The following is a 110,639-nucleotide window of genomic DNA, read 5'->3' as shown; positions in this document are numbered from 1 at the left end:
CACGGCGACAGCCTGAACATTGCCAGCATTGATCTAAACGAGCCTTACGCGCGCTTCATCATTTACGAGGACCTGACCACCAACGTCGCCGAACTGATCGTCGAACAGCCAGCCGACCCGGCAGCGACTCCTGCAAGCGATACCGATGCGCCACCGCTGGGCATCCAGATCGGCGCCATCGTCATTCACAGCGGCTCGGCCAACTTCGCCGACTTCAGCCTGCAGCCCAACTTCGCCACCGCCATCCAAGAGCTCAACGGCACCGTCGGCACCCTGGACAACCGCGCCCAACAGCCGGCGGCGGTGAATATCACCGGCAAAGTGGACCGCTACGCGCCGGTCAGCATCACCGGTCGCTTGACGCCCTTCGATCCGTTGCACAGCCTGGACATCGCCACTTCGTTCAAGAACGTCGAGCTGACCACTCTGACGCCCTACTCGGGTAAATTCGCCGGCTATCGCATCCGCAAGGGGCGCCTCAATCTCGACCTGCACTACCGCATCGAGCAAGGCAGGCTCAATGCCGAAAATCATGTGCTGCTCGAGAACCTGCAGCTCGGCGAGCGCGTCGACAGCCCGAGCGCCGTTGACTTACCGGTACGCCTGGCCGTCGCGCTGCTCAAGGACACCCAAGGGAATATCGACATCGCCCTGCCCATTCAGGGCGACCTGAACAATCCCGAATTCAGTGTCATGCCCATCATCTGGCAGACCTTGCGCAACCTGGTGCTGCGCGCCGTGCAAGCGCCCTTCAAATTCATTGCCGGATTGGTGAGCGGGGGTGACGATGACGATCTCAGCCAAATCAGCTTTGCCGCCGGCAGCAGCGAACTCGACAGCCGTGCTCGCCAACGTCTCGACGCCCTGGCGGCCGCCCTCAAACAGCGCCCCGCATTGCGCCTCGAAATCGAAGGCAGCAGCGCGGCAGCCAGTGACGGGCCACTGCTGGCCGAACGCCGTTTGCAGCGCGAGTACCAGGACCTGCTCTACAAGAGCCTGCAACGCCGCGGCAAGAACGTCCCGGACGACCCTACCCAGCTGGAAGTAGACGAAGACACCCAGTCCGCCCTGCTGGGTGCCATCTACCGCAGCCGCCTGCAACGGCAACCGCCCGCCGAATGGCAGGAACTCGACGACCAGGAACGCGCTGAGCGCATGCGTCAGGAAGTCCTCGCCTCCTGGGCCGACAACCCGGCTCAGCTGCGCCGTCTGAGCCAACAGCGCGCGGCCAGCATCAAGGATTATCTGGTCGATCAGGGCGGTCTGGAGGATCGCCGGGTATACCTGCTCGATACCGTCGTTGGCGAAGCGCAGGAAACAGGAGAGGTGGCCACGCTGATGCACCTGGACAGTGAATGACATCATGACTCGCCTGGTGGTCGCTGCCGTATGCATGCTGCTTTTCAATAGCCCGCTCCAGGCAGCATCCACTTACCGCTGCGGCAGCCGCCTGGTCAGCCTGGATGACAGCGCCTTCGAAGTCCTGAACACATGCGGGGAGCCTGCCAGCCGACAAAGCATCGGTTACAAACTGCAGGCTGATGACTATGGCTGGCGCCAGGAGGTGTCGGTCGAGGAATGGATCTACGGGCCCAAAAACGGCATGTATCACTACCTGCGCTTCGAGGGAAATCGCTTGCGGCAAATCGACAGCAAACGTGGAAATTAGCGCGAGCCAGTTGCAGATGCCGACGCAGCTCAATCACACCGTGTGAGAAAATCCCCGCACTATGGCGGCAGCACTTTCCAAGCAGGTATGCACATGTCCCTCACTCAACAACCCCAATTCGGCGTCGGCGACGCCTCGTTTCAGGCGGCCGGCGCAGAGGCGGGTATCCGTCGTCTGGTAGCGGATTTTTATCGGATCATGGATCAGAAAAGCGCTGCGGCCTGTGTGCGCAACCTGTACCCCGAAGACTTGAGCCTGGCTCGCGACAAGCTGGCCACGTTCCTGACCGGCTGGTTGGGCGGGCCACGTCGTTACGCCGAGCGTTTCGGGCCGATCAGCATTCCGCAGTTTCACACGCGCTGGAATATTACGCAGACGGAGCGCGATGCCTGGCTGGCGTGCATGCAGGACGCCATCGCCTTACAGCCTTATTCAGCGACAGTTGCCGACTACCTGTTGGCCCAGCTACGGATCCCGGCCGAACGGGCACATCAGGCAAGCCAGCTGGCACGTGGCTGCCCGATGTCTTGACGCTGAGTTACTTGACCAGCAGTACCGGCACCGGCACTTCGTGAATCACCCGGGTGGCCACCGAGCCCATCAGCATGCCGGTGAAGCTGCCCAGGCCACGCGTGCCCATGACGACGGTGTCACAGCCCAGCTTCTTGGCAGCCAGACCAATCTGCTCGGGGATATTGCCCAGCGCCGTATGGGTTTGGTAGGTGATGCCGGCTGCTGCAAGCTGGGCCGCTGGCCACTCGAGAATCTTGTTGGCTTCGGCGCGTATCGAGTTTCCCACTTGTTCGATGATGTCGCCGGTCATGTATTCGCCGTACACCATGGGCTCGTGCTGCACGTTAATCAGATGCAACTCCAGGGTCGCATTGTATTCACGAGCGAAGTCTATGACGTACTGCAGCGCTCGCTTGGAACTGTCAGAGCCATCGAAGGCCAATAATACAGTGCGCATTGTGTTTCTCCTGTCTGAACTTACCCAAGCATAGCGCAGGGCAGAATCAGCCCAGAACCCCCGTGCTAGACTGCAGGGTGAGTCATTTTGACTCGTCTGCTTCACCAAGGATGGTTCATCGCCCTCGGAGGTGCTTATGAACCGCCATTACTACATCAGCAATAATCTGGATGATCTGGAACAGATCGAGCGTGAGCTCGAAGCCAGCGGCATCGCCACCGAACAGATTCATGTGCTGAGCGAGCAGGATGCGGCACTGGAACGTCATCACGTGCACAGCGTGCCCTCGGTGTTGAAAACCGATGTGGTCAATTCCGGTCGCCGGGGCCTGTACATCGGCTTGGCACTGGCCATTCTGGTGTTGCTGGTTGCTTACTTCAGCGGTTGGACGGACAGCCCGGCCGGCTGGGTTCCGTTCATTTTCCTGGCCTTGATCCTGCTTGGCTTCAGTACCTGGGAAGGCGGCCTGTTTGGCATTCAGACGCCCAACCAGTATTTCCGCCAACTACAGGATCGCTTACGCGCAGGCGATCACGTCTTTTTCGTGGATGTCGAACCCTCCCAGGAGCCAGTGCTGGAGCGGATCATCCAGCAGCATCCGTACATGCAGCAGGCCGGAGTCGGCCAGGCCCGCCCGTACTGGATAATCGCCGGCCAGCAAACCTGGAACCGTTTCAGAAAGATGATCTGAGCATTGGGTGCATCGACGGCTGGTTCACACGCCCCGGAGCCTGGCGTCCGGGCTGTATACTGCGCGGCCAAATTTCCCCCAGAGTGCCACCGAATGACCCACAACGACGTCCTGCGCAGTCTGCGTTACCTGCTCGACATCAGCGATGCCGAGCTGCAAAAGATCGCACAACTGGCCGGTTATCCGATTAATGAGTCGGATATCAGCGCTTACCTGCAGCACGAAGAAGACGAGGGTTATCAACCCTGCCCCGATTTGACCCTGGCTCATGTGCTCAATGGCCTGGTGATCTTCAAGCGCGGCCAGCGCCCGGACGCGCCTGTCGCCGAGGTGGAAACTCCGGTCTCCAACAATCAGGTTCTCAAGAAACTGCGCGTCGCCTTTGAACTCAAGGATGAAGACATCCATGCCATGCTCGTCTCCGTTGGCTTGCCGATGGGCAAAGCCGAACTCAGCGCCCTGTTTCGCAAGCCCGGCCATAAAAACTATCGGCCCTGTGGTGATCAGGTACTGCGCAATTTCCTCAAGGGTCTGACCCAGCGCCAACGCGGCTGAGCGTATTGACTGAGGCGAATGTCCGACGTCAACTACACGCCTCTTCTTCACATCGTCGAGCAGGACTCGCCATGAGCAACAAATCGAGCATTCCCTACAGCCAGCGTGAACAGGGTTATCGGGAAAAGGCACTGAAAATGTACCCCTGGGTCTGCGGTCGCTGCGCGCGGGAATTTTCCGGCAAGCGGTTGAGCGAGCTGACCGTGCATCACAAGGATCACAATCACGACAATAATCCCGAGGACGGCTCGAATTGGGAGCTGCTGTGCCTGTTCTGCCACGACAATGAACACTCCCGCTACACCGACAATCAGTATTTCGCCGAAGCCACACCCGGTGGCCAGGGACCCAAGGAAACCTTCAAGGGGCTGGCGGGCCTGGCTGACCTGCTTAAAAGCAAACAGCAATAACCAGGCGTTGATACCGCATAGCGGTCAGCACAGCCAAGCCGTGTGAATGCTGCTACGTTTTGGGCGATCGCCCTGAATGATGCGAGTCGCTCCGCCCGCAAAGCGGAGCGATCATCCGGTCCAGCGCATTGGACAGGCGGGCCGGAGAGTCCTTCTTGGCGTCTGACTAACGGCTCCATTACTGCCTCTTCGCACGGCTTTCAAGCCATTCCGTCGCACACCTACAACCTGAGCTAGCGACGAACTATTCTTGAATGGAACGTTTTACAGGCTCATGCGGCCTGGGGAGGAAGGGTGACCGGGACGCCGGCTGCCGAAATGCACATGTTGACTCTTAATTTTCCAGAGGAAACAGGCCATGAAAAGTCACGACTCTCGCAAGCAAGCGAAGAAAAAACCGCTGAAGAATGCCAAGGAAAAACGCCTGGCCAAACACGCCAAGAAAACCGACACCAGCCTGCTAGGCAGTCACGGCGCAATGCCGTAAGGCATCATCAGCAACCCTCGCCCGATTAAGAGCGAGGGTTTTTATACCTGATCCGTTCCCTCCTGAACTAGCCGGCGCGCAACCTCCCGAACCACCGCGCACCAAACACATTGATCAGCAACCCCGCCATGACCAATACCGCGCCCACCCATTGCAGCGGCGCCAATCTTTCCCCAAGGAGCAGTGCCGAAGAGCCGATCCCCACCACCGGCACCAGCAGCGAGAAGGGTGCGACTTGAGTGGCCGGGTAGCGCGCCAGCAAACGCCCCCAGAGTCCATAACCCAGCATGGTGGCGACAAACGCCAGATAGGCGATGGCCAACAGCGAATCCAGACTGATGCCTCGTAGGGCTTGCTCCATGACGGCCGGCCCCTCCAGCCAGGCGGATAAGGCCAAAAACGGCACGGGCGGCACCAACGCTCCCCAGATCACCAGCCCAAGAATATCCACCCGGCCAATGTGCCGCGTCACCACGTTACCCAGCGCCCACATCGACGCCGCGCACAACGTCAGCAGAAAGCCCGCCAGGGTCATGCCCTCGCCGCCTTGCAGGCCAATCAGCGCCAACCCTGCGGCAGCCAGCAGCAAACCGAACAACGTGACCCGCCGTAGCCGCTCGCCCAGAAACAATCCGGCGAACAGCAGCGTAAAGAATGCCTGCGCCTGTAATACCAGCGACGCCAACCCCGCCGGCATACCCACCGCCATGGCAGAGAACAAGAAGGCAAACTGGCCCAGCGAAAGGGTCAGGCCGTAGGCCAGCAACCAGCGCCACGGCACCTGTGGACGACGCATGAAGAAAATCGCGGGAAACACCACCAGTAAAAAACGCAAGGCGCCCAGCAGCAGCGGCGGTATGTCCTGCAGACCAACCTTGATCACCACGAAATTCAAGCCCCAGGCAATGATCACCACCAGGGCTAGCAGCAAATCCTTTAACGCCATCGGCGCACTCCGTCTTATGGGTCGGTCCCAGGCAGCAAAGCGACGCAGGTGCCTTAGAATACGGCTCCCAAGTCTCAATCCCGCGCACCATGTCCAACCTCAACATCAGCCAGCTCACCCCCGCCCAACGCCCCTTGCTGGACAAGTTCTACCGTGCCCAGCGCAGCCGCATGCGTACCGGCCAGGCGCAGCAGCTGTGGGTCGCCCGACGCGATGAGATCATCGCCGGGCTGTGCTTGACCCCGGTAGAGAATGGACACTGGCTCACCGGCCTATGGGTGGCCTCCCATGAGCGCGGCCGAGGAGTTGCCTCCCATCTGCTGCAGCGGGTTATCGCCCATACAACCGAGCCGATCTGGCTGTTCTGCCATCCTGATCTGCAGATGTTTTACCAGCGCCTGGGTTTTCACCCCGATACGTCTCTTCCCTTCCCTCTGGCCGAGCGACTGAAGCGCTACCAGCAATGTAAACCCCTGCTATCCCTGAGTCGTCTGGCTGACAAAATTTATCCCGCGAACATTTGAGCAAAGCCGTGCTCCCAACCGATCGGCTAGCGGCCTGGAAACCGCGACGCAGAGCCAGTCAAGGCTTCACTCGATTCGCGGCTAAACGGCACAAATCCCGTCTATTTCGCTATTTTTCACGGCATTTTCTCGGTCCTGCCTGGGCAACCAAACCACAAGTCGCTGGCTAATTGTCGCTCCGACGCGTATGGTGGAGCGGCTGTGTTGCATTTTCGGCCCCCAATTGTTCTGCGAATACCCGTTCGCCAACCGCAATCGTTCCTTAATGCAACCGGAGCGCAGACGAAGCGCAACAGCTTCACATGCCGCCCCTCCAGAGGCTTCACAGAAGGCCACCACTTCTTCACTCCCTCGCACATCTCCAACACGCAGGCGGTGAAGTTCACAACTCAATCGGCTAGCACTCAAACCGGCTCTTCGGCCGTTTTCGTGTTTTTTGCCGTTCAGGTGTTCACTTCTTCACTGAGGATCAGCAGACATGTCCACCAGCACACCCGCCAAAGCAGCCGTAAAAGCTCCTACTCGCATCAAAGGCTCCAACCGGACTTCCAAGCCCGCTGCAGCCACTTCCACCAGCGAATCCCTGGATGCCCAGATCGCCGCTTTCCTGAAGTCCGGCGGAGAGATCCAAGAAATCGACAAGGGCGTCAGTGGCCAATCCTGGGCACCCAAGCGCCACATCACCATCGGCAAGAAGTAAGCGGCACCACCGCACTGCTCAAGGCTGGCGAAAACGCACCAGTCTTCTGAGCAGCGGTCGCCCGGCCAGATGCAGGAATAAAGGCGCGCCTGCGATCAGATAGAAGTAGTAGGTCACCGCGCGCCAGATCAGAATCGCTGCCGCCGCGCTGGACTTGCCCACCATAGGCGTCAATAACGCCACCGAGGCCAGTTCAGCGCTGCCGGCGCCGCCCGGCAACAAGCTCAGTTGCCCCGCTCCCAGCGCCAGTACCTGAATCAGAAACGTCCATGCCCAGGGCAGCGTGCTACCCAGCCCTCGCAGCGTCAGGTAAAGCACGCTGTAGCGCAGCAGCCAATGGGCCAGGGTAAGCAGGAACACGGCAAAAAGAATCCGCCGTGGCAAATGCAAGCTGTCACGCAAGGCGTTGCGAAAGCCCAATACCCGGCGCCCCCAGCGCAACCGTCGACGCCAGGACACGCCCAGACGCGCCAGCATATAACCGCTGAAGCGCAGCAGCACGCGGTGATACCAGGCTGCCAGGCCGATGAGCGCCAATCCCCCTCCCAGCAGCACCAAGCTGACTCCCAGCATCCAATCCAGCCGTGAGCTCAACGCGTTGAACAGGCCGAACAGCAAAATACCCACCAGCGCGCAGGCAAATACCAGCAGATCACCCAGTTGCTCCACGGCATAAATCGCCGTGCCTTGTGCAGGGCGCACGCCATGGCGCATCAGCAGCGCCATCAGCGTCAAGGGTCCTCCCGCTCCGGCAGGCGTGGCGCAAATGGCAAATTCGGTGGCCATCACCACACCCAGTGCCCGGCCCTGCCCCAGCCGGCGCCAGCCCAGCAAGAGGCGCAAGCGCAACGCATTGAGATTCCAGCACAGCACGATCATGCCCAGCATGGTCAGCAACAGACCTGGCGGAAAAGCTCGCAAGCGTTGCCACAGCTCTCCTCCGCCAAGCAACAGGGGAATCAGGGCGGCGGCCAGCAGCGCGCATAGCAATAGCCACAATCCGCGGCTCATGAAGCACCATGCCCGCCCGCCTGCCGTTCGATCCATTCCCGCTTGGTCAATGGCACCCGCCCCTCATCCAGCAAGCGCCGTATCACGGCCAGCCAATAATCACGGCTGGCCGGCTGGCGCAAATCCTGCGGATGCAGCCCCAAGCGCAGCACAGGCGAACACCTGTGGCGTCGCAACAGACGTTCGCAATAGCCTTTGGAAAGCCGGCGCCGCCACGCGCTGCGGCTGCTCATCACCAGGCCTGGAGCGACCAGCGGCCGGTGTTCGGGCAGCAAATACAGATGCCGAGCATCGCTGGTGTAGCGTAAACCCGTACGACTCAACGCCTGACGCGTGCCGCTGCTCATCAGCCAACCGGGGGCCACAAAGCCCTGCAGCGGCCAACCAGAAAGGCGAAACGCCTCGATACCAGCCTCCAGCCGCGAGTACGCCTGGGCCTCGTCGAGCCGGTAGAACTCCCCTTCGTGGGTATACACCCGGCGTATGAACCATTCCCTGGGCGTACGCGGCGGTGGTTGATCGTCGCAATGAAACAAGCCATGCAGCACCAGTTCATCACCCAACGCCAGGCGTTGATCGAGCCGCTGGCGGAACCCGCCGTATTCCTGCAAAGGCTGGCAATGATGAAAGTCGGGCACCACCAGCCAGGTCAGCGACACGTTCCAGGCATCCAGCGTAGCGAGCAGCGGTTGATAATCCGCCCAGGTTTGCGGCGCCACATCGTGCAGGACTGCCAGGAAATAACGCTCAGCCATGCACCACCGCCTCGAACTCGGTCGAGCCCAGCACCGCATGATAATGGGCGAGCAATCCGGCAATCACCGCATCCCAGGCATGCTGGGCCTCGACATGCTGGCGCGCCTGCTCGCCAATCAGCCGCGCATCGTCTTCGAACAGCTCACGCACCGCAGTAGCCATGGCTTTCCCGTCGTTGGGCCGACACAACCGCCCGCAATGGCTCGGAATGATTTCCGCCAGCGCACCGGCGCGTACGGCCACCACTGGTATCCCGCTGGCCATGGCTTCCAGCACGACCAGGCCGAAGGTTTCCTGATCGCCGGCATGCAGCAAGGCGTCACTGCTCGCCATCAGCCGCGCCACTTCGCCCAGCGGGCAGAAATGATTGATGACCGACACGTTATGCGGAACGCGGGTGGGCATGTCCGAGCCCACCAACAACAGGTGATAGCCCTTGCCCAGGTGCTGTACACACTCCAACAGGACCGGCAGGTTCTTTTCCCGCGAACCGCGCCCGGCGAAAACCAACAGCCGGACCGACTCCTCCAGCCCCAGCTGGCGCTTGAGGTCGGTATCACGCAACTCAGGCCGGAAGGCATCCAGGTCCACGCCCAACGGCTGCACATAGACATTGCGCACCCCCAGCCGGCACAGCTTGTCGGCCATGACCCGGCTTGGCGCCAGCACCCGGTCAAAATTGCCGTACAGCCGAGCGACATAGGCATCCAGATTGGTGTCCAGCCAGGAGCCGATGCGGTTGCGCACCAGCAGCGGCAGGTCGGAGTGATAAAAACCTATCACCGGCACATCCTGACGTCGGCCGGCATCCAGGGCTGCCCAAGCGGTCAGGTAAGGGTCGCCCACTTCGATCACATCAGGCTGCAGAGCGCGCAGTACATTGCGCCAAGGTGTGCGGCGGATGGGAAAGCGGTACCCCTTGGCAAACGGCAGCGGCGGCGTGGGGATTTGATAAATCCCATCGTGCTGCCGATAGACATTGCCCGGGATCAGCAGGCTGTGCTGTACACCGGGATACTGACGCAGCCGTCTATGTTTGGCATCCAGATAGGTGCGCACTCCGCCGCTGGCCGGCGCATAGAACATGGTCATATCAGCGATATGCACAGCTTCCTCCGTTCGGCTGCGGGCCGGATTGCGACAGGTTCATTCAAGCTGCCGACCCGCCACACATGGACCGTTACAGAAAAAAGTCGTTCGCTAAGGGCCTGTCACCATTTCATCGCGACGAAACGGGACCAGCCACTAGCAGCGTAGCCCTGATTACGCGGCCATCCGCCCCGCGCGCTGTCATGCAGGTGTCATCCAACCGTAACCGCCTCGCCACCCTGTGTGCCTAGCATCGGCCTTGCCAACCAGGTCGACCGGCTACAGCCGGCAGAGGAGCAGCAACATGACTTGCATCGCCCGTCGTGCGGTTTCCACCCCCAGTCGTCTGCAGGCCGAGCGCCTGATCGGCGAGCAGGCCCTGCGTGACGCACAAGCCCTGCGCTTTCGCGTGTTCAGCCACGAATTCGGCGCCCAACTCCAGGGCGGAGAACAGGGTCTGGATCAAGACGATTACGATCCCCACTGTCAGCACATCGGCGTGCGCGACCATGAAACCGGGGAACTGGTCGCCACCACCCGCCTGTTGGATCATCACGCCGCCCAGCGTCTGGGGCGTTTTTACAGTGAAGATGAATTTCGTCTGCACGGCCTGAGCGCGCTCGAAGGCCCGCTGCTGGAAATCGGCCGCACCTGCGTGGATGCCCGTTACCGCAACGGCGCCACCATCGGCGTGCTCTGGGGCGAACTGGCGGACGTCCTCAACCAGGGCGACTACCGCTACCTGATGGGCTGCGCCAGCATTCCCATGCGCGACGGCGGCGTGCAGGCCCAGGCCGTGATGCAACGCCTGCGCGAACGCTACCTGTGTACGGAAAACCTGCATGCGGAACCGAAAACGCCGCTGCCCACGCTGAACCTGCCGGATAACGTGATTGCCGAGCTGCCACCGCTGCTCAAGGCCTACATGCGCCTGGGGGCAAAAATCTGCGGTGAGCCCTGCTGGGATGCCGACTTCCAGGTCGCTGACGTGTTCATCCTGCTCAAGCGAGAAGACCTGTGCCCGCGCTATGCCCGCCACTTCAAGGCGGCCGTGTGACGGCGCTGCGCTATCCGGCGCGGCTGCTGCGCTTACTGCTGGTGATCGGCCTCGGTGCGCTGCTGGCCGCTGCGGTGGCGCTTTCAACCCGCCTAGGCACTGGCCCGCGCGCGGCGCGGCGCCAACGTCTGACGCACTGGTTTCACGGGCGGCTGGCCGCTGCCCTGCCGTTTCGCGTCACGGTGCATGGCAAGCTGCCCGATACGCCCATGCTGTGGATCGGCAACCACGTGTCCTGGACCGACATCCCGCTGCTCGGTCAACTGATGCCCCTGGCCTTCCTGGCCAAGGCCGAGGTGCGCCGCTGGCCGCTGGCCGGCTGGCTGGCGTTGCAAGGCAGCACGCTGTTCATCCGCCGCGGCGCCAGCGACAGCAAGCGGGTCGCTGGGCAGCTGGCCGAACGCCTGCGCCAGTCAGATTCGGTGATGCTATTTCCCGAAGGCACCAGTACCGACGGTACCGCCGTGCGTACCTTCCATGGCCGACTGCTGTCCGGCGCGATCGACGCGGGTGTTGCCATTCAACCCGTGGCGATCCGCTATCGACGCCTGGGAGAAACAGACCCCATCGCCCCGTTCATCGGCGACGACGATCTGCTCAGCCATTTGCGCCGCTTGCTGCGCAACGAGGTGGCCGACGTGGATATTTTTCTGTTGGCGCCGCTGGAATCGCAGGGGCGCAGCCGCAACGAACTGGCCCGCCAGGCGCAGGCGGCGGTGGAACACGCGTTATTCGGTACCGCCGAGAGCCTCAAGCACGCCGCCGGACTCGACCTGGTTTAGCGGGGCCCACTGTAGGGTGGACAACGTTTTCCCTGTGTGAAAAGCGACATCCACCCTACGGATTTAGGAATTGAGCTCACGCTCAGCAAAGGCCATCAACTCCGGATAAAACGCCCGGAAATCCTTGCACAGCGGTTCATACAGGCGCTCCAGCTCCAGCTCGGCGTCGTCGAGCAATGCGGGCCGGGACAAGCGTCGGCGCATGCTGGCAACGACCCGCTCCAGCACGCTGAAGTCGCGGTAACTGCCCAGCCAGTCCTGCGCAGCCATGCGCGGCGCAATCTGCGCCAGGTGCCCTGGCAGATGCGCCTCATCGGCCAGCACCTGATAAACCCGCGTGGTGAAGGCCGGCAGCGGCTCGCTGGCGTAGTCCTCCCAGGCATTGGCCAGGCAATGATCGAAAAACAGGTCGAGTAGAATGCCCGAGGTGCGCCGCCGCGCAGCCGGGAAGCGCATCCGGGCCTCAAAAATCAGCGGATGGCTGTCGGTAAACATGTCGATGCGTCGATGCAGGCGGATCGCCGCTTCGATGTCCGCGGAATAACGACCTTCCAGCCGGCCTTTGACGAAATCGCCGTACAGGCTGCCGAGCAGTTGCGCCGGCGCCGGCCCGCCCAGGTGCAGATGTGCCAAGTAGTTCATGGTTCGCAGCTTATTCCATTGGCGCGGCTTCGGCACGCCGACAGTCTCCTGGAATCTGCAATTCAGCCCTGCTAAAGATCGGTACGAGTCTTGGTGATGAATAGCAAAGATGGACTCGCCTCAACCATTCCTCCTCAACTCCGGAGCCGTCCATGCCCCGTCTGACCCCTGAAGGCTTGCACATCCGCCCGCGCCAGCCGGATTTTGACCTGCCCAGCCCATTGCCGCGTCATTGGCACAGTGGGGATGCATTTAAGAGTCACTTTTTCAATGCCATGTCGGTGCTGTTCCCCGATGGCGAACGTTTTTTCATCGACTCCGTGCGGCTGTTTCGCGACCAGATCGAAGACCCTGAATTGCGTGAAGAGATACGCGGCTTTATCGGCCAGGAAGGCCATCACAGCCGTGAGCATCAGGACTACAACCAACGCCTGCGCGATCTGGGCTACAACATCGATTACCTGGAGCGCGGCTTGCAGCGACGCCTCGCATTCGTCAAACGGCATCTGTCACCCGAACTGCAATTGGCCGCCACCTGTGCGGTGGAACACCTGACCGCCATCCTGGCCAACGCCCTGCTTAGCAATCCCGCCTGGATGGATGGCGCCGATCCGCGCCTGGCCCGCCTGTGGCGCTGGCACGCACTGGAGGAAACCGAGCACAAGGCGGTGGCCTTCGATGTGTACCAACAGGTGTGTGGCAGTCCCTGGCTGCGCCGGCGGGCCATGGTGCAGAGCACCCTCTTCTTCACCTGGGACACCCTCAAAGGGATGCGGCATATGCTCAAGCGCGACGGCTTGCTGTGGAACTGGCGCGTCTGGCGCGACGGTCTGGTCTGGCTGTGGGGCAGCCGCGGCATCTTCCGCCCGCTGGTACGCGACTACCTGGATTTCTATCGCCGCGACTTCCACCCCTGGCAGCATGACAATCGCGTATTGATGGAGCGCTATCAGGTGGAATTTGCCAAGGAAGCGGTCTGACTGAGGCCGACAACTTTCATGTGCACCGTTGTAGGGCTCCTCACCCCTTGCTGGCTGCATAGATAAACGCACTGAGTCGCCGGGCAGCCCATCTTTTTAGCCTGATGCTCCGGCGCTTACTGTTCGCCTTCGTGGTGCCGGCGCGGCCAGACCAGGCTGAACTGCGCGCCGCCCAGCGCGCTGCGGCCAATCAGTGCGCGCCCGCGGTGCCAGTAGATGATGCGACGCACGATGGACAACCCCAGGCCATGCCCACCCGACGCGCGCGTGCGGCTGTCATCCAGACGCAGGAATGGCGTGGTGAAGATTCGTTCCCAGGCTTCTTCCGGCACACCCGGTCCGTCATCCTCGATATCGATGCGACAACGGTTCATGCCCACAATAAAACTGACGCGCACCCTGGATTCGGCGTGGCGCAGGGCATTACTCACCAGGTTCTGCACCGCGCGGTGCAAGTAACGCGGCTCGGCTTCGACCGTGCTGCCCGAGCCGTCCTGCGCCGGCTGCCATAACCCGCGCTCGATGCGCACGTCGGCACGCAGCGGGGCCAGCTCGTCGATCACCTGGTCGAGCAGCGCCTCCAGCCGGACCTCCTGAAAGTTCAGCGCTGGCGAACCCTGCTCCAGGCGTGCGTAAACCAGCATCTCGTCCACCAACCGGTCGAGCTCTTGAATATCGTGGTCCATACCCGCCAAGTATTTGCCCCGGCTGGTGGCATCTGGCGCCTCGCCGACCATCTCCAGACCAAAACGCAACCGCGCCACCGGCGTGCGCAATTCATGGGACACCGCGCGCACCAGTTCGCGTTGCATCGACAGCAGCCGTTGCAGGTGCTCGGCCATGACGTTGAAGGCCACGGCCAGACGGCCCACCGAATCGGTACCCACCTCCGGAACGCGCGTCTCCAGGCTGCCGGCAGCGATCCGCGTCGCGGCGGCTTCCAGGCCGCGCAAGCGACGCTCCAGTCGACGCACCAGCCAATACAGCGTCAGGCCGATCAGGCTCAGACCCAGCGCCACGAAAAGCACCAACAGGTGCGGCGGATAGGGGTTCATGCGGTACAACGGGCCCAACTCAAGCACCCAGGGCGAAGCCACCATGCTGGCGATCACCCGAATTGACTCGCCCCCCCTGCCCAGCGCCATGACCGTATCGCCCTCAGCGACCCGTCGGCGCTGGTCGGCGTCCATTTCAATACGCTCGATGGGCAGCAGGTTCACCGCGAAGCCGAAATCCTTCTCTGCCTTCAACGCCTCCAGCCGACGCGGCTGCTCGATCATGGGGTAACGCGCCAGTTCATCCATCAGCAAATACAGGGTGGCGCGCGCCAGCTGTTCGCTGACCTGTCCCACGCTGGCGGTGAGCAACAGTTGCTCTGCTCGGCTGACCAGTACGTACACCATCGAAGGCTGCGTGCCGCTCTGCTGGACCAGTACCTGACCGCGCATCAGGCGACCGCGCGAGGGTGCATCCAGCGGCAACTCGGAAAGATGCTGCAAGCGCAGCGGCACACCCAGCATGCGCTCCCATAACGCCGTGGCCCGTTGACGTTCCACAGCATTCATCGACGTCAGGTTGTCGGCCATCAGATGAAAGGTGCCGCTGGCCAAGCGCTCGCGGTAATGATCGACGCGCAAGCCGTTGACCAGTTGCAGGCTGCCCACACCTAGCAAGGCAACCAGCACCAGGGTGGCGAGCATGCCGGCATAAATGCGCAGGAAAATCGAGTTCACGGGCCGTCCATCAATTGGGAAAAAAGCAGCAGCACCTGCGCGCTATTACAGCTCCTCGGCCGCCTCGCGCACAAACAGATAACCCTTGCCGCGAATGGTCTTGATCAGGCGCGGCAACACCGGGTCGTCGCCGATTTTTGGGCGGATACGCGAGATGCGCACGTCGATGGAGCGATCCTGGCCGTCGTATTCGATGCCGCGCAGGGCGTTGAAGATTTCCTCGCGAGACAGGATGCGCCCAGCATTCACCGCCAGCAGCCAGAGCAGGTCGAACTCGGCGCCGGTCAGATCGATCAATTCCTCGCCCAACCAGGCTTCGCGGCGGGCGTTGTCCAGACGCAGGGCGCCGAACCCAAGGCGCTGCGGCGTGCCTTCCACTTCGCCAGCACCTTCCCGACGGCGCAGCAAGGCGCGGATACGCGCCAGCAGCACCAGCGGGCGCACCGGTTTGCACACATAATCGTCGGCGCCGGACTCCAACCCCTGCACCTGGTCCGTGTCGTCCGTACGCGCCGTAAGCATCAGGATCGGCCCCGCGTATGCCGGGCGCACCTGCTTGCAGATCGACAGCCCGTCCACGCCGGGCAGCATCAGGTCGAGAATCACCAGATCGGGGCGCTCATCCATGATGCGCGCCGCCGCCCGGGCGCCGTCAGACTCGATATCCACCCGTAGGCGGTGGGCGACCAGGTAATCACGGGTGAGCTCGGCCAGGCGCAAGTCATCCTCGACGATCAAGATTCGCCAGCAGTCCTGTTCCATGCGCCGCCCTCCCTATCGATACAGCCCGAAAAAGGCCGGCATTGTAGCAATCTGCCCACGTCTGCACAGGCCATGCCATTTAAACACAACATATAGTGTTTTGCTCCGACGACAAAAAAACTCTGCTGCCAAGGTCGCAAAATGACAAAAACAGCAAAGATCGCCCAGACGCCCGCTACAGCCGGTTACGCAAAGCTAACCCACAGACTTATCCACAGATGGCCACTACCCGCTATCTTGCCACGCCCGTACGCAATCAATATCCTGTATCTGATTCAGCAATGACCCCTACATATTGTGTTCAGATGAACCAGTAGGCACTAAAGGACTCTAACCGGACGAGACCGAAAAACGCTCGACCGACTAGCTCAAACACCTTGTTTCTGCAACCCCTGACGGACTGATTGAAGACCGGACTGAGGTTGCTTCGGATGCTCCCCCCGACAGCGGGTCGCAGCAGCGAAGCAACCTCAGCAACCACTAGGGGTTGTGTTGGAGGTTTTCCTCCAGCGGACTGGGCGCCAGGAAGGCATTTTGATGTAGGCCAGACCCGTTCCGAATTACCCATGCCCACGCCGGCGCAGTTCGCAGGCGTGCGCGTTTTGTTTTAGCAGTAAGACGTGAGGCGTCCCAATCAACGGATGCCGACCATTGGAGACGCGGAGATCCCCATGCAAACCGATACCACTCGCGAGACACAGGCCAATGTGCAGCCTGTCGAAACCCGCCAGGACCTGAGCGCCACCGCGCCGGGTCAGCTGCGCGTGATCAAGCGCAACGGCACCGTGGTGCCCTACACCGATGACAAGATCACCGTAGCCATCACCAAGGCGTTTCTCGCAGTGGAAGGCGGCCAGGCGGCCGCTTCTTCGCGCATCCATGAGACTGTGCGCCACCTGACCGAGCAGGTCACCGCCACCTTCAAGCGTCGCATGCCGTCCGGCGGCACCTTGCATATCGAAGACATCCAGGACCAGGTCGAACTGGCGCTGATGCGTGCCGGCGAGCAGAAAGTCGCCCGCGACTACGTGCTGTACCGCGAATCCCGTGCCCAGGAACGCAAGCGCAGCGCCGAGACCCGCCTGGGCGTTGCCCAACCGCACCCGAGCATCCGCATCACCCTGGCCGATGGCAGCCAGCGTCCGCTGGACCTGGGCCGCCTGCAGACCATCATTCGCGAAGCCTGTGAAGGCCTGGCCGAGGTGGATGGTGCGCTGATCGAACGCGAAACCCTGAAGAACCTCTACGACGGCGTCGCGCAAAAAGACGTCAACACCGCCCTGGTGATGACCGCGCGCACCCTGGTGGAACGCGAGCCGAACTACTCCTACGTCACCGCCCGCCTGCTGCTCGACACCTTGCGCGCCGAAGCGCTGGACTTCCTCGACGTGGCCAAGGCCGCCACCCATCACGAAATGGCCGAGATCTACGCCAAGGCGCTGCCCGCCTACGTGGAAAAGGGCGTGGAATTCGAGCTGCTCGATCCCAAGCTCAAGGGCTATGACCTGGCCAAACTGGGCGCCGCGATCGATCACGAGCGCGACCAGCAGTTCACCTACCTGGGCCTGCAGACCCTCTACGACCGCTACTTCATCCACAAGGACGGCGTGCGTTTCGAATTGCCGCAAGTGTTCTTCATGCGCGTGGCCATGGGCCTGGCGATCGAAGAGCAGAACAAGGAAGCGCGCGCCATCGAGTTCTACAACCTGTTGTCGTCCTTCGACTACATGGCCTCCACGCCGACGCTGTTCAACGCCGGCACCCTGCGCCCGCAGCTCTCCTCCTGCTACCTGACCACCGTGCCGGACGACCTGGGCGGCATCTACAACGCCATTCGCGACAACGCCCTGCTCTCCAAATTCGCCGGCGGCCTGGGCAACGACTGGACCCCGGTGCGCGCATTGGGCGCCTACATCAAGGGCACCAACGGCAAGTCCCAGGGCGTCGTGCCCTTCCTGAAAGTGGTCAACGACACCGCCGTGGCGGTCAACCAGGGCGGCAAGCGCAAGGGCGCGGTGTGTGCCTACCTGGAAACCTGGCACCTGGACATCGAGGAATTCCTCGAACTGCGCAAGAACACCGGTGACGACCGTCGCCGCACCCACGACATGAACACCGCCAACTGGGTGCCCGACCTGTTCATGAAGCGCGTCTTCGACGACGGCTCCTGGACCCTGTTCTCGCCCTCCGACGTGCCCGACCTGCACGACCTGACCGGCAAGGCCTTCGAGGAGCGCTACGAGTACTACGAAGCCCTGGCCACCTACGGCAAGATCAAGCTGCACAAGGTCGTTCAGGCCAAGGACCTGTGGCGCAAGATGCTCTCGATGCTGTTCGAGACCGGCCACCCGTGGATCACCTTCAAGGACCCGTGCAACCTGCGCAGTCCGCAGCAGCACGTGGGCGTGGTCCACAGCTCCAACCTGTGCACCGAGATCACCCTGAACACCAACGCCGACGAAATCGCCGTCTGCAACCTGGGCTCGGTCAACCTGCCGAACCACATCAAGGACGGCAAGCTGGACACCGCCAAGCTGGAACGCACCGTGCGCACCGCGGTCCGCATGCTCGATAACGTTATCGACATCAACTACTACAGCGTGCCGCAGGCGCGTAACTCGAACCTCAAGCACCGTCCGGTGGGCCTGGGCATCATGGGCTTTCAGGATGCGCTGTACCTGCAGCACATCGCCTACGGTTCCGAGGCGGCCATCGAGTTTGCCGACACGTCCATGGAAGCGGTCAGCTACTACGCCATCCAGGCGTCCTGCGACCTGGCCGACGAGCGCGGCGCCTACGAGACCTTCCAGGGTTCGCTGTGGAGCCAGGGCATCCTGCCGCTGGACTCGCAGCAGATCCTCATCGAGGCCCGTGGCCAGAAGTACATCGACGTCGACCTGACCGAGTCCCTGGACTGGGCGCCGGTGCGCGAGCGCGTGAAGAAAGGCATTCGCAACTCGAACATCATGGCCATCGCGCCGACCGCGACCATCGCCAACATCACCGGCGTGTCGCAGTCCATCGAGCCGACCTACCAGAACCTGTACGTGAAATCGAACCTGTCCGGCGAGTTCACCGTGATCAACCCCTACCTGGTGCGCGACCTCAAGGCACGCGGCCTGTGGGACGCGGTGATGATCAACGACCTCAAGTACTACGACGGCTCCGTGCAGCAGATCGAGCGCATCCCACAGGAACTGAAAGACCTGTACGCCACCGCCTTCGAAGTGGAAACCCGCTGGATCGTCGACGCCGCCAGCCGCCGCCAGAAGTGGATCGACCAGGCGCAGTCGCTGAACCTGTACATCGCCGGCGCCTCGGGCAAGAAGCTCGACGTGACCTACCGCATGGCCTGGTACCGTGGCTTGAAAACCACCTACTACCTCCGTGCCCTGGCCGCGACCAGCACCGAGAAATCCACCATCAACACCGGCAAGCTCAACGCCGTATCCAGCGGTGGCAATGACGGCCTCAGCGCCGCACCAGCCCAAACCGCCCCTGTGGCTGCCCCGGCACCCGCACCGGTGCCCAAGGCCTGCGCCATCGACGAGCCCGACTGCGAAGCCTGCCAATAAGTGACTTGCGCTCATCCGGCGACGCCTGCGTTGCCGGGTGCACGGCCTGATCCGTAGGGTGGATGCCGCTTGTTGCATCCACCAATGGGCGCCACCCCGCCGCCCATAAAAATTCGCGCTTTTGCGTACACACCCAAAAGCCACCCGAACACTATCGACCGGCCATGTCCCGGTCCCCAATCAGGAGAAACCGCCATGCTGAGCTGGGACGAATTCGACAAGCCCGAAGAAGGCCAAACCCCCGCCCAACCGGCGAGCGCACCCAACGCCGCCGCACAGGGCCTTGAACACCTCGACGGCCAGGCCGCCGGCATCGTGCAGCAAGCCCGCGCCGTCGCCGCCGACGACTCCGCCGCCGTGGCCCGCGCCAAGGCCGCGCTGAACGCACTGGACATCCAGGAAGGCCTCGACGAGCTGGAAGGCTCCTCCGCCCGCGTGCAAGTCGGCGACAAGCAAATGATCAACGCCCGCGCCGACCTCAACCAGCTCGTGCCCTTCAAGTACGACTGGGCCTGGCAGAAATACCTCGACGGCTGCGCCAACCACTGGATGCCGCAAGAGGTCAACATGACCGCCGACATCGCCCTGTGGAAAAGCCAGGACGGCCTCTCCGAAGACGAGCGCCGCATCGTCAAGCGCAACCTGGGCTTCTTCTCCACCGCCGACAGCCTGGTCGCCAACAACCTGGTGCTGGCCGTGTACCGCCTGATCACCAACCCCGAATGCCGCCAGTACATCCTGCGCCAGGCCTTCGAAGAGGCGATCCACACCCACGCCTACCAGTACTGCATCGAATCGCTGGGCATGGATGAAGGCGAGATCTTCAACATGTACCACGAGATTCCCAGCGTCGCGAAAAAGGCCAGCTGGGGTCTCAAGTACACCCGCTCGATCTCCGACCCGATGTTCAACACCGGCACGGTGGAGACCGACAAGGAATTTCTGCGCAACCTGATCGCTTACTACTGCGTGCTGGAAGGCATCTTCTTCTACTGCGGCTTTACCCAAATCCTCTCCATGGGCCGCCGCAACAAAATGACCGGCACCGCCGAGCAGTTTCAGTACATTTTGCGCGACGAATCCATGCACCTGAACTTCGGCATCGACGTGATCAACCAGATCAAGATCGAAAACCCGCACCTGTGGGACGACGCCATGAAGGACGAAGCGACGCAGATGATCCTGCAGGGCACCCAACTGGAAATCGAATACGCCCGCGACACCATGCCCCGTGGCGTGCTCGGCATGAACGCCGCGATGATGGAGGACTACCTCAAATTCATCGCCAACCGCCGCCTGACGCAGATTGGCCTGAAGGAAGAGTACCCGGGCACCACCAACCCGTTCCCATGGATGTCGGAAATCATGGACCTCAAGAAAGAGAAGAATTTCTTCGAAACCCGCGTCATCGAGTATCAGACCGGTGGAGCGCTTTCGTGGGATTGATGGCACCCTGATATTGCGATACGGTTTGACCTACGCCCGCCATGGATGTAGGGGATGACCTGAATAAAAAGCCCCGCGTAGTGCGGGGTTTTTTATGGAGGACAAATGTCTGAGACTACCAACAAAACAACTAGAGATTTGCAGAACAAATTAAAGACTATTTATGAAACAAGAAAAATAACTCAGAGCTTCGAATATATTTATTATCTGCACCGCTCAACTGCGCATATCTGGCAAGAGCTGCTGAAAAAAGCCAAGATCCCTGCACATACTTTTATTTAATCTAAATTCACCCTCTTTTTACCCGAAACCCTTGGCCGGCGCGGTAATTTCAATATAGGAAGTCAAGATGAAAGATTGGAAAAGCCATCCTATTGCAATCGCAGCCATTGCAACTGCATCTACCGCCGCATTTTTCATTACCGTCGCCTCCCCCATCATTGAAAAGCAAAATATAAACAAAATTAAAAACCTAGAACAGCATCTAGCAACTCACAGGGAGAACCTAACAAAAAAGGAAGAAAGCCATAGATCCCAAATTCTTAATCTTGAAAACGAGCTAGCCGAAAAGGCAGAAGCCATACGCAAGCAAGACTCTGAAATCAGCTCATTAAAAAGCGATGTAGAGAAATACAAGAACGAAGACAGATTCTCTAAAGACACACCAATCCCAAAAGGACTGAGGAACCTCAGCCTGTTTTCGGAGTACAAAAAAATTTCAACGGAGTACCCTGAAGAAAAATTCAATGAAAACACCTATTACACACCAATAAAAATAAAAGACGCACTATTTAGCAAAGCAGTTTATTACCCCGCCAACTGCAAAGACAAAAAAATAATTACAGAAATAAGATTCTTGTACAGGGACAAATTCAATGATTACCAGGACGCAATAGAGACCAACAAGAAAAAAACAGAATACATCATTCTAGACATACCCAGCACTGAAGAAGTAAAACAAAGCAAAATAGAGCGCAAGAATGCCCTACTGAAAACATTTACCGAAATATACGGCCTTCCAATAGAATCAGAAAACCAAGAAGAAATTATCTTCATCATAAATGAAAGCATAGCAGCGATGATAAATGATATGGGGCTTCATATACTCTCTCGCTTTACCGACGAAGAGCTTAATAAAATCTGCAACGGACAGCTAATATGCCCCGTACCAAATACAAATGATGCAACTAGCCTAGGCACCCATTCCAAGGGCTGATAAAAAGAAAACGGGAACAAAAGTTAAAAGGGAACTGATTTATTTAAACCTGCCTTTTTTCGCAACCGCTACAAGCCGAACATATAAGGACTCCAATGCCCGGCATTCACGGAAAAAGGGGACAGATTTTTTAAATCCACCCCGTTTTGCCCGCCTCTCAAACCTTGCCACACGCAAAGCGCTGGGCAGCCGATGGCGTTATCCCCGGAACTTTCGCATTTGACTTGAAGGCTTGGGCAGCTCGTTCGGCGTGCTGCGCGGGGTTTACAGGTCCAGCAGCGGCGCCGGAATATCCAAGGCCTTTGCGATTCGCTCGCGCGTCGCCTTGCGGGGGCGCTCGGCGGTTTCCTGCTGCGCATAGGCGGGCTGCGAGATGCCGAGGCGCTCGGCCACCTCGGCCTGGGTCAGCCCCAGATGCCGGCGCCAGGCGGCGATGGCGATTATTTTAAAGGGGACAGATTTATTTAAACCTGCCTTTTTTCGCAGCCGCCACAAGCCGAACATATAAGGACTCCAATGCCCGGCATTCACAACGTTACCGCAACCTTCAAGGTCTTCCTGGACGACCTGAGTATCCGCCGTACTGCCGATCTGCAGCGACTGTCGCAGCTGAAAAATGGTTTCGAAGGCTGGCTGAAAATCGAGTTCTATCTTTGGCTGATTGCGCAATACGAACTGGAGCCCGACAACGAGGATATCGGCCTCGAGTACAAGGTCTGGCTGGACCAGCGGCGCAGCCAAATGGATCGAGACACCAAGCAATGCGACCTGTGGGTGCGCGAGGCCAGTGCTCGTGGCTTTCACTACATCGAACTGAAGGTCCCTTTCGCCAATACCAACCAGGGCAAGATGATGCTCAGTGCCTCGGATGACTTCTGGTATATGTCGCGTTTGCTTGCCAGCAACCAGTCAGTAGCCACCGGCAGCTCCATTCTGCTCGGAGTCGGTTTCACCGATGAGCGCTGGCGTCGGGCAATCGACGAGGCGGTGGAGTACGCAGGCAACGAGCTGGGTTGCGTGCAGACCGAAGTGGGCAGCCTGACCCTAGTGGCCGAGTTTCCACTGCGCTGGGCGGTAATGACCAAGACCTACCTTCAAGGACGTGACAACCTCGGCCTTGCCGAGCGCGCCGAGCTATCGGCACAACCCGTCGTTTCAGCGGTTCAGTTTGATCAATCGAGCGTCACTGGTTGAGCCAGTAGCTTGTATCCATGGTGGAAAACGCTTCGCGGTTTTCCACCCTACGTTCGGGATAGCAGCGGAGTGATGTATTTGTAGGGTGGACAACGCGTAGCTTGTCCACCATGCGTAATCTGCGTAACCGCGGCAGCCAATAGCCTGGAGATCCACGGCGGAAAACGCTTCTCGGTTTTCCACCTACGGGTTTGAGCTGGCATGGCGGATTCGTAGGGTGGACAACGCGCAGCTTGTCCACCATGTTTGCAATCCCCGCATGCTCAAGGACGAGACGTCATGCCCGACTACCGCCGTGCCCGGGTGCCTGGCGCCACCTATTTCTTCACCGTGAATCTGCATAACCGCAGCAGTGATTTACTGATCCGCGAAGTCGCGTTGCTTCGCGATACGGTTCGGGCCACCAAAGCTCGTCATCCTTTCCATATCGATGCCTGGGTAGTGTTGCCCGAACATATGCACTGCCTGTGGACGCTACCGCCCGGCGATGCCAACTTCGCACTGCGCTGGAAGGTGATTAAATTCGCCTTCGCCAAACGTCTGCCAATCACCGAGACGCTCACCGCAACGCAACAACGACGCGGCGAGCGAGGCATCTGGCAGCGGCGCTATTGGGAACACCTGATCCGTGACGAAGAGGACTATCAACGCCACTTCGACTACATCCACTACAACCCACTGAAACACGGCCACGTGCAACGATTGGTGGATTGGCCCTATTCGAGTTTTCATCGGGCTGTGGCGATGGGTATTTACGCTGAGGACTGGTGCGGTGACCCATCGTTGGATGAGAACAGCTACGGGGAGTGAGCTGGGCTGCTGGTGGAAAACGCTTCGCGGTTTTTCACCCTACGAACTGAAACACGGCCCTATTCGAGTTCATCGGGCTGTGGCGATGGGTATTTACGCTGAGAACTGGTGCGGCGACCCATCGTTGGATGAGAGCGGCTACGGGGAGTGAGTTGGGTTGCTGGCGGAAAACGCTTCGCGGTTTTCCACCCTACGGATTGGCCCTATTCCAGCTTTCATCGGGCTGTGGCGAGGGGCATTTACGCTGAGAACTGGTGCGACGACCCATCGTTGGATGAAAACGGCTACGGGGAGTGAGTTGGGTTGCTGGTGGAAAACGCTTCGCGGTTTTCCACCCTACAAACGTGACGCGGAGCGTTACCTGCTGTGTTCGTTGACCGTTCCTACGCTCCGCGTGGGAACGATCAATCTCCGCATCACCGAACCGCGCGCACTCAGGAAATATCGATCTGGTACCGAAATCCCTCGGCCCCGGCGCGGGACAGGCGGTATTCCAGCGGGGAGCGATCGTAGCCCAGCGCCGTACGCTCGATGGTGACCACCGGTGAGCCCTCGGCAACCGAAAGGGTCTTGGCCATGGCGCCACTGGCTGCGCCGACGGTGAGGGTTTCCTTGGCGGAGGCGATGCGCTGGCCGCACTGCTCTTCATAAAACGGGTAGAGCAGTTCGCCAAAATCTTCAGCGTCGATATCCAGCAACGCGCCGAAGCGTGACGCGGGCAACCAGATTTCTTCGTGGAACAGCGTGCGGTCTTCAATCATGCGCAGGCGCTTTATGTGGACGACCTGTTCGCCGTCTGGCAGCTCCAGGGCGGTGGCAACCGTCTGGGATGGCTCGTGCAACGTCTTGGACAGGATTCGGCTGGTGGGAATCTCGCGGCCGCCGTTGGCATCCACCTGGCGAAAGAAGCGCGCCAGCGACGCCTCGAAGTTGGGCCGGCGCACAAAGGTGCCGCGCCCCTGGCTGCGCAACAGCAGCCCTTCGTTGACCAGCGTATCCACCGCCTTGCGTACGGTGCCGATGGCCACGCCATAGAGTTTGGTCAGTTCCGCTTCGGTGGGAATGGCCGCCCCCGGCGTCCATTCGCCGGCGGCGATCTTGGCCAGCATTTCTTCGCGCAGGCGCTGATAGAGCGGCAGGCGTTCGTCGTATCCAAGTGTCGGGGCGTTCATATCGATCGATCCAGGTCCACACACGTCAAGCCACTTTAGCACCGACCCAGTGATTGACAGATATCCATCTTCGAATATATGGTCATCTATTCATATATATGACTACATGATCACTCGAATAATGGCACCTACCGATCGCAGGGCTTCGCAACCGAGGCCATGCACCCCACCGGCGGTTTGCCTCACAACAATCGACCAGGGTTACCTTGTTTATGACAGCCCATCACCCGCCTGCCCTCACGGGCGTCGACACGCACGCCCATATCTTTCGCCATGACTTGCCGATGGTGCCCAACCGTCGTTACAGCCCGCATTACGATGCGCTGGTGGAGCAGTACTTCGACCATCTGGACCGCAACGGCCTCTCCCACGGGGTGTTGATCCAGCCGAGTTTTCTGGGAACCGACAACAGTTTCATGCTCGATGCGCTACGGCGTTTTCCACAGCGGCTGCGCGCCGTTGCGGTGGTCGATGCGGATGTCAGCGACCAGGAACTGGACGCACTGGACAACGCGGGCGTGGTCGGCATCCGCCTGAACCTGGTGGGCAAGGCACTGGCCGATTACAGCGGCCCCGCCTGGACCGCGCTGTTCGAGCGGCTGGCCCCGCGCGGTTGGCAAGTGGAGATTCAACGCAGCATCGATGACCTGGCTTTGATCGTGCCGTCGATCCTGGCCAGTGGCGTCAACGTGGTGATCGACCATTTCGGGCTGCCGGCTGGTGGCATCGACCCAAACAACCCCAACCACCAGGCGTTTCTCGCATTGCTGGCTGACAAGCGCGTGTGGCTGAAGCTGTCCGCGGCCTATCGCAGCCAATCCGACTTAGCCCAGGCAGCTTGGCTAGTGCAACAGACTCGCCAGGCGAGCGGCGGCCTCGACCGCTGCCTGTGGGGCAGCGACTGGCCGAATACCCAGTTTGAGCAACACACAGATTATGACCAGCAGTTCGCCTTCATCGGGGCGTTACTCCCGGACGCCAGCGAGCGCGACCAGGTGCTGATGATTAACCCGAAGAAGCTGTTCGGCTTCGACGTCTCCCGCTAACGAATCAAAATAACAACAGGACTCTACTCACATGATGAGCATGCTCGTCGTCGCGGCGATCGTCGTCGCCGTCGCCCTTGGCTACAAGACCCGGATCAATATCGGCCTGTTCGCCATCGCCTTCGCCTACCTGATTGGCTGTTTCGGCATGGGTCTCAGCCCGTCCGAAATCATCGGCATGTGGCCGCTGAAGATTTTCTTCGTGATCTTTTCGGTCTGCCTGTTCTACAGCTTCGCCACCGTCAACGGCACGCTGGAGAAGCTGGCCGAACACCTGATCTATCAATGCCGGACCGTGCCGCAGTTGCTGCCGTTTGCGGTGTTCTTCACCGCGACGGCCATCTCGGCGATGGGCGCGGGGTATTACACCGTACTGGCCTTCATGGCTCCCATCACCCTGCTGCTCTGTCAGCGCACCGGCATGAGCCTGATTACTGGCGGGATGGCGGTCAACTATGGCGCGCTGAGCGGGGCCAACTTCGTGTCGAGCCAGAGCGGTATTATTTTCCGCGGCCTGATGGTGAACGCCGGCATCCCGGAAAACGAGGCTTTCATCAACGCAGCGGGGATCTTCGTCAGTACCCTGGTGATTCCGCTGGTGGTGATTTCCGTGCTGGTGTTCATGACCGGGCATGGCAAGGCGATGAAGGCCTCGGCCTACGTGGCGACCGCGCCGACGCCGCTCAACCGCGAACAAAAGATGACCTTGTGGCTGACCCTTTTGATGATGGCCATCGTGCTCGCGGCGCCTATTGCCAACATCATCCTGCCGGACAACGCCACGGTCAGCTTCATCAACGCGAAGATGGACATCGGCCTGATTGCCAGCCTGTTCTCGGTCATCGCGCTGCTGCTGAAACTGGGCGACGAGCGCAAGGCCATGGCCTCGGTGCCCTGGGCCACGCTCATCATGATCTGCGGTGTGGGCATGCTCATTTCGGTTGCCATCAAGGCGGGCACCATCGACCTGTTGGCATCGTGGATGGGTAATAGCATTCCGCCGATTATGGTGCCGGTCGTGTTCGGTGTGGTGGCGGCGTTCATGTCGCTGTTTGCCAGCACCCTCGGCGTTGTGACCCCGGCCCTGTTCCCGATGGTGCCGGCGATTGCCTCGACACTGGGCCTCGATCCGATGATTCTGTTCATCGCCATCGTCGTCGGTTCCCAGGCCACCTCGATCTCGCCCTTCTCCTCCGGCGGCAGCCTGATCCTCGGCGCCTGCCCCACGGAAGAAAGCCGCGCCTCGCTCTTTCCGCAGTTGCTGCTCCGCGCTGCGCCCTTGGGCTTCGTCGCGGCGCTGATCTTCAACGTGCTGCTGACCTTCGTGTATTGAGCCCGCGATTAGCCTGAGCCTCGCGCCAGGCTACTGCGTCGACGCACGTGGAAATCGTCTCCGCCCAAGGCCATGCCGATCCTCTCTGGAATGGCCCTGGGCGTTGCCGCACCTGAGTGATGTCACCGGGGCCGCACTGTCAGCGCCTCGGCACCGCAGCCCATTCAGGGCTAGGAGAAATCGGATGAAAGAATGGTTCGCTGACCTCAGCATGACCAAGAAGCTGGCCATCGGCTTTGGCTCGGTGCTTTTACTCACCGCTGCGCTGGCCGTTTCCGGCTGGTTCAGCCTGGGTGATGTAACGCGCCGCAGCACGCTGCTGGAGCAGATTGCCTCGCTGAACGAATCGCTGGCCGAGCTGAGAGTCACCCGCCTACAGTACATGCTCGACAACGGTGATGTGACATCGGCCGAGACCGTGGACCGTACGCTGGCAGGGTTTGAGCAGCGCCTCAACGAGATCCTGCCAAACTTCACTCGGCCCGAAAATGTGGCGTTTCTGCGCCAGCAAGCCGAGCAGATTCAGCTCACCCGCGCCTCGCTGCAGAAGATGCGTGCCGCCTATGCCGCAGGCACCGCTGCCCGCGCCGACATGGGTAAGCAGGCGGCATTGGCCAGCAAGCCCATCGACGATATGGGCAAGGCGGTGGAGCAGTTCTCGGCCTCTGATGGCAATCGCTATGCCGGGCTCGAGGCGATTTCCGACCTGCGCATGAACTGGCAGTTGGTGCGTTACCAGATGCGCGGCTACAACATAACGCCTACCGCCGCAGTCGCGGCTCAGGTCGAAAAGCAGATTGAGCGAGCTCGGCAATCGGCCGCACGCGTGCAAGAGGTACTTGGAGGGAATTTCGCCACTCAAGTGGGAGTCACCAAACAAGCACTCGACGGTTACCTGGTCGCACTCGAGGCCGTCGTGGCCCAGACCGAGGCGATTGCCACGGCACGCCAGGAAATGGCGAATCAGACCACGGAGATCAACCGTCTCGGCAAGGCATTGGCCCAAGCCCAGGACGCGTTACTCGAGGAAGATATTGCGCAAGCTCGACTCACCCAGCTCACGGTTGCGACCCTGGCCTTGCTGATCGGCCTCTTCGCTGCGTGGCAGATTACACGGCAAATCACCCATCCCCTGGCCGCGACGCTTGCGGTGGTCAGGAATATCGCCGCGGGTAATTTGACCGACCAGCGCCACATTACCCGTAAAGACGAAATTGGCGCCTTGCAGCAGGGCGTGATGAGCATGGCGGCGACCCTGCGCGAGCTCATCGGGGGCATTCGCGACAGCGTCACGCAAATGGCCAGTGCTGCCGAGCAGCTGTCAGCTGTGACCGAGCAGACCAGCGTCGGCATGAACGCTCAGAAGGTCGAAACTGACCAGGCCGCCACGGCCATGCACGAGATGTCCGCCACGGTGCAGGAAGTGGCACGCAATGCCGAGGATGCTTACCAAGCGGCCAGCGATGCCGATCGCGAAGCCCGCGCGGGCGACGCGGTGGTCAGCGAAGCTATCCAGCAGATCGAGCGCCTGTCCGACGAGATGCTCCGCTCTACCGACGCCATGGCCAAGCTGGAATCGGAAAGCAAACGCATCGGCAGCGTCATGGACGTGATCAAGACTGTGGCCGAGCAAACCAACCTGCTGGCGCTCAACGCGGCCATCGAGGCAGCCCGTGCGGGTGAAGCGGGACGCGGGTTCGCGGTGGTGGCCGACGAAGTGCGTGGCCTGGCACAGCGGACGCAGAACTCCACCGAAGAAATCGAACAGCTGGTCGCCGCGCTGCATCAGGGAACGCAACAGGTCGCCGGTGCGATGCACAATAGCCACAGCCTGACCGAAAGCAGCGTCGCACTTACCCGTAAGGCCGGGCTGTCGCTCACTCACATCACCGCCAAGGTCTCGAATATCCAGGCGATGAACCAACAGATCGCCGCCGCCGCCGAAGAGCAAAGCGCCGTGGCCGAGGAGATCAGCCGCAGCGTGATCAGCGTGCGTGACATCGCCGAGCAGACCGCTACGTCCAGCGATGAGACCGCTGCCTCAAGCATCGAACTGGCCCGCCTGGGTAACGAACTGCAGGCCATGGTCAGTCGCTTCCGTATCTAGGGCTGTTGAGGTCGTTTCCACCCTACGGGTTCGAGCTGGCATGGCGGATTCGTAGGGTGGTCAACGCGCAGCTTGCCACCATTGATCGTTCTCATGCTCCGCGTGGGAATGCAGCCCTTGACGCTACGGCGTCCACTGGTAATGCCTGCACACCGTGGCGGAAAACGCTTCGCGGTTTTCCACCCTACGAACTGTGCTGCCTGAACGCCCGGTACAATGCTTCCTTTGCCGTACCGACCCGGAGCCGCCGCCCTTCATGTTTACCCTCGCCCACCTGGACACCCCGCCGCCTGAATCCCTGAAAGCCCAGGTGCTGCAGATGGTGGTGGATTACCTGAGCGACATCAGCCCGGTATCGCTGACGCCCAGCAACCCACTGTTTCAGCTGTATCAATACGTGGTCGGCTACGAGGTTCATCTGTACCTGAAGAGCATGGACGGCGCCCAGCCCGGCAAGCCCAAGCTGATGCTGGCACTGGACGATGAAGACCCGGCCCGCGTGCTGGGTTTTGCTCTGTATCTGCCCTATGTGGATGACCCGGACGCCTGCGCTCTGGTGTACCTGGCGGTGCAGGCCAGTCATCGCCGCAATGGGATCGGCAGTGGCATGGTGGCGGAAATGGTGGCCCGCTATCCCCATGCCCAGGTGGCATGCGTGGCCGGCAAGGCGCCGTTCTTCGAGGCGCAGGGCTTTCAAGCCCTCGCCGCCCACGGCCCGCAGGTGCTGATGAACACCCGCCGCGAAGCCAGCCCAGGCGCCCTGGCCGTGCAGGATCTGGAACCGATCTACCGCTCCACCGAAGTACGCCAGATTCACACCTACCTGCTGAAACAGCACGGTCAGAAGGCCATGGGCGACGCCGAGAGAAAACGCGACCGTCTGCTCGACCAGCTGGCCCGCCAGGCCCAGGCGTATGTGGCCGAACGGCAGACGCCGCGCCTGCATTGATACAAGGATTCTGCGGGCAGCCTCGCCGTTTTTTCGACGCCACTGGCGGCCGCCCTACGACACCGCTGCGTGCGCCTGCCCCGGAAACTCATGCCTTTCAGTCAACAATCATTTGCCAATCCCAGGCTGTTTCATGCGGTTGCGCGCCGCTAATCTGCCGCCATCCATTTTGACGAGATGCCCATGAAAAACGTTCTACTCCTCAACGGCGGTAAACCATTCGCTCATTCCAAGGGCCAGTACAACAGTACGTTGCATGACGCGGCGGCGGCCTTCTTTGACCGCGCCGGGTTCGACATCAAGACCACCGAGATCGATGCCGGCTACGACGTGCAATCCGAGGTGCAAAAAATCCTCTGGGCCGATGTGGTGATCTACCAAATGCCCGGCTGGTGGATGGGCGCGCCCTGGACCGTAAAGCAGTATCTGGACGAGGTTTTCACTGCCGGTCATGGCAGCCTTTACGCCAGCGACGGCCGCACCCGTTCGGACGCCTCGCAGAAGTACGGCAGCGGCGGTCTGGTCCAGGGCAAGCGCTACATGCTGTCGCTGACCTGGAACGCACCGCAGCAAGCCTTCGACGACCCCAGCGATTTCTTTGAAGCCAAGGGTGTGAACGCCGTCTACTTCCCGTTCCACAAGGCCAACGAATTCCTGGGCATGAGCGCGCTGCCGACCTTCCTGTGCACCGACGTGATCAAACAGCCGAACATCGAGCGGGATGTCGCCCGCTACCAGCAACACCTGGCCGAGGTGTTTCAGGCACGCGGCTAGGCCGTGGCTCGGTGGACAACGCGCTGCTTGTCCACCGGATCAGCACCGCCGATGGCTTGATCGTCAGGGCCTTGAAGCAATCGCCTGCTCAACCGCTTTGAGCAACTCGGGAGCGTCGGGTTTGGTGCGGCTGGAGAAACGCCCGACCACCTGGCCCTGGCGGTCGATTACGTACTTGTAAAAGTTCCAGCGCGGGGCGGCGGTCTGCTCGGTCAAGTGCTTGAACAGCGGAATGGCCTGCGCGCCGGTGACCCGTTGCGGCTCGGTCATGGCAAAGGTCACGCCATAGTTCACGTAGCAGACCTCGGCGGTTTCGGCGGAGTCGTCGGCCTCCTGCAAAAAGTCATCCGACGGCACGCCGAGCACTTCGAGGCCATCCTCCTTGTAGCGCTGGTAGAGCGTTTCCAATCCAGCGAACTGACCCACGAAGCCGCAATGGCTCGCCGTATTGACCACCACCAGCGGTTTGCCCGCAAAGCGCTGGCACAGGTCGATACTGTCCTTGGCGCGCAGCTTGGGCAGTTCGCCCTGCAGCAACGCCGGGCACTCGGCAGCCCATATGGGGCCGGCAAGCGCAGCAAGCATAAGTGGCACGAGCAAAGCGCGGCAGTTCATGGTGGATGTCCCGTCAGTGGTGAGTCCGGCTTACGCTACGCGTGCATAGGAGCTGGGGCAATGCCCGTGCGGCCCGGAATCACTGCGCTGCCAAGCAGGCCCGGGCGTCCCCTACGGGTGGGTTATGCACACCGCGTTCCTGCCCCCGGATGGCCACCCCACTCCAGAAACTTACCTGCCCGCCACGCTTCCAATGCCATGGAGCGAACACCACGGCTAGGAGCGTCACCCTATGGACACGCGTCGCGCATGGTTGATCCTGCATGGCAAGCAGGCCTTGAACGAGGAAGTACGCGCCGCGGTACAGGCCCGGCGTGACGCTGGCTGGGAGTTGGCCGTGCGACTGACCTGGGAAGAAGGCGATGCTCGGCGCCTCGTGCAGGAGGCGGTGCAGGCGGGGTATCCGGTGATTATCGCCGGCGGTGGCGATGGCACGTTGCATGAGGTGATCGAGGCCATGGTCGAGTTCGAGGCTGACGCCAGCCTGGCGCTGCTGCCGTTGGGCACCGCCAATGATTTCGCCCGGGCTGCTGAGGTGCCGCTGGAGCCTGCAACGGCGCTGGACTTGCTGGAGGTCGCGCCGGTGCGCATCGACCTGGGCGAAGCCGAGGGACGCTGGTTCCTGAATATGGCCACCGGCGGTTTTGGTTCGATCATTACCGCTAACACCTCTGAAGACCTGAAAAAAGCCTTGGGCGGCGCAGCTTACCTGCTCACCGGCCTGACCCGCTTCAGCGAGGTGCGTTCCGCATTCGGCCACTTCAGCGGACCCGATTTCACCTGGGAAGGCGAATTCGTCGCCTTAGGGATTGGCAATGGCCGCCAGGCGGGCGGTGGGCATCTGCTGTGTCCGCAGGCGCTGGTCGATGATGGCCTGCTGGATATCTGCATCATCCCGGCACCGCAGGATCTTTCGCAGACCCTGACGACGCTGTTGTCCGGCGGCATCCTCGGCCTGGAGTCGGTGTCCGTCAGTGCGCGCCTTGCGTGGGTCGATGTGGAAGCCCCGGAAGGCCTGGACCTGAACTTGGACGGCGAGCCCATGCAAAGCGAACGCCTGCGCTTCAGCGTCCGCCCGCAGGCATTGGCAGTTCACTTGCCGGTTGGTTCGCCGTTGTTGAGCGCTGCGCGAAAGGGCGTGTAAAGCCTGCGTTCGCCTGGCTCAGTGAAGCCGCGTTTCGCCTCTGTAAACAGAAGCGTGTCTGGCGCTCGCGTCGCTTTCTCCAGCACCACTGGCCAGGGCAAAGCACGCAGCCGCACTCGGGCTTCCTGCCTAAGCTGTCGGCAGCACCCTCTTTTCAATGGGCTCACGCGTATCGACCCGTCACGCTCACGGCGCCTGAAACACCTCATCCAGCAGATCATTCATCGCCTGAAACGCCCGTTCAGCCACGATCGGGTGGTATTCGTTGCGCCCTGGTACGTTGGCGTAGGGGTCGGTGAAGGAATGCACCGCGCCGCCGTAGCTGACCAGTTGCCAATCGACATGGGTGGCGGCCTTCATCTCGGCGATGAAGCCGTCGACCTGCTCCTGCGGCACGCCGGGGTCGTTGGCGCCGTGCAGCACCAGCACCGGTGCCTTGATGTTGCGCGCATCGGCAGGGTTGGGCGTGTCGAGGTTGCCATGGAAGGAGACGAAGGCGTTCAGGTCAGCACCTGAGCGGGCCAGTTCCAGAATGGCCCCACCACCAAAGCAGAAGCCGATGGCGCCCAGTTTCTGGCTGTCCAGGGCAACTGTACCGGCCTGGGCTTTCAAGGCATCGACGGCTGCCTGGGTGCGCTTGCGCATTAGCGGGCGATCCGCGCGCAGGGTCGTGGCGGCGGCCCGGGCTTCATCGGGATTGCTGGGCCGGATGGCCTTGCCATACAGGTCGGCAATCAGCACCACATACTTGTCACTGGCCGCACGCGCAGCTTTCTCGGTCGCACGGTCGGTCACGCCCAGCCAGTTGGGCACCATGATCAACCCCGGGCGCGGGGTGGTCACCGCATCGTCGTAGACCAGCGTGCCCTCGAAGGTTTCGCCATCAATCTCATAGACCACCGGCTTGGCCACCACCGCCGCGTCGGCAATGCTGATCATGGCGAGAGACAAGGCCAGGACCGAGGGAAGCAATGTTGGGCTCATCTGCAATTCTCCATTGAGTTTGCCCACAACAGTAGCTGCTGCCACATGTCACAGTCCGAAGAACGCGGCTTACTCGCGTGAGGTGAGAAAAGCCGTCGGCGGTGAACCATCAGCGTTCAGCTGAAAGATCTCAGCCGGCCTGCCGCTGGGGTCGAGCACCAGCAGCCCGATGCCGCTGCCATTCCATAGGCGCTCGCCGGCCTGGCTGCGGTCAGGCACGCGCGGCACCACTTCCAGCCGACGGCGCTTGGTCAGCCAGTTCAGCGGTGAATGCGTCGCGTAGAGCCAGCGATTGAGGCGGTCGAACCAGTCGAGCAGACGCCGGGGGAATTCGTTCTTTATCCCGCTGCTGGTGATCTGCCAGAGCTGCGGGCCTGTCTCGCGGGCGCGAATGTGCAGCTCGTAGACGAACGAATAATGCACATCACCTGAAAGAATCACGTAATTACCCGGCGTGCGTGAATGGCGGAAGATATTCATCATCACGTGGGCGGCGCCGCGGTGGGCCATCCAGTTTTCCGCATCGACCAGCAGCGGATGACCCGCCCAGCTGAAGATGCGCTGCACCGCCTCGATCAGCTTGACCCCGAACATGGGTGTGGGCGACACGATCAGCACGGCCGGATGGTCCAGCAAATGCTGCTGGAATTCACTCAGCGCTTCCCAGTCCATCAGGCCCGAGGGCCGGCTCAGGTTGCGCTCGCTGCGCCAGCGACGGGTGCGGGTGTCCAGCACGACCAGCGGCGGTTCGGTGGCCAGTTCGTAACCCCAGCCGTGGAAGTGACGCAGAGCTTCGATCAGCCGATCCTGATGTGCGCGGTCCAGCCCGGTGCCGTCGACCACCTCCATCAACTGCTGCGTCTGTGCCAGCAGCTCGGTGAACCGCTCGGGCTGGTTGCCCCAGGCTTGGCACAGCAGGTAGGCGAGCAGCGCATTACCAATGATCCGCCGCGACAGCGGATGACCATAGGCGGTCTCTTCCCAGCGTGCGGAGAGGTTCCAGTCGTCGGTAATGTCGTGGTCGTCGAAGATCATCAGCGTCGGCATATGGGCCAGCGCTCGGGCGGCCCGTGGCAAACCTTGCCGGAAGGCCTGCAGGCACCCTTCTTCGCGCCGGTACCGTTCGGCCTGCTTGGCGGTGAGCGAGTTCGGTATGACGGGCGCGATCAGTGTCCAGCACACCGGCGACCAGACCAGCAGGTACATGGCCATGACTTCGGCGAAGGTGATCAGGTGGTTGTGCCCGTTGGCGGTGGTGAACACCGGTTTTTCCACCCCGCCAAAGAAGCGCTCGCGCAGCGCCTCGTTGGACTTGAACGCCGGCAGCAAATCCTCGCGCCGGTAATAGGTGGCCGGGTGGCGGAACAATTCCTCGCTGTCAGCCACCACCGCGCCTTCAAGCTGCTCGCCATACAACCCCAGCCGGTGGATCAGCGCATGAATGGCCACCAGCATCGGCCCGGCAACATCGTCGGCGTACACCTGATCGCCGGTCATCAACAACAGCGCCGGGTGGCCTTGCGGGTTATCGAGGTGCTGACCGAGCAGTTCATCGACACACAGCAGGCCGTCCTTAGCCGCGTGGTGTGGCTTGCGACACGAACCGTGCAACACGCGGTCCAGCCGCGACTTGATGACGAAGCTGGGCCGCTCCGTGCCCTCATGCAGCAGGTGCGGCGCCCAGTCGGCCATGCCCCGCTCCGCCTGCCCGGCTTCGTGCAGGATAAGGTCGTAGCCGATCAGACAGTCGGTGGGCAGTGGCTCGTCCAGCGCGACGTCGATCAGGTGCAGCACCGCCTCGCGGCCGATCTGCACCTGGTTACAGTTGGTCTCGTCCAGTGCGATGTGTTGCGCGCCGTTCATGGCGCTTTCGAGCAGCAGGCCAAGCTGCAGCGGGCGCGAGCCCACCAACCAGAACACCAGGCGACCCGGCTCGGCACGACGCAACAACGGACCCGCGAGAACAGCAGGCAGGATTTCGGAATGAACAGCGGAATCAATCTGGAATGGCATATGCGCGTAGCTAACGGAGGGTCGAGCGAGTGGAGGCATAGTGTGACAGCGTCGACACCTACTGTGTCGCTGCCGGGCGTCATTGCATCTGGCTTCGTGCTTGAGTTTCAACCAATCGGATCTAGGTTGAAGAGATTGCTAACCGACGGATTGGGTGCGTAGATGAAACGGATTTTATATGCGTACGTAGGGATTCTGGGGCTTGCCATCGTCGCCACCGGCGCGGTTGCCAAGGATTTTGCCTGCCTGATGGAAGGCAGCGCAGGCACCATGCGGGTCAAGGATTGCATCCATACCAACGAGCTGAGTGAAACTGAGCTCAAGAAAATGTGCGACGGTCTTTCCAAGACTGCCGAGGCACTCGGCGCCACGGCTGCAAAAATAACCTATCTCTCCTCCTGCCCGGCCGGCTACCAGGCCTCGTGTAAAGGGCTTTTCGGCAAGCCGATCACGGCCTACTACTACGAACATGATCCCATGATCGATCTGCCCAACGGCTGCGTCATGTTGGGCGGTGCCTTCAAGTAACACCGCGCCGTTGCACAAGACGCTGGAGCCGTAAAGCGATCAGGCCGGCACCGCCCTTGCGGCGTTCCCGAAGCGCAGCATCGTCACGCCACACAGCACCAGACCAACCACCGCCAGCACGCCGCCGACCACGCCAATGTTCGCCAGGCCCAACTGTTGGCTGACCACGCTGCCAAGCAACGCGCCGGCGCCGATTCCCACGTTGAAAATGCCGGAGAACAGCGACATGGCTACATCGGTGGCGTCCGAGGCATGGTGCAGCACCTTGGATTGCAGGGACAGGCTGAAACACAAGATGGCGATGCCCCACACCGCGCTCAGTACGCAAATGCCGAGCACTGAGCCGGCGGCCGGCAACAGCAGCAAGAGGCACAGCGCCAGGGCAAGGATGGCGCCGAACAGAAAACCCTGGGAATAGCGGCTGCTGTAACGGCTGAACAGCAACGAGCCGAAAATGCTCGCGCCGCCGAACAGCAGCAGGATGAAGGTGGTCATGTTGCCGCTGAGCTGCGCCACCTGCCGGGCAAACGGCTCGATGTAGCTGTAGGCGGTGAATTGCGCGGTGATGACCACAGCAGTCAGCACATAGATCGAGACCAGCGCCGGACGCCTGAACAGCACCGGCAGGCTCTGCAGCGAGCCGGAATTCTGACTGGGCAGCAGCGGCAAGGTGCGCGCCAGGCACAGCAGGGTCAGAAACGCCAGCCCCGAGAGGGCCAGAAAGGTCATGCGCCAGCCGAGGATTTCACCGACCACCCGCCCCAACGGAATCCCCAGCACCATGGCCAGCGTGGTGCCCGTGGCCAACAGGCCCAGCGCTTGGGCGGCCTTGCCTGGCGGGGCCACGCGCACCGCCAGGGAGGCGGTGATTGACCAGAACACCGCATGGGAAAAGGCGATGCCGGTGCGGCTCAGCACCAGCACCTCATAGCTCCAGGCCACGCTGGAGAGCAGATGGCTGACGATAAACAACGCAAATACGCCGATCAGCAGCTTGCGTCGTTCGACGCTGCGCGTCAGCAGCATCAACGGCAGCGAGGTGAGCGCCACGATCCAGGCATACACCGTGAGCATCAGCCCAACCTGGGCGGTCGGCATCTCGAAGCTGTGGCCAATATCGCTGAGCAATGCGACCGGCACGAACTCGGTAGTGTTGAAAATAAACGCGGCCAGCGCCAGCGCGGCCACGCTGAGCCAGCTACCGCCTTGGGCGGCATTCACGGTAGTCGTCATGGAGGCAAATCAAAACCAGGCGGATCGAGCCAGAAGAAAACCAGGGCACGCGCGCGCATCGCAGGAATCCAGGCAACCGCAGGCAGGATCGCCAGGGCAACGGACTCAGGAGAACGAGGGGGCATCCTGAAAACGTGCGAATTCTATGCCTCGCGATGGCCCACCACAACGGCAGCGGGATACCGAACGTGCCAGCGGTCCGATCCGCTGTTCGGGAAGGGGCAGCCACCGTTCCGCTTGTCAGCTGCACGGGGGTGTTGCACGCGATGCGCGCCACCGCCAACTAAGCTCACTGCGCCTTCGAGACCACGGACAGGATGTCCGGGTGACCCTCCAACGGAGCCTCTGCCAGTGACGGTCGGGGGCAACGCCTCAAGAGACCATGGACATGTCCAATGCAGGCAGCGTGGATATTCTCTGGACCGGCGGCTGGGATTCCTCCTTCAGAGTCCTCAGCCTTGCCCTGACTGAAAAAGCGACCGTACAGCCTCACTACATCATCGACCTGGGGCGTCTCTCCAGCCTGCGAGAATTGCAGGCGATCAACGATATCCGCCAGTGCCTGGCGAGGTTCGACAGCCAGGCTAGCCAACGTATCAAGCCCACAATCCTCACCTCTATCAACGATATTCCGCCCGATCAGGCCATTACCCAGTCCTACCGGCGCTTGAAATCACGGGCACACCTGGGCAGTCAATATGACTGGCTGGCCCGCTATGCCAAATTCAGGAACCTCACGACGCTGGAACTTAGCGTCCACATCGACGACAAGGCGTATTTTTTCCTGCAGGGTCAGGTCACACCCGCAGCGTCCGGCCACTGGGCGCTGAAGCGGTCAGGCGATAGCCAGGAGGACGACCTGCACATCTTTGCCAACTACCGGTTTCCCGTGCTCATGCTGACCAAGGAACAGATGCGGCAGCGGGCCATGGAGCAAGGCTTTATCGCGCTCCTGGAAAAAAGCTGGTTCTGTTTCACGCCCCGTGCGGGCCAACCGTGCGGCCTGTGCAATCCCTGCCGTTATTCCATTGAGGAAGGCATGAGCTATCGGCTGCCCCGCGCCTCACGGCTGCGCTACCGTTTTCGCTACCCCATTCAGTTTTTAGCGTCTACGTACGGCCTGTCCAAGATGCTGGCCAAACGCGCACTCTCTTGATGTGGCCAAGAGGTGATCACGCCTGTTCATCTCTCGTGCGAAGTGGTCCACACTTCGCACGCATCCCGATCAGAAGAGGCGTCGATCATGCGCAAGGCCGATATTCAGCACCGCAAGGCTATTCAGCTTGAGCGCTTGCAGCGGTTCCTCGCCTGGACCATAGCGAGATACCCCGAATTCGCGCCGAACAAGCGCCACCAAGACGACTGGTTCATTGCCTATCAAGGCCATCGCATCGCGGAGATCGGTCGGGCGGCGCGGGCATTCTGGCTGGGGCTTACCGAAAGTGCTGTGGATGACGTGCTGGCCCAGCCCGAGCCGACTGGCCTGATCGGCCGCATTCTCGCCCGTGACGTGCATGACTATGCCTGCCCGGTGGATGTGTTCGGCATCGAAAGAACCTTCAGCTGCGGCGTACAGACGTTTCTAAGCAGCGCGTGGGCCTCGCGCTTGGCGGACAGCACCTCCAGCGACGCGTTTGAAACAACTGTGCAGCACGCGGTGCATGCCTGGGTTCGCGAGCGGCTGCAAGTACTCAAGCGGCCGTTCGCCACGTTGAGCGATGAGCAAAAGGAACAAACTCTAGCCACGCTGCGCCCCACGCTGGCGGGCGTCGATGCGTTTGCGGCGACGGCTATCGACATCCTGAACGAAGTCATGCACGAGCTGCGCTATGTGGTGGAGCTGCGCCAAGGTAGCTTGGCGCTCGATGTGCAGCGCCGCGTGCCGGCCGGCCAGGGCCATGTGCTCAGCGATCAGGAAGTGCTCGATTGGAAGGCGCAGGATCGCCAGGCGCTGGAAGAAAAATTCGCCCTGCTGGTGGACCAGGCCGGTGACTTCGACCTGCAACTGCTGGGGCAGAAGCGCCTGAACGAAATCTTCTTCATGGAGCCGCAAAAGCTCATCCGCTCGGTGCGTTATGCGCGCCAGGCTCATGCGGAAAAGATGGCGTTTGCCGTGCTGCTGGAAAACCCGCGCTTCGCCCATTACCACAAGCTTTACCCGGCGCGGCGGCTGACTCGCACCTGGACCGCGCTGCTCGGCCCGACCAACAGCGGCAAGACTCACCGCGCCATTGAGACGATGACCGGCGTCACCCACGGTATTTACCTGTCGCCGCTGCGCCTGATGGCGCTGGAAAATCAGGAACGCATCGAAGCCATGGGCGTGCCCTGCTCGCTGGTCACCGGCGAGGAAGAGATCATTCGTGAGGGCGCCACGCACTTTTGCTGCACGGTCGAGGAGTTCGCCCGCTTCCGCGATCAGCATTGGGACGTGGTGGTGATCGACGAAGTGCAGATGATGGCCGACGATCAACGCGGCTGGGCCTGGGTGGATGCGCTGGTCAGCGCCTACACGCCGGAGCTGATCATGACCGGTCCGGCACTGATCGAGCCGTCGCTGAAAACTCTGTGCGAATTGTGCGAAGACCGTCTGGTGATCAAGCGCACCAAACGTCTGTCGCCGGTGGATGTGGCGCGCCACTCCACCACGCTGAAAAAGCTCGACGAAGGCTCGCTGCTGGTGGCCTTCAGTCGCAAGACGGTGCTGGAACTCAAGGGCCTGTTGGAGATGACCGGCAAGAGCGTGTCGGTGGTCTATGGCGCGCTGTCGCCGGAAGTGCGCCGCGAGCAGGCTCGGCGCTTTCGCGAAGGCGAGGCGGACCTGATGGTGGCCACCGATGCGGTGGGCATGGGCCTGAACCTGCCGGCGCACACGCTGTGTTTCTACACCGATGAAAAATTCGACGGCATCCAGAACCGCCAGCTCAAGGTGCAAGAGGTCAAGCAGATCGGTGGGCGCGCCGGGCGCTTCGGTCATCACGATAACGGCTACATCACCGCGCTGGACCCACAGACCCTGCAATCGATCAAGCGTCTGTTCAACAGCCCGGACGTGCCGATCGACTTGGCGCAGTTTCAGGTGCGCCCGTCCATCGAGCACCTCACCGCGATTGCCGAATTGATGAACGACCCCAGCCTGCTGCGCGCCTGGCTGACCTTCAATCGCAACATCAACTTCGGCGAGGAATTCATTTCCATTCTGCCGGACGAGTTGGCCGACTGGATCGCGCTGATCGACGACCCGGACATCGAACTCTGGCTGCGCTGGATCTTTGCCTGCACGCCGATTCGCGGCGGGCTGGACAGCCCCGCCAGTACCTTTGCCCAGCAGTGGCTGCAGAAAGTGGCGCGTGGCACCGTCATCGAACCACCCCGGTTGCTGATCAACGCCGAACTGGCGACCCTGGAAAGCTCACTGCACGTCATCGAAACCTACCTGCACCTGGCACGCACCCTGCCGGATTATTTCCCCGGCGTGGAGCGTGGCGAGGAACACCGCCGCCTGCTCAACGACGCCATTACCCGCGAACTGTCGCGGCGGCGCACCCCAAAACGTACCGACCAACGCCGCATCAAGGGCGACACGAAAAGCTGCCAGCAATGCGGCAAACCGATGCCCTTGCTGGAAAGCCAATTTCGCCTGTGCCAGGCGTGTTATCGGGCGCAGCAGCAACGAAGCGGCCGGGGAAGACAATAACTATTCCGCCGCCACGCTCCCACGTTTTATAGAGGTGGATGTCGCTTTTCCACCCTGGCTCCGCTCGATGGATCGCCACCCGGTGGATCGCCACCCGGTGGATCGCCACCCGGTGGATCGTCCCCCGATAGATCGATGAAGCGCGATTCACCCTACGCTCGATTGTCAAAGACTGAGAGGGCCATGGCCACTCTAACTGAGCATGTCGATCATCATCGCGTTGGTGTAGACCAGGCTGCCATCGCTGGCCCGGTGCCCAACCAGATGAAACTGGCCTCGTTGATCATCCGGACGCAAATAGACCCGCAAGTGGCAATCGGCCAACGGTCCGCAATCGGGTGGTGGGATCAGCTCCAGCGTCGACAAGTCAGGCGTGATCAGCACCTCCGCCCCTCCACTTTTCACCAACTGCTCTTCAGCCTCTTCCAGTTGCCGGTGATGGTTCCCGTCGATGTAGAAATGAAAAACACCCAGCGGGCTGGAGGCTTGCTGGGGGCTGGTTTTGCACCAGCCTTCGATGTCCAGAGTACTCATGGCGAACCTTCCTCATGGTCGGGGCACACGCCCCCGTCTCCGGCTTGGACATGTCAATGCGCACTGTTGATCCGTGAACGACACCCGTGCCGATCAGTCCCAATAGGGAACCCAACGGGAGTCCTTACCATGCTCAAGTTCCTCGGCAGTACGATTGGCATCATCTTTCTGATTGGCCTGATCGTGGTCATCGGTTTCTTCATGCTGGTGTTCTAACGCCGCCTCGCTCGCTTAGCAGCGAGGCGGACGCTACGGCGCCGTAGCGAATACCTGCGTCCAATAGATCGCGGCACTCCCCTGCTCGCCCATGGCATAGGCAGCGCCCATTTCTGTGAACTGAGAATTCATGATGTTGGCGCAATGCCCTGGGCTGGAGAGCCAGCCGGCCAGGGTCTTCTCCACTTCGACCTGCCCGCTGGCGATGTTTTCACCAACCGCTTGCCAGCGATAACCCGCACGGCTGACTCGCGCACCGAGGTCGCTGCCATCACTGCCTGCGTGGCTCAAGGTGTTGTGCATGACCATGTCGCGGCTGTGATCGAAAGCGGCCTGGGCCAGCCGGTCGCTCCAAGCCAAGGGCGCCGCGGCCGGGTACAGCTTTTCGCCACAATTCCTGGGTGCCGCACGCACGGCATTGACCCGTTCGAGCAGGTCCAGCCCGGTGCTTTTCCACTGTTCGGCCGGGACTGAATCCGTGCTTGCCGCCTGCACGGCCGGCAATCCGATACTGACCAGCAGAACCATCATCCGAGGGCGTAAGGCGGTGATCAGCATGCTAATACCTCCGTGACTGTGCCCATTGGACTCGCCCCGCGCCTTGCGGTTGCCAATCCGACCTACGGTGCTGAATGCAGGCCTCTGTTCCGCTGTCCCAATCGAAGCTCACAACAACGAATGAGGAAATCTCCATGGGCCTGTTCGATCGGATCAAAGAAAAACTCGGTTTCGGCCATGACGACAAGACGGTGCCCACATCCCCCCAACCGTCGACGAGCACGGTGGCGGACGCGAATCGTCCTGACGCTGCATCCAATGCCACGACAGTTCCGGGCGCCGGCTCAGCTCTGGGCGGCGTGGGCGATTCCAGCACCATGAGTACCGTCGACGTCACCGCCAAACTCGACGGCATGGCTGCCAGCCATTCGGAGCAACTCAACTGGCGTACCTCGATTGTCGACCTGCTGAAATTGCTGGGTCTGGACAGCAGCCTGGAGCATCGCAAGGAGCTGGCCACCGAGCTGGGTTGCCCGCCGCAATTGATGAGCGACTCCGCCCAGATGAATACCTGGCTGCACAAGACCGTGATGCAGAAGCTGGCCCAGCATGGCGGTACGATCCCCCCTGAGCTGCTTACCTGAGCGCAACGCTTCACTCTGGCATTACGCCAGCCACTCGGCGGCCGGTTACCCGGCCGCCAAGATGCGGTACGACGCGACGGTGCGCCGCATCAATAGCAACCGCCGCGTCGTTTCAAGGGTGGGTCCAGCCTGCAACTTCGATGCGCGGCCCGATGCACATCCGCAGTGTTTACGGTAGGCTCCGCCCCTTCATTGATAGGAGTACCCCCCATGGCCCGAGCCACTGCCCGTCACATCCTTGTTGCCAGCGAAGCCAAGTGCAACGAATTGAAAGCCGCCATCGAAGGCGGTGCCGATTTTGCCAAAGTCGCTAAAGAAAACTCCACCTGCCCATCCAGCCGTGACGGCGGCAACCTTGGCTCGTTCGGCCCGGGCCAGATGGTTAAGGAATTCGATACCGTAGTATTCAGCGCTCCGCTGAATGTCGTGCAAGGCCCGGTGAAAACCCAATTCGGTTATCACCTGCTGGAAGTCACCAGCCGCCAGGACTGATGCACCGCGCCCCCAGCCCACGGGGGCGTCTCCTGCTGTTCCTGGACTAGCCTGAAACAACAGGTATTCGGGAGAAACAGCATGTTTCACGTCAAGCGAATAGCCGATAACCGCCTCGATGTGCAGCTCTCCGGCAAGCTCGACAGCGACGAACTGCACGTGCTGGTCGATCACCTGATGAATGCCTCCACCGGCTTCACCCATGGCCGCATGCGCTATTGCATCCACGATTTCGACAGGCCTTCGCTCGGCGCCCTGGCCATGGAACTGTCGCAAGTCGCTCAGCTGTTCATCCTCATCCGCCGCTTTGAGCGCTGCGCCGTGATCGCCGACAAACGCTGGCTGCGCATCGCCAGCAAGATCGAAGGCGCCTTGATTCCCGGATTAAAAATCAAAGCGTTCGCGCCAGACGAAGCGCAGGCAGCCGAAGCCTGGCTGGAGCAACCGTAATTTCGGCGGCCGCGCCCGGCCTTTGTCTGAATGCATCCAGTCACAGCCCGTTATGGCCAAACGGTGGGCTGCCCGATTCGCGCTTGGGTTTGTTGCGGATTGTTCATGCTTTAAAGGCCACGGCGTAGAATTCGCCCCCTGTGTTGCAGTCGATCTGCGACTCACCTTCCTCCTCCCGCATATGAGAGAAACCATGGGCGCCCAGTGGAAAGCCAAACCTAAAGAAGCCGCCGCCAATGCCAAGGGCAAGATCTTTGGCAAGTTGGTCAAGGAAATCATGATCGCCGCGCGTAACGGCGCCGACCCAGACACCAACGCCAAGCTGCGCCTGGCCGTGCACCAGGCCAAGAAAGCCTCGATGCCCAAGGACACCCTGGATCGCGCCATCAAGAAAGGCGCCGGATTGAGCGGCGAAACCGTCCACTACGAACGCACCCTGTATGAAGGCTTTGCCCCCCATCAGGTGCCGCTGATCGTCGAGTGTCTGACCGATAACCTGAACCGTACCGTGGCGGAAATTCGCGTGTTGTTTCGCAAGGGCCAACTGGGCGGCGCCGGCTCGGTGAGCTGGGATTTCGATCACGTCGGCCTGATCGAAGCGACTCCCGAGGGTGACGCCGATGCAGAACTGGCGGCCATCGAATCGGGCGCTCAGGATTTCGAAGCAGCGGACGAAGGCGACACGCTGTTCATCACCGACCCGACCGATCTGGATGCGGTGTCGCGCGCGTTGCCCGAGTTCGGCTTTACCGTGCACTCGGCCAAGCTGGGCTACCGACCGAAGAACCCGGTCAATAACCTGAGCGCCGAAGCCCTGGCTGAAGTCGAGGCCTTCCTGGAAGCCATCGACGACCACGATGATGTTCAGAACGTTTATGTCGGATTGGCTGGCTGAAGCGGCCCGCGACGGCAAGACCAAACCATTGAGCTCCCGCGTTTGCGGGAGCTATGGCACGTGGTTTTGCAGAGTTAATAAATTCCCACGCGAGGCTGCGTGGGAATTGTTCGAGCTCAGGCCTTGTCGACGCCCTTTTTCACGGCGTCCTTGAGATCGCCCTTGAGTTGCTGACCCTCGCCCTTCACTTCCTGGGCCTTACCTTCACCTTTCATCCGCTCATTATCGGTCGCTTCGCCGACGCCTTGCTTGATCTTGCCGGCGGCTTCGTTGGCGGTACCTTTGATTTTATCGCCTGTGCTTCCCATGACAGCTCCCTTTTCAGGTGTCGAATGACACTTCAGTAGACGGCTGGAGGAGATGAGAGTTGCGCTGACTCGACGAAACGAATGGTGGATTACAACGAAAAACGGCAGGCGCTCACGGGGCGCCTGCCGTTAAAAGGAGAGAATTACAGACGGGCTTGTTCGTCAGCCAGGAAGTCTTCTTCGAGCAACGCATCCTGACTCATCGTCTCAGGCTGACCGCCTTGCAACGGCTGGGTGACGGCACGCTTGCTACGCAGCTTGCCAAACTGATGACTCAAGGCATTGCCCAGTTTCTCGATGGCACCGTCCAGGGCTTGCTCCAAGGCTTCGGCCCGGTGGGTGACGGAAATCGGTTGCAGCCCCTTGGGGCGCGCCTCGATCTGGCAACGCTTATCCTGGGCACCGGATTTGTCACCATTCTCGTCGTTAAGGTGGACAACAATGCGGGTCAGTTCGTCGTCAAAGCGCTCCAGCTTGCTGGCGACCGTGGCACTGACCCAATCTGCGAGACGGGCACTGCCTTCGATGTGGTTATCGCTGTGAACCTGGATTTGCATAAGGTCATCCTTCTTCGTCTTGATCCGCCGCTCTGATGATCGAACGGCATGAAAGCTATGACATTGTTCAGGACTTTAAGCAAGACCGATGCTACCAATGGCCGCATGCCGCGCGTTGATTCGAGATACAGATTATGACCAGTGCACAAAAGACGGCAGGTATACTGCCAGGCCTTCTTCTCCCTCGGCGCACCACGGAACGCTTATGACCACCCACGCGATGCAAGCATCTGCTGATGCACCCCATGCCGAATCCACTGACCGCGAGTCGGGCCTGAGCAAACCGGAATCCGCCTCCGCCAAGCCCGGCATTCCCGCCTTCAGTTTCCCCTTTTCGCCCAGCGCCTACGCGGCCGACAAGAAAAACGATCAGCCCTGGCATCAAAAGGGCAACAAATCCAATCACGATCAACGGCCTGGCCTGCCACCCAAAGGCAGCAGCAAGTCGATGGGTAAACGCTGATTTCAGAACGCAAAAAGGCGCGGCCTTGGGGCCGCGCCTTTTGACTCGCATGACTCAGAAGTTGTAACCGATACCCAGGCTGTAGAGAAAGAGCCCATCGTCAAAACGGTCATCCGCCTCGCTTCCACTCTCGAAGAGGAACTGATACTCGGCCATGGCGGTGATGAAGGTCTTGTCCGCGACCCAGTGCTTGATGCCGATTTCCGGCCCCGCCATGAAACTTTCCTCCACCTGTTCGCCATACACGCCACCCAGGCTCACGCCTATGAATGGCCGGGTATTGCCGGTGCCGAAGTGGTAGTCGTAAAACACCCGGGTTGAGCCGTCGAACTTGGTGTCATCGCCCTCGTCATCGCGAATGTTGATGGACTGGCGTATTCCCCAGAGGGATTGCTCACTCAGATACTGCCCCCAGCTACCCTGAACGGCCATGACGGTGCTGTCGAAGTCCTTATCGCTACTACCGGCGCCACTCAGGGTGATTTCCTGATCCCCGGTGACGGGGGTAGCAAGAGCAACTACCGGAAAGATCGCAGCGGCCAGCGTCGAAATACTCAGCAATCGTTTCATATCTATGCCTCTTGTTCTGTCGTGGGTGAAGAGCGAAACGGAGCTAGTGAGCTCTCTGTAACGACCCGGAGATCACCTGACAGTTCATTTTCCGGCATGGATAAAAGGCTGTAGAAAGCGGCCTTGCGGGCGAACCAGCGCCTAATAGGCGCATGGCGGGCTCGGTTTTTGGGAGAGTGGTGCCCTATCCCCAAAGCCTTGAAAGCTTTGGCCCGAGGGCGGGCTCCCACAGTGAATTCGCGTGAGCACGGCCTAGTGTGGGAGTCGCGACCCCGCGACGAAGACAGCGGTTTGCCTAGACTCCCATGGCTGTACCCAGCCAGCGCTTCGGCTCAGCCTCAGTCGCCCAGTCGCCAGCCCGACGTGATCGGATACCGGCGGTCACGCCCGAAACCTCGCTGAGTAATGCGCGGCCCAACTGCAGCCTGGCGGCGCTTGTACTCGTTGAGATCGACCAGACGCAGCACGCGCCGGACGGTGTCCTCGTCGAAGCCTTCGGCGATGATCGCATTGGCCGACAGGTCATATTCGATATACAGCTTGAGGATTTCGTCGAGTTCCGGGTAGGGCGGCAGCGAGTCTTCGTCTTTCTGGTCCGGCGCCAATTCGGCGGACGGCGGACGGTCGATGACCCGCTGCGGGATCACCTCACCCGCCAGGCTGTTGCGGTATTCGCACAGGCGGAACACCAGGGTCTTGGGCACATCCTTGAGCACATCAAAACCGCCAGCCATGTCGCCGTACAGCGTGCAGTAGCCCACCGCCACTTCGCTCTTGTTGCCGGTGGTCAGCACCAGCGAGCCGCGCTTGTTGGAGATGGCCATCAGCAGCGTGCCGCGACAGCGCGCCTGCAGGTTTTCCTCGGTGGTATCGCGGCCCAGGCCGGCGAACACGGGCGACAGGGTGTCCATGAACGCCTCGACCATCGGCGCGATGGGCAATACACGATAAGTGACGCCCATAGTCTGCGCCTGCGCCTCGGCATCCTCCAGGCTGATCTGCGCGGTGTAGTGATACGGCATCATCACCGCCTCGACGCGCTCGGCCCCCAGGGCATCGACCGCCACCGCCAGGGTCAGGGCCGAGTCGATACCGCCGGAGAGACCGAGTACCACGCCCTTGAAGCCGTTTTTGTGCACATAGTCGCGCACGCCGGTGACCAGCGCCTGGTACACACTGGCTTCCAACTCCGGCAAAGGCGCGGGATGACTGTCACGGGGCTCGATGCTGTGCGCGTTGCAGAGCAGATCGACGGGGAACACGCCTTCTTCGAACATCCGCGCGCGCTGGCACACGCGGCCGTCGGCATCGACCACGCAGCTGCCACCATCGAACACCAGCTCATCCTGGCCGCCCACCTGATTGACGTAGACAATCGGCATGCCACCTTCTTGAGCACGCTGAGCCAGCATGGCCTCACGCTCGCGTTGCTTGTCTAGGTGGAAGGGCGAGGCGTTCAGGCTGAGCATCAGCCGCGCGCCAGCCGCCTTGGCCTGGGCCATCGGCTCGGGGAACCAGATGTCTTCGCAGATGGTGACCGCCACCGGCACGCTCTTGATCTCAACCACACACGGCTGGTCGCCGGCGTCGAAATAGCGTTTCTCGTCGAATACTCGGTAATTGGGCAATTGCTGCTTGTAATAGCTGACCAGCAGCTCGCCGTCCGCGATCACCGCCGCTGCGTTGTAGCGCTTGTCGTCTTCCAACCAGGGGTAGCCGACCACCATGTAGATGCCGCGCACTTCGTCCCGCAGGCGGCGCAAGCCTTGCTCGATGCGCAGCTGCATGCTCGAGCGCAGCAGCAGGTCTTCGGGCGGATAGCCGCACAGCGCCAGCTCGGGAAACAGGATGACATCCGCCTGCCATTGATCGCGGGCGCTCTTGGCCGCTTCAATCAGGCGCTCGACGTTGCCATGCACATCGCCGACACGCAGATTCAACTGGGCCATTACGACCCGCAGGGTTTGGCTCATGGCCGTCTCCATCAATAATCGCTGCGCCGTTCGGCACGTTGTCTGCCATTGTCCCTAACAGTTGGTTGAAAAACTATGCCTGCGTTTTTACACAACACGCCAGGCTATCTGCGGAAACAATGCACAGCGCGGCCTTCAGCCGCTGGGATCGCGTCTCCAGCTTGGATACACTGCTGCCTTTCGCGTTCAAAGAGAAGATTATGGGCCTGTTTCGCGTGCTGTTCTGGATTGCCCTTATCGCTGCGGCCTTCTGGCTGTGGCGACGTTTCACCCGCTCACGGTCAACGACCAGCACTTCCCGCCCCCAGGCGGAACCGATGGTGCGCTGCGCTCACTGCCACGTGCACCTGCCCCAGCATCTGGCCCTGCAGCAAGATGACCAATGGTTTTGCAGCCAGGCTCATCTCGAACAGGCTCGTCACGATCAGTGAGCCACAACAGCCTGACCCTGCACGGTGAGCCCGGACGGCGCGTCTTGCGCCTGTACCACCTCTACCGTCTGATCGTCGGCTTGCTATTGGTTTTCCTGATCTCCAGCAATCTGGACGACCGCCTGCTGGAACTGACCCATGCGCAACTGTTCCGGCAAGGCAGCTGGGTCTACCTGATCGCCAACCTGCTCATCGCGGTACGGCTCCGGCGCCCGCGCTACCTGCAGTTCTTCAGCCTGGCCTTGTTCGATGTGCTGCTGCTCGCCGCGTTGTTCTATGCGGCAGGCGGTATTTCCAGCGGCCTGGGCAGCCTGCTGATTGTCGCGGTGGCGATTGCCAATATTCTGCTGCGTGGCAACAGCGGCCTGCTGATCGCCGCCTGCGCTGCGCTCAGCTTCATTCTGTTGACGTTCCATATCAGCCTCAGCCGCCCGGCGGCCGCCAACCAGTTTATCCAGGCCGGCGCCCTCGGCGCGCTGTGTTTCGCCGTAGCGATGGTGGTGCAAACCCTGACGCGTCACCTGCGCGTCAGTGAGGACCTCGCCCGGCAACGCGCCAACGATATCGCCAACCTGGAAGTGCTCAACAACCTGATCCTGCAGCGCATGCACACGGGCATTTTGGTGGTCGATGCCCGCCAAAACGTCGTTCAGGTCAATCAGAGCGCATTGCGCATGCTTGGTGTCAGCACCTTGATCGGCGAGCCTCTGACGGTGAATTACCCAGAGCTGCTTGAGCGCTTGCAACAATGGTCATGCAATCCCTCACTGCGCCCTTCCAACCTGCATGTCGGGCAGGATGAGCGCATCCTGCAACCCAGCTTCAGCACGCTGCAACGCGGGGATCAGCAGGACACGCTGATCTTCCTGGAAGACGTCTCCGAAATCGCCCAGCGCGCCCATGAAATGAAACTGGTGTCCCTGGGTCGTCTGACTGCCGGCATTGCCCACGAAATCCGCAACCCGCTCGGTGCCATCAGCCATGCTGCCCAACTGCTGCATGAGTCCGAAGAACTGGACGCGCCGGACCGGCGCCTGGCGCAGATCATCCAGGATCAGTCGCGGCGCATGAATCTGGTGATCGAAAACGTGCTGCAGCTGTCCCGCAACCGCAAATCTTCCCCGCAGTTGCTGGACCTCAAGTACTGGATGCACCGCTTCGCCAGCGAGTTTCGCAGCACGGCCAAGGGCAACCAGCAACTGCACCTGGAAACCGCCAGCGGCACCATCCAGACGCGCATCGACCCGCACCAGTTGACCCAGGTGTTGAGCAACCTGGTGCAGAACGGCATGCGCTACAGCGCGCAGCACAACCCGCGCGGACAAGTGTGGCTCAAACTGTACCGGGACCCGGACAGCGACCTGCCAGTACTCGACATCCTCGACGACGGGCCAGGTGTGGATGCCGAACAACAATTGAATATTTTTGAACCGTTCTACACCACCGATAGCAAAGGCACCGGTCTGGGCCTGTATATTTCGCGCGAACTTTGCGAAGGCAACCAGGCACGCCTCGCGTACCGGCCCCGTCCGGAAGGCGGCAGCTGTTTTCGCATCATCTTCGCCCACCCACGCAAAATGAGCTGGGGCGAGGAGTCCGTCACCTCTAACAACAAGAAAGAGTCTGTCCCATGAGTCGCCAAATAGCCTTGATCGTGGATGACGAGCCCGACATTCGTGAATTGTTGGAAATCACCCTTGGGCGCATGAAGCTCGACACCCGCTGCGCGCGCAATCTCAAGGAAGCCCGCGAATGGCTGGCCCGCGAGCCGTTCGACCTGTGCCTGACCGACATGCGCCTGCCCGACGGCACCGGCATGGAGCTGGTGCAGCACATCCAGCAACGGCACCCTCAGGTCCCGGTGGCGATGATCACCGCCTATGGCAGCCTGGACACCGCCATCAACGCGCTCAAGGCCGGCGCCTTTGACTTTCTCACCAAACCGGTAGACCTCACCCGCCTGCGTGAACTGGTCGGCACCGCTTTGCGCCTGCGTACAGTAGAGAGCGACCAGCCGGTGGACAGCCGACTGCTCGGTGAATCGCCGCCCATGCGCGCGCTGCGCAAACAGATCAGCAAACTGGCGCGCAGCCAGGCCCCGGTCTACATCAGCGGCGAGTCGGGCAGCGGCAAGGAGCTGGTTGCCCGACAGATTCACGAGCTCGGCCCACGCGCGGAGCGGCCCTTCGTGCCGGTCAACTGCGGCGCCATCCCCAGCGAGTTGATGGAAAGCGAGTTCTTCGGCCATAAAAAAGGCAGTTTCACCGGCGCCATCGAAGACAAACAGGGCCTGTTCCAGGCGGCCAACGGCGGCACCCTGTTCCTCGACGAAGTTGCCGACCTGCCGCTGCCGATGCAGGTGAAACTGCTGCGCGCCATTCAGGAAAAGGCGGTGCGCCCGGTGGGCGGTCAGCAAGAAGTGGTGGTCGATGTGCGCATCCTCAGTGCCACGCACAAGGATCTGGCTGCCGAAGTGACCGCCGAGCGCTTCCGCCAAGACCTTTACTACCGCCTCAATGTCATCGAACAGCGCGTGCCACCGCTGCGTGAACGCCGCGAAGACATCGCCGTGCTGGCCGAGGCCATGCTGCTGCGCCTGGCCGAAGGCAGCGGCCAGCCACCCGCCCGCCTGCACCCCGAGGCCCTGGAAAAGCTCAAGAGCTACCGTTTCCCAGGCAACGTGCGCGAACTGGAGAACATGCTCGAGCGCGCCTACACCTTGTGCGAACGGGATGAAATCCGCGCCAGCGACCTGCGCCTGACCGACGCCATCAACAGTGGCGGCGACAGTGGCCCCACCAGCCTGGCGCACATCGACAACCTGGAAGATCACCTGGAAGCGATAGAGCGCGACCTGATCCTTCAGGCGCTCGAAGAAACCCGCTGGAACCGCACCGCCGCTGCCCAGCGTTTGGGGCTGACGTTCCGCTCGATGCGCTATCGATTGAAAAAACTCGGCCTGGAGTGAACCTGCGCGCTGCGTCTTCGGCCCAATAGCGAAACGGCTGTCCATCGCCGCCCGCCGCTCAAGCAGAACCTGGCCTGCCACTGAGCACAGTGGAGACCGAAACATGAGTGGTTTCGAAGACGAGTTTCTCGAGCACTATCTGCAGCTGGGCCTCGGCTCGATGCCCAAGGCCGATATCGACGCGCTGGTCATGCACCTGCTGGATCGCTACGGCCTGCACGGCTCCGGCCCGCTGGCCAATTATGGCAACCAGGCGGTCAGCGAACGCCTGAAAACGCCGGTTAACAAAATCAAGAAGCTGCGCTATGAAGCGGCCCTGAAATTCGGCGGTCGCATCGAGGATCAAGCCATGGGACGGCTATTGGCAGCGCTGAGCAAGGCGACGCTGGAAACCGATGGCGACAAGATCGGCCTGATCATCGAAGACACCCTGGCCAAGAACTGGCTACAGGGCCAACTCAAAACCTATCAGCACATCTTCGATTACTCGTTCAATACCGAAATCGTCAAAGTCTCGGCCGATGGCCTGTTTCAGGTGCTGGATGCCGTGTTTGACCCCGAGGCCTTGCAGTCCTTTCGTGAGGGCTACGAGCGCTCCCGCCAGGAAGGCAATGCTGATAAGCGCAAGGCGCTGTTCAAAGGCGTGGCGAAAAAATTTGCCGAGGGTGCGGCCAGCAAGGCGGGGGCTGGCGTCGTCGCGGTGCTGCGGGCGCACTTGGGTGTTTGAGTCGCTCTAGCGGACTGTTTGCCTACCGCAAGCTGGCTCGCACTCAACTCTTAGAGGCACCCGTATATTTAATCTCAACGGCCACACAGCTCCGGCGTCCGACCGATGGCTCGTTCCACGCTGTGCTTGCACTCCAGCAACGCCTGTCTGAATACTTCAGCCCGCGGCGCGGCCCGTGAAGTCGGAGCCACCACTGCCACTGAGAAAAAGCCCAGGTAGGTATCCAGCGCCACGGCATACGAACTGACGCCCTCCAGCACATCGTCCGTGCCGAAGGCTACGCCGCTGCGGCGAATCTCCTTGAGCTGCTGGCGCGTCTCATGCGACAGCGGCACGGGCAGGACTGCGTCTATTACTGCAGCCTCTTCAGCCGCCAACAGCACCTTGCCTGCCGGTACGCACAGCACGCTGGCATGCACGCCGATGGGGAACACCACGCGCAACTCCCGCTCCGCCACGATGCGGTCGATGACATGCACCTTGTCACCCACCCGCCGACACAAACACACCGACTCCTGCAGCTGGCCGGCCAGCTCCGCCAGACGCGACTTGGTTAGCGAGATGATGTCGCACTGCGTCTGGTTGATCAGATGCCCCAGCGCCGGCCCCAGACGAAAACCACCCGAGGGGCCCGATGACTCCACCATGAACTCATCCACCAGCGCATTGATGATGCGCTGCACCGTGGAACGCGGCAGCTCAACCAACTGGGCGATGGCGGCCAGGCTCAAACCCTGGGGATTGTTGCCCAACGCCCGCATGATCGCCGCCGCCCGGGCAATCACCTGGATGCCGGCCTGCTTACCTACCTCAATGGCTTCATCGGGTTGACTCATTGCACTTCTCTTTGGCTGGACGGTGTGTACAGGAAGAGCCGCTACTGTAGTGGGCTGTCGCGGCACAGGCCAGCGCTGCCCAGCCGCTTGGCCACACGTCTAGCCCAAAAAACCGATGTAACCCCTCGGTAAAGGCGTTGGATTTCGACTCACTCACGCCGCTAGAATCCCACATAGCGATACAGTGAATCGCAAGTCGATACAGAAGTGATGCCTCAGTCCACCCGCTCCCGAGCGGAGGTGAGGCACATCACAAACAAGGAGCCCTTCGATGTCCCGCAAATTCGTGCCCACTCTGTTTGCTCTTGGCTGTGTAATGGCTGGCACAACCCAAGCCGCCGAACTGTCTGGCGCCATCGGCGTGACCGGCCAAGGGGAAATGACCTACCGCGCAGGCCTGTCGCGCGCGTGGGAGCAACGCTGGTGGCAGACCGAAAGCGGGCACCTCGGCGGTCACTGGGACGCTGGCTACACCTATTGGCAGAGCGGCGACGAAGCCGCCGGCGCCCATTCGTTGTCCCTCAGTCCAGTGCTCGTTTACACCTTCAACGCCGACGGCGCCCAGCCATTCATAGAATTGGGCATTGGCGCCGCGCTGTTTTCCGGCACCGAAGTGGGCGGACGCAACATGAGCTCGGCCTTGCACTTTGAAGACCGCCTGGGCGCCGGCCTGCAACTGCGCAACGGGGGTCGGCTGGGCATCCGCGCCATCCACTACTCAAACGCCGGCCTGAAAAGCCCGAACGAGGGCATCGAAAGCTATTCGCTGGTTGTGAGTTGGCCGCTTTGATGGGTGTAAGATTTGCCGGTTACGGCAAAAGATAGACGTAAAAAAACCGGCCTGAGGGCCGGTTTTTCGTCCAGGCCTGAAAAGGGAAGGCCCGAAGCGAATCATGGTGCCGGAAACAGGAATCGAACCTGCGACCTTCGCGTTACGAGTGCGCTGCTCTACCTACTGAGCTATTCCGGCGGCGGCGCGTAAACTAGCATTCCATGCTGAGGGAATCAACGGGCAAACGATGCTCTGGAGGCAGCAGATATACGAGCCTTAACCGGATGCCAATTAGTAAGCGTATCGGTTGTCAGTAGCCGCTACTAGCGAGGATGAAAGCTTCCCCTAGCTAGGAGGTTATTTCCAAGGATTAAGCTCAGCAATGGCCACTACATCGCTGTTATTCTCGCCAAGTAACACCACCATTGGCTTGACCCGCGCCATCAGTGGCACCCAGGCGGATGCGCTTGGCCAATTCTGCAGAGCATCGCGCACCACGGTAGCCTCGTTAAAGTCACTGAGCTTTTCCAGCGGTTGCGCACGCTGCCTTATGATCTCAGCCATTTCCATCAACGGACGATAGAGATTTGGCCGCTGCGCTATATCGCTACCGCCCAATGCGGCCTCGAAAAGAATATTGCTGCGCTGCTCGCGGTTTTCAGGCCTTATCGCCCCAACCCATTGCGGTCCGGTCCACGACACCTCGCGATATTGGCTCAGAGCTTCGTCCATTTGGCGAGTGTCGATATCCAATACCGTCACTACATCGAAACGATCGACGTTGTAAACAATCCAGGCCGGGCGCCCTTCGGCCACGATCCATAGGCCATAGCCCAGCGCGGCAAATTGCAGGCAGGCAATGGCACTCAGATCCATGGCGAGGTTTTTCTTACCAACCTTGAATACCAGAAGGGTTAACAGCGGGCCTAAAATCACATCGACCAGTAGCAGCACTAGGAAAATATGGGTGACACCCTGCGCTTCATGCAGTGGGGCGGGATACCAGAGGTTAAATACCAGTACTACGGCTAACAGCGCGATGATGGCCGATGCGGCCAAGTGCATCAGGAAAGCCATAATCCGCGTAGGCATTGGGAAACTCCAGCTATAAGATTAAACAGAAAACCCCGCTGTGAGGCGGGGTTCGAGAGCTATCGGGGTGCCTTTTGATTGACTGCCCTCACGGTAAAAGCATTAACGACATTCGCTTGGTGCGAACTGAGCAGGAAGAGCAACAGTCGCGGCGGTAATGACCGGCAGGCTGCGAGCAGTGCCGGATACAGCGTTAGTAGATGAGGCGCACCCCCAGTCAATTGAGCCCGTTACCGGAGGAGTAGCGGTGAAACTGGTAGCCAAAGCAGTTGGAGTAGTCCCACCCATAACATAGGGAGTATAAACCAGCGCTGAGCTAGCAGGAATATTACCTACGTTAGCATTATTGAAAGTTACAGTGATCTCACCAGTGGTATTATTAAGCAAAACGGAGTTTACATACTTGCTGATTGCACCTGCGCCCCCGGCTTGAGCGTTCCACGTGGTTGCGGCGGCGGCAAGCTCCGCCGCAGTGCCTGAGCTATCGCCGATCAGTTGCTTGGCACTAGCAGCCAAACCAACGCCTTCGGTTACGCGTGCACGGATGGTGTAATCCTGATAAGCCGGCAACGCCACCGCCGCTAGAATACCGATGATCGCCACTACGATCATCAATTCAATTAGGGTAAAACCCTTTTGCACCTGAGTTTTCATTCGTCTTCTCCCAAGAGATATTGAAGGTCCGCTGACCTGCCCAGGGAGTTGCAGTGGCTGTGCCAATTTACCGATATCTAAACGCCATCATCTGTACATAAAAAAGATCGCAAAACGCATGCAAAGCCTAGTGCGCCTAGGCTTACAACGACTTAAAGCTTACTTATTCCTCTTTAATTATTGTTATTAAAATGTGATGCTCGACGCACAACCAATCAAACCACTTCACAATTACTAACCCTACCCAATACACCAAAAAAATCCGCCCGGATTTTTTGGCAAAGACCTAGATCACCCTCTTCCCCCAAATCCACCACAAGTGCCAATTTACGTCACTGTGTGCGCCAGTTTTGAGAAGTGCTTTCGCCGCCGGGTTATAAGGCTGCGCATTACACCGGAGCGCGCCTCATGAATACCCACGTAAATCTTTCCGGCCTGGCCAGGCAAATGGTGCTGGCTGGCCTGTTCGATGAGAAAACTGCTCAGCAGGCCCAGCTGCAGGCGCAGCGCAACAGCCTGTCGTTGATCACCTATGTGGTGCAGAACAAGCTAGCCAAGGGCCGCGCGGTGGCGGAGTTGGCGGCCGAGCAGTTCGGTGTGGCCTTTGTAGATCTTTCTGCTATTGACAAGGAGCAGCAACCCAAGGAGCTGATCAGCGAGAAGCTCGCTCGCCAGCACCGCGTGTTGCCGTTGTGGCGGCGCGGCAACAAGCTTTTCGTCGCCCTCTCCGACCCGTCCAGCCATCAGTCGATCAGCGATATCCAGTTCAGCACCGGGCTGAATGCCGAAGGCATCTTGGTCGAAGACGACAAGCTCGGCGCGGCCATCGACAAGTTCTACGAGTCGGCGACCGGCTCCATGACTGACCTGGATGATGTCGACCTCGATGGCCTGGATATCGAAAACGGCAACTCCGACAAGGTCAGCAACGATGAAGGCGAAGCCTCCGACGACGCTCCCGTGGTGCGTTTCGTCAACAAGATGCTGCTGGACGCCATCAAAGGCGGCTCCTCAGACCTGCACTTCGAACCCTACGAACGAGCCTTCAGGGTGCGGCTGCGCACCGATGGCGTGCTGCATGAAGTGGCACGCCCGCCGATTCAGCTGGCCAGCCGTATCTCGGCACGTTTGAAAGTGATGGCCGGGCTGGATATTTCCGAGCGGCGCAAGCCGCAAGATGGCCGGATCAAGATGAAGATCTCCAAGACCAAGGCCATCGACTTTCGCGTCAACACCCTGCCCACGCTGTGGGGCGAGAAGATCGTGATGCGGATTCTGGACCCGTCCAGCGCGCAGATGGGCATCGACGCGCTGGGTTACGAGGAAGCGCAAAAGGAGCTGTACCTTAGCGCCCTCTCGCAGCCGCAGGGCATGATTCTGGTCACCGGCCCCACCGGCTCAGGCAAGACGGTGTCGCTGTATACCGGCCTGAACATTCTCAACACCGTGGACATCAACATTTCCACAGCTGAAGACCCGGTGGAAATCAACCTGGAAGGCATTAACCAGGTCAACGTCAATCCGCGCCAGGGCATGGACTTCTCCCAGGCGCTGCGCGCCTTCCTGCGCCAGGACCCGGACGTGATCATGGTTGGGGAAATCCGCGACCTGGAAACCGCCGAGATTGCCATCAAGGCCGCACAGACCGGCCACATGGTGATGTCCACCCTGCACACCAACAGCGCCGCCGAAACACTGACGCGACTGCGCAACATGGGCGTGGCGGCCTTCAACATCGCCACCTCGGTGAACCTGATCATCGCTCAGCGCCTGGCTCGCAAGCTGTGTCCGAGCTGCAAGAAGGAAGTACCGGTGCCGCGCGAGACGCTGCTCAGCGAGGGCTTCCCGGAAGCACAAATCGGCAAATTCAAACTGTATGGGCCTGTTGGTTGTGAGAATTGCAAAGCAGGCTACAAAGGCCGCGTCGGTATTTATGAAGTGGTTAAAAATACCCCTGCACTGCAGCGGATTATCATGGAGGACGGCAATTCCATCGATATCGCCGCACAGATGCGCAAGGACGGGTTCAACGACCTGCGCACCTCGGGCCTGCTCAAGGCCATGCAGGGCGTAACCAGCCTCGAAGAAGTCAACCGGGTGACCAAGGATTAACCATGGCGGAAAAAGCACTGAAAACCAGCCTGTTCAGCTGGGAAGGTACGGATCGGCGTGGGGCCAAGGTCAAGGGTGAGCTGAGTGGCCCGAACCCGGCACTGGTCAAGGCGCAGTTGCGCAAACAGGGCATCAACCCACTGAAGGTGCGCAAGAAATCGGTGTCGCTGTTCAGCGCCGGCAAGAAGATCAAGCCGATGGACATCGCCCTGTTCACCCGGCAGATGGCAACCATGATGAAAGCCGGCGTGCCCTTGTTAAGCGCCTTCGACATTATCGGCGAGGGCTTCGACAACCCGAACATGCGCAAGCTGGTGGATGACGTGAAGCAGGATGTGGCCGCCGGTAACAGCCTGGCCAACTCGCTGCGTAAACGTCCGCAGTATTTCGATGACCTGTATTGCAACCTGGTGGACTCGGGCGAGCAGTCCGGCGCCCTGGAAACACTCCTCGAACGGGTGGCCACCTACAAGGAAAAAACCGAGGCGCTGAAAGCCAAGATCAAGAAAGCGATGAACTACCCCATCGCTGTCGTACTGATCGCGGTCATCGTGTCGGCCATCCTGCTGATCAAAGTAGTGCCGCAATTCCAGGAAGTATTTGCAAACTTCGGCGCCGAATTGCCGGCCTTCACGCTGATGGTGATCGGTCTGTCCGAAGCGCTGCAGGAATGGTGGTTCATCATTCTGATCGGCATGTTCGGCGCGGGCTTCGCCTTCAAGGAAGCCCACAAGCGCTCGCAGAAATTCCGCGATCTGATTGATCGTTCGCTGCTGAAGATGCCGGTTGTCGGCGATATCATCTACAAATCCTCAGTTGCCCGTTACGCCCGCACCCTGGCCACCACCTTCGCCGCCGGCGTGCCGCTGGTGGATGCGCTGGATTCGGTGGCCGGCGCTACCGGCAATGTGGTGTTCAAAAATGCGGTGAACAAGGTCAAACAGGACGTTTCCACCGGTATGCAGCTGAACTTCTCGATGCGCACCACCGGCGTGTTCCCGGCCATGGCTCTGCAGATGACTGCCATCGGCGAAGAATCTGGCTCGCTGGACGGCATGCTCGACAAGGTCGCTACCTTCTACGAAGACGAAGTGGACAATATGGTCGATGGCCTCACCTCGCTGATGGAGCCGATGATCATGTCGGTGCTCGGCGTGCTGGTGGGCGGTCTGATCATTGCCATGTACCTTCCGATCTTCCAGCTGGGTGCTGTGGTGTAAGGCGCAACTAGCTACGTGTGGGGTCGGATTTATTCCGGCTGTCGAGTTGAAGCCAACACAGGGACAAATACATTGCCCCGCAAAGCCGGCCCCACAGATGCATTCCGGACTTTTCCAGAGGGTTGAAGATGTCCCTTGTCGATTACCTGGCCAGCCACACGCTGGCCTTTGTTTTATGCTCCCTCCTGCTCGGCCTGCTGGTCGGCAGCTTCCTCAATGTGCTGGTGTACCGCTTGCCGATGATGCTGCACCGCGACTGGAAGGTGCAGGCACGCGACATACTCGAACTGCCCGCCGAGCCGGCTGTCCCGGCATTTAATCTGCTGACACCGAACTCCTCCTGCCCGCATTGCGGCCACAAGATTCGCCCTTGGGAAAACATCCCGCTGCTCAGCTGGCTGGCGTTACGCGGCAAGTGCTCCGGTTGCCAGCGGGCCATCAGCCCTCGCTATCCGCTGGTGGAACTGGCCTGCGGGCTACTGTCGGCATTTGTCGCCTGGCACTTCGGTTACGGCTGGCCCTGCGCAGCCATGCTGTTGCTCACCTGGGGCCTGCTGGCGATGAGCCTGATCGACTGCGATCACCAGTTGCTGCCCGATGCGCTGGTACTGCCGCTGCTGTGGCTGGGGCTGATCGTCAATAATTTCGGCTTGTTCGCCAGCCTGGAAGACGCTCTGTGGGGCGCGGTGGCCGGCTACCTGAGCCTGTGGTCGGTGTACTGGCTATTCAAGCTGCTGACCGGCAAGGAAGGCATGGGCTACGGCGATTTCAAGCTGTTGGCCATGCTCGGCGCCTGGGGCGGCTGGCAGATTCTACCGCTGACCGTCCTGCTGTCCTCGCTGGTGGGCGCCATTCTGGGCATCATCATGCTGCGTCTGCGCAATGCCGCCACCGGGACGCCAATTCCCTTCGGCCCTTACTTGGCCATTGCCGGCTGGATCGCGCTGATCTGGGGGGAGCAGATCACTCAGCGTTACCTGCAGTTTGCTGGGTTTCATTGATCTAGGCGGATACCGTTTTACATCGACCACGGCCTCGCAAAGTAGATCGCCACCCTGTGGATCGATAAAGCGTGGTTCACCCTACATCTATCTACAGCCCACCCGACCAACCCCCGCCCTTCGATCTGCCGCCGGTTTCTGCGATCATGCCGGCCTGCCTTGAACGGAAGTCCCTATGAAACCCTGGATCCTTGGCCTGACCGGCGGTATTGGCAGCGGCAAGAGTGCCGCGGCGCAGCACTTTGGCGAGCTTGGCATTCACACCGTCGATGCCGATCACGCCGCACGCTGGGTGGTGGAGCCGGGTCGACCTGCGCTGGCGAAAATCGCCGCGCATTTCGGTACGACCATTCTACTGCCCGACGGCCAGCTGGACCGCGCTGCCCTACGCGCACAGGTTTTTGCCAATCCCGAAGAGCGTCGCTGGCTCGAGCAACTGCTGCATCCGTTGATTCGTCAGGAAATCATCGAGCACCTGGGTCGCGCCCAGTCACCTTATGCGATCCTTGTCTCACCTCTGCTGATCGAGTCCGGGCAATACCAGCTGACCCAGCGTGTGCTGGTGGTGGATGTGCCCGAAGAACTCCAAGTGCAGCGCGCCATGGCCCGCGATGGCGGCGACGAAGCGCAGATCCGCGCCATCATCGCCGCCCAGGCCAGCCGCGAAGAGCGCTTGCGCCATGCCGACGACGTGCTGGTCAACGATCGCGACCTGGCTTGGCTGCAAGGCGAAGTTGAGCGCCTGCATCATTTTTATCTGACCCTGCGAGGAGGCCAGCCATGAACAAGCCTATCACCGTGAAATGTCCGACCTGCGGCGCGCCCGTGGAGTGGAATGACAAAACCCCGACCCGCCCGTTTTGCTCGGAGCGTTGCAAATTGATCGACCTGGGCGCCTGGGCGGCGGAAGAACATGCCATACCCGGCGATCCGGTTGTGGATGATCTATTTTCGGAGGATCTTTCGCGCCACTGAGCGGCACTAATCCACGACAACTTGGATCTCAGGGCCGAAGCCCTTTGCGGTGGTCACGCCTTTTCGGCGAGGTCGTCGTTCCCATACAAGAGTCCGTGCGTTGCACAAACCTATGGGGGTTCGACCTCGGGCTGAAGCTCTTCCCGAGCATGGCCAGTGTTCGGACTATGCACGCTTCGCCGCGAGGGCAGCGACCCACAATCACGCCGGCGCAACTCATTGCGGCGGTCCGTCATCCTTCCAGGGCGCCGACAGGTAACGGCCGCGGTTGAAGGTCTCCAGCCAGTCAGGGCAGAACACCACCAGGGCCGTGACCGCCATACCGTTGATAAAGGCTTCGGGGAACATCACCAGCCAGATGTAACCGGCAAAGTCCTCGAGCCAGGGCGGCATGGGATAAAGGCCATCCAACCAAAGCAGGCCCAGCCCCGCCAGGATGCAGCACAAGGCCGTCAGCGCCGCGGGAAAGAATCCCGAAAAGAAGATGTAGACGAACAGGTTGTTCGGCTGCGCTCGTTCGACCAGGTGCGCACAGGCCTCGGTCACCGCGACGGGAATCAACACCAGAAGAATCCCGTTGATGCCCAGCGCAGCCAGGTCGGGACGCCCTATTGCGATCAGCCCGAGCTGTGCCAGCAACCCCGCCAGAATGGCCAGCGGCCAGTCCAGCAAGAGCGTTACCGCGGTCATGCCGATGAAATGCAAGGACAGCCCCGAGGCGAAGTCTCTGCGCACAAGCCAGAGCAGAAACAGCACCAGCACAGTGCCGAACAGCAGATGTTGCCGACGAAAATCGCTGAACAGCTCAATCCAGGGTGCCCGCCAAATCGCCCAGACAATAAACGGCAGGTAGGCCAGCCAGCCGAGCCATAGCGTATCCGATGACAGCAGATGCGCAGAAATCATCGTTCTGCCTCATTCGGCAGCAGTTGCCGTTGATCCATCAAATCGGAGTCGCCCTGAGGAATAAGGTCACGCAATCGCCAGTAGAATTCCCGCATGCCAAGCTACCACCGGTATGGAATCCCCAGTTTATACCCCAGCAACGAAGCTGCAGCCTGACGTGTAGGCCCGATCGGTTAGTCAGCGAAATGAGTAATGGAGAGCGAGGCCAACTGAACTAGGCTTGATGTCATCCATTTACGACAGAGGGTCATCATGACCAGCCGATTGAACCCCGACGACCAGCGCCGCGTCGATGAATACCTCAAGCTGCCCCAGAACCGGGTTGATCGTCAGCCATTCAGGCCATTGCTACTTTTACTTCTCGTGCTGGTCGTGGTGCTGGTGCTTGGATTGCTCAGCAGAATGCTGGCGGGGCTGGTGACGGGATAGTCTGACAGGTTTGCTGTGCGGCGTGCTGTAGGGGCGAATTCATCGCGCGACACATGACTCTCAACCCGCGCGTCTACGACAAACACAAGCGTATCGGCCTCCGCAGTTCGTCGCGTCTTCAGTGTGTCGCCCACCCTGAACGCCAGACGAATGAATTCGCCCCTACAACAGCGGCCGTTTTAGCAACGGTTCAGTCAAATCGAAGGAAATAAAAAACGGGAAGGTCCACAAGGAACCTTCCCGTTTTATATGGTGGGTCGTGTAGGGGTCGAACCTACGACCAATTGGTTAAAAGCCAACTGCTCTACCACTGAGCTAACGACCCAAAACTGGTCGGGGTAGGGGGATTCGAACTCCCGACATCCTGCTCCCAAAGCAGGCGCGCTACCGGGCTGCGCTATACCCCGAGTGGAAGTTGGCTCCGCGACCTGGACTCGAACCAGGGACCCAATGATTAACAGTCATTTGCTCTACCGACTGAGCTATCGCGGAACTTTTACCTTCCAAATCTCAACGTCTGGCCTGACCAGAAACCCCGTTGCGATGGCGCGGTATTCTACGGATATACGACCCCCTGTCAACTACCAATTTTGCTTTTTTTACCCTTACCCTCAAAAAAATTCCTCGGCCACTCAAGGGCTTAGCGAAGCAGCGCCAGCGCAACGGCTAGGTCAAGCCATGAGACACGGACTAAACGGCGAACTGACGCTCCAGGCTGCTGTAGCCCAGACCGACACCTTTGCTGACCTTGAGCTGCACTGGAATCCGCTCCTTGAGCGCCTCCACATGGCTGATCATACCAATCATCTTGCCGCTGGCGTTGAGGCTATCCAGGGCATCGAGCGCGATTTCCAGCGTCTCTCCATCCAGGGTGCCGAAACCCTCGTCGAGGAACAGCGAGTCGATGCTGGTCGAGTGGCTAACCAGGTCCGATAGCGCCAGGGCCAATGCCAAGCTGACCAGGAAGCTCTCGCCACCGGAGAGGGTCTTGCAGTCGCGGGCCACGTCGCCCTGCCAGGTGTCGATGACTTCCAGCTCCAGTTCGCCACTGCTGCGCCGCGCCAGTTGGTAACGGCCATGCAAACGAGCAAGCTGCTGGTTGGCCAAATAGACCAGATGATCAAGGGTTAGCCCCTGGGCGAACTTGCGGTACTTGGCCCCATCTGCCGCGCCAATCAGGCTGTTGAGGTGTTGCCACAAATCATATTCGCCCTGTTGCTTGTCGATTTCGGCGAACAGCGACTGCTGACTCTGCCGACGCTGTTGATCGGCAGACAGCTGGGCACGGATTTCACCCTGGCGCTGACTCAGCGCCTTGAGCTCACCGGCGAGCTGCTGCAGTTGCTCTTCCAGCACTTCGCGCTCCAGCCCGCCAACCGGGTGGGCCTGCAGCTCGACCAGTTGCCGTTCGGCCTCCTGCAGAAAGGCACGGGCGGCGGTCAGCGCCTGGGTCAGCTGTTCTTTTTGCGCCTGCAAGGCCTCACGCTGCGGTGCGTCGAGCAAGGCAGCCTGGAAAGCGGCCTCGTCGTCGAAGGGACTGGCGATTAACGCGTTACCCCAGAGGGTTTGTCGCTCCTTCAACTGCTGTCGTTCATGTTCCAGTTGCCGTTCCAGCGCCTGTTGCATGCCGTGAAGTTGCTCGTGGCGACTGCTGCCACGCGTCAGTTGCGCTTCAGCCTGTTCCAAAGCCTTGAGCGGGCTCATCTCGGCCGTCGGCACCGAGGTTTGCGCTGCATTTGCGGACAGCGCCGAGGCAAACCAACGCTGTTGCCACAGCTCCACCTTCTGCTGCGCCCCCTGAACCGCGTGCTGGATATCCCGCTCCTGCTGGTGCAGTTGCTGGCGCAAATTCTGGGCCTGCTGCCAGTGCTGCCATTCGGCTTCCTGCGCCCGCAGCCAGGCATCGCCATCGGCTGGCAGCCTGTCAGCGAAGCCGTCCATCTCCTTTAATAGCTGCTGATCCAACTCAACCCGATGCTGACTCAAAACAGCATGGCGTTCGGCGATGTCGCTGTCCTGCTGGGCAGTGTGCTGCAACTGCTGCTCGGCTAATTGCAGCGCCTGCTGCAGGTCGGCGCAGGTCGTATGCACGTGCTGCAGGTTGCGGCTGATCTCGTCGTGGTCAGCCTTGAGCTGGTCAAAGCGCTGCAGGCTGGTTTCGACAACCGAGAGTTGCTGCGTGTGTTGTTGCTCGCAAGCGTCCAGAGCAGCACCGTCAGACAACGCGGTGCCGAATCGTACCGTGAGCTGTTGCCAATGCTCGACCTGGCGCTTCAGCTCCTGCTCGCCCTCCTGATGCTGCTGCTCCAGCAAGCGCACGCGCTCACCCAGCGCCGCCAGCTCGGCCGCCAGTGCCTGCCCTCGTTCTTCCACCTGGCTCAGTTCGGCTTTCTTCGCCGTCAGCGCATGCACAGTGGCGGAGACATCCAGCGCCTGATAGGCGGCAATCGCCGGGTGCTCATGGGAGCCGCACAACGGGCAGGCTTCGCCATCCTGCAGCTGAGCCCGCAGGGCTTCCAGCTTGTGAATGCGCTGCTCCTGTTCGAGCAATCTTTCCTGATCGGCAACGCCTTGTTTAAGTTCTCGATAGCGTGCGCGCTGCGCCTCAACCTCTCGCGCCTTGCCTTTTTGCTGGACACGCACCTCGTCCTGCGTTTGCGCAAGGCGCGCCTGCTGCTCCAGTCGTTGCTGCCGGGTGCCCTCCAACTGGCGCAACTGCTCCAACAAGCCGGCCTGGCGTTGCAAGGTTTGCCAATGCTCGCGCAGCTCGGCTTCACTGCGCCCATCCAGCAGCTGGTCGAGTTGCTGGCGTTGCTGTTGCTCAGCGAGCTGTCCGCCATTCAAGTGCTGTTGCTGGGCGGCTAAACGCTTCTGCTGTTCATCCCGGCGTTGACGCAGGTTCTGCGCGTGGGCCTCAAGTCGTTGGCGACGCTCAAGCAGCTCTCGATCTTCCGCCGCGAGCCGTTGACGCTCTCCAAGCCGGGCGCGCCAATGCACGATCAACTCACCCAAACGACTGTGTTCGGACGTGGCGGCCAGTGCGGTGTCCACACGCTGTAATTGGTCTTCGAGCTGTTGGTAATCCAGTTGCCGTTCTTCGAGCAGATGGCGACTCCAATGTCGGCCTTGCCACAAACAGTCGCTTACCTGTTGCAGGACCTGCTGCTGTTCATGCTGCAACTGCTGCAGACGCTGCTCACTGTGCGCAACCGCCTGGCGCGCCAGTTGCCAGCCGCGATGTGGCGCTTGCAGTGCGGCCGCCGGCTCACTGGCAGCCAGGCGTGCCAGATCCGGCTGTGCTGCCTGCAGCGAGGCCTCAGCCTGTTGATGACTCAGCAAAGCTTGCTGCTGTCGGGCCTGGGCCTTGTTGAGATCGTCATGCCATTGCCGTTGGCGCTGCAGCTCTTCTCTCAGTTCATGCAAACGCGTGTCTTCTTGCTGCAGATGCTCGGCCTCGTCCAGCAAGGCGGCGCGTTGTTCTTCGTCCATCAGCTCGACGCCGGCGGCGCGGGCACGCAGCTGGCCCAATGCATTTTTTACCTCGCTGTGCCGTTCGTACACGCGCTGGGAAATCTGCCCGTAAATTTCGGTGCCGGTGAGTTGCTCGAGCAATTCGGCGCGCTCGGAGGCCTTAGCATTAAGAAACGCGGCGAAGCCACCCTGGGCCAACAGCATGGATTTGGTAAAGCGCGCAAAATCCAGTCCGGTGAGTTCCTCCGTGAGGCGCAGTTTTTCTCGCGTCTGCTCGGCGAGAAGCTCACCGTCGATCCTGGCCAGCTCCACCTTGGGCGCCTGCAGCGCCCCATCGGCCTTGTCGCGAGCGCGCCGCTGGCTCCAGAAGGCGCGATAAGCCTGGCCTCGCACTTCAAACTCGACTTCGGCCAGGCAGTCGGCGGTGTGCCGGGTCATTAATTCGTTGCCGCTGGCGGACAGGCTGTCCATGCGCGGCGTGCGGTGATACAGCGCCAGGCAGATGGCATCCAGCAAGGTGGTCTTGCCGGCGCCGGTGGGGCCGGTGATGGCGAACAACCCCGTGTCGCGAAACGGCTCGGCGGTGAAGTCGATCTTCCATTCACCCTTCAGCGAATTGAGGTTTTTGAGGCGCAGCGTGAGGATTTTCATGCCTGACTCTCCTGCAGTTCCCCAAGCACCTGACGATGCAACTCGCGCAACTGATGCTGCAGCGCCTCGTCCAACTCCTCGACGACCAGACGGCGATCGAAGACCTCGGCGGGATTCAGCTCATCCAAGGTTTCCCGCGCCTCGTTCTGCAGGCTGGCCGCAGCGTTGCCGCGCTCGCGGCGGATGCGCAGCACTTCCACCGGCCACTCGGCACAGAGCGCGCTGATGCGCGCTTGCAGGTCGCTCAGGTAATCATCCGTGGTGACTTGGATGTCAAGCCAGACCGGGCGTTCGGCGCTGCCCGAGCGAGCAGCCTCGGTAATGGCCGTTTCCAGCTCGGCCAGCGAACCGCGCAGGCTGGACATCGGCTGGAAGCACGGCACGCTCAGCGGCGTCACGGTTTGCAGCCCCTGTGCGTCCAGGTCGACCAATAGCACCTGCTTGTCCTGCCTCGCCTCATCGAAGCTCAGCGCGATCGGCGAACCGCTGTAGCGGATGTGCTCCAGACCGCCGACCTTTTGCGGGCGATGAATATGGCCGAGGGCGATGTAGGCGGCGGGCGGAAAGGCGTTGGTGGGAAAGGCTTCCAGCGCACCGACGTAGATCTCGCGCACCGATTCGCTGGCGCTTGCGCCGACGGTGGTCAGGTGCCCGGTGGCGATGATCGGCAGGTCGCCGCCCAGCTCATCGCGCTTAGTTTCCGCCAGCGTGAATAGTTGCTGGTAATGGGCGTGAATGGCGTTCTGCAACGACATTTGCTTGTCAGCGGCACTCTGCCCCGCCTCGCTGCGTAGCACGTCGCGCGGACGGATAAAGGGAATCGCGCAGAGGACCGCACCGGGCGTGCCATCACGGCGGTGGAGCACCAACAGTTGCTCCGCGGGTTCGACGCCAACTGCCGGCACCACGTGACAACCCAGGCAGGCCAACAAGCTGCGCGACTCGCCGAGCATGGCCACCGAGTCGTGATTGCCGCCGAGCACCACCAGCTCGGCGCCGGTGCCGCGCAGCTCGACGATAAACTGGTTGTACTGTTCGCGGGCATAGCTGGGCGGCGCTCCGTTGTCGAACACATCGCCGGCAATCAATACCGCGTCCACCGCCTGTTCGCGCACCTGGGCGATCAGCCAGGCGCAGAAGGCCCGGTGCTCGGCCTGACGGGTCTTGCCCATGAAATGCTGGCCAAGGTGCCAGTCGGAGGTGTGCAGGATACGCATCGGGAACATCGCTTTCACAATCCAAGGAAACCGCGCCAGCTTGGGCGACGCAGCGCTGCCTGGCAACTGCGGGGACTTGCTACCATCAGCGCCTGACATTCTGCCCAAAGGGACTCGCATGCGCCGCATTTTCAACGATCTGAAAATCATGTTGCTGGCCAATCTGTGGATCGTGCCGGTACTGGCCGCGCTGGTCGGTGCACTGTTTTATTTCGTCGCCCCGCCGCCGCCAATGTCCGCGCGGCTGGCCACTGGCGGGCCGAATGGCGGTTACCACGCGTTTGGCGTGAAGCTGCAGACCGAGCTGGCCCGGGAAGGCTTCACCCTGGAACTGGTGCCCAGCGCCGGCTCGCTGGACAACCTGGCCAAACTGCAAGCCGGCGAAGTGGAACTGGCGCTGGTGCAAAGCGGGCAGGAACTGAATCTGGACGCCACTGAGCGCGCCCACCTGTTCGGCCTGGGCGTGATGTACCAGGAGCCGGTCTGGCTGTTCGCCCGCCAGGACGTGGCCTTCAAACGCCTCGCCGACCTTCAGTCGCTGCGCGTGGCAATCGGCTCGGCCGACAGCGGTACGCAGTCGCTGACCCTACCGCTGCTGGAGGTCAACGGGATGGAATCGCGTTCCCTACCGGATAAGTGGCGGCAAATCGGCGGCGGGCGCGCCGCCAAGGCGCTGGCCAACGGCGAGCTGGATGCCGCCTTCTTCATCGGTCCCGCGGAAAATGCGCTGGTCCAGCGCCTGGCCGCCAATCCCGACCTGCAACTGCTTGACCTGCGCCGCAGCGCCGCCTATCAGGCACGCCTGCCCTATCTGGCCCGTGTCGACGTTGGCGAAGGCATGCTCAATCTGGCCCGCAATGTGCCAGCCCATGACACGGATACCATCGCCGCGCTGGCGACTCTCGTGGCCAACGAGAACTTCCATAGCTCGCTGACTCCGCTGCTTCTGGCCGCTGCCCGTGAAGTACTCAAGGACGGCAACCTGCTGGATGCCGCAGGGCAGTTCCCGGCCGCCTCCTCGTCCAATCTGGCCAGCCTCGACGAGGCCGACTACTTCTACCGCAACGGCCTGCCAATCCTGCAGCGCTACCTACCGTTCCGCATCGCCTCGCTGGCCGACCGCTACATCATTCTCGCCATTCCGCTGCTGGTGCTGCTGTTCCCGCTGTTCAAGGTGGTCGGCCCGCTGTACCGCTGGCGTATTCGCTCTCGCATCTATCGCTGGTACAAGCACCTACGGGATATCGATCGCCAGCTGTACCTGGGCAAATTGCAGGATCCGGCCGCAGAAATCGCCCGCCTGGTGCAATTGGAAGACGAACTGGCCAAGGTGGAGGTACCGCTCTCCTACTCCGGCGAGCTGTACGACCTGCATGTGCATGTGCGCTACATGATCAAGCGACTGCTGGCGCAGCAGAAGGTGGAGCGCGGCGTTGCAAAAGTTGCGTAGTGCAGTGACTGGTTTGATGGCCCCACGCGGAGCGCGGGACCATCAAACGCACCCGCCTCTGCTCGCCTCGCTGGCGTAAACTAGCGCCCATTCGTTTACTGCCGAGACCACCATGCCGATTCGTCACTGCATCGTTCACCTGATCGAGAAGAAACCCGACGGCACGCCCGCCGTGCTGCATGCCCGCGATTCCGCACTGGGCGAATCCCAGGCCATGGAGAACCTGCTGGCCGATCTCAACGAGAGTTACAACGCCAAGCAGGGCAAGGCCTGGGGCCTGTTTCACGCGGAATCGGGCGCCTATCCGTTCAGCGGCTGGCTGAAGGATTATCTGGACGGCAACCGCGATTTCACCGCCTTCAGCCGCGAAGCCGTGGAGCACCTGCAGAAGTTGATGGAGGAATCCAACCTGTCCACCGGCGGGCATGTGCTGTTCGCGCATTACCAGCAGGGTATGACTGACTACCTGGCCATTGCCCTGTTGCACCACAGCGAAGGTGTGGCGGTGACCGACACGCTGGATGTCGCCCCGGCCAAGCACCTGGACCTTGGCCAACTGCACCTGGCGGCGCGGATCAACATTTCCGAGTGGCAGCACAACCAGAACTCCAAGCAGTACATCTCCTTTATCAAGGGCAAGAACGGTAAGAAGGTATCCGAGTACTTCCGCGACTTCATCGGCTGCCAGGAAGGCGTCGATGCGCCGAGCGAAACGCGCACGCTGCTCAAGGCGTTCAGCGATTTTGTCGAGAGTGAGGACCTGCCCGAAGAGCAGGCCCGGGAAAAAACCAGCGCGCTGGTCGGCTATGCCACCAGCCAAGCCAAGCGCGGCGAGCCGATGACTCTAGAGGATCTCTCCGAGGTGATCGACGAAGAACGGCCGCGCGCCTTTTATGACCATATCCGCAACAAGGATTACGGCCTGTCGCCGGAAATTCCGCCGGACAAGCGCACCCTCAATCAGTTTCGCCGCTTCACCGGCCGCGGCGAGGGGCTGTCCATCAGCTTCGAGGCGCACCTGTTAGGGTCCAAGGTCGAATACGACGAGGCCCGCGACATGCTGATCATTCGCCAGCTACCCACGCAACTGAAGGATCAGCTCAAGCGTAATCAGGGATAAGCCGAGTCTTACCAGAGCACGGTTTTTAGGGGCGAAAGCGGTACGTTCGTCGTAGGGCGGCGTGTCCGCCGTGCAGCCAACCAGCTCTATAGGTTGTGAGCGGCTTGCGTAAGCAGCGCTTCTTTAGCGGGTTTCTTCAGCGCCTTGATGGCCCGCTCGCGCTTGAGCGCCGCACTTTTATCGATGCACGCCTCGACATACACCAGCGCCTGCGCGGGGCTGGAATGGAAAAAGCGCGCGCCCTTACCACGTTGGTGCGCGGCGAAGCGCCGTTGCGGATCGTCGCTGATGCCGCAGTACAGGGCATTGTTGGCGGCGCGCACCAGGTAGACGAACCAGGGTTTGGCTTCGGCGTGGGTCATGAGCAAGCAGGCGTTGGAAAGAAGCGCGGAGTTTAACCCAGGCTTTTAGCCGGACGCTTATGGGGCACACCACAAGCGCCCGCACTGGCTTAATGCAGAATCTGGCTCAGAAACAACTTGGTCCGTTCGTTCTGCGGATGATTGAAAAAGGTTTCCGGGTCGGCCTGTTCGACGATCTCACCCTTGTCCATGAAGATCACCCGGTCGGCCACGGTGCGCGCAAAGCCCATTTCGTGGGAGACGCAAAGCATGGTCATGCCGCTTTGAGCCAGGCGGATCATGGTGTCGAGTACCTCCTTGACCATTTCCGGGTCGAGCGCTGAGGTGGGTTCGTCGAACAGCATGATCTTTGGCTTCATGCACAGCGCCCGGGCGATCGCCACGCGCTGCTGCTGGCCGCCGGACAGCTGACCCGGATACTTGTCGGCCTGCTCGGGAATGCGCACCTTCTCCAGGTAATCCATGGCGATTTCCTCGGCCTGGCGCTTGGACAGCTTGCGCACCCACATCGGCGCCAGCGTGCAGTTCTGCAAGACGGTGAGGTGCGGAAACAGGTTGAAGTGCTGGAAGACCATGCCCACTTCGCTGCGAATCGACTCGATTTGCTTGAGATCGCTGGTCAGCTCGACGCCATCAACAATGATCTGCCCCTTCTGGTGCTCTTCCAACCGGTTGATGCAGCGGATGGTCGTCGACTTGCCCGAACCGGACGGGCCGCAGATGACTATCCGTTCACCAGCTTTCACCTTCAGGTTGATGTCCTTGAGCACATGAAACTGCCCGTACCATTTGTTCACCTCGATCATCTCGATCATCGGGTGTTCGCTCTGTGCGGGTTGTCTGATTGCTTCAGCCATGAGTGTTCGCTCCCCTTAGTGCTTTAGGCCGGTGTCCAGCTTGCGCTCCAAGTGCATGGAGTAGCGGGACATGGCGAAACAGAAGATCCAGTAAACCGCCGCGGCAAATACATAGCCCTCGGTGGACATGCCGAGCCAGGCCGGGTCGGCGGTGGCGCGCTTGATGCTGTTGAGGAAGTCGAACAGGCCAATGATGATCACCAGACTGGTGTCCTTGAACAGCGCAATGAAGGTGTTGACGATGCCGGGAATCACCAATTTGAGCGCCTGGGGCAGAATCACCAGCAGCATGCTGCGCCAGTAACCGAGCCCCATGGCCGCAGCCGCTTCGTATTGGCCGCGAGGAATCGCTTGCAGGCCACCGCGCACCACTTCGGCGATATAGGCCGCCTCGAAGAAAATCACCATGACCATGGCGCGCATCAGTTTGTCGAGGTTCATGCCTTCAGGCAGGAACAGCGGCAGCATCACCGAGGACATGAACAGCACGGTGATCAGCGGCACGCCGCGCCAGAACTCGATAAAAGTCACGCAGATGACTTTGATCGCCGGCATCTCCGAGCGCCGTCCCAACGCCAGCAGGATGCCCAGCGGCAAGGCACCGGCGATACCTACTGCGGCGATGACGATGGTCAGCATCAAGCCGCCCCATTGGGTGGTCGACACCGTCGAAAGCCCTAGAAAACCACCATGCAGCAGCCAATAGGCCAGCAGCGGATAAATCACCAGATACGCCAGGCCATAGCGCACCTTGTGACGGAAGGCCGGAATAAACAGCGGCGCCGCACCGATGACGGCCAGCCACACGCTGAGATCGACGCGCCAGCGCAGTTCGGCCGGATAGAAGCCGTACATGAACTGACTGAAGCGTTCGCCAATAAACACCCAGCAAGCGCCTTCGCGGGAACAGTCGGCGCGGCTGCTGCCCACCCAGTCGGCCTTGATGAATGCCCATTCGATGATGGGCGGCACGATCAGCCAGATCAGGTACAGGCCGATAAACGTCAGGAGTGTATTGACCCAGTTGGAAAACAGGTTGGCGCGTATCCAGCCGAGCAGGCCCACGCTCATAGCCGGCGCCGGCAAGTCAGGCTTGAAAGTATGTGTAATCATGGCTTTTCCCTACCGTTCGATCAGGGCAATGCGCTTGTTGTACCAGTTCATCAGCATGGAAATGCTCAGGCTGATGGCGAGGTAAACACTCATGGTGATAGCCATGGTTTCGATCGCCTGACCGGTCTGGTTGAGCACTGTTCCAGCGAACAGCGAGACCATGTCCGGGTAGCCGATGGCCGCGGCCAGTGAGGAGTTCTTGGTGAGGTTCAGGTACTGGCTGGTCAGAGGGGGAATGATGACCCGCAGCGCCTGCGGGACGATCACCAGCCGCAAGACCTGGCCGGGCCTGAGACCCAATGAACTGGCTGCTTCGGTCTGGCCGTAGCTGACCGCCTGGATGCCGGCGCGCACGGTCTCGCCAATGAACGCCGCCGTGTAGATCGCCAGCGCCATGACAATGGAGACGAGCTCGGGAATCACTACCCAGCCGCCACGAATATTGAAGCGTTGCAGCTCCGGCACTTCCCAGGTGAACGGCGAGCCCAGCAACAGCCAGCAGGCACCGGGAATCACCAGCAGCAACGCCAGATTGACCCATACCGTGGGGAAACCCTGCCCGGTAGCCAGACGGCGTGCCCGCACCCAGCGGGTGACCAAGGCAATCAAGACCAGCGCCACCACCAAAGCCAGCATGAACGGCCAGTACGCTTCGCTGGCACTGGGCGCCGGCATTTGCACGCCCCGGTTGTTGAGGAAGAAGGTGTCCCACAGGCTTATGCTGTTGCGCGGCCCTGGCAATGGACCGATTACGGCGAAATACCAGAAGAAGATCTGCAGCAGTGGCGGGATGTTGCGGAAAATCTCGATATACACCGTGGCCAGTTGGCGAATCAGCCAGTTGGGCGATAGTCGAGCGATGCCCAGGATAAAACCGAGGATGGTCGCCAAAATGATGCCGATCACACTGACCAGCAGGGTATTGAGCAACCCGACCAGAAACACCCGCCCGTAGGTATCGCTTTCGGTGTAGTCGATGAGGTGCTGGGTAATGCCGAAACCGGCACTGTTATTGAGAAAGCCGAAACCTGATGTGATGCCACGATGTTCGAGGTTGGTCAGCGTGTTATTGAACAGGAACCAGCCAAACGCCACGACGGCGATGACAGCCAGTATCTGGAAGGCCCAAGCGCGCACCTGCGGATCGGTGAGCAGCGAACGCCGGGGCTTGACGGCAACTGTCATAGGAACCCTCTCGAAAGTCCCCCGCGCTCAAGCCTGAGCACACCGACGCCGGGCGGGAGACCTCATTATGTGGACATCGCCACCGCCCGCAGGGGCGGTGGCGTGGTGGTTAGCGCACGGGCGGTGCGTACTGCAGGCCACCGTTATTCCACAAGGCATTGAGGCCGCGTTCAATCTTCAGCTCACTACCCTTGCCAACGTTGCGCTCGAAGATTTCAGCGTAATTGCCCACTTGCTTGATGATCTGCACGGCCCAATCCTTGGGCAGTTTCAGGTCCTTGCCGTACTCACCTTCAGCCCCTAGCAGACGGGCAATATCCGGGTTCTTGGTTGATTTGGCGGTCGCCTCGACATTCTTCGAGTCGATGCCCAACTCCTCGGCGTTGAGCATGGCAAACAGGCTCCAGCGCACGATGTCGAACCATTCCTCATCGCCCTGGCGCACGGCCGGGCCGAGTGGTTCCTTGGAGATCACTTCCGGCAGCACGACGTATTCGTCCGGTGCGGCCAGCTTGATGCGCTGGGCATACAACTGCGACTGGTCCGAGGTCAGCACGTCACAACGGCCGGACTCCAGCGATTTGGCGCTTTCATCGGAGGTGTCGTAGGTGATCGGCGTGTATTTGAGGCTGTTGCTGCGAAAGTAGTCGGACAGGTTCAGTTCGGTGGTGGTGCCGGCCTGTACACAGACCGTGGCGCCATCCAGTTCCTTGGCGCTTGAGACCCCGAGTTTTTTGTTAATCAGAAAGCCCTGGCCGTCGTAGTAGGTCACCCCGGTGAAGTTCAGGCCCATGGCCGAGTCCCGCGAACTGGTCCAGGTGGTGTTGCGCGACAGCACGTCAATCTCGCCAGATTGCAGTGCGGTGAAGCGCTCCTTGGCGGTCAGTGGGCTGAACTTAACCTTGCTGGCATCGCCGAAAACCGCTGCAGCGATGGCATGACAGACGTCAACGTCGATACCCAGGTATTTACCCTTGGCATCGGCATAGGAGAAGCCCGGCAACCCGTCACTGATGCCGCATTGCACGAAGCCCTTGCTCTTCACTGCATCCAGCGTCGCACCGGCATGGGCCAGGCCGCCGAGACCCAACAGCGATGCAGTGGTCAACAGCGCCAGAGTGGATTTCACCATTTTCATTCGGAACCTCCAGTTGCTTTTTTTGTGTTGGAGTGTCGGCATACATTCCCGGGGATGTTCGCTACTGCCGGTACATAAACAACGAACCCGTGCAGGCCTGAAAAGCAGTCTAGTTGGCGATATCGTCAGCGCCCAACATCCATATCCCCATTGATGACGTCATGAACATCCACGAAATAATCACCCCTTTAAGCAGAGCAACCCGGCTGCCGAGCCACCGATGAACAAGAGCAATAGGCATACCAAGTCGTCGAGGCATGCCATCCAGCCCTTGCCCGGCGTATCCTTGCACTACCAACGCGCCACGATCCGGCCCGTTAGATGCCTTCCGATCCCTCGCTTGCTCGCCCATAAACGGGGCGCGCGCACCGACCTGGAGCCACTATGAGCGAACCGCTGATCCTCTCTCCCCGCCAGACGGCCGATGCCTGTGTGATCTGGCTGCATGGCCTGGGTGCCGACCGTTTCGACTTTCAGCCGGTGGCCGATGCCCTGCAGCAGCGGTTGCCCTCGACCCGTTTTGTGCTACCCCAGGCGCCGACTCGGCCGGTGACAGTCAACAGCGGTTGGGAAATGCCCAGCTGGTACGACATCCTCAGCATGGGTGCGTCGGCGCGCACCATTAACAAGGAGCAGTTGGAAGAGTCCGCGCATACCGTGATCCGGCTGATCGAGGCCCAGCGTGATGGAGGTATGGATCCCTCGCGCATTTTTCTCGCCGGTTTTTCTCAAGGTGGCGCGGTGGTGTTGCATACAGCCTTTTTGCGCTGGCAAGGTCCTCTCGGCGGCGTGCTGGCGTTGTCCACCTATGGGCCCACGTTCACGCCGGAATTGCAGCTCGATGCGCACAAACGTCAGATTCCAGTGTTCAGCCTGCATGGCAATCGCGATGAAGTGGTGCCCTATGCACTGGGTCGCGCCGCCCATGATTTCCTGGCAGCCCAGGACGTGCCGGTCAGTTGGCAGGAATATCCCATGGGTCATGAAGTCTGCCTGGCGGAAATCGAAGCCATCGGCAATTGGCTGGAGGCTCAACTGTCCCCCCGCGAATGAGACCCTTGATATCGGAGCACCGCGATTAACCCCGAGCACCGCCTGCCTGGCGGACGGTCCGCTCCTATCCAAAGCCCGTGATCGCCCTCGCAAACACCGGCACAACCCGCGATTGGCCCTGAACACCGGGGCCTGCCCCTTCGCCGGGCGAGCTTCTTGCTTTACACTGCCAGCGTTCATTCCTTAATCAATTGTCGAGACCACCGTGCTCAAAGCACTCAAGAAAATATTCAGTAAAGGTGAAGAGCCCGCAGTCAGCGTCGCCCCGACCACCCCGCACACTCCCGCCTCGGCGTCCCCGACGAGTCGAGCCCGCAGCAGCACCGGCAAATCGCCGCGAAACACCACCGCTGCCGCCAACAAGAAACCGGCCGCTGCACGTGAGCAAACGCCTGCTCAGGAACCTGCCAAACCCGCCAAGCCGCGCCGCGAACGCACCCCGCGCAAGCCGGTGGTGGATACCTGGAAACTCGAGGATTTCGTCGTCGAGCCGGCGGAAGGCAAAACCCGTTTCCATGACTTCAAGCTCTCCCCCGAGCTGATGCATGCGATCCATGATCTGGGCTTCCCCTACTGCACACCAATCCAGGCCAAAGTCCTGGGTTTCACCCTTAATGGCCAGGACGCCATCGGCAAGGCCCAAACCGGCACCGGCAAGACAGCCGCGTTCCTGATCTCCACGATCACCCAGTTGCTGCAGACGCCGCCGCCCAAAGAGCGCTACATGGGCGAGCCACGCGCGCTGATCATCGCGCCGACCCGCGAGTTGGTGGTGCAGATCGCCAACGACGCTGTGGACCTGACCAAGTACACCGGTCTCAACGTGATGAGCTTCGTCGGCGGCATGGACTTCGACAAGCAGCTCAAGCTGCTGGAAAGCCGCTACTGCGACATCCTGGTTGCCACCCCGGGACGCCTGCTGGACTTCAACCAGCGCGGCGAGGTCCACCTGGACATGGTCGAAGTGCTGGTACTGGACGAGGCCGATCGCATGCTCGACATGGGCTTCATCCCCCAGGTACGGCAGATCATTCGCCAGACGCCGCCAAAATCCGAACGCCAGACCCTGCTGTTCTCGGCGACCTTCACTGAAGACGTGTTGAACCTTGCCAAGCAATGGACTGTCGATCCGGTAACCGTCGAGATCGAACCCGAGCAGGTGGCCAGCGATACTGTTGAGCAGCATGTTTATGCCGTAGCCGGCAGCGACAAGTACAAGCTGCTCTATAACCTGATCACCCAGAACGACTGGTCGCGGGTCATGGTCTTTGCCAACCGCAAGGATGAAGTGCGTCGCATCGAGGAACGCTTGACCCGCGACGGCATCAGCGCCGTGCAAATGTCCGGCGACGTGCCGCAGCACAAGCGCATCAAGGCGCTGGAAGGCTTTCGCGAAGGCGAGATCCGCGTCATGGTGGCCACCGACGTGGCCGGTCGCGGTATCCATGTCGACGGCATCAGCCACGTGATCAACTTCACCTTGCCGGAAGACCCAGACGATTACGTGCACCGCATCGGCCGCACCGGCCGCGCTGGCGCCAGCGGCACCTCGATCAGCTTCGCTGGCGAAGACGACGCCTTCGCCCTGCCGCCCATCGAGGAGCTGATCGGGCGCAAAATCCATTGCGAAACACCACCGGCCGAGCTGCTCAAACCGGTACCGCGCAAGCATTGAGGTGACTGGCCACTGGGTCAGAGGGCTCGTATTATCGGGACCATCTGATCCAGGTCAGGGCACGCGGGGCATACCGACGATACAGTAGCTACCTACCCTCGGTTCACATGGAGAACACACCCATGGAAAGCATGTACTGGATGTTGCTACTTCTCTTCGTGGGCTTTTTGCTGTTGGGCTTCGGCTTCAATTACCGCAACCATAACGGGGGAATTGGCCTGATGGGCCTGGGCATTATCAGTGTGCTCTCCACCGTCCTGTACAAGTTGCACCTCATCCTCAATTGAATCACCCCAGGCATTTGTGCAGGAGCCCCGCTAGCTGGCGCTGCTTTGTGTCGGATTACGGTTTCTCCCAACGCCCCGCTGCTTCCTGGTCACTGTCGCGCCCCTCGACCCAGCGCTGTCCTTCGGCCGTGTCTTCGCGCTTCCAGAACGGCGCGCGGGTCTTCAGGTAATCCATGATGAAATCGCAGGACTCGAACGCCGCCTGGCGATGAGCGCTGGCCGTGCCGACGAAGACGATCGGCTCGCCCGGCTGCAAGGCGCCGACGCGGTGGATAATTTCCACCTTGAGCAGCGGCCAACGGGCCTCGGCCTCGACAACGATCTTGGCCAAGGCTTTTTCGGTCATGCCCGGATAGTGTTCGAGGAACATACCCGCCACGTCCTGACCATCATTGAAATCCCGCATGTAGCCGACGAACCCCACCACCGCACCAATCCCGGTGTGGTCGGCGTGCAGGGCGTTGAGCTCCGCGCCGCCATCGAAGGCCTCGTTCTGCACGCGAACAGCCATCTCAGCCTCCGGTAACCGTTGGGAAGAAGGCGACCTCATCACCGTCGTGCAAGGCCTCGTCCAGGCCGCATAACTCTTGATTGCGCGCGCACATCAGGTTTTGCTCGGCCAACACCTGCCAGGCATCACCGCGTTGCAGCAGGTGATCGCGTAGCGCGCCCAGGCTGGAAAAATTCGCCTGCCAGTCCAGTTGCTCGCCATCCCGGCCCAGCGCCTCTCGATAGCGGGCGAAATACTGCACACGAATCATGTCGGCTCTCCTTCACGCTGGTAATGCCCGCTTTTGCCGCCCAATTTCTCCAGCAGGCGCACGCTTTCAATGGTCATGTCGCGGTCCACGGCCTTGCACATGTCATAAATGGTCAACGCGGCGATGCTGGCCGCGGTCAGCGCTTCCATTTCCACACCGGTCTGCCCGGCCAGCTTGCAACGCGCCTCGATGTGCACGCAGTCCTCGCCTTCGGCACGCAGCTCCACCTTGACGCCGGTCAGTAGCAACGGGTGGCACAAGGGAATCAGCTCGTGGGTTTTCTTGGCCGCCTGAATACCGGCGATACGTGCCACAGCGAACACATCGCCCTTGGGGTGGCCGCCTTGCTGAATCAGCGCCAGCGTCTGCGGCAGCATGCGCACCCGCGCCTCGGCCACCGCCTCGCGAAACGTCACCGCCTTGTCGGTGACATCCACCATATGGGCTCGGCCTTGGGAATCGAGATGGGTAAGGGACATGGCAACCACTCCTGAGCAAGTGCTGGCCATTCTAGACGCAAGCGCGCACTCATCCCATGAGCCTCGTCAAGTCGGCTGCAGGGAGGCCGGGCCGCAGCTCACCCTCCTGCAGACGTACACACTGCGCTTTTACATATGCGTTTCCGCGTATTCGGCCAGCACCGAGCGCGGCACCCCCTGCAGGGTGATGTGCACACCGTGGCTGAAATCCTTGAAACGCTCGGTGAGGTAGGTCAGCCCGGAACTGGTGGCCGACAGGTAAGGGGTGTCGATCTGCGCCAGGTTTCCCAGGCAGATCACCTTGGTCCCGCTGCCCGCCCGGGTAATGATGGTTTTCATCTGGTGCGGGGTCAGATTCTGGCATTCGTCAATGAGCAACAGGCTTTGCTGGAAACTGCGTCCGCGGATGTAATTGAGTGATTTGAACTGCAACGGCACCTTTTGCAGGATGTAGTCGACACTGCCGTGGGTGTTCTCGTCGTCGCTGTGCAGCGCCTCCAGGTTGTCGGTGATCGCCCCCAGCCAGGGTTCCATCTTCTCCGCCTCGGTACCCGGCAGAAAGCCGATGTCCTCATCCAGCCCCTGCACGCTGCGGGTGGCAATGATGCGCCGGTAGCGCTTGCTAACCATGGTCTGCTCAATGGCCGTGGCCAGGGCCAGAATGGTCTTGCCCGAGCCGGCGGCGCCGCTCAGGTTGACCAGATGAATGTCCGGATCGAGCAACGCGAACAGCGCCAGCGCCTGGTAGATGTCGCGCGGCTTGAGCCCCCAGGCTTCCTGGTGCAGCAAGGGCTCCTGGTGCAGATCGAGAATCAGCAGTTCGTCTGCGCGAATGCCCTTGATCCAGCCCACGAAGCCCTGCTCGTCGAGGATGAATTCATTGATATGCACGGGCGGCAAGTTGCCGGTGAGCTGCACGCGATGCCAGGTGCGGCCGCGCTCCTGACGGGTTTCCACCTTGCTGACCAGCTCCCAGAACGAGCCCGGCATGCTGTGATAACCCCGGGACAACATGCTGACATCATCGACCAGTTGGTCGGTCTGGTAATCCTCGGCGGCAATCCCACAGGCACGCGCCTTGAGGCGCATGTTGATGTCCTTGCTGACCAGCACCACAGACAACTCGGGGCGCCGGCTGCCGATGTCCACCAACTGATTGATGATCCGGTTGTCATTGAGATGCTCAGGCAGCCCACTGGGTACCTCGTGCTTGCTCATCAAGATCGACAGGCTGCCACAGGGGCCACTTTTGCCACGTTGGATGGGTACGCCCTGCTCGACCTCCTGCGGCGTGGCTTCGCCGAGCACCTTGTCGATCAGGCGGATCGCCTGTCGGCATTCGGCTGCGACGGTGTGTTTACCGGTTTTCAGCTTGTCCAGTTCTTCCAGCACGGTCATGGGAATCGCGACCTGATGCTCCTGGAAGTTCAGCAAGGCGTTGGGGTCGTGGATCAGAACATTGGTATCGAGCGCATAGAGGATTGGCTGGGTGGAACGTGCGCATCCTTGGTCATCCATACGGTCACCTCAAGATCACGCGACGGAAGGCCAGAACGGCGCTCCGCCGCATAAGGGCAGGCCTGAAACGCCACGCCCAGGAACGGCCGCCAGCCAGGCGGCCAATGAAACACACAGCCTCAATCGCGGCCTGCACCCTATTTGAGGCCGCAATTGTGAATTTATTCCTACCGTCAGCCGGATTCCCTTCCTTCTGCGTCCTCCGCTGTGACTCGAACGACAGGCGAGCCGGCCGGCAAACCGCTTGCTCCGAGCGCGCCTATGACGCGTCAATCGAACCGATAGGTGGAGTCAAGGCGCCGCACTCCCTACAATCGCGGCACCTTTCATGGAGACGATGCCGATGTTACTGGTGATTTCCCCCGCCAAGACCCTGGATTACGACACCCCGCCGGTGACCGCGCGTTTCACCCAACCGCAGCACCTGGACGACGCTCAGCTGCTGATCGAACAATTGCGCGAGCTGACGCCGCTGCAGATTGCCGAGCTGATGCACCTCTCCGACAAGCTGGCCGGATTGAATGCGGCGCGCTTTGCCAGCTGGCACCCCGACTTCACCCTGGACAACGCCAAGCAGGGCCTACTGGCTTTCAAGGGCGATGTGTACACCGGCCTGCAAGCCGAGGATTTTAGCGAAGCCGACTTCGAGTTTGCCCAGGATCACCTGCGCATGCTCTCCGGCCTGTACGGCATCCTGCGTCCACTGGATCTGATGCAGCCCTATCGCCTGGAAATGGGCACCAAGCTACCCAATGCGCGGGGCAAGGACCTGTACGCCTTCTGGGGCGAGCGCATCAGCCATTGGTTGAACGACGCATTGGCTGCCCAGGGGGACGATGTTCTTCTCAACCTGGCCTCCAACGAATATTTTAGTGCGGTGAAGCGCAAGGCACTTAACGCGCGGATCATCGACACCGAGTTCAGGGACCTGAAAAACGGCCAGTACAAGATCATCAGCTTCTACGCCAAAAAAGCCCGCGGGCTGATGGCGCGCTACGTGATCAAGGAACGCATCAGCGATATCGAGCAACTCAAGGCCTTCGACTACCAGGGCTATTACTACAGCGCGGAGCAATCCGGTGCGGACAAGCTGGTGTTCCTGCGCGACCAGCCAGAAGCCTGATTCATCACCGACAATGACACAGGCTGCGGGCGGCTAGCCCGTTGCGGATTGTTGGATGATCAACACGGACGGACTGCTCATCTGCCAAGCCTAACCCAGTGCCCTGCGGCGAGCGATGCCGCCCCACGCAAGCGGCATAAAAAAAACGGGCCACGCCCTTGGGGGTGTGGCCCGTTTTTTTATATCGACTTAGAGAATATCCAGCAGCTCTACGTCGAACACCAGCACGCTGTGCGGCGGGATGCTGCCAACGGCCTGGCGGCCGTAGGCCAGTTCGCTGGGCACGTGCAGACGCCACTTGCTACCGGTGTTCATCAATTGCAGGGCTTCGATCCAGCCGGCGATCACGCCACCCACCGGGAATTCGGCCGGCTGGCCGCGCTGGTAGGAGCTGTCGAACACGGTGCCGTCGATCAGCGTGCCGTGGTAATGGGTGCGCACCTGGTCATCGCGGGACGGCTTGGCGCCTTCGCCAGCGACCAGCACTTCGTACTGCAGGCCTGATTCCAGCACGGTCACGCCTTCACGCTTGGCGTTCTCCGCCAGATAGGCCTTGCCTTCGCCCGCCGCTGCTTCGGCCTGGGCCTGGGCTTGGGCCTGCATCCGCTCGCGGATCACCTGAAAGCTGGCGTTCAGCTCGTCCAGGCCCACGCGACTGTCACGCGATTCAAACGAGTCCCGTACACCGGCAATGATGGCCTCGAGGCTGGCGCCCGGCGGCGGGTTGTCGCGCAGCTGCTCACCGAGTTGGCGGCCGATGCCGTAGCTAACGCGGGCTTCGTCTGTGGATAGGTCGAGTTCGGACATGATGCAGGCTCCGCCTGGAAAAAAAGGGTCGCCAGACTAGCACAGCCGTGTGCACCTGCCGAACCGAGAAGGCGTGGTTAACGGGGCAAAGTGCGCGCCAGCCTGGTGTGATCACTGTCCGCCATGCCGCACATCTCTTCGCCAGCCTCAGCCTGGTCTAGATGCAGCGTAAGCGGCAAGCCATGCAGCACCTGACGGGCGTGCTCCAGCGAGCGCAGATGCAAGGGTTGCCCTGCCGCATCCAGCAACGGATGGGTGCGCGCGCCGGTCTTTACCTCGAGCAAATATATCCCGCCCTCCAGGCAGACCAGGTCTACTGCGTTTATGTCCCCAGCACGTGAGCGGACCGATAACTCATGCAGATTCATGGGATTTTCACCTCAACCAGAACAGGCCTGATGTCAGTGTCGTTTATCCCGTCTTCTACACAAGGTAAACGGTGGCCCGCTCGTCCGGCGGGAGCAGGTTAGAGTTATTCACCCAAACGGTGGATAACTTTGTGGATAGGCATCTGGATAAGCGCCGTGAGGCAACGAGGACGATACCTTGGGTAGGCTGCACAAAAAATGAGCGAAACGCGTAATGGGGATTACTGCCAGGCCAACCGCCGTGACACACCGCTCAAGCGGCGCAGCTCGGCCTGCATATGCAAACGCCAGATTGGCTGTGCGGGATCTTCGCGATAGCCTTGTGCTAGCAGATTATCGGCAATCGCGTCAAGTATCCGGCCTGCCTCAGAAGGGCCGTGGAATGGGCCTTGCACTTTAATCTCAGTTGGCTGGGCATTGGCGAGGCCAGCGACGCAAAGCAAGGTCCAGAGGCCATTGCCGCCGGCCAACGGGCAGATCCGGCACTCAATGCGCATGTTCAAACCCAGGCATTCGCGGGTAAGGCAGATCTGGCGCGACATGGCAGGAATTCTCCGGGCATATCCCACCCCGGCTCGCCGGAGACTACAGGGAGTTATCCTCATAATCTGTGGATAAGTCTGTGGAAGATGCCGGGGGCAACCCGTTCCAACCATTGGCAACTCAGGCGGCCCGACACTTCGCTCAATGTCTGACCAGTTTCAACGCGGCTCGTTCGTTGGTAGTGCAGCGACGACAGCGCTTACCTTGTCGTCCTTATTATCCTTGTCGTCGTCTTCCAGCTCGATTTCCGCGATTTCCCGCAGGCGCTCAACCACTTTGGCGTTCACGCTGCCGGGCGGAAACTCTCCCTGGTCGTCCGCCGTACCGGCCGGCTCACCGACCAGCAGACTTAGAGCATCATCGACATGACGAACAGCATAGACATGAAATTGGTTGGCGCGCACGGCCTGCAAGACTCGTTCATCGAGCATCAGCGTGGAAACATTGGCATACGGAATGATCGCGCCCTGCTCCCCGGTCAATCCGCGCGCCTCGCACAGGCGGAAGAAGCCTTCGATTTTCTCGTTCACGCCCCCCACCGCCTGCACCTCGCCGAACTGATTGATCGAGCCGGTGATGGCAAAGCATTGTTTGAGCGGCGTGCGCGACAAGGCGGAAATCAGCGTACAGCATTCGCCGAGCGCGGCACTGTCACCGTCCACATAACCATAGGATTGCTCCAGCGCGATGCTGGCGGAAATCTCCAAAGGGAAATCCTGCGCATAACGGCTGCCCAGGTACCCGGTGAGAATCATCACCCCCTTGGAGTGGATCGGCTGACCGAGATTGACCTCACGCTCGATGTCGACGATGCCCGAGCCACCCGGGTAGACGGTGGCGGAAATCCGCGCCGGAATGCCGAACGCCGAATCACCAACTTCCAGCACTGTGAGTCCATTGCATTTGCCGATGGCCGCGCCCTCGGTATCAATGAGCACGATGCCCGCCAGCATGTCGTCGAGGATACGCGCCGATACGCGTCCGGTACGGCGCGCCTTGGCGTTCAGAGCCCGTTCGAGATGGCCGGCATCGGTGGTCGGATCACCCGCAAGATGGCGAACGAAATCGGCTTCGCTGAGCAACTGGAACAGGTCGCCGATACGCGCCGACAGGCGCCCCTGATGCTCGGCCAGACGCGCACTATAGGTCGCCAAGCGCGCTACAGCCGCCGCGGTGAGCGGCGCGAGCCCTTCTTCAGAGGTACGCGTCTTGATGAGTTGGGCGAATTGTTCGAGGCTGTCCTCGGCCAGCGGTATTTCCTCTTCAAAATCGGCCAGCACGCGAAACAGCTCCTGGAAGTCGGGGTCCAGCTCCTGCAGGGCGTAATAGACCTTGCGCGAACCGATGATCACCACCTTGAGCTGCAACGGGATGACCTGCGGCGTCAGGGTCACGCTGGCCAGGCGACCCATCTCGACCAGCGGCGACTCCATCTTTAGCTGGCGCGAATGCAGGGCGCGCTTGAGCGCTTCCCAGACAAACGGCTCGCCGAGCAGCTTTTCCGCCTCGAGAATCAGGAAGCCGCCGTTGGCACGGTGCAGCGCGCCGGGGCGCAGTTGCCGGTAACTGGTATACAGCGCGCCCTGGTCGGTGTTGTATTCGATGCGCCCGAACAGGTTGTCGTAGGTCGGATGCGACTCGAACACCACCGGCGCCCCGCCGTTCAGCGGCTGGCCGACTACCAGGCTGGGGGCGTATTGCTCTTCCAGATCCTTGCGTTTTTGCGCATCGCTGCGGGCTTCGTCGACCAACGTGTCCACCACGGTGCGCAACAGGTTGACCTGCATCGCCTGCAAATAGGCGCTGACGCTGGCGTTTTCGGCGTATTTTTCCGAGAGCGGCGCCAGCAGTGGCTGCAGCCCGAGGGTGATGGTCTCCTCGTTGAGCTGGCGCAGGCTGTTGCTGGTCTCACGCCGCCACTGGGGCAGACTGGCCAGCTCCTGGTTCAGGCGTTCCTCAAGCTCAGCGATGTCATCGTGAAACCGCATGCGCTCATCTTCAGGCAACAGGGCGAACTCCGCCTCATCGAGCGCCTTGCCGTCCTTCATCGGTGTGAAGGCAATGTTGGTGCTGTCGCGGTAGAGCGCGATGCCGCGCTCCAGCGCGAGCTTCTCGATCACATCCAGGGCCCGGTCGTAGCGCTGGTTGAACAGCCGGTCAATGGCGCTCTTCTTCTGCTGGAAGCTGGGCTGCTCGAACACGGCCGGGAAAGTCGCCAGCAAATTGTCGATCAAGGCGTCCAGGTCTTCGATGAAGGTTGCCGCGCTGCCGGTCGGCAATTCCAAGACGCGCGGTTCGCGCGGCTCGTCGAAATGATTGACGTAGACCCAGTCAGAGGGCGCCGGCAAACGCTTGGCCTCGGCTTGCAGGTAGCGTCTGACGAACGAGAAGCGCCCGGTGCCGGGCTCGCCCATGACGAACACGTTGTAACCGCTGCGAGGCATCGCCACACCAAATTGCAGCGCTTCCACCGCCCGCTCCTGGCCCAAGACGCCTCGAAACGGCTCCAGCTCATCGGTGGTGGTGAACATGAACTGATCAGCATCGAACGGACGGGTCAGGGCGTTTGGCGCCAGGCGCCATTGGGCGGCGAAAGCTGCAGACATCGGAAATCCTTGTTTCAAGCGGCCGGCAGCCGCGGGAAAAATACTCGACATCATTCTGGCGTCGCCCCGCGATAGCTGGCAAGGCTGCGACGTTGTCCGACGCAAATGAGAGCTCGACCCTCGCGCCATCCAATAGGCGACCCAGACGCCGACTCACCCCCAGGGAATCCCGCTGCTAGCCGGGCTCTGAAATCTACTGAATCTGCCAATTGGCTCACAGAATGACCGTGACGGACTATTAAGTCCGCAAAAGTCAGGCCGATACCTTTTAACAAGCCTGTCTTATCCATTACAAAAAACGCCACAGAGGCGCACCAGGACAGGATCTCGCGCATAAGGAACCGCTCCCATGCTGCCTACCCGTCTTTCCATTACTTGGAAAATCTCACTGCTCGCCGGACTCTGCCTATTAGCCGTGGTGGTCTTACTCACCGGGGCCTCGCTGTACCAGTCGCAGCGCAGCGCCGAACTGGTCAAAAGCACCAGCGGCGAGATGCTCAATCAGTCCGCTCAGCAGCGCCTGAACGCCTACGGTGAAACCCAGGCGTTGCGCATCCAGCGGCGCTTCATGGACACCTACCATTATGGCTCGGGCCTCATCGGCCAGTTGTTGTTCCTGCGCGAGCAGGCCGAGCTGCGGCAGACCAGCAGCTTCGAGCTGCGCGAGGACTTGATCAAGCTGGTACAGGGTGCACTGGAAGGCAGCCCTGACCTGCTGGGTATGTATCTGGTCTTCAATCCCGACGCGCTGGATGGCAAGGACGGCCTGTTCATCAACCAGCATGAGTTCGCCGGTAACAACAAAGGGCGCTTTGCCATCTATTGGGTGCAGCCCACACGCGGCCAGCTGGACATGGAAGTCATGGACGAAGACTGGTTTGAGGACGACAGTCTCGACGCCAACGGCCGCCCCATGAATTCGTGGTACACCTGTCCTCACGAGAGTCGCCACGTCTGCGTCATCGGGCCTTACGAAGAGAAGGTCAACGATGAGACCGTGCTGATTTCCAGCGTCGCCTTTCCCCTGGTGCATGAGGGTAAAATACTCGGTGTGTTCGGCATCGACTTCAGTCTCACCAGCCTGCAACAACTCAGCGTGCAGGCCAGTCAATCGCTGTATGACGGCCAAGGTCACGCCAGCATCCTCAATGAGTCAGGCTTGTTGGCCGGCCACAGCGCCAACCCCTCAGCTCTGGGCCAGCCTCTCAGTCAGCATTACCCGCAACAGGCCGAGCACCTGTTGGAGCTGGTCAGCGCAGGGCGCTCGCAAGTAATCGAGCATCAGGGCTTGATGCAGACGCTGCATGCCTTTGCACCGATTCCTGGCGCCAAAGCCTGGTCAATCCTGCTGGAAGTGCCGCAACAGGCCTTGCAGGCACCCGCACTCCAGCTTGGGCAACAGCTGGATCAGCGCAGCACCCGTGACACTCTGACCTCGCTGCTCCTTGGCCTCCTGGCGATGCTGGCGGGCTTCGCCCTGATCTGGCTGACTGCACGCAGCGTGACCCGACCGATCCTCGACGTCGCCGGCATGCTCAAGAACATCGCCAGCGGCGAAGGCGATCTGACCCAGCGCCTGGCCTATACCAAACAGGACGAACTCGGCGAGCTGACCGGCTGGTTCAATGCCTTTCTCGACAAGCTGCAGCCCATCATTACCGACGTCAAACGTACCGTGCACAACGCACGCGACACGGCCAAGCAGTCTTCGGCGATTGCCAGCCAGGCCAATGACGGCATGCAGCAGCAGTATCGCGAGGTCAACCTGGTGGCCACAGCCGCCCAGGAAATGAGCGCCACCGCGCTGGATGTGGCACAAAACGCCGAACAAGCCTCAGCAGCCGCGCGCAACGCCGACCAGGCTACTCAGCAAGGCCTCGAGATCATTGCCCGCACCACGCACAGCATGCAGACGCTGACCCAGGAGATGAGCAGCGCCATGGCGCGAGTCGAAGGCCTGGCCGAGAGCAGCGAGCAGATCGGCTCAGTCCTGGAAGTGATTCGTGGCATCGCCGAGCAAACCAACCTGTTGGCCCTCAACGCCGCCATCGAGGCTGCCCGCGCCGGTGATGCCGGACGCGGCTTTGCCGTAGTCGCCGATGAAGTGCGCGGCTTGGCCAAACGCACCCAGGACTCGGTGGGAGAAATTCGCGAAGTGATCGAAAGCCTGCAAGGCGACACCCAGGAAGTCGTGGGCACCATGCACTCCAGCCATCTGCACGCCCAGGGCAGCGTGGAACAGGTCGAGCAGGCGGTCGCCGCCCTGCAGCGCATTGGCGAGGCGGTGAGCGTGATCAATGACATGAACCTGCAGATCGCCAGCGCCGCCGAGCAACAAAGCGCGGTCGCCGAGGAGATCAACCGCAACGTCGCCGGTATTCGCGATGTCACCGAATCCCTGGCCGGCCAATCCCGCGAGTCGGCACGCATCAGCCAGACATTGGACACGCTGGCCAATCACCAGCAGGGACTGATGGATCAGTTCAAGGTGTGACGGCACACAGGGCGTAATTGGATGGCCTCCCCCGTGGCACGGTATCGAGTTCTGGATGCGGTGCAATGGGGGCGGCTTGCGCGGCTTACAGCGCCGCCAAGGTGTGGTACTCGTCCTGGGCGTGCTGGTCGGTCATGCCGCTGACAAAGTCCAGCAGCATCCGGCAGCGATGATAGAACTCCCAGAGCGGCCGATCCTGCGCCGGCTCCGGAAGATTCTTGAGGGCTTCGCTGTAGGCCTTGAGCAACTGGCTCGGCAGGCGCCTGGCCAGCATCTGCAGCTGCGGTGAACGCCGGTAGCGCCCTTCCGTCAGAGCGATGAAATCCTGCGGCGCCACGCGCAGCAGCGGCGCATAGAACTCCAGCAGGCCCTGCAGGATGCGATACCCCTGCAAATGCAGGGTTTCCACCTCGCGATGGCAGAAAACCTGCTCCCTGGCCACGTCCTTGAACGTTTGCACAATAGCATTGGCTGGGCTGGCATCTTCCAGCAGCGCGCGGTCGAGGGTGCCGTGAAACACCGGCTCGATATGCGTGATGAACTGCGTGGCCGCATGCTGCACCAGCGGGTGGACCATGTTTACCCGCAGCCAGATGAAGAATTCGCCGGCCTTGTTGATCGGCTCTTTCAGCGCCCGATCCAGGGCGTAGCCCACGCGCTGGCGAAAGGAGCGCTGCCCGAGCATGGGACCGTCCACATCGCCATACTCGGCGAATTTGTCGACCAGCAACTGGGCCAGCTGCTCGACACTGAGGATGCCCTTCTCTACCGAGTCCTCGATATCCGCCAGGCAATAGGCGATATCGTCGGCCGCCTCCATGATGTAGACGGCCGGATGGCGGGTACCGGGCGCCATGCCCAGGGCCTCGTACAGCTCGAGCAGGAAGTTCTCTTCGGACAGGTAGAAACCCGGCTTCTTGCGCAGGTAGGCCCCTGGGCTATCAGCGGTCGGCCTGGCTTCATAGGCGGGGCGTACATACTTGAGCATCGCAGCAATCTGCACATAGGTGAGATTCAAGCGCTGCAGGCGTACCAGCAGGCGGATGGCCTGAGCATTACCTTCGAATTCCTTGAGGTCGCGGCACATGCGCTCGCGCAACAGGGCATCGCCCCGACCCGCCGGGACTGCCGCATCGAACAGCGCATCGAGGTTTCGTTCGCACCATTCGCCGATGGCGAATTCGCCGAAATGACCGAACGGCGGGTTGCCGATGTCATGGCTCAGACAGGCCATTTCCACCAGTGTTTCCAAGGGGCCTTGCAAGTCTTGCAGACCGTAGTCGGCCGCCTTCGCCCCCAACTGCTTGTACAGCGTGCGCACAATGAAACGGCCGGTCTGCTGCACTTCCAGCGAATGCGTCAGCCGACTGCGCACCGCCGCATTGCGCTCCAGTGGAAACACCTGGGTCTTCTGCTGCAGGCGACGTACGGCGGCGCTGTTGATGATCCGCCCACGGTCGCTTTCCAGCTGGTCGATCAGGGCCGCCAGCTCGTCGCCGGGTGCGCCCGCTCCCGCCTTGCCATGGGGCCGGCGGGAGGAAAGCTTGAGCTGGAAATCAACCGTCATTGCAATCCTCACATGGACTCAGGCTTGTACCTGCAGCCCGTCAATCAGCCTTCGGTGCCCCAGGCGCTGGACAGGCTCTGCAGCACGCCGCCCGATACGCCCTGGTTGCCAAAATATTGCAGCAGCAACGGCGAGAACACCTCGACCATGCCGGTGTCCATGCCCAGAGTTGAGAACGCCTGGTCAACACCCGCCTCGGTGCGGGTATTGCTCAGCGCCTTGCTCAGCACCGTTGGGCTGGCCGATTGGCCATTCAGCAGGCCCAGAGCAGACAGTTGTGTCACCGCGTTGCTGCCGGTGAGCTGCTGCAAGCCCGGAACCGCCGTGGCCAATTGGGCGTATTCGTTGGTACTCAGCTTCGATTGCGCCAGCCCCAGCAGGGCGGCGGTGCCACCCAGCGCCTGGGTGGAGGAAGTATTGGTGGAGCCCAGCATGGACAGCAGACCGCTGATGGTCGCACGGGTAGTGCCCGGAGTAGCGGCCGGCATGGATGCGTCAACCGCCGAGGCGATTTGCACGGCATCGTTCATGTTCAGGCCCGACGATGCACAACCAGTCATGGCGAGCATCGCAGTGAGGGTCAGGGAAGACACTGTTTTCATGAAAACCTCTGGAGACGGGAATCACAGTACAGGGGGTGTACCGGCAAGCGCAGATTGGTTGGGGCGAGAGCGAATAAGTTCCGCTGCGGAGAGAGATAAATAGGTCTTCCGACAGCGCGCAAGCCATGCAAACGTTTTGCTCGCAGGCAAAACGGGCCGTTTCACCCCACTTGAACCGTTTCGATCTGACCCTGGATACGTTCCTTGGTGGAGTTCAACCGCTGCTGCAAGGCGATCAGCTCGCGGTGATATTCAGCCTGCTGCTCCAGGTGCCTGGAGCAGACGCTCAGAGCCGCCAGCAGGAATAGCTCGTCGGGGCGCAGTCCCGGACGCTGGCGTTGAATATCCTTGATATGTGTACGCAATAACGCAGCCGAGTCCTCGAGAAGCTGCTGCTTCCCTTCCGGGGCTTTCACGGTGTAGTCGCGGCCGAAGATAGACAGGACCGAAACTGCGTTATCGGGTGTTTTCATGCGCTGGCGATAATCGAACCGCTGTTGGTGGAATGAGTGCTGACCTGATCGCCGGCGGCACGTTGTACCAGGGCTTGCAGGCGCGAAGCGACGGCACCCTGACGTTCCTCCATTTCCAGCATTTGCAGTTGCAGCATTTCGTTTTCATCCTTGATCTGCGCCAGGGCTGCGCTCAATTCGGCCTGATTGGCTTGCAGCTCCTGATTACGCTGCAACAGGTTACCGACGAGCTGCTCCATTTGAACAAGAGTTTCTTCCAACATCATGACATCCACAGGGCATTTCAAAAGACCTCTACGATAATGAAATGCGTGCACGCTTACCAGCGACAAAGCATGGCGGCCATACGCCTGGATCGTACGTTGCTGCAGCGCACGCAACAACAGCGATAATCCCAGACTGCGCGACCTTCGGTCTCGGTCATTGCCGCGCCGCAAGCCGGTCTCACTTAGCAGAACTATCTTCTGGTATGGATAACCCATTCAGGCTGCATCAAACCCTGCAAAGGAGAAGGACCATGTTCCGTGATGAACAGGTAGGCGAGGCCGAATTTCGTGAACGACTAATTGCACTGGGTATCGACATTCCACCCGGCGCCGACGCCGAAGAAGCCTGTACACTGGCGGTACGTGGCTTCGACGATCAACGCGCCCAGGCGTTGCGTCGATTGGTGGAGGACTTACTCGCCAGCAGCGCCACCGTGCATCCGGCCGTACGCAAGGCTATTTCCCGCACACTGTTACCGGCCTTGGTGCCCGCCTGATAAACAGCCCTCGGCATTGTGCCTGGCAACATCCATGGCGGCCGTATAACGTCTGAGACGTACCGGTTGTGTTTTCGGCGCACAGCCCGATCCCCACGCTACGCCGGCGCGTTCGCCGACCGCTAGGGGCTCCAACAAAAACCCCTGTCTGCCATTCAAGCGTGGGGTTGCTAGGGTAAACCGGCAGTACTGTTTCAGCCGCGGACACATGACCCCGACATATAACTCCCGGGGCGCCGTTACATGGACGCCCCCACTCCGGGTATATAATTTACACCCATAACCATGGTTCTTTGTGTAAACCCTGCTTTTATAAACAACGAGTCCTTGTGCACTTTTTGCCGACTCATCACCTCCTTCTGAGAAAATTGGATCAACAGTGACAAAAGACGAACTACGGGCAGAACTCGAGCGCCAAGCCAAGCGCTACAAAGATGAAAACGGCGGTGAAATCATTACTTATGCTGCGCAACCAGAGCCGGAGCGCAAGCCATGGCGAAAAAAAGCCAGCCTGCTGGATCAAGCTTTCCAGCAAGAACTTGAAAAAATCGAAAAAGATCTGACGAAAGCGGCTGAAGAAAAAGGCCTCTAGGGCACCAATTCAGGCACTCGTTACGTGATCGCAGGGCTGCGAACCTTTGGCGTTTATTGGCAACTCAGCCGCAATCTGCACTCTCAGCTACCGCTAGATTGCGCGGTTCATTGTGGGTCATAAACATGCCGCTAGACGGCCTTTCGCATAGCCCGCTAACGTTTCTTGCCTCCCAGCAACGAGCCCATCAATCCGCGCACAATGTGTCGACCCAACTGATTGGCCGCCTGGCGCATCGCACTTTTCATGGTCTTGCCGACCAGATCGCCGAGCACTTCAGCCGCCTTGTCACCTATACCCGCGCCGGCCTCTTTCTCGTCGGTCTTGGGGACCGCACTAGATGTTGCTCGGGCATTGAGCATCTCGTAAGCCGACTCACGGTCGACAGTCTGGTCATAATGCCCGGCCAATGGCGACGTATGCATCAACGCCGCCCGCTCGCCGTCGGTCAGCGGGCCGATGCGTGACTGTGGTGGGGCAATCGCCACGCGCCGCACCATGGCCGGGGTACCGTTCTCTTCCAGCGTGCCGACCAGCGCCTCACCAATTCCCAATTGGGTCAGCGTTGCCAGGGTGTCGATTTGCGGGTTGGGGCGAAAGCCGTCAGCCACCGCACGCAAGCTTTTTTGCTCCCTGGCGGTGAAAGCTCGCAGGCCGTGCTGAATGCGCAAACCCAACTGGGCGAGGATGTCATCGGGTAAATCGCCCGGCGACTGCGTGACGAAATACACCCCTACGCCTTTGGACCGAATCAGCCGAACCACTTGCTCCAAGCGCTCCTGTAACGCCCTTGGCGTGCCGCTGAACAGCACGTGCGCCTCATCGAAAAACAGTGCCAGCACGGGACGATCCGCATCGCCGCGCTCGGGCAGTTGCTCGAACAGTTCGGCGAGCAGCCAGAGCAGGAAGGTCGCATAGACCTTGGGTGCTTCGTGTATCAGGCGACTGGCCTCAAGCAAGTGGATCATGCCCTTGCCCTGCGTCGTGGGGCGCAGGAGATCATCCAATTGCAAGGCAGGTTCGCCGAATAGCGCTTCGGCGCCCTGCTGTTCCAATGTCGCCATCCGGCGCAGCAGCGCCTGGGCTGAAGCCGAGTTGAACAGCGCGGCGTCTTCACCCAAGAGAGCCGGGGTACTTCTCAGGTGGTTGAGCAGCGCCTTGAGATCCTTGAGGTCGAGCAGCAGCAAACCCTCGCGATCCGCCACCTTGAAGGCCGCATATAGCGCCGATTGCTGGCTGTCGGTCAGTTCCAGCAAGTTACCGAGCAACAGCGGGCCCATTTCGCTCAGTGTGGTGCGCAGCGGATGGCCTTTTTCGCCGTCGATGTCCCAGAGCACGACCGGATAACTCTGCGGCTGATGGTTCAACCAGGGCATGGATTCGATGCGCTCGGACACCTTGCCGCTGGGCTGGCCGGCCGCGCCCAGGCCGCACAGGTCGCCCTTAATGTCGGCGGCGAACACCGCCACGCCGGCATCGCTGAAATTTTCCACCAGCCGCTGCAAGGTCACCGTCTTGCCGGTGCCGGTGGCGCCAGCGATAAGACCATGGCGGTTAGCCAGCCGCAGGAGCTGGCTGATCGGTTGGCCCGACGCATCGGCGCCGAGGATCAACACATTCGCATCGTTCATAAGGCATTCCCTGCAAGACAGGCTACGACCGACCCTGCTTTTGACCTTAGCACGTCTTTGCAAGCCGCCTTATGTACGACGTTGATCAGCCGAAACGCATGATTCGTGCACATCAAAAACGCAGAAGCCCCGCACGAGGCGGGGCTTCTGGTACAGCTCAGGGAGCCGGGTCGGCTTACATCATGCCGCCCATGCCACCCATGCCGCCCATGTCCGGCATGGCCGGAGCAGCCTTGTCTTCCGGCAGGTCGGCAACGATCGCCTCGGTGGTGATCATCAGACCGGCAATGGAGGACGCCGCCTGCAGCGCAGTACGGGTCACCTTGGCCGGGTCGAGGATACCCATCTCGATCATGTCGCCGTATTCGCCAGTCGCAGCGTTGTAGCCGTAGTTACCGGAACCCTGCTTGACCTTGTCCAGCACCACGGAGGCTTCGTCGCCGGCGTTGGTGACAATCTGGCGCAGCGGAGCTTCGATGGCGCGACGCAGGATGTTGATACCGGCGTTTTGCTCTTCGTTGATCCCCTTCAGATCGGTAATGGCAGCCAGGGCGCGAACCAGGGCCACACCACCGCCAGGCACCACGCCTTCTTCAACGGCTGCACGGGTTGCGTGCAGGGCGTCTTCAACGCGCGCCTTCTTCTCTTTCATTTCGACTTCGGTGGCCGCACCGACCTTGATCACGGCAACACCGCCGGCCAGCTTGGCCAGACGCTCTTGCAGTTTTTCCTTGTCGTAGTCGGAGGAGGTGTCTTCGACTTGCTTGCGGATCTGAGCCACGCGCGCTTCGATGTCGGCTTGAGCGCCGGCACCGTCGATGATGGTGGTGTTGTCCTTGGACAGAACCACACGCTTGGCGTTACCCAGGTGCTCCAGGGTGGCGCTTTCCAGGCTCAGGCCGACTTCCTCGGAAATCACGGTACCGCCGGTGAGGATGGCGATGTCCTGCAGCATGGCCTTGCGACGATCACCGAAGCCCGGAGCCTTGACGGCTGCGACCTTGACGATACCGCGCATGTTGTTGACCACCAGGGTCGCAAGGGCTTCGCCTTCGACGTCCTCAGCCACGATCAGCAGCGGACGGCCGGACTTGGCCACTGCTTCCAGTACCGGCAGCAGTTCGCGAATGTTGGAGATCTTCTTGTCGACCAGCAGCAGCAGCGGGCCTTCCAGCTCGGCCACCATGGTGTCCGGCTTGTTGATGAAGTAGGGGGACAGGTAGCCACGGTCGAACTGCATGCCTTCGACGACGGACAGTTCGTTGTCCAGGCCCGAGCCTTCTTCAACGGTGATCACGCCTTCTTTACCGACTTTTTCCATGGCTTCGGCAATGATGTTGCCGATGGAATCGTCGGAGTTGGCGGAGATGGTGCCGACCTGGGCGATTGCCTTGGTGTCGGTGCACGGCTTGGCCAGGTTCTTCAGCTCGGCGACGATGGCGATGGTGGCCTTGTCGATGCCGCGCTTGAGGTCCATCGGGTTCAGGCCGGCAGCGACCGACTTCAGGCCTTCAGTGACGATGGACTGAGCCAGAACGGTGGCGGTGGTGGTGCCGTCACCGGCTTGATCGTTGGCGCGGGAAGCGACGTCTTTCACCAGCTGGGCGCCGATGTTTTCGATCTTGTCCTTCAGCTCGATCTCTTTGGCGACGGAAACGCCGTCCTTGGTGATCAGCGGCGCGCCGAAGCTGCGCTCCAGCACTACGTTGCGACCCTTCGGGCCGAGGGTGGCTTTGACCGCGTCAGCCAGGATGTTTACACCGATGAGCAGTTTCTTGCGGGCGGAATCGCCAAATTGTACGTCTTTAGCAGCCATGATTTTTCCTCAAACACTTAAGTGGAACGAGAATTCGTCGGGAATCAGCCTTCGATAACGGCGAGGATTTCGTTCTCGCTCATCACCAGCAGTTCTTCGCCATCAACCTTGATGGCGTTGCTGCCGGAGTACGGGCCAAACACCACTTTGTCGCCGACTTTGACGGCCAGCGGGCGGACTTCACCATTGTCCAGAACGCGACCAGCGCCGACTGCAACGATTTCACCTTGGTTCGGCTTCTCAGCGGCCGAGCCCGGCAGCACGATGCCACCAGCGGTTTTGCTTTCTTCTTCGCTGCGACGGATGACGACGCGGTCATGCAGGGGACGAAGTGCCATTGTCGATCTCTCCCAAGTAGTTGCTTACAGCCGATGAAGTCATCGGCTACTAGTGATTCCGGCGGTGCCGGTTGCGGCGTGCGGTGCGCGCCGCAGAAAACTGCTCTGCCAAGCCGGCAGAAACCTTGCGGTGACAGCTAGATAGGGGCGCTCAAAGGCATTTCAAGGGCAGGTCGTGAAGATTTTTTTGCCGATCCTGCAAACCGGTCACTTATCGTGACGCTTGTATTCGCCTTCGATAACGCTGGGGCGCTGAGGATTCGTGCGCGCAGCCAGATCCTCGGCGAAAGCGCGCTGACGCAGGGCCTGCTCTTCGGCCTTGCGTCGCAGTTTGCGCACCACCAGGCGCCGGGTGAACGGCAGCAGGCACAGCAGCCCGAACAGGTCACTGATGAAACCCGGCAACAGCAGCAGGCCACCGCCTACCGCGATCAGCAGCCCTTCGAGCATTTCCTGCTCGGGCAACTCGCCACGGGCCAGTCGCTCGCGGGCACGCCAGGCGGTGGCGACTCCCGCCACCCGCAGCAGCACCACACCGAGCACACCGGTGGCGATGATCAGCAACAGCACCGGCAGGACGCCGATCACGCTGCCGACCTTGATGATCACGGCCAGCTCGATCAGCGGAAAGAGCAGGAACAAAAGGAAAAAAGCACGCATCAATGTAAGTCTCTTGATGGGGATAAATGTCGTGTTCGACAAGGATTAGATGGCGACGCCAACACGTGAATTCAACGACCCGGCTCCCCATCGGTCGGCCAGCGTTCGGCGCGCGCCAGCTGTACCAAGGCCTGGCGCACCTGCATCGCAGTGTTACAGGATGTTGGAAAGGCCAACCAGAACAGACTGCCTGCGATGCGCAAGTGAAACCCCTCGCTGTCGATGCCGACCATCAGCGCCGGCTCGGATGCCGGCAAACCGGCCAAGGCGACATAATGAGCAATGGCCTCGACGTGATCGGCATTCATGTGCGCGAGCATGGCAGCTTCCGCCTCGCCCGCAAAAGGATTGGCCAGGCTGGCAGCTTCCAGCCAGTGGATGGCGCCAAAGCCGCCGATAAAGCGCCAGCGCACCGGTTCGAGTACCCAGAAGTCGAAATCATGCACGCGGTGGTACTGGCTCGACTGCGGAAAGTAGCGGTAATAGCGCGCCGCGGCGGCGTCGATCTCGGCGCCATCGTGCAGCTTGCGCGCTTCAGCCAGCAACGTCAGCCGGCCGGCCGCCTGCACATCTGCGGCGCCGCGCTCGCCCACCAGCAGCGAACATCTGCCGTCGGCCTGAAGGTTATGGGTGTGCTGGGCGATGCGGCTGATCAGCAGCAAGGGCCGTCCGTCGCCGTCCAGGCAATAAGGCACTACCGAACCGAACGGAAACCCGGGGATTTTCTTCGAATGCGTGGAGAGTACGCCGCGGTATTCCTTGAGCAGCAATTCTCGGGCATTCTGGGCGGCCTTTACGCTCACCTCATGACTCCTCGCGAAGATCCGCTTGAAGCGGACGGGTGCCTAGAGTAGCAGGCTTGGACGAGGTTCTTTCGCAGTACTAAAGGGAACACACCGATGCAACTACAAGACAAAGTCATCATCATTACCGGCGGCGGCCAAGGCCTGGGCCGCGCAATGGGCGAATACCTCGCTGCCAAGGGGGCCAAACTGGCGCTGGTCGATCTCAACCAGGAACGTCTCGACGAAGCCGTCGCCGCCTGCCAGGCCGCTGGCAGCGAAGCCCGTGCGTATATCTGCAACGTCGCCAACGAAGAGCAGGTCGTGAATCTGGTCAATCAGGTCGCCGAGGACTTCGGTGCCATTCATGGCCTGGTCAACAATGCCGGCATCCTACGCGATGGCCTGACCATCAAGGTCAAGGACGGTGAGCTGACCAAACTCAGCCTGGCCCAGTGGCAGTCGGTGATCGACGTCAACCTCACCGGCGTATTCCTGTGCACTCGCGAAGTGGCGGCGAAGATGATCGAGCTGAAGAACCAAGGCGCGATCGTCAACATTTCCTCAATCTCCCGCGCCGGCAACATTGGCCAGGCCAACTACTCGGCCGCCAAGGCCGGCGTGGCCGCCGACACCGTGGTGTGGGCCAAGGAACTGGCGCGTTACGGCATTCGCGTCGCCGGCGTGGCGCCGGGCTTCATCGAGACCGAAATGGTCGCCAGCATGAAACCCGAAGCCCTGGAACGCATGACCGCAGGCATACCGCTCAAGCGCCTCGGCCAACCGAAGGAAATCGCCCACTCGGTGGCCTATATCCTGGAAAACGACTACTACACCGGTCGCATCCTCGAGCTGGACGGCGGCCTGCGCCTGTAACAGCACATCGGGCGCGGTCCACCCTGTTCCGCGCCCGACGCCAGCCATCTGCTGGCGACCCCGTTACGCTCCCTTTCCCCACACGAGATCACCATGACCGCACCCCACGCCACCCTTATCGAAGCCCTCGAACTGGCTGACATGCTTGAAGTCAACGGCTTGCACGCGTTCGACTTCGACCTTTTCGAAGTCGAGGAAGAAGACGATATCGAGGTGGAGATCACCTGCCTGGAAGGCTCGCAGCGGCATGTCTGGGAATTCAGCCATGAAGAACTGCTGGCCGCGCGCTTTGATGCCGAAGCGGATGTCTGGGTGCTGCACAGCCGCGGCGAAGAGATTCGCGTGCGCTGCCTGGAAGCCTTTGTCGGCGAAGACGATATTTGATTCTGCCGATCTGCCGATTCGGCAGGACGGCCTCGCCTGGAGACCACCCGCCGTGTGCGGCTGAAACTCCGCCGGCGGGGTTGCTCGATCAGCTTTTTCTGTCCAGCCCACCCGCCAGCCGCGCGCGGCACCGCCCTACAGCGGTGCGCCGCGAATAACCGCTGAACGTCAAAAGCGCAACGAAAGCGCCAGGGTCGACGAAGTGGCGGTGACCTCGGAGCGGCGCGCACCCGCCGCCCACATCAGGCCACTGTCCTCGATGGCATCAGCGTAGTCATCGGCGCTGCGCAGGTTGATGGTGTAATCCAGAGACACCTGCGCCCAGTTGTAGCCAAAACCCAGCCCCACTTGTGCCCCGCTGAAATCCATTGAATCGCCACCACCATCATATTCAAGGGTTTCGCTGAACCCACCCAGGGCGAGGTAATACTTGAAGCCTTCGCGATTCAGGTTGCCGCCCAGCAGCAGTTGAACGTCATACCCTGTCACTTCCAGATCGTCATCCACATCCCAGCTCGCGCCATAAATGCTGCCGCGTAACGCCACGTGCTCGTTGAGGGCTGCGGTGCCGAAGATCGAGCCGCCGGTGAAATCCAAGGTTGCCACATTGGTAGCGTCCACATCGATCCAGTAGAACGAGCCACCCACCGAGAAATTCTTTTCTTCTGCGGCCTGCGCAATGCCGGTCATGAGAGCCAAAGCGCCCACCAGTCCGAGAGCTGCTGCTTTTTTCATCATCATTCCTTGAGTACTGAAAGATCCTGGCGGCCAGCCCGCACCCGATGCACGGCCCTCCGCCAGACTCCCAGACTTATAACGGCTCATAGCCATCACCTCAATCAATGAGGATGGCGAAACCAACAGGGCCGCACGGAATGTGACCGGACCAACATTGCAGCAGCTCATGCCAAAAGCCATGCTCTTGCAACCGCCCATCCACCGAGGCCGATCATGAACCTGTACGAGCGCTACCTCCTGCCCCGCCTGATCGACTTAGCCTGCGGAATGGGTGAGATCATGAAGATTCGCGCCCAGGTGGTGCCTCAGGCCAGCGGCAACGTCCTGGAAATCGGTATCGGCACGGGCTTGAACCTGGGTTTTTACGACCCGGCACGGGTCAGCCGAATTGTCGGCGTCGATCCGGCGGCGCAGATGCAGCTGCTAGCCCGGCAGCGGGCCGAGAAAATCGCCATCCCGGTGGAAACCGTGGCCCTGGAGCTTGGCGCGATTCAGGCACCCACGGCGCATTTCGACAGCATCGTCTGCACCTTCACCCTGTGCACCATTCCTGACGCAGCCGCTGCGTTGCAGGAAATGCGCCGCGTGCTCAAGCCCGGCGGTCGCCTGTTATTTGCCGAGCACGGCCTGGCCCCCGATGCAGGGGTGGCACGCTGGCAGCACCGGCTGACGCCGGCCTGGAAACCGCTGGCCGGTGGCTGTCACCTGAATAGGGATATTGTCCGGCTGATCGGCGCCGGCGGCTTTACCGTTCGCGACCTGCAAAGCAGCTACCTGAAAGGTCCACGGCCGATGACCTATGTGTATCGCGGCTGGGCGGATTAATCGCATCCTCGAGCGGTTTACGCCCCGCGTAAGTTCAACGGGTCTACTAATCCGGCCGCGATGGCCATGCCCACTAGCGCCGGCAGGGTATCGGCCTGCATGCGCTTCATTACCCGCGAGCGGTAGAGGTCGACTGTTTTCACGCTGATGTCCAGCTGCTCGGCGACTTCACGATTGGTATAGCCGCGTACCAGCGGCAACAGCACGTCGCGCTCGCGGGGAGTGAGGCTGTCCAGACGCGCCTGCACCTCGTCCAGGCCCGGATAGGCAACAGGCGGCGCTACGCTGGTCAGACGGTTGAGCGCCTGCTGCACGCTGTCCAGCAGCAGCTGCTCGTTGTAGGGTTTTTCGATAAAGTCCACCGCGCCCGCGCGGAACGCGCGCACCACGATGGGCACATCGGCATGGCCGCTGACGAAGATCACCGGCAGCGTGAGACCACGCTGGCGCATGGCGTCCTGAATATTCAGGCCGCCCATACCTGGCATGCGCACATCCAGCAACACGCACGCGGCACGATCCGGCTCGCAGGCCGCCAGGAAATCCTGGCCATTGGTAAACGCCAATGCCTTGAGGCCCACCGACTCCAGCAGCCAGACGGTGGAGTCGAGCATGCCCTGATCGTCGTCCACCACATACACCAGTTGTTCCTGAGGGCTCATTCTCGCGTCCTTTTCTTGTTATCGATCATTTGCCGCCCATTATCGCTTGAAAGCTCAGCTGTCACTCTCCAAACGAGTCGCCTCGCGCAGCGGCAGACGGCATTCCAGGCGCAACCCGCCGTTCGCTTCGGGATACGCGTCCAGGGCACCGCCGAAACCTTCGACGATGCTGCGACTCATCGATAATCCCAGGCCCAGCCCCTCGACCTTGCTGGTGTAGAACGGCGTGAACATCTGCGCGAGAATCGCGGCGCTGGCACCCGGCCCCTGGTCACTGACACCGATGCGCAGTTCTCCGTCATGCTGCCGCGTTTCCAGCACGATCCGTGACGACGCAGCGGGGTGCGCTTCGCGGTTGGCATCAATGGCGTTGCGCAGCAAGTTGAGCAGTACCTGCTCGATCAATACCGGATCGGCGTAGACCGGCGGCAGATTGTCCGCCAGTTGCTCGTCAATCGTCACCTGCGCCTGGCTCGCTTCCCAGGCGCACAGGCGCACCGCCTCGCGGGCCACCTGGGCCACGTCGAGCGCCTGCATGCGGCGCTGGCCTTTGCGCAGGAAGGCGCGCAGGCGCTTGATCACTTGCGCGGCGTGATTGGCATGCTCGGTGATGCGCTCCAGCCCCTGGCCGATGCGCTCGGGAGCCTGGGGGTTGCTGGCAAGGCTGTGTAAATAACGCTGACTGGCGCTGGCGTAATTGACCACCGCCGCCAGCGGTTGGTTGATCTCGTGGGCGATGCCTGACGCCAGCTCGCCGAGGGTAACCAGCCGCGCGGTGTGCGCCAGTTCGTCCTGGTGGCGGCGCAGCTGGGCCTCGCGCAATTCACGTTCGGTCATGTCGCGGGCGACCAGCGAATAATAACGCTCACCGCCGGCCAGGTTGTGGGCCAGCAGCACCAGCGAAACTGGCAAGGAAGTCTTTCCACCCTGAGGCTGCAGACGTACCTCGCCGCTCCACACGCCCTCGCGCTCGGCCGTAGCGCGCCCCTCGTTGCGCAGTCGGTCCAGGTCCGCGGCATCGAGCAGAGCGCTCAGCTCGGGTACCGTGCCCTCCTCGATCTGCAACGCCAGGCGCGCCGCCGGATTGAGGTAGGCGATGCTGCCCTCGGCCTGGATGAACAGCACCAGGTCGGTGTTCACCTCCACCACCTCGGCCAGGCGCCGGCGGTTCTCCTCGGCCTGCACCCGCGCCGTGACATCACGCGACACGCTGACCACCTCGACCACCGCGCCGGTGTAGGTCTCGCGGATCGCCCGGCAGGCGGTTTCGAACCACAGGTAACGGCCATCGCGATGGCGGATGCGGAAGGTCATGGTGTGATAGCCGTCCTGCTCCAGGGCATCCCGGGCGCGCTGCACCAACTGGGCAATATCCTGGCTGTGGAACAGGTCGTGGGCCAAGGTGCCGCGCAGCTCCTCCGGCCAGTAGCCGAGCAAGGTCCAGCTGGCCGGCGAAGCGTCCAGAAAACGCCCGTCTGGGGTGTGTCGGGAAATCAGGTCGGTGGTGTTTTCGGTGATCAACCGGTACAGCCGGCGCGCCTGGGTGGCATCGCGATTGGCCTGCACCTCGGCGGTGGCTTCCCGGCAACGCACCAGCACGCGCTGTTCGGCCGGCTCGGGAATATAGGTCCAGACCAGAATGCGCGTGGCAGTCTGCACCTCAACGTTTTCAATCGCGCGCTGCTGGGCCAGGCTGGCACGCACCAGATGCGGATGGTTGACCGGCAGCAGCCGCGTCATTTCGGACAGTGACACCTCGCCGAGCAACGTGGCCAAGGCGGGATTGAACTCCAGCGGCCGCGCGGCGGCATCCACCAGCAAGGCGGGCTGCGGATCACTGCCCAACAATGGCGTGCTGCGCGGCAGGTTGCCCGACAATGGCAACAGCGCAGGCAACAACGCCAGGACGCCGTCGAGCCCATCCAGCGGCACGCCCTCACGCAACGCCACCAATAGCACGCCCGATTGTCCGGCCTGCAGCGGCAAGGCCACGGCGCGGCCATACTCCACGCCAGCCCGGCGCAAACGACCGGCCAGCCAACAGGGCACCTGTCGCAGCGCTGCCAGGGACAACAACGGCTCGCTCTGCATGCGGTCAAAGAGCACTTGATCGCTGGCTTGCAACGGGTCGCCCTGCCCCGGCGGCAACTGCCCGGCTTGACCCTCATGGGCATAGGTGCGGGTGCGCGGCTGCCAGCTCAGGTACCAGGCCTCCTGAACCTGCGGGCACGTCATCAGGAAGCGGCACAGTCCATCGGCGCATTCCGCCAGGGGGCGCAGCTCACGCAGCAGCCGTGTCAGCACCTGTACCTGTAGCGCCTGCTCGCCGAACCCAGCCATGTCGCTGCCCCTAACTAGTAGTTTTACTATAAAACTATGGTTTATATACCAATGATTCCGTTACTAACCTATAACTTGGCCCACAGCTCTTACCGCCAAACACCATAGCGCTCGGAAGATACCCAAATAACCAGAGCTAACAATCAGCCACAGGTAGAATCATGTCCATTTTCGAACAGGGCCTGTCCCGCTCCAGCGTCAACCACATCGCCCTTTCGCCACTGAGCTTCATCGAGCGTACCGCTGCGGTGTACCCGAATTACCCGGCGGTGGTACATGGCTCGATCCGTCGCACCTGGGCTGAAACCTACGCCCGTTGCCGGCGCCTGGCCTCAGCCCTGGCCGGCCGCGGCATCAAGAAGGGCGACACCGTGGCGGTGATGCTGCCCAATATCCCGGCGATGCTCGAAGCTCACTTTGGCGTGCCAATGATTGGCGCGGTGCTCAATACCCTGAACGTGCGCCTGGACGCCGAGGCCATTGCCTTCATGCTGCAGCATGGCGAAGCCAAGGCGCTGATCACCGACCGTGAGTTCTACGACGTGATCCACTCCGCCGTGGGCATGCTCGGTTATCCGATTCTGGTGATCGACGTCGACGACCCCGAATACGGCGAAGGCCAGGCGGCCAGCGATCTGGACTACGAAGCCTTACTCGCCGAAGGCGACCCGGAGTTCGCCTGGTCGTGGCCGGAGGATGAATGGCAGGCCATCAGCCTCAACTACACCTCAGGCACCACCGGCAACCCCAAGGGTGTGGTGTACCACCACAGGGGCGCCTACCTGAACGCCCTCGGCAACCAGATGACCTGGTCGATGGGCCAGCAACCGGTGTACCTGTGGACCCTGCCGATGTTCCACTGCAACGGCTGGTGCTACCCCTGGACCGTGACCGCGCTGGCCGGCGTGCATGTGTTCCTGCGCCGTGTCGACCCGCAGAAGATCCTCACCCTGATCCGCGACGAGCAGGTGACCCACATGTGCGGCGCGCCCATCGTGCTCAATGCACTGGTCAACATGCCGCCGGAAGCCAAGGCAGCCATCGACCATCCAGTGCACGCCATGGTCGCCGGCGCCGCGCCGCCGGCCAAGGTAATCGGCGCGGTGGAGGAAATGGGCATCAAGGTCACCCACGTCTACGGCCTGACCGAGGTCTACGGCCCGGTCACCGTGTGTGCCTGGCACGACGAGTGGGATGAACTCAGCCTTGATGAACGGGCGCGCATAAAAGCCCGCCAGGGCGTGCGCTACCCGACCCTGGAAGGCGTGATGGTCGGCGATCCGAAAACCATGGAACCGACACCCCGCGACGGCGAGACCATCGGTGAAATCTTCATGCGCGGAAACACCGTGATGAAGGGCTACCTGAAAAACCCCAGCGCCACCGAGGAAGCTTTTGCCGGCGGCTGGTTCCACACCGGCGACCTGGCGGTCTGCCACCCGGATGGTTATGTAGAGATCAAGGATCGCCTCAAGGACATCATCATTTCCGGCGGCGAGAACATCTCCACTATTGAAGTGGAAGGCGTGCTCTACCGTCACCAGGGCGTGCTGGAGGCTGCGGTAGTCGCCCGCCCGGATGAGCGATGGGGCGAAACCCCTTGCGCCTTCATCACCCTCAAGGCCGACCATCAGGACGTCTGTGAGGCCGACATCATCGCGTTCTGCCGCGAGCACCTGGCCGCCTTCAAGGTGCCCAAGACCGTGGTGTTCACCCAGTTGCCGAAAACCAGCACCGGCAAGATCCAGAAGTACGTGCTGCGCGACATGGCCAAGGCCTTGTAACCCCGCCGTACGCTGGGTTCCCCGTTGTCCCGGCCGGTTTCATCCGTTTCCACAACAACAATCACAGGCACCGCGAGTGCCGACGGAGTCACTATGCAAATTTACAAGCGCAAAGACGGCGACGAGCAGCCGTTCTGGAAAGCCGGTCCGTTCAAGGTGCGTCTACCGTTCGTGCATTACCGCTGGGAAACCGCGGAAATGCTCCAGGCCCTGATCATGTTCGTGGTGAGCCTGGGCATGATTCCGTTGCTGATGAAATACCTTGGCCTGCCCTATGACGTAGCGCTGGCCTATGTGGTGGTGTGCGGCATCGGCTTCATGCTGCCGGCGCTGCTCGGCGTGCCGTTCGTGCCGGGCTGGATCACTCCCGGCATTCCCGTGGTGCTGCTGTTCCTGGGCGACTTCGAGCCCGGCCCTCAGGCCATCCAGGCGCTGTTCGCCCTGCAATTTCTGGTCTTCGTGATATTTCTGATCCTGGGCATTACCCGACTGGGCAGTGTGCTGGTGCGCCTGATTCCCAACTCCATGAAGGGCGGCATCATTATCGGTGCCGGTATTGCCGCACTGATCGGCGAGATCGACGCCGGCGGGCGCTTGGCCAACACGCCCATCTCGTTGGTGCTGGGCAGCCTGATCTGCCTGTACCTGATGTTCTCCGTCTCCTTCAAAAGCCTTACCGAGCGGGTTCCACTGGCGCGCAAGATCGTCAACTACGGCATGGTGCCAGGTATGCTGATCGCTATCTTCATCGGCATCGGCGTGGGCGAATACGCCATGCCCGACGTGAAATTCGGCATTACCGCACCGGCCTTCGGCGAGATGTGGAACTACCTGCCCTTCACGGTCGGCTTCCCAGGCCTGGACGTGTTCCTGCTGGCCGTACCGACCGCCGTCATCGCCTACATCATTGCGTTCGGCGACATCATTGTCGGTCAGTCGCTGATGCAGCGCGCCGATGAGCTGCGCACCGACGAGAAGATCGACAACAACGTCGATCGCGTTCACTTGGTGACCGCCATCCGCAACGCCCTGCACGCCTTCTTCGCCCCTTACCCAGGCCTGGCCGGCCCGCTGTGGACCGCAGTAGCCGCGACCATGGCCGAACGCTACAAGTACGGTCGCAAGGCCATGGACTCGATCTACAGCGGTGCTGGCACCTTCTGGATCACTGGCTTCATCGCCCTGTTCATGTTGCCGCTGGTGAGTTTCTTCCAGCCGGTGCTGCCAATCGCCCTGTCGCTGACGCTGATCCTCACCGGTTATATCTGCCTGATGGTCGGTTTCGAGCAGTTGGGCAACAACACCGAGCGTGGCATCGCCGGCACCATGGGCGTGGTGCTTGCGGTCTATGGTGCAGGCTGGGGCCTGGCCGCCGGCGCCGCGCTGTACATCCTGGTAGAGCGCACTCACATACTGAAATTCACCACCGCGAAAGACGCTGTCAGCCGCGCGCCGGAAGCCGACTGACCCACAGGACCACCCGTAGCGGCGGTTCTTTATTCAGCACGGCGCCGGGCCTCCACTCCGGCGCCCCTCACGAGGTGTCCCATGCCTGATTTCAATGCCCCCCTGCGCGACATGCGCTTTGTCCTGCATGAGGTCCTTCAGGCCCCCGCCCTGTGGGCGCGCTTGCCGGCCTTGGCGGAAACGGTGGATGCCGACACCGCCGACGCCATCCTCGAAGAAGCGGCCAAAGTCACCGGGCAGTTGATCGCGCCGCTCAACCGCAGTGGCGACGAGGAAGGCGCGCAGTGGCAGACCGGCGAGGTGCGCACACCGGCCGGCTTCAAGGAGGCTTACGCCACCTACATTCAGGGCGGCTGGGTCGGGTTGTCTGGCAACCCGGACCAGGGCGGCATGGGCATGCCCAAGATGCTCGCCGTGCAAGTCGAAGAAATGCTCTATGCGGCCAACTCCAGCTTCGCGCTGTATTCGGCGCTGACCTCAGGCGCCTGCCTGGCCATCGACGCCCACGCCAGCGAAGAACTCAAGAACACCTACCTGCCGCCCCTGTACGAAGGGCGCTGGGCCGGCTCCATGTGCCTGACCGAAGCTCACGCCGGCACCGACCTGGGCCTGATCCGCACCCGCGCCGAGCCGCAGGCCGATGGCAGCTATGCGATCAGTGGCAGCAAGATCTTCATCACCGGCGGCGAGCAGGACCTTACCGAGAACATCATCCACCTGGTACTGGCCAAGTTGCCGGATGCACCGGCCGGTCCCAAGGGCATTTCGCTGTTCCTGGTCCCCAAGTTTCTCGTCAACGCCGACGGTTCTGTGGGTGCGCGCAACCCAGTGCACTGCGGCTCCATCGAACACAAGATGGGCATCAAGGCCTCGGCCACCTGCGTGATGAACTTTGATGGCGCCCACGGCTGGCTGATCGGCGAGGCCAATCGCGGCCTGGCGGCGATGTTCACCATGATGAATTACGAACGCCTGTCCATTGGCATTCAGGGCATCGGCTGCGCTGAAGCCTCGTACCAGAACGCGGTGAGCTATGCCCGCGAACGCGCGCAGAGCCGCTCGCCCAGCGGCCCGCAGGCACAGGACAAACTGGCCGACCCGATCATCGTTCACCCCGACGTGCGGCGTATGCTGCTGAGCATGAAAGCCATGACCGAGGGCGGCCGCGCCTTCGCCGGCTATGTCGGCCAGCAACTGGACCTGGCCAAGTTCAGCGACGACGCTGAGGAGCGAGCCACCGCCGAAGCGCTGGTCGCTCTGCTCACCCCGGTGGCCAAGGCATTCTTCACCGACACCGGGCTGGACAGCTGCATCCACGGCCAACAGGTGTTCGGCGGGCACGGCTATATCCGCGAATGGGGCCAGGAACAACTGGTGCGCGACGTGCGCATCGCGCAAATTTACGAAGGCACCAACGGTATCCAGGCCCTCGACCTGCTCGGTCGCAAGGTGGTGGCCAATGGCGGCGCCAGCCTACGCGTCTTCACCGGCGCCATGCGTGCCTTCGCCAGCCAGCCGGATGCGCCCTATGCACGCGAGCTGCTGGACGCCGCGCAACGCCTGGAAAACCTCAGCCAGTGGCTGATCGAACAGAGCGCCCGCCAGCCCCATGAAATCGGCGCCGCCTCGGTGGAATACCTGCACCTGTTCGGGTACACCGCCTACGCCTGGATGTGGGCGCGCATGGCCCAGGTCGCCCAACGCCAGCTCGCCACAGACGAAGCGTTCTACGGCGCCAAGCTGGCCACCGCCGAGTTTTTCTTTCGCCGATTGTTGCCGCGCACCCTGGGCCTCGATGCCTGCATCCGCGCCGGCAGCGAGTCCCTGTACGGATTGAGTGAGGGGCAGTTTTGACCCGCCGCTTTGAGGTAGCTTTAACCTCCAGCGTGACGCTGCTCACCCTATGGGCCCGATCCGCCTTACCAAACGATCAAGCATTTTGAGTTGAGCGTATTGCGCGGCACACTGCCTGCAGCTGCCGCGCTTTTTTATTCGTAGTCGTGGGCCAGACCATGCGGAGCCTGTAATCGTGGTGTGCCTGCCCTCAGGAGAAGAACCATGCAAGACGTCGTCATCGTTGCCGCCACCCGCACCGCGATTGGCAGTTTTCAGGGCGCCCTGGCCTCAGTGCCCGCTGTTGATTTAGGCGCCGCCGTGATCCAGCGCCTGCTGGAGCAGACCGGCGTACCAGGTGCGCAGGTCAATGACGTGATCCTCGGCCATGTGCTTACCGCCGGCGCCGGGCAGAACACCGCACGCCAGGCGGCGATCAAGGCCGGTTTGCCCCACAGCGTGCCGGCGCTGACCCTCAACAAGGTCTGCGGCTCGGGCCTTAAGGCCGTGCAACTGGCCGCCCAGGCGATTCGCTGCGGCGACGCCGAGGTGGTGATCGCCGGCGGCATGGAGAATATGAGCCAGGCGGCCTATGTCATGCCCGGTGCGCGCACCGGCCTGCGCATGGGACATGGCAAGGTTATCGACACCATGATCCAGGACGGGTTGTGGGACGCCTTCAACGACTACCACATGGGCATCACCGCCGAGAACCTGGTGGAGAAATACGGCCTGTCCCGCGCGGAGCAGGACGCCTTCGCCGCCGCCTCGCAGCACAAGGCTGCCGCCGCCATCGAGGCCGGGCGCTTTGCCGACGAGATCACGCCTATTCTGGTGCCCCAGCGCAAGGGCGAACCGCTGGCTTTTGTCCTCGACGAGCAGCCGCGCGCCGGTACCACCGCCGA

At 61.0% G+C, this 110,639-nt stretch carries 110 protein-coding genes, 4 tRNA genes and 3 pseudogenes (1 of these 117 running past the window's edge); 62 read left to right on the top strand and 55 right to left on the bottom strand.

Annotated features, from left to right (window positions below):
• From ACTV8E_RS17440 to ACTV8E_RS17430, 3 genes are all read left to right on the top strand, one after another.
• Window positions 1-1,359, top strand: the final stretch of a protein-coding gene (locus ACTV8E_RS17440) for a DUF748 domain-containing protein (protein WP_443200314.1). 1,530 nt of this gene lie to the left of the window's left edge; only the last 1,359 of its 2,889 coding nucleotides appear in the window; the start codon falls outside the window, past its left edge; it ends in the stop codon at window positions 1,357-1,359.
• 4 nt (window positions 1,360-1,363) lie between these two features.
• Window positions 1,364-1,669: a DUF2845 domain-containing protein gene (locus tag ACTV8E_RS17435; RefSeq protein WP_251836650.1), complete on the top strand. Its 306-nt coding sequence runs from the start codon at window positions 1,364-1,366 to the stop codon at window positions 1,667-1,669.
• Window positions 1,670-1,762: 93 nt separating this feature from the next.
• Window positions 1,763-2,200 (top strand): group II truncated hemoglobin, encoded by a 438-nt coding sequence (locus ACTV8E_RS17430; protein WP_443200313.1) that lies wholly within the window; start codon window positions 1,763-1,765, stop codon window positions 2,198-2,200.
• 7 nt (window positions 2,201-2,207) lie between these two features.
• On the opposite strand, the gene ACTV8E_RS17425 is transcribed toward ACTV8E_RS17430, so the two are convergent.
• A complete protein-coding gene (locus ACTV8E_RS17425; RefSeq protein ID WP_443200312.1) occupies window positions 2,208-2,639 on the bottom strand; it encodes a universal stress protein in 432 nt (143 codons plus the stop codon).
• A gap of 136 nt (window positions 2,640-2,775) precedes the next feature.
• Here ACTV8E_RS17425 and ACTV8E_RS17420 point away from each other — a divergent pair, with 136 nt between their 5' ends.
• The 4 genes from ACTV8E_RS17420 (at window position 2,776) to ACTV8E_RS17405 (ending at window position 4,782) form a co-directional block, all read left to right on the top strand.
• Window positions 2,776-3,330, top strand: a complete 555-nt coding sequence (locus tag ACTV8E_RS17420) for a magnesium transporter (RefSeq protein ID WP_251836613.1) — start codon at window positions 2,776-2,778, stop codon at window positions 3,328-3,330.
• A 93-nt stretch (window positions 3,331-3,423) separates the two neighbouring features.
• Window positions 3,424-3,885: a DUF1456 family protein gene (locus ACTV8E_RS17415; protein WP_443200311.1), complete on the top strand. Its 462-nt coding sequence runs from the start codon at window positions 3,424-3,426 to the stop codon at window positions 3,883-3,885.
• A gap of 71 nt (window positions 3,886-3,956) precedes the next feature.
• Window positions 3,957-4,295: a YajD family HNH nuclease gene (locus ACTV8E_RS17410; protein WP_273535276.1), complete on the top strand. Its 339-nt coding sequence runs from the start codon at window positions 3,957-3,959 to the stop codon at window positions 4,293-4,295.
• A 358-nt stretch (window positions 4,296-4,653) separates the two neighbouring features.
• A complete protein-coding gene (locus ACTV8E_RS17405) occupies window positions 4,654-4,782 on the top strand; it encodes a hypothetical protein (RefSeq protein ID WP_286010301.1) in 129 nt (42 codons plus the stop codon).
• Window positions 4,783-4,849: 67 nt separating this feature from the next.
• Here the strand turns inward: ACTV8E_RS17405 and ACTV8E_RS17400 are convergent, their stop codons facing one another.
• Window positions 4,850-5,728: an EamA family transporter gene (locus ACTV8E_RS17400; RefSeq protein WP_251836610.1), complete on the bottom strand. Its 879-nt coding sequence runs from the start codon at window positions 5,726-5,728 to the stop codon at window positions 4,850-4,852.
• 89 nt (window positions 5,729-5,817) lie between these two features.
• On the opposite strand from ACTV8E_RS17400, the gene ACTV8E_RS17395 reads away from it, so the two are divergent.
• Together ACTV8E_RS17395 and ACTV8E_RS17390 are read left to right on the top strand one after the other, a co-directional pair.
• On the top strand, window positions 5,818-6,252 hold the full coding sequence (locus ACTV8E_RS17395; RefSeq protein ID WP_443200310.1) for a GNAT family N-acetyltransferase: 435 nt from the start codon (window positions 5,818-5,820) through the stop codon (window positions 6,250-6,252).
• A gap of 478 nt (window positions 6,253-6,730) precedes the next feature.
• Complete coding sequence (locus ACTV8E_RS17390; protein ID WP_251836608.1) at window positions 6,731-6,952, top strand: hypothetical protein; 222 nt, start codon at window positions 6,731-6,733, stop codon at window positions 6,950-6,952.
• An 18-nt stretch (window positions 6,953-6,970) separates the two neighbouring features.
• Here ACTV8E_RS17390 and ACTV8E_RS17385 read toward each other — a convergent pair whose 3' ends face one another.
• From ACTV8E_RS17385 to ACTV8E_RS17375, 3 genes are read right to left on the bottom strand one after another with little or no spacing between them, the layout of a single operon-like run.
• Complete coding sequence (locus ACTV8E_RS17385) at window positions 6,971-7,963, bottom strand: lysylphosphatidylglycerol synthase transmembrane domain-containing protein (RefSeq protein WP_273535273.1); 993 nt, start codon at window positions 7,961-7,963, stop codon at window positions 6,971-6,973.
• Window positions 7,960-8,718, bottom strand: a complete 759-nt coding sequence (locus ACTV8E_RS17380; RefSeq protein ID WP_251836606.1) for a DUF2334 domain-containing protein — start codon at window positions 8,716-8,718, stop codon at window positions 7,960-7,962. Before ACTV8E_RS17380 ends, ACTV8E_RS17385 begins: the two co-directional genes overlap by 4 nt.
• Window positions 8,711-9,826, bottom strand: coding sequence for a glycosyltransferase family 4 protein (locus ACTV8E_RS17375; protein WP_443200309.1), 1,116 nt, complete (start codon window positions 9,824-9,826; stop codon window positions 8,711-8,713). Before ACTV8E_RS17375 ends, ACTV8E_RS17380 begins: the two co-directional genes overlap by 8 nt.
• A gap of 286 nt (window positions 9,827-10,112) precedes the next feature.
• On the opposite strand from ACTV8E_RS17375, the gene olsB reads away from it, so the two are divergent.
• Entirely contained in the window at window positions 10,113-10,865 is a 753-nt protein-coding gene (gene olsB / locus ACTV8E_RS17370; protein ID WP_443200308.1) for an L-ornithine N(alpha)-acyltransferase, read from the top strand.
• Complete coding sequence (locus tag ACTV8E_RS17365) at window positions 10,862-11,647, top strand: lysophospholipid acyltransferase family protein (protein WP_443200307.1); 786 nt, start codon at window positions 10,862-10,864, stop codon at window positions 11,645-11,647. Before olsB ends, ACTV8E_RS17365 begins: the two co-directional genes overlap by 4 nt.
• 63 nt (window positions 11,648-11,710) lie before the next feature.
• Here the strand turns inward: ACTV8E_RS17365 and ACTV8E_RS17360 are convergent, their stop codons facing one another.
• The gene (locus ACTV8E_RS17360; RefSeq protein ID WP_443200306.1) at window positions 11,711-12,289 is read right to left on the bottom strand and encodes an acyl carrier protein phosphodiesterase; all 579 of its coding nucleotides are present in this window, start codon (window positions 12,287-12,289) and stop codon (window positions 11,711-11,713) included.
• A 152-nt stretch (window positions 12,290-12,441) separates the two neighbouring features.
• Here ACTV8E_RS17360 and ACTV8E_RS17355 point away from each other — a divergent pair, with 152 nt between their 5' ends.
• Window positions 12,442-13,269, top strand: a complete 828-nt coding sequence (locus ACTV8E_RS17355) for a metal-dependent hydrolase (RefSeq protein ID WP_443200305.1) — start codon at window positions 12,442-12,444, stop codon at window positions 13,267-13,269.
• 116 nt (window positions 13,270-13,385) lie between these two features.
• Here the strand turns inward: ACTV8E_RS17355 and ACTV8E_RS17350 are convergent, their stop codons facing one another.
• On the bottom strand, window positions 13,386-15,002 hold the full coding sequence (locus ACTV8E_RS17350) for an ATP-binding protein (RefSeq protein WP_443200304.1): 1,617 nt from the start codon (window positions 15,000-15,002) through the stop codon (window positions 13,386-13,388).
• A 45-nt stretch (window positions 15,003-15,047) separates the two neighbouring features.
• On the bottom strand, window positions 15,048-15,764 hold the full coding sequence (locus tag ACTV8E_RS17345; RefSeq protein WP_443200303.1) for a winged helix-turn-helix domain-containing protein: 717 nt from the start codon (window positions 15,762-15,764) through the stop codon (window positions 15,048-15,050).
• A gap of 671 nt (window positions 15,765-16,435) precedes the next feature.
• Here ACTV8E_RS17345 and ACTV8E_RS17340 point away from each other — a divergent pair.
• The 4 genes from ACTV8E_RS17340 to ACTV8E_RS17325 all read left to right on the top strand — a co-directional run bounded on the left by ACTV8E_RS17340 (window position 16,436) and on the right by ACTV8E_RS17325 (window position 22,001).
• Window positions 16,436-19,339, top strand: a complete 2,904-nt coding sequence (locus tag ACTV8E_RS17340; RefSeq protein ID WP_443200302.1) for a ribonucleoside-diphosphate reductase subunit alpha — start codon at window positions 16,436-16,438, stop codon at window positions 19,337-19,339.
• Window positions 19,340-19,534: 195 nt separating this feature from the next.
• Window positions 19,535-20,785: a ribonucleotide-diphosphate reductase subunit beta gene (locus ACTV8E_RS17335; protein ID WP_443200301.1), complete on the top strand. Its 1,251-nt coding sequence runs from the start codon at window positions 19,535-19,537 to the stop codon at window positions 20,783-20,785.
• 105 nt (window positions 20,786-20,890) lie between these two features.
• The gene (locus ACTV8E_RS17330) at window positions 20,891-21,067 is read left to right on the top strand and encodes a hypothetical protein (protein ID WP_443200300.1); all 177 of its coding nucleotides are present in this window, start codon (window positions 20,891-20,893) and stop codon (window positions 21,065-21,067) included.
• A gap of 67 nt (window positions 21,068-21,134) precedes the next feature.
• Entirely contained in the window at window positions 21,135-22,001 is an 867-nt protein-coding gene (locus ACTV8E_RS17325) for a hypothetical protein (RefSeq protein WP_443200299.1), read from the top strand.
• A gap of 264 nt (window positions 22,002-22,265) precedes the next feature.
• On the opposite strand, the pseudogene ACTV8E_RS17320 reads toward ACTV8E_RS17325, so the two are convergent.
• Window positions 22,266-22,436 (bottom strand): annotated as a pseudogene (locus tag ACTV8E_RS17320) (helix-turn-helix domain-containing protein); the annotation flags it as partial.
• Window positions 22,437-22,517: 81 nt separating this feature from the next.
• Here ACTV8E_RS17320 and ACTV8E_RS17315 point away from each other — a divergent pair.
• Both ACTV8E_RS17315 and ACTV8E_RS17310 read left to right on the top strand, forming a co-directional pair.
• The gene (locus ACTV8E_RS17315; protein WP_443200298.1) at window positions 22,518-23,195 is read left to right on the top strand and encodes a hypothetical protein; all 678 of its coding nucleotides are present in this window, start codon (window positions 22,518-22,520) and stop codon (window positions 23,193-23,195) included.
• A 279-nt stretch (window positions 23,196-23,474) separates the two neighbouring features.
• Window positions 23,475-24,005: an REP-associated tyrosine transposase gene (locus ACTV8E_RS17310; protein WP_251836594.1), complete on the top strand. Its 531-nt coding sequence runs from the start codon at window positions 23,475-23,477 to the stop codon at window positions 24,003-24,005.
• 434 nt (window positions 24,006-24,439) lie between these two features.
• Here the strand turns inward: ACTV8E_RS17310 and ACTV8E_RS17305 are convergent, their stop codons facing one another.
• Window positions 24,440-25,177 carry a GntR family transcriptional regulator gene (locus ACTV8E_RS17305; protein ID WP_443200297.1) on the bottom strand — a complete coding sequence of 246 codons (738 nt, stop codon included), beginning with the start codon at window positions 25,175-25,177 and terminating at the stop codon, window positions 24,440-24,442.
• 212 nt (window positions 25,178-25,389) lie between these two features.
• Between ACTV8E_RS17305 and ACTV8E_RS17300 the strand changes: the two genes are divergently transcribed.
• The 6 genes and pseudogenes from ACTV8E_RS17300 (at window position 25,390) to ACTV8E_RS17275 (ending at window position 31,386) form a co-directional block, all read left to right on the top strand.
• Entirely contained in the window at window positions 25,390-26,223 is an 834-nt protein-coding gene (locus ACTV8E_RS17300; RefSeq protein WP_443200296.1) for an amidohydrolase family protein, read from the top strand.
• Between the two features lie 31 nt (window positions 26,224-26,254).
• Window positions 26,255-27,556 carry an SLC13 family permease gene (locus tag ACTV8E_RS17295; protein ID WP_443200295.1) on the top strand — a complete coding sequence of 434 codons (1,302 nt, stop codon included), beginning with the start codon at window positions 26,255-26,257 and terminating at the stop codon, window positions 27,554-27,556.
• 184 nt (window positions 27,557-27,740) lie between these two features.
• Window positions 27,741-28,808, top strand: a pseudogene (locus tag ACTV8E_RS17290) (methyl-accepting chemotaxis protein); the annotation flags it as partial.
• The gene (locus tag ACTV8E_RS17285; protein ID WP_443200336.1) at window positions 28,794-29,663 is read left to right on the top strand and encodes a methyl-accepting chemotaxis protein; all 870 of its coding nucleotides are present in this window, start codon (window positions 28,794-28,796) and stop codon (window positions 29,661-29,663) included. The pseudogene ACTV8E_RS17290 and the gene ACTV8E_RS17285, both read left to right, overlap by 15 nt.
• 256 nt (window positions 29,664-29,919) lie before the next feature.
• Window positions 29,920-30,612, top strand: coding sequence for a GNAT family N-acetyltransferase (locus ACTV8E_RS17280; protein ID WP_443200294.1), 693 nt, complete (start codon window positions 29,920-29,922; stop codon window positions 30,610-30,612).
• Between the two features lie 183 nt (window positions 30,613-30,795).
• Window positions 30,796-31,386, top strand: a complete 591-nt coding sequence (locus ACTV8E_RS17275) for an NAD(P)H-dependent oxidoreductase (RefSeq protein ID WP_443200293.1) — start codon at window positions 30,796-30,798, stop codon at window positions 31,384-31,386.
• 63 nt (window positions 31,387-31,449) lie between these two features.
• Here ACTV8E_RS17275 and ACTV8E_RS17270 read toward each other — a convergent pair whose 3' ends face one another.
• Window positions 31,450-32,001, bottom strand: coding sequence for a glutathione peroxidase (locus ACTV8E_RS17270; protein WP_251836587.1), 552 nt, complete (start codon window positions 31,999-32,001; stop codon window positions 31,450-31,452).
• Between the two features lie 232 nt (window positions 32,002-32,233).
• On the opposite strand from ACTV8E_RS17270, the gene yegS reads away from it, so the two are divergent.
• Window positions 32,234-33,145: a lipid kinase YegS gene (gene yegS / locus ACTV8E_RS17265; RefSeq protein WP_443200292.1), complete on the top strand. Its 912-nt coding sequence runs from the start codon at window positions 32,234-32,236 to the stop codon at window positions 33,143-33,145.
• Window positions 33,146-33,331: 186 nt separating this feature from the next.
• Here yegS and ACTV8E_RS17260 read toward each other — a convergent pair whose 3' ends face one another.
• Together ACTV8E_RS17260 and ACTV8E_RS17255 are read right to left on the bottom strand one after the other, a co-directional pair.
• On the bottom strand, window positions 33,332-34,129 hold the full coding sequence (locus tag ACTV8E_RS17260; protein ID WP_443200291.1) for a dienelactone hydrolase family protein: 798 nt from the start codon (window positions 34,127-34,129) through the stop codon (window positions 33,332-33,334).
• A 69-nt stretch (window positions 34,130-34,198) separates the two neighbouring features.
• Complete coding sequence (locus ACTV8E_RS17255; RefSeq protein ID WP_443200290.1) at window positions 34,199-36,142, bottom strand: alkaline phosphatase family protein; 1,944 nt, start codon at window positions 36,140-36,142, stop codon at window positions 34,199-34,201.
• A 162-nt stretch (window positions 36,143-36,304) separates the two neighbouring features.
• On the opposite strand from ACTV8E_RS17255, the gene ACTV8E_RS17250 reads away from it, so the two are divergent.
• Complete coding sequence (locus ACTV8E_RS17250) at window positions 36,305-36,670, top strand: hypothetical protein (RefSeq protein ID WP_443200289.1); 366 nt, start codon at window positions 36,305-36,307, stop codon at window positions 36,668-36,670.
• A 39-nt stretch (window positions 36,671-36,709) separates the two neighbouring features.
• Here ACTV8E_RS17250 and ACTV8E_RS17245 read toward each other — a convergent pair whose 3' ends face one another.
• Window positions 36,710-37,903 (bottom strand): sugar transporter, encoded by a 1,194-nt coding sequence (locus tag ACTV8E_RS17245; RefSeq protein WP_443200288.1) that lies wholly within the window; start codon window positions 37,901-37,903, stop codon window positions 36,710-36,712.
• A gap of 388 nt (window positions 37,904-38,291) precedes the next feature.
• On the opposite strand from ACTV8E_RS17245, the gene ACTV8E_RS17240 reads away from it, so the two are divergent.
• Both ACTV8E_RS17240 and ACTV8E_RS17235 read left to right on the top strand, forming a co-directional pair.
• The gene (locus ACTV8E_RS17240) at window positions 38,292-39,059 is read left to right on the top strand and encodes a hypothetical protein (protein ID WP_443200287.1); all 768 of its coding nucleotides are present in this window, start codon (window positions 38,292-38,294) and stop codon (window positions 39,057-39,059) included.
• A gap of 87 nt (window positions 39,060-39,146) precedes the next feature.
• Entirely contained in the window at window positions 39,147-41,600 is a 2,454-nt protein-coding gene (locus ACTV8E_RS17235; protein WP_443200286.1) for a helicase-related protein, read from the top strand.
• Window positions 41,601-41,792: 192 nt separating this feature from the next.
• Here the strand turns inward: ACTV8E_RS17235 and ACTV8E_RS17230 are convergent, their stop codons facing one another.
• Window positions 41,793-42,134 carry a hypothetical protein gene (locus tag ACTV8E_RS17230; protein ID WP_251836579.1) on the bottom strand — a complete coding sequence of 114 codons (342 nt, stop codon included), beginning with the start codon at window positions 42,132-42,134 and terminating at the stop codon, window positions 41,793-41,795.
• Here ACTV8E_RS17230 and ACTV8E_RS17225 point away from each other — a divergent pair.
• On the top strand, window positions 42,039-42,350 hold the full coding sequence (locus ACTV8E_RS17225; protein ID WP_443200285.1) for a hypothetical protein: 312 nt from the start codon (window positions 42,039-42,041) through the stop codon (window positions 42,348-42,350). The two genes, ACTV8E_RS17230 and ACTV8E_RS17225, sit on opposite strands and share 96 nt — an antisense overlap.
• 33 nt (window positions 42,351-42,383) lie before the next feature.
• Here the strand turns inward: ACTV8E_RS17225 and ACTV8E_RS17220 are convergent, their stop codons facing one another.
• Complete coding sequence (locus ACTV8E_RS17220) at window positions 42,384-42,908, bottom strand: CAP domain-containing protein (RefSeq protein WP_443200284.1); 525 nt, start codon at window positions 42,906-42,908, stop codon at window positions 42,384-42,386.
• A gap of 134 nt (window positions 42,909-43,042) precedes the next feature.
• Here ACTV8E_RS17220 and ACTV8E_RS17215 point away from each other — a divergent pair, with 134 nt between their 5' ends.
• From ACTV8E_RS17215 to ACTV8E_RS17200, 4 genes are all read left to right on the top strand, one after another.
• Window positions 43,043-43,492, top strand: coding sequence for a DUF3597 domain-containing protein (locus ACTV8E_RS17215; protein ID WP_443200283.1), 450 nt, complete (start codon window positions 43,043-43,045; stop codon window positions 43,490-43,492).
• Window positions 43,493-43,702: 210 nt separating this feature from the next.
• A complete protein-coding gene (locus ACTV8E_RS17210; protein WP_251836576.1) occupies window positions 43,703-43,984 on the top strand; it encodes a peptidylprolyl isomerase in 282 nt (93 codons plus the stop codon).
• Between the two features lie 81 nt (window positions 43,985-44,065).
• Window positions 44,066-44,434: a SpoIIAA family protein gene (locus tag ACTV8E_RS17205; protein WP_251836575.1), complete on the top strand. Its 369-nt coding sequence runs from the start codon at window positions 44,066-44,068 to the stop codon at window positions 44,432-44,434.
• A 193-nt stretch (window positions 44,435-44,627) separates the two neighbouring features.
• Entirely contained in the window at window positions 44,628-45,329 is a 702-nt protein-coding gene (locus ACTV8E_RS17200; protein WP_443200282.1) for a YebC/PmpR family DNA-binding transcriptional regulator, read from the top strand.
• A 116-nt stretch (window positions 45,330-45,445) separates the two neighbouring features.
• Here ACTV8E_RS17200 and ACTV8E_RS17195 read toward each other — a convergent pair whose 3' ends face one another.
• Together ACTV8E_RS17195 and ACTV8E_RS17190 are read right to left on the bottom strand one after the other, a co-directional pair.
• On the bottom strand, window positions 45,446-45,637 hold the full coding sequence (locus ACTV8E_RS17195; protein ID WP_251836573.1) for a CsbD family protein: 192 nt from the start codon (window positions 45,635-45,637) through the stop codon (window positions 45,446-45,448).
• Window positions 45,638-45,780: 143 nt separating this feature from the next.
• Window positions 45,781-46,194: an HPF/RaiA family ribosome-associated protein gene (locus ACTV8E_RS17190; RefSeq protein WP_251836572.1), complete on the bottom strand. Its 414-nt coding sequence runs from the start codon at window positions 46,192-46,194 to the stop codon at window positions 45,781-45,783.
• Window positions 46,195-46,399: 205 nt separating this feature from the next.
• Between ACTV8E_RS17190 and ACTV8E_RS17185 the strand changes: the two genes are divergently transcribed.
• Window positions 46,400-46,657 (top strand): hypothetical protein, encoded by a 258-nt coding sequence (locus ACTV8E_RS17185; RefSeq protein WP_273535942.1) that lies wholly within the window; start codon window positions 46,400-46,402, stop codon window positions 46,655-46,657.
• Between the two features lie 54 nt (window positions 46,658-46,711).
• Here the strand turns inward: ACTV8E_RS17185 and ACTV8E_RS17180 are convergent, their stop codons facing one another.
• Both ACTV8E_RS17180 and ACTV8E_RS17175 read right to left on the bottom strand, forming a co-directional pair.
• Window positions 46,712-47,227 (bottom strand): hypothetical protein, encoded by a 516-nt coding sequence (locus tag ACTV8E_RS17180; protein WP_251836570.1) that lies wholly within the window; start codon window positions 47,225-47,227, stop codon window positions 46,712-46,714.
• 338 nt (window positions 47,228-47,565) lie between these two features.
• Window positions 47,566-49,200, bottom strand: a complete 1,635-nt coding sequence (locus ACTV8E_RS17175; RefSeq protein WP_443200281.1) for an NAD+ synthase — start codon at window positions 49,198-49,200, stop codon at window positions 47,566-47,568.
• Between the two features lie 200 nt (window positions 49,201-49,400).
• Here ACTV8E_RS17175 and ACTV8E_RS17170 point away from each other — a divergent pair, with 200 nt between their 5' ends.
• The 4 genes from ACTV8E_RS17170 (at window position 49,401) to ACTV8E_RS17155 (ending at window position 53,326) form a co-directional block, all read left to right on the top strand.
• Entirely contained in the window at window positions 49,401-49,631 is a 231-nt protein-coding gene (locus ACTV8E_RS17170) for a PP0621 family protein (RefSeq protein ID WP_251836649.1), read from the top strand.
• Entirely contained in the window at window positions 49,628-51,265 is a 1,638-nt protein-coding gene (locus ACTV8E_RS17165) for a sensor histidine kinase (RefSeq protein WP_443200280.1), read from the top strand. The genes ACTV8E_RS17170 and ACTV8E_RS17165 overlap by 4 nt, the downstream gene beginning before the upstream one ends.
• Complete coding sequence (locus ACTV8E_RS17160; RefSeq protein ID WP_443200279.1) at window positions 51,262-52,599, top strand: sigma-54-dependent transcriptional regulator; 1,338 nt, start codon at window positions 51,262-51,264, stop codon at window positions 52,597-52,599. The genes ACTV8E_RS17165 and ACTV8E_RS17160 overlap by 4 nt, the downstream gene beginning before the upstream one ends.
• 103 nt (window positions 52,600-52,702) lie before the next feature.
• Window positions 52,703-53,326, top strand: coding sequence for a hypothetical protein (locus tag ACTV8E_RS17155; RefSeq protein WP_273535947.1), 624 nt, complete (start codon window positions 52,703-52,705; stop codon window positions 53,324-53,326).
• Window positions 53,327-53,400: 74 nt separating this feature from the next.
• Here ACTV8E_RS17155 and ACTV8E_RS17150 read toward each other — a convergent pair whose 3' ends face one another.
• Window positions 53,401-54,162 (bottom strand): IclR family transcriptional regulator, encoded by a 762-nt coding sequence (locus ACTV8E_RS17150; RefSeq protein WP_273535948.1) that lies wholly within the window; start codon window positions 54,160-54,162, stop codon window positions 53,401-53,403.
• A gap of 271 nt (window positions 54,163-54,433) precedes the next feature.
• Between ACTV8E_RS17150 and ACTV8E_RS17145 the strand changes: the two genes are divergently transcribed.
• A complete protein-coding gene (locus tag ACTV8E_RS17145) occupies window positions 54,434-54,952 on the top strand; it encodes an acyloxyacyl hydrolase (protein WP_273535949.1) in 519 nt (172 codons plus the stop codon).
• A gap of 104 nt (window positions 54,953-55,056) precedes the next feature.
• Here ACTV8E_RS17145 and ACTV8E_RS17140 read toward each other — a convergent pair.
• The 3 genes from ACTV8E_RS17140 to ACTV8E_RS17130 form a co-directional block, all read right to left on the bottom strand.
• A tRNA-Thr gene (locus ACTV8E_RS17140) sits at window positions 55,057-55,132 on the bottom strand.
• Between the two features lie 159 nt (window positions 55,133-55,291).
• Complete coding sequence (tfpZ, locus tag ACTV8E_RS17135; protein WP_273535950.1) at window positions 55,292-56,026, bottom strand: TfpX/TfpZ family type IV pilin accessory protein; 735 nt, start codon at window positions 56,024-56,026, stop codon at window positions 55,292-55,294.
• Between the two features lie 102 nt (window positions 56,027-56,128).
• Window positions 56,129-56,680 (bottom strand): pilin, encoded by a 552-nt coding sequence (locus tag ACTV8E_RS17130; RefSeq protein WP_273535951.1) that lies wholly within the window; start codon window positions 56,678-56,680, stop codon window positions 56,129-56,131.
• Window positions 56,681-57,088: 408 nt separating this feature from the next.
• On the opposite strand from ACTV8E_RS17130, the gene pilB reads away from it, so the two are divergent.
• The 5 genes from pilB (at window position 57,089) to yacG (ending at window position 61,988) form a co-directional block, all read left to right on the top strand.
• Window positions 57,089-58,792, top strand: a complete 1,704-nt coding sequence (pilB, locus tag ACTV8E_RS17125; protein WP_443200278.1) for a type IV-A pilus assembly ATPase PilB — start codon at window positions 57,089-57,091, stop codon at window positions 58,790-58,792.
• 2 nt (window positions 58,793-58,794) lie between these two features.
• Window positions 58,795-60,012, top strand: a complete 1,218-nt coding sequence (locus tag ACTV8E_RS17120; protein ID WP_443200277.1) for a type II secretion system F family protein — start codon at window positions 58,795-58,797, stop codon at window positions 60,010-60,012.
• 128 nt (window positions 60,013-60,140) lie between these two features.
• Window positions 60,141-61,013, top strand: coding sequence for a prepilin peptidase (locus tag ACTV8E_RS17115; protein WP_273535955.1), 873 nt, complete (start codon window positions 60,141-60,143; stop codon window positions 61,011-61,013).
• Window positions 61,014-61,188: 175 nt separating this feature from the next.
• On the top strand, window positions 61,189-61,797 hold the full coding sequence (gene coaE, locus ACTV8E_RS17110) for a dephospho-CoA kinase (protein ID WP_443200276.1): 609 nt from the start codon (window positions 61,189-61,191) through the stop codon (window positions 61,795-61,797).
• Entirely contained in the window at window positions 61,794-61,988 is a 195-nt protein-coding gene (gene yacG, locus ACTV8E_RS17105; protein WP_251836557.1) for a DNA gyrase inhibitor YacG, read from the top strand. Before coaE ends, yacG begins: the two co-directional genes overlap by 4 nt.
• Before the next feature lie 216 nt (window positions 61,989-62,204).
• Here yacG and ACTV8E_RS17100 read toward each other — a convergent pair whose 3' ends face one another.
• Window positions 62,205-62,894: an energy-coupling factor ABC transporter permease gene (locus ACTV8E_RS17100; protein WP_443200275.1), complete on the bottom strand. Its 690-nt coding sequence runs from the start codon at window positions 62,892-62,894 to the stop codon at window positions 62,205-62,207.
• Between the two features lie 252 nt (window positions 62,895-63,146).
• On the opposite strand from ACTV8E_RS17100, the gene ACTV8E_RS17095 reads away from it, so the two are divergent.
• Window positions 63,147-63,323 (top strand): DUF3094 family protein, encoded by a 177-nt coding sequence (locus tag ACTV8E_RS17095; RefSeq protein WP_251836555.1) that lies wholly within the window; start codon window positions 63,147-63,149, stop codon window positions 63,321-63,323.
• 250 nt (window positions 63,324-63,573) lie between these two features.
• Here the strand turns inward: ACTV8E_RS17095 and ACTV8E_RS17090 are convergent.
• The 5 genes from ACTV8E_RS17090 to sbcD all read right to left on the bottom strand — a co-directional run bounded on the left by ACTV8E_RS17090 (window position 63,574) and on the right by sbcD (window position 68,662).
• A tRNA-Lys gene (locus ACTV8E_RS17090) sits at window positions 63,574-63,648 on the bottom strand.
• A 5-nt stretch (window positions 63,649-63,653) separates the two neighbouring features.
• Window positions 63,654-63,730, bottom strand: a tRNA-Pro gene (locus tag ACTV8E_RS17085).
• A 9-nt stretch (window positions 63,731-63,739) separates the two neighbouring features.
• Window positions 63,740-63,815, bottom strand: a tRNA-Asn gene (locus ACTV8E_RS17080).
• Window positions 63,816-64,013: 198 nt separating this feature from the next.
• Entirely contained in the window at window positions 64,014-67,445 is a 3,432-nt protein-coding gene (locus tag ACTV8E_RS17075) for an AAA family ATPase (protein ID WP_443200274.1), read from the bottom strand.
• Complete coding sequence (sbcD, locus tag ACTV8E_RS17070) at window positions 67,442-68,662, bottom strand: exonuclease subunit SbcD (RefSeq protein WP_443200335.1); 1,221 nt, start codon at window positions 68,660-68,662, stop codon at window positions 67,442-67,444. Before sbcD ends, ACTV8E_RS17075 begins: the two co-directional genes overlap by 4 nt.
• 118 nt (window positions 68,663-68,780) lie before the next feature.
• Here sbcD and ACTV8E_RS17065 point away from each other — a divergent pair, with 118 nt between their 5' ends.
• Entirely contained in the window at window positions 68,781-70,112 is a 1,332-nt protein-coding gene (locus ACTV8E_RS17065) for a TAXI family TRAP transporter solute-binding subunit (RefSeq protein WP_443200273.1), read from the top strand.
• Between the two features lie 112 nt (window positions 70,113-70,224).
• Window positions 70,225-71,232, top strand: a complete 1,008-nt coding sequence (gene yejK, locus ACTV8E_RS17060) for a nucleoid-associated protein YejK (RefSeq protein WP_443200272.1) — start codon at window positions 70,225-70,227, stop codon at window positions 71,230-71,232.
• An 86-nt stretch (window positions 71,233-71,318) separates the two neighbouring features.
• On the opposite strand, the gene ACTV8E_RS17055 is transcribed toward yejK, so the two are convergent.
• The 5 genes from ACTV8E_RS17055 to ACTV8E_RS17035 form a co-directional block, all read right to left on the bottom strand.
• The gene (locus ACTV8E_RS17055; RefSeq protein ID WP_251836550.1) at window positions 71,319-71,594 is read right to left on the bottom strand and encodes a GIY-YIG nuclease family protein; all 276 of its coding nucleotides are present in this window, start codon (window positions 71,592-71,594) and stop codon (window positions 71,319-71,321) included.
• An 89-nt stretch (window positions 71,595-71,683) separates the two neighbouring features.
• On the bottom strand, window positions 71,684-72,451 hold the full coding sequence (locus ACTV8E_RS17050) for an amino acid ABC transporter ATP-binding protein (protein ID WP_273535967.1): 768 nt from the start codon (window positions 72,449-72,451) through the stop codon (window positions 71,684-71,686).
• Window positions 72,452-72,466: 15 nt separating this feature from the next.
• A complete protein-coding gene (locus tag ACTV8E_RS17045; protein WP_251836549.1) occupies window positions 72,467-73,564 on the bottom strand; it encodes an amino acid ABC transporter permease in 1,098 nt (365 codons plus the stop codon).
• Between the two features lie 9 nt (window positions 73,565-73,573).
• Complete coding sequence (locus ACTV8E_RS17040) at window positions 73,574-74,749, bottom strand: amino acid ABC transporter permease (RefSeq protein ID WP_251836548.1); 1,176 nt, start codon at window positions 74,747-74,749, stop codon at window positions 73,574-73,576.
• Between the two features lie 109 nt (window positions 74,750-74,858).
• The gene (locus tag ACTV8E_RS17035) at window positions 74,859-75,887 is read right to left on the bottom strand and encodes an amino acid ABC transporter substrate-binding protein (protein WP_251836547.1); all 1,029 of its coding nucleotides are present in this window, start codon (window positions 75,885-75,887) and stop codon (window positions 74,859-74,861) included.
• Between the two features lie 384 nt (window positions 75,888-76,271).
• Between ACTV8E_RS17035 and ACTV8E_RS17030 the strand changes: the two genes are divergently transcribed.
• The 3 genes from ACTV8E_RS17030 to ACTV8E_RS17020 all read left to right on the top strand — a co-directional run bounded on the left by ACTV8E_RS17030 (window position 76,272) and on the right by ACTV8E_RS17020 (window position 78,902).
• On the top strand, window positions 76,272-76,940 hold the full coding sequence (locus ACTV8E_RS17030; RefSeq protein WP_443200271.1) for an alpha/beta hydrolase: 669 nt from the start codon (window positions 76,272-76,274) through the stop codon (window positions 76,938-76,940).
• Window positions 76,941-77,145: 205 nt separating this feature from the next.
• Entirely contained in the window at window positions 77,146-78,615 is a 1,470-nt protein-coding gene (gene rhlB / locus ACTV8E_RS17025) for an ATP-dependent RNA helicase RhlB (protein WP_443200270.1), read from the top strand.
• A 122-nt stretch (window positions 78,616-78,737) separates the two neighbouring features.
• Window positions 78,738-78,902: a hypothetical protein gene (locus tag ACTV8E_RS17020; RefSeq protein WP_251836544.1), complete on the top strand. Its 165-nt coding sequence runs from the start codon at window positions 78,738-78,740 to the stop codon at window positions 78,900-78,902.
• A 55-nt stretch (window positions 78,903-78,957) separates the two neighbouring features.
• On the opposite strand, the gene moaE is transcribed toward ACTV8E_RS17020, so the two are convergent.
• From moaE to ACTV8E_RS17000, 4 genes are all read right to left on the bottom strand, one after another.
• The gene (gene moaE / locus ACTV8E_RS17015) at window positions 78,958-79,413 is read right to left on the bottom strand and encodes a molybdopterin synthase catalytic subunit MoaE (protein WP_443200269.1); all 456 of its coding nucleotides are present in this window, start codon (window positions 79,411-79,413) and stop codon (window positions 78,958-78,960) included.
• A 1-nt stretch (window position 79,414) separates the two neighbouring features.
• Window positions 79,415-79,663, bottom strand: a complete 249-nt coding sequence (locus ACTV8E_RS17010; RefSeq protein ID WP_443200268.1) for a MoaD/ThiS family protein — start codon at window positions 79,661-79,663, stop codon at window positions 79,415-79,417.
• Entirely contained in the window at window positions 79,660-80,142 is a 483-nt protein-coding gene (gene moaC, locus ACTV8E_RS17005; RefSeq protein ID WP_251836541.1) for a cyclic pyranopterin monophosphate synthase MoaC, read from the bottom strand. The genes ACTV8E_RS17010 and moaC overlap by 4 nt, the downstream gene beginning before the upstream one ends.
• Window positions 80,143-80,271: 129 nt before the next feature.
• Entirely contained in the window at window positions 80,272-81,660 is a 1,389-nt protein-coding gene (locus ACTV8E_RS17000) for a PhoH family protein (protein ID WP_251836540.1), read from the bottom strand.
• Window positions 81,661-82,003: 343 nt separating this feature from the next.
• Between ACTV8E_RS17000 and yaaA the strand changes: the two genes are divergently transcribed.
• Window positions 82,004-82,783 (top strand): peroxide stress protein YaaA, encoded by a 780-nt coding sequence (yaaA, locus tag ACTV8E_RS16995; RefSeq protein WP_443200334.1) that lies wholly within the window; start codon window positions 82,004-82,006, stop codon window positions 82,781-82,783.
• 189 nt (window positions 82,784-82,972) lie between these two features.
• Here yaaA and ACTV8E_RS16990 read toward each other — a convergent pair whose 3' ends face one another.
• The 4 genes from ACTV8E_RS16990 to ACTV8E_RS16975 form a co-directional block, all read right to left on the bottom strand.
• Window positions 82,973-83,590: an FKBP-type peptidyl-prolyl cis-trans isomerase gene (locus tag ACTV8E_RS16990; protein WP_443200267.1), complete on the bottom strand. Its 618-nt coding sequence runs from the start codon at window positions 83,588-83,590 to the stop codon at window positions 82,973-82,975.
• Between the two features lie 77 nt (window positions 83,591-83,667).
• Window positions 83,668-83,958, bottom strand: a complete 291-nt coding sequence (locus tag ACTV8E_RS16985; RefSeq protein ID WP_251836538.1) for a DUF6482 family protein — start codon at window positions 83,956-83,958, stop codon at window positions 83,668-83,670.
• Between the two features lie 221 nt (window positions 83,959-84,179).
• Window positions 84,180-84,500, bottom strand: coding sequence for a PA4575 family protein (locus ACTV8E_RS16980; RefSeq protein ID WP_273535976.1), 321 nt, complete (start codon window positions 84,498-84,500; stop codon window positions 84,180-84,182).
• A gap of 159 nt (window positions 84,501-84,659) precedes the next feature.
• Window positions 84,660-87,107 (bottom strand): Lon protease family protein, encoded by a 2,448-nt coding sequence (locus ACTV8E_RS16975; protein ID WP_443200266.1) that lies wholly within the window; start codon window positions 87,105-87,107, stop codon window positions 84,660-84,662.
• 349 nt (window positions 87,108-87,456) lie between these two features.
• Here ACTV8E_RS16975 and ACTV8E_RS16970 point away from each other — a divergent pair.
• Together ACTV8E_RS16970 and ACTV8E_RS16965 are read left to right on the top strand one after the other, a co-directional pair.
• Window positions 87,457-88,695 (top strand): annotated as a pseudogene (locus ACTV8E_RS16970) (PDC sensor domain-containing protein); the annotation flags it as partial.
• A gap of 150 nt (window positions 88,696-88,845) precedes the next feature.
• Window positions 88,846-89,601: a methyl-accepting chemotaxis protein gene (locus tag ACTV8E_RS16965; RefSeq protein ID WP_433962698.1), complete on the top strand. Its 756-nt coding sequence runs from the start codon at window positions 88,846-88,848 to the stop codon at window positions 89,599-89,601.
• A gap of 85 nt (window positions 89,602-89,686) precedes the next feature.
• On the opposite strand, the gene dgt is transcribed toward ACTV8E_RS16965, so the two are convergent.
• The 4 genes from dgt to ACTV8E_RS16945 form a co-directional block, all read right to left on the bottom strand.
• Window positions 89,687-91,168, bottom strand: a complete 1,482-nt coding sequence (gene dgt / locus ACTV8E_RS16960) for a dGTPase (protein WP_443200265.1) — start codon at window positions 91,166-91,168, stop codon at window positions 89,687-89,689.
• 44 nt (window positions 91,169-91,212) lie between these two features.
• Window positions 91,213-91,770 carry a DUF2780 domain-containing protein gene (locus ACTV8E_RS16955; RefSeq protein WP_251836534.1) on the bottom strand — a complete coding sequence of 186 codons (558 nt, stop codon included), beginning with the start codon at window positions 91,768-91,770 and terminating at the stop codon, window positions 91,213-91,215.
• 161 nt (window positions 91,771-91,931) lie between these two features.
• Window positions 91,932-92,243, bottom strand: a complete 312-nt coding sequence (locus tag ACTV8E_RS16950; RefSeq protein ID WP_251836533.1) for a cell division protein ZapA — start codon at window positions 92,241-92,243, stop codon at window positions 91,932-91,934.
• Window positions 92,240-92,626 carry a hypothetical protein gene (locus tag ACTV8E_RS16945; RefSeq protein WP_443200264.1) on the bottom strand — a complete coding sequence of 129 codons (387 nt, stop codon included), beginning with the start codon at window positions 92,624-92,626 and terminating at the stop codon, window positions 92,240-92,242. Before ACTV8E_RS16945 ends, ACTV8E_RS16950 begins: the two co-directional genes overlap by 4 nt.
• 134 nt (window positions 92,627-92,760) lie before the next feature.
• On the opposite strand from ACTV8E_RS16945, the gene ACTV8E_RS16940 reads away from it, so the two are divergent.
• Window positions 92,761-93,006 (top strand): hypothetical protein, encoded by a 246-nt coding sequence (locus tag ACTV8E_RS16940; RefSeq protein WP_251836532.1) that lies wholly within the window; start codon window positions 92,761-92,763, stop codon window positions 93,004-93,006.
• A 379-nt stretch (window positions 93,007-93,385) separates the two neighbouring features.
• Window positions 93,386-93,598 (top strand): hypothetical protein, encoded by a 213-nt coding sequence (locus ACTV8E_RS16935; protein ID WP_251836531.1) that lies wholly within the window; start codon window positions 93,386-93,388, stop codon window positions 93,596-93,598.
• 155 nt (window positions 93,599-93,753) lie between these two features.
• Here ACTV8E_RS16935 and ACTV8E_RS16930 read toward each other — a convergent pair whose 3' ends face one another.
• The 5 genes from ACTV8E_RS16930 to ACTV8E_RS16910 all read right to left on the bottom strand — a co-directional run bounded on the left by ACTV8E_RS16930 (window position 93,754) and on the right by ACTV8E_RS16910 (window position 98,846).
• Window positions 93,754-95,229: a helicase HerA-like domain-containing protein gene (locus ACTV8E_RS16930; RefSeq protein ID WP_443200263.1), complete on the bottom strand. Its 1,476-nt coding sequence runs from the start codon at window positions 95,227-95,229 to the stop codon at window positions 93,754-93,756.
• Window positions 95,230-95,404: 175 nt separating this feature from the next.
• A complete protein-coding gene (gene groL, locus ACTV8E_RS16925; protein ID WP_273535982.1) occupies window positions 95,405-97,045 on the bottom strand; it encodes a chaperonin GroEL in 1,641 nt (546 codons plus the stop codon).
• Between the two features lie 44 nt (window positions 97,046-97,089).
• Window positions 97,090-97,383, bottom strand: a complete 294-nt coding sequence (locus ACTV8E_RS16920) for a co-chaperone GroES (protein ID WP_251836528.1) — start codon at window positions 97,381-97,383, stop codon at window positions 97,090-97,092.
• Between the two features lie 207 nt (window positions 97,384-97,590).
• Window positions 97,591-98,043 carry an FxsA family protein gene (locus tag ACTV8E_RS16915; protein ID WP_273535983.1) on the bottom strand — a complete coding sequence of 151 codons (453 nt, stop codon included), beginning with the start codon at window positions 98,041-98,043 and terminating at the stop codon, window positions 97,591-97,593.
• 71 nt (window positions 98,044-98,114) lie between these two features.
• Complete coding sequence (locus ACTV8E_RS16910) at window positions 98,115-98,846, bottom strand: HugZ family pyridoxamine 5'-phosphate oxidase (RefSeq protein ID WP_443200262.1); 732 nt, start codon at window positions 98,844-98,846, stop codon at window positions 98,115-98,117.
• A 96-nt stretch (window positions 98,847-98,942) separates the two neighbouring features.
• Here ACTV8E_RS16910 and ACTV8E_RS16905 point away from each other — a divergent pair, with 96 nt between their 5' ends.
• Window positions 98,943-99,701 (top strand): SDR family oxidoreductase, encoded by a 759-nt coding sequence (locus tag ACTV8E_RS16905; RefSeq protein ID WP_273535986.1) that lies wholly within the window; start codon window positions 98,943-98,945, stop codon window positions 99,699-99,701.
• Between the two features lie 93 nt (window positions 99,702-99,794).
• Window positions 99,795-100,085 carry a DUF5629 family protein gene (locus tag ACTV8E_RS16900; RefSeq protein WP_443200261.1) on the top strand — a complete coding sequence of 97 codons (291 nt, stop codon included), beginning with the start codon at window positions 99,795-99,797 and terminating at the stop codon, window positions 100,083-100,085.
• A gap of 168 nt (window positions 100,086-100,253) precedes the next feature.
• On the opposite strand, the gene ACTV8E_RS16895 is transcribed toward ACTV8E_RS16900, so the two are convergent.
• On the bottom strand, window positions 100,254-100,910 hold the full coding sequence (locus ACTV8E_RS16895) for an outer membrane beta-barrel protein (protein WP_443200260.1): 657 nt from the start codon (window positions 100,908-100,910) through the stop codon (window positions 100,254-100,256).
• 126 nt (window positions 100,911-101,036) lie between these two features.
• On the opposite strand from ACTV8E_RS16895, the gene ACTV8E_RS16890 reads away from it, so the two are divergent.
• On the top strand, window positions 101,037-101,648 hold the full coding sequence (locus ACTV8E_RS16890) for a class I SAM-dependent methyltransferase (protein ID WP_443200259.1): 612 nt from the start codon (window positions 101,037-101,039) through the stop codon (window positions 101,646-101,648).
• Between the two features lie 17 nt (window positions 101,649-101,665).
• Here the strand turns inward: ACTV8E_RS16890 and ACTV8E_RS16885 are convergent, their stop codons facing one another.
• Together ACTV8E_RS16885 and ACTV8E_RS16880 are read right to left on the bottom strand one after the other, a co-directional pair.
• Entirely contained in the window at window positions 101,666-102,310 is a 645-nt protein-coding gene (locus ACTV8E_RS16885) for a response regulator transcription factor (RefSeq protein WP_273535990.1), read from the bottom strand.
• 54 nt (window positions 102,311-102,364) lie between these two features.
• Window positions 102,365-104,650 carry a PAS domain-containing sensor histidine kinase gene (locus ACTV8E_RS16880; protein WP_443200258.1) on the bottom strand — a complete coding sequence of 762 codons (2,286 nt, stop codon included), beginning with the start codon at window positions 104,648-104,650 and terminating at the stop codon, window positions 102,365-102,367.
• Between the two features lie 161 nt (window positions 104,651-104,811).
• Here ACTV8E_RS16880 and ACTV8E_RS16875 point away from each other — a divergent pair, with 161 nt between their 5' ends.
• From ACTV8E_RS16875 to ACTV8E_RS16860, 4 genes are all read left to right on the top strand, one after another.
• A complete protein-coding gene (locus ACTV8E_RS16875; RefSeq protein ID WP_443200257.1) occupies window positions 104,812-106,434 on the top strand; it encodes an acyl-CoA synthetase in 1,623 nt (540 codons plus the stop codon).
• A gap of 93 nt (window positions 106,435-106,527) precedes the next feature.
• On the top strand, window positions 106,528-107,901 hold the full coding sequence (locus tag ACTV8E_RS16870) for a solute carrier family 23 protein (RefSeq protein ID WP_251836518.1): 1,374 nt from the start codon (window positions 106,528-106,530) through the stop codon (window positions 107,899-107,901).
• Between the two features lie 81 nt (window positions 107,902-107,982).
• On the top strand, window positions 107,983-109,755 hold the full coding sequence (locus ACTV8E_RS16865; RefSeq protein ID WP_443200256.1) for an acyl-CoA dehydrogenase C-terminal domain-containing protein: 1,773 nt from the start codon (window positions 107,983-107,985) through the stop codon (window positions 109,753-109,755).
• 204 nt (window positions 109,756-109,959) lie between these two features.
• Window positions 109,960-110,639, top strand: a 680-nt coding sequence (locus ACTV8E_RS16860) for a thiolase family protein (protein WP_443200255.1), incomplete at its 3' end; no start/stop codon positions are given.

Origin of the sequence: Pseudomonas sp. B392_1p (assembly GCF_052245235.1) — a bacterium.
Taxonomy (GTDB): Bacteria; Pseudomonadota; Gammaproteobacteria; order Pseudomonadales; family Pseudomonadaceae; genus Serpens; species Serpens gallinarum.
Note: the sequence above shows the minus strand (reverse complement) of the source record. Positions and strands in the feature narration are given on the sequence as shown.

Excerpts from the sequence above, each read along its gene's own strand:
- ACTV8E_RS17200 (WP_443200282.1), top strand. The coding sequence starts at position 44,628 with ATGGGCGCCCAGTGGAAAGCCAAACCTAAAGAAGCCGCCGCCAATGCC.
- yegS (WP_443200292.1), top strand. The coding sequence starts at position 32,234 with ATGGACACGCGTCGCGCATGGTTGATCCTGCATGGCAAGCAGGCCTTG.
- ACTV8E_RS16915 (WP_273535983.1), bottom strand. The coding sequence starts at position 98,043 with ATGCGTGCTTTTTTCCTTTTGTTCCTGCTCTTTCCGCTGATCGAGCTG.
- ACTV8E_RS17395 (WP_443200310.1), top strand. The coding sequence starts at position 5,818 with ATGTCCAACCTCAACATCAGCCAGCTCACCCCCGCCCAACGCCCCTTG.
- ACTV8E_RS17270 (WP_251836587.1), bottom strand. The coding sequence starts at position 32,001 with ATGAACTGCCGCGCTTTGCTCGTGCCACTTATGCTTGCTGCGCTTGCC.
- ACTV8E_RS17055 (WP_251836550.1), bottom strand. The coding sequence starts at position 71,594 with ATGACCCACGCCGAAGCCAAACCCTGGTTCGTCTACCTGGTGCGCGCC.
- ACTV8E_RS16990 (WP_443200267.1), bottom strand. The coding sequence starts at position 83,590 with ATGTCCGAACTCGACCTATCCACAGACGAAGCCCGCGTTAGCTACGGC.
- ACTV8E_RS17175 (WP_443200281.1), bottom strand. The coding sequence starts at position 49,200 with ATGAGCCAAACCCTGCGGGTCGTAATGGCCCAGTTGAATCTGCGTGTC.
- ACTV8E_RS17065 (WP_443200273.1), top strand. The coding sequence starts at position 68,781 with ATGCGCCGCATTTTCAACGATCTGAAAATCATGTTGCTGGCCAATCTG.
- ACTV8E_RS16890 (WP_443200259.1), top strand. The coding sequence starts at position 101,037 with ATGAACCTGTACGAGCGCTACCTCCTGCCCCGCCTGATCGACTTAGCC.
- ACTV8E_RS17115 (WP_273535955.1), top strand. The coding sequence starts at position 60,141 with ATGTCCCTTGTCGATTACCTGGCCAGCCACACGCTGGCCTTTGTTTTA.
- ACTV8E_RS17195 (WP_251836573.1), bottom strand. The coding sequence starts at position 45,637 with ATGGGAAGCACAGGCGATAAAATCAAAGGTACCGCCAACGAAGCCGCC.
- ACTV8E_RS17380 (WP_251836606.1), bottom strand. The coding sequence starts at position 8,718 with ATGGCTGAGCGTTATTTCCTGGCAGTCCTGCACGATGTGGCGCCGCAA.
- ACTV8E_RS16985 (WP_251836538.1), bottom strand. The coding sequence starts at position 83,958 with ATGAATCTGCATGAGTTATCGGTCCGCTCACGTGCTGGGGACATAAAC.
- ACTV8E_RS17275 (WP_443200293.1), top strand. The coding sequence starts at position 30,796 with ATGAAAAACGTTCTACTCCTCAACGGCGGTAAACCATTCGCTCATTCC.
- ACTV8E_RS17420 (WP_251836613.1), top strand. The coding sequence starts at position 2,776 with ATGAACCGCCATTACTACATCAGCAATAATCTGGATGATCTGGAACAG.
- ACTV8E_RS17260 (WP_443200291.1), bottom strand. The coding sequence starts at position 34,129 with ATGAGCCCAACATTGCTTCCCTCGGTCCTGGCCTTGTCTCTCGCCATG.
- ACTV8E_RS17180 (WP_251836570.1), bottom strand. The coding sequence starts at position 47,227 with ATGAAACGATTGCTGAGTATTTCGACGCTGGCCGCTGCGATCTTTCCG.
- ACTV8E_RS17120 (WP_443200277.1), top strand. The coding sequence starts at position 58,795 with ATGGCGGAAAAAGCACTGAAAACCAGCCTGTTCAGCTGGGAAGGTACG.
- ACTV8E_RS17340 (WP_443200302.1), top strand. The coding sequence starts at position 16,436 with ATGCAAACCGATACCACTCGCGAGACACAGGCCAATGTGCAGCCTGTC.
- groL (WP_273535982.1), bottom strand. The coding sequence starts at position 97,045 with ATGGCTGCTAAAGACGTACAATTTGGCGATTCCGCCCGCAAGAAACTG.
- ACTV8E_RS17170 (WP_251836649.1), top strand. The coding sequence starts at position 49,401 with ATGGGCCTGTTTCGCGTGCTGTTCTGGATTGCCCTTATCGCTGCGGCC.
- moaE (WP_443200269.1), bottom strand. The coding sequence starts at position 79,413 with ATGGCTGTTCGCGTGCAGAACGAGGCCTTCGATGGCGGCGCGGAGCTC.
- ACTV8E_RS17250 (WP_443200289.1), top strand. The coding sequence starts at position 36,305 with ATGAAACGGATTTTATATGCGTACGTAGGGATTCTGGGGCTTGCCATC.
- pilB (WP_443200278.1), top strand. The coding sequence starts at position 57,089 with ATGAATACCCACGTAAATCTTTCCGGCCTGGCCAGGCAAATGGTGCTG.
- ACTV8E_RS17435 (WP_251836650.1), top strand. The coding sequence starts at position 1,364 with ATGACTCGCCTGGTGGTCGCTGCCGTATGCATGCTGCTTTTCAATAGC.
- ACTV8E_RS17325 (WP_443200299.1), top strand. The coding sequence starts at position 21,135 with ATGAAAGATTGGAAAAGCCATCCTATTGCAATCGCAGCCATTGCAACT.
- ACTV8E_RS17400 (WP_251836610.1), bottom strand. The coding sequence starts at position 5,728 with ATGGCGTTAAAGGATTTGCTGCTAGCCCTGGTGGTGATCATTGCCTGG.
- ACTV8E_RS17345 (WP_443200303.1), bottom strand. The coding sequence starts at position 15,764 with ATGGAACAGGACTGCTGGCGAATCTTGATCGTCGAGGATGACTTGCGC.
- ACTV8E_RS17050 (WP_273535967.1), bottom strand. The coding sequence starts at position 72,451 with ATGGCTGAAGCAATCAGACAACCCGCACAGAGCGAACACCCGATGATC.
- ACTV8E_RS16930 (WP_443200263.1), bottom strand. The coding sequence starts at position 95,229 with ATGAACGATGCGAATGTGTTGATCCTCGGCGCCGATGCGTCGGGCCAA.
- ACTV8E_RS16950 (WP_251836533.1), bottom strand. The coding sequence starts at position 92,243 with ATGAAAACACCCGATAACGCAGTTTCGGTCCTGTCTATCTTCGGCCGC.
- ACTV8E_RS16980 (WP_273535976.1), bottom strand. The coding sequence starts at position 84,500 with ATGTCGCGCCAGATCTGCCTTACCCGCGAATGCCTGGGTTTGAACATG.
- ACTV8E_RS16965 (WP_433962698.1), top strand. The coding sequence starts at position 88,846 with ATGCAGCAGCAGTATCGCGAGGTCAACCTGGTGGCCACAGCCGCCCAG.
- ACTV8E_RS17230 (WP_251836579.1), bottom strand. The coding sequence starts at position 42,134 with ATGAGTACTCTGGACATCGAAGGCTGGTGCAAAACCAGCCCCCAGCAA.
- ACTV8E_RS17255 (WP_443200290.1), bottom strand. The coding sequence starts at position 36,142 with ATGCCATTCCAGATTGATTCCGCTGTTCATTCCGAAATCCTGCCTGCT.
- ACTV8E_RS17405 (WP_286010301.1), top strand. The coding sequence starts at position 4,654 with ATGAAAAGTCACGACTCTCGCAAGCAAGCGAAGAAAAAACCGCTGAAG.
- ACTV8E_RS16870 (WP_251836518.1), top strand. The coding sequence starts at position 106,528 with ATGCAAATTTACAAGCGCAAAGACGGCGACGAGCAGCCGTTCTGGAAA.
- ACTV8E_RS17100 (WP_443200275.1), bottom strand. The coding sequence starts at position 62,894 with ATGATTTCTGCGCATCTGCTGTCATCGGATACGCTATGGCTCGGCTGG.
- ACTV8E_RS16920 (WP_251836528.1), bottom strand. The coding sequence starts at position 97,383 with ATGGCACTTCGTCCCCTGCATGACCGCGTCGTCATCCGTCGCAGCGAA.
- ACTV8E_RS17155 (WP_273535947.1), top strand. The coding sequence starts at position 52,703 with ATGAGTGGTTTCGAAGACGAGTTTCTCGAGCACTATCTGCAGCTGGGC.
- ACTV8E_RS17280 (WP_443200294.1), top strand. The coding sequence starts at position 29,920 with ATGTTTACCCTCGCCCACCTGGACACCCCGCCGCCTGAATCCCTGAAA.
- ACTV8E_RS17235 (WP_443200286.1), top strand. The coding sequence starts at position 39,147 with ATGCGCAAGGCCGATATTCAGCACCGCAAGGCTATTCAGCTTGAGCGC.
- ACTV8E_RS17285 (WP_443200336.1), top strand. The coding sequence starts at position 28,794 with ATGAGCATGGCGGCGACCCTGCGCGAGCTCATCGGGGGCATTCGCGAC.
- ACTV8E_RS17310 (WP_251836594.1), top strand. The coding sequence starts at position 23,475 with ATGCCCGACTACCGCCGTGCCCGGGTGCCTGGCGCCACCTATTTCTTC.
- ACTV8E_RS16895 (WP_443200260.1), bottom strand. The coding sequence starts at position 100,910 with ATGAGCCGTTATAAGTCTGGGAGTCTGGCGGAGGGCCGTGCATCGGGT.
- yaaA (WP_443200334.1), top strand. The coding sequence starts at position 82,004 with ATGTTACTGGTGATTTCCCCCGCCAAGACCCTGGATTACGACACCCCG.
- ACTV8E_RS17220 (WP_443200284.1), bottom strand. The coding sequence starts at position 42,908 with ATGCTGATCACCGCCTTACGCCCTCGGATGATGGTTCTGCTGGTCAGT.
- ACTV8E_RS17300 (WP_443200296.1), top strand. The coding sequence starts at position 25,390 with ATGACAGCCCATCACCCGCCTGCCCTCACGGGCGTCGACACGCACGCC.
- sbcD (WP_443200335.1), bottom strand. The coding sequence starts at position 68,662 with ATGCGTATCCTGCACACCTCCGACTGGCACCTTGGCCAGCATTTCATG.
- ACTV8E_RS17150 (WP_273535948.1), bottom strand. The coding sequence starts at position 54,162 with ATGAGTCAACCCGATGAAGCCATTGAGGTAGGTAAGCAGGCCGGCATC.
- ACTV8E_RS17335 (WP_443200301.1), top strand. The coding sequence starts at position 19,535 with ATGCTGAGCTGGGACGAATTCGACAAGCCCGAAGAAGGCCAAACCCCC.
- ACTV8E_RS17385 (WP_273535273.1), bottom strand. The coding sequence starts at position 7,963 with ATGAGCCGCGGATTGTGGCTATTGCTATGCGCGCTGCTGGCCGCCGCC.
- ACTV8E_RS17075 (WP_443200274.1), bottom strand. The coding sequence starts at position 67,445 with ATGAAAATCCTCACGCTGCGCCTCAAAAACCTCAATTCGCTGAAGGGT.
- ACTV8E_RS17410 (WP_273535276.1), top strand. The coding sequence starts at position 3,957 with ATGAGCAACAAATCGAGCATTCCCTACAGCCAGCGTGAACAGGGTTAT.
- ACTV8E_RS17210 (WP_251836576.1), top strand. The coding sequence starts at position 43,703 with ATGGCCCGAGCCACTGCCCGTCACATCCTTGTTGCCAGCGAAGCCAAG.
- olsB (WP_443200308.1), top strand. The coding sequence starts at position 10,113 with ATGACTTGCATCGCCCGTCGTGCGGTTTCCACCCCCAGTCGTCTGCAG.
- ACTV8E_RS17030 (WP_443200271.1), top strand. The coding sequence starts at position 76,272 with ATGAGCGAACCGCTGATCCTCTCTCCCCGCCAGACGGCCGATGCCTGT.
- ACTV8E_RS17415 (WP_443200311.1), top strand. The coding sequence starts at position 3,424 with ATGACCCACAACGACGTCCTGCGCAGTCTGCGTTACCTGCTCGACATC.
- ACTV8E_RS16885 (WP_273535990.1), bottom strand. The coding sequence starts at position 102,310 with ATGAGCCCTCAGGAACAACTGGTGTATGTGGTGGACGACGATCAGGGC.
- ACTV8E_RS17000 (WP_251836540.1), bottom strand. The coding sequence starts at position 81,660 with ATGGATGACCAAGGATGCGCACGTTCCACCCAGCCAATCCTCTATGCG.
- ACTV8E_RS17095 (WP_251836555.1), top strand. The coding sequence starts at position 63,147 with ATGACCAGCCGATTGAACCCCGACGACCAGCGCCGCGTCGATGAATAC.
- tfpZ (WP_273535950.1), bottom strand. The coding sequence starts at position 56,026 with ATGCCTACGCGGATTATGGCTTTCCTGATGCACTTGGCCGCATCGGCC.
- ACTV8E_RS17185 (WP_273535942.1), top strand. The coding sequence starts at position 46,400 with ATGACCACCCACGCGATGCAAGCATCTGCTGATGCACCCCATGCCGAA.
- ACTV8E_RS17020 (WP_251836544.1), top strand. The coding sequence starts at position 78,738 with ATGGAAAGCATGTACTGGATGTTGCTACTTCTCTTCGTGGGCTTTTTG.
- ACTV8E_RS16955 (WP_251836534.1), bottom strand. The coding sequence starts at position 91,770 with ATGAAAACAGTGTCTTCCCTGACCCTCACTGCGATGCTCGCCATGACT.
- ACTV8E_RS17240 (WP_443200287.1), top strand. The coding sequence starts at position 38,292 with ATGTCCAATGCAGGCAGCGTGGATATTCTCTGGACCGGCGGCTGGGAT.
- ACTV8E_RS17225 (WP_443200285.1), top strand. The coding sequence starts at position 42,039 with ATGGTTCCCGTCGATGTAGAAATGAAAAACACCCAGCGGGCTGGAGGC.
- ACTV8E_RS17205 (WP_251836575.1), top strand. The coding sequence starts at position 44,066 with ATGTTTCACGTCAAGCGAATAGCCGATAACCGCCTCGATGTGCAGCTC.
- ACTV8E_RS16880 (WP_443200258.1), bottom strand. The coding sequence starts at position 104,650 with ATGGCTGGGTTCGGCGAGCAGGCGCTACAGGTACAGGTGCTGACACGG.
- ACTV8E_RS17360 (WP_443200306.1), bottom strand. The coding sequence starts at position 12,289 with ATGAACTACTTGGCACATCTGCACCTGGGCGGGCCGGCGCCGGCGCAA.
- ACTV8E_RS17425 (WP_443200312.1), bottom strand. The coding sequence starts at position 2,639 with ATGCGCACTGTATTATTGGCCTTCGATGGCTCTGACAGTTCCAAGCGA.
- ACTV8E_RS17330 (WP_443200300.1), top strand. The coding sequence starts at position 20,891 with ATGTCTGAGACTACCAACAAAACAACTAGAGATTTGCAGAACAAATTA.
- ACTV8E_RS17295 (WP_443200295.1), top strand. The coding sequence starts at position 26,255 with ATGATGAGCATGCTCGTCGTCGCGGCGATCGTCGTCGCCGTCGCCCTT.
- ACTV8E_RS17160 (WP_443200279.1), top strand. The coding sequence starts at position 51,262 with ATGAGTCGCCAAATAGCCTTGATCGTGGATGACGAGCCCGACATTCGT.
- ACTV8E_RS17145 (WP_273535949.1), top strand. The coding sequence starts at position 54,434 with ATGTCCCGCAAATTCGTGCCCACTCTGTTTGCTCTTGGCTGTGTAATG.
- dgt (WP_443200265.1), bottom strand. The coding sequence starts at position 91,168 with ATGACGGTTGATTTCCAGCTCAAGCTTTCCTCCCGCCGGCCCCATGGC.
- ACTV8E_RS17245 (WP_443200288.1), bottom strand. The coding sequence starts at position 37,903 with ATGACGACTACCGTGAATGCCGCCCAAGGCGGTAGCTGGCTCAGCGTG.
- ACTV8E_RS17035 (WP_251836547.1), bottom strand. The coding sequence starts at position 75,887 with ATGAAAATGGTGAAATCCACTCTGGCGCTGTTGACCACTGCATCGCTG.
- ACTV8E_RS17305 (WP_443200297.1), bottom strand. The coding sequence starts at position 25,177 with ATGAACGCCCCGACACTTGGATACGACGAACGCCTGCCGCTCTATCAG.
- ACTV8E_RS17130 (WP_273535951.1), bottom strand. The coding sequence starts at position 56,680 with ATGAAAACTCAGGTGCAAAAGGGTTTTACCCTAATTGAATTGATGATC.
- ACTV8E_RS17215 (WP_443200283.1), top strand. The coding sequence starts at position 43,043 with ATGGGCCTGTTCGATCGGATCAAAGAAAAACTCGGTTTCGGCCATGAC.
- yacG (WP_251836557.1), top strand. The coding sequence starts at position 61,794 with ATGAACAAGCCTATCACCGTGAAATGTCCGACCTGCGGCGCGCCCGTG.
- ACTV8E_RS16865 (WP_443200256.1), top strand. The coding sequence starts at position 107,983 with ATGCCTGATTTCAATGCCCCCCTGCGCGACATGCGCTTTGTCCTGCAT.
- ACTV8E_RS17355 (WP_443200305.1), top strand. The coding sequence starts at position 12,442 with ATGCCCCGTCTGACCCCTGAAGGCTTGCACATCCGCCCGCGCCAGCCG.
- ACTV8E_RS16900 (WP_443200261.1), top strand. The coding sequence starts at position 99,795 with ATGACCGCACCCCACGCCACCCTTATCGAAGCCCTCGAACTGGCTGAC.
- ACTV8E_RS16905 (WP_273535986.1), top strand. The coding sequence starts at position 98,943 with ATGCAACTACAAGACAAAGTCATCATCATTACCGGCGGCGGCCAAGGC.
- ACTV8E_RS17190 (WP_251836572.1), bottom strand. The coding sequence starts at position 46,194 with ATGCAAATCCAGGTTCACAGCGATAACCACATCGAAGGCAGTGCCCGT.
- yejK (WP_443200272.1), top strand. The coding sequence starts at position 70,225 with ATGCCGATTCGTCACTGCATCGTTCACCTGATCGAGAAGAAACCCGAC.
- ACTV8E_RS17045 (WP_251836549.1), bottom strand. The coding sequence starts at position 73,564 with ATGATTACACATACTTTCAAGCCTGACTTGCCGGCGCCGGCTATGAGC.
- coaE (WP_443200276.1), top strand. The coding sequence starts at position 61,189 with ATGAAACCCTGGATCCTTGGCCTGACCGGCGGTATTGGCAGCGGCAAG.
- ACTV8E_RS17315 (WP_443200298.1), top strand. The coding sequence starts at position 22,518 with ATGCCCGGCATTCACAACGTTACCGCAACCTTCAAGGTCTTCCTGGAC.
- ACTV8E_RS16875 (WP_443200257.1), top strand. The coding sequence starts at position 104,812 with ATGTCCATTTTCGAACAGGGCCTGTCCCGCTCCAGCGTCAACCACATC.
- moaC (WP_251836541.1), bottom strand. The coding sequence starts at position 80,142 with ATGTCCCTTACCCATCTCGATTCCCAAGGCCGAGCCCATATGGTGGAT.
- ACTV8E_RS17390 (WP_251836608.1), top strand. The coding sequence starts at position 6,731 with ATGTCCACCAGCACACCCGCCAAAGCAGCCGTAAAAGCTCCTACTCGC.
- ACTV8E_RS16975 (WP_443200266.1), bottom strand. The coding sequence starts at position 87,107 with ATGTCTGCAGCTTTCGCCGCCCAATGGCGCCTGGCGCCAAACGCCCTG.
- ACTV8E_RS16940 (WP_251836532.1), top strand. The coding sequence starts at position 92,761 with ATGTTCCGTGATGAACAGGTAGGCGAGGCCGAATTTCGTGAACGACTA.
- ACTV8E_RS17430 (WP_443200313.1), top strand. The coding sequence starts at position 1,763 with ATGTCCCTCACTCAACAACCCCAATTCGGCGTCGGCGACGCCTCGTTT.
- ACTV8E_RS17040 (WP_251836548.1), bottom strand. The coding sequence starts at position 74,749 with ATGACAGTTGCCGTCAAGCCCCGGCGTTCGCTGCTCACCGATCCGCAG.
- ACTV8E_RS17010 (WP_443200268.1), bottom strand. The coding sequence starts at position 79,663 with ATGATTCGTGTGCAGTATTTCGCCCGCTATCGAGAGGCGCTGGGCCGG.